This window comes from Mesorhizobium sp. P2_H9, assembly GCF_056403215.1.
In genome coordinates this window covers 1-111865 of sequence record NZ_JBFUFX010000018.1, presented here as the reverse complement: position 1 = coordinate 111865, position 111865 = coordinate 1, and the positions used below count along the sequence as shown (strand labels likewise).

Sequence of the window (111865 nt, the reverse complement as noted above, 5' to 3'; positions counted from 1 at the left end):
CGCCGAACGGCAACGCGAGTGCGGCGGCGATGGCGATGCCGTAGGCCGTGGTCTGGCCGCCGAGTTCGGCGCCTGCCTTTTGCGCGAAGACGATGTAGAGCGCCCAGCTGCCGCCGGCGGCGAGCGCCAGCATGACGCCGGTCGGGTCGAGCGCCTGGCGCGAATGGATGAAGGGCGACAAAAGCACGATGCCGGCGACAGCCAGCGCCACCCAGGCAAAGTCGCTGCCGCGCCGCGACGACAGCGTCGCCACCAGCAGCGGGCCGGTAAATTCGAGCGCCACGGCGATGCCGAGCGGGATGGTGCGCAGCGCGGCATAGAACAGAAGGTTCAGCACCGCGAGGTTCACCCCGTAGGCGATCAGCCAGGGCAGCACGGCGCGAGACGGACTGACACGCCAGGGCCGCAGCACGGCTGCCAGCATCAAGGCGCCGACGACCAGCCTGAGCGCCGTGGTGCCATTGGCGCCGACCTGCGGAAACAGGCCCTTGGCGAAGGTGGCGCCGATCTGGATCGACACCATGGCGCCCAGCAGCGCACCAATGGGCAACGCGCCTGCTTCGGGTCTGGCAATCGGCGTCGACGTCACTTTGGTCTGGTCCTCCCCTGGCGACTGAGCGTGGCAGCTATGGCTCTATCCGGCGCTTCTGTCGTGAGGCACGGCCGGCTGGTTGGGTGGGGCAAGAGGTGTCGTGCAAAGGTCCGCCACGCAACTCATGTCGACCGCCCGGCGTCAGATTCTGCGGAGTGCCTCGGCGGGGAGAAGGCGCGTGGCGCGCCAAGCCGGATAAAGCGCGCCGAGCGGGCCAGCGATGAAGACGAAGATCAGCGCCTGCGCGATCGACCAGCCTGACAGGTAAGGCACGATCAGACCCGCCGCGACCTTTGTCTTCGCCGCCATTTCCATTGTAAGGGCGCCGAGAATGATCCCTATGATCCCGCCGGCTGCGCTCATGATCACGCCTTCGATGAGAATGAGCCGAAGAATCCTCCGCGGTGACCAGCCAAGCGCTGCGAGAACTCCGATCTCGAACGTCCGTTCGTTCACGGCCATCAGAAGTGTATTGGCAACGGCGACAGAGGCCATCGCCATGACAACCAGTGAAATCGTCTGGGCAATCGCCCGAAGCAGATCGAAGATGCGGATGCTGTTGGCAAACTGCTCGGTGTCGCCGACCTCGAACCCCGGTGCGGCTGCGATGAGCCGGGTTCGGGCAACAGCGATGTCGTTCTTGTCGAGCGGGCGCTTCAACCTCACTTCGTACAAGGTAAACACGTCCTCGCGCGACAGGAGTTGCTGCAGCCCTTCGAGCGGAACGATCGCGCTGTTCTGGTTCAGCATGGACGAGAAGGACGCGATGCCGACAACCGTATAGGGCTGGAACTGCAGCTCGACCGTATCACCGACCCGCTTGTCCAAGGCGCTGGCGATCGACTCGCCAAGGATCACCGGCCACTGGTCGCCCGGTGCAGGGATTCGCCCCGCCACGAGGTGCATGTCCTTCCACAGGAAGCTGTCGCTCGGCCAGCCGGCCATGACGATATTTGCGGCGTCGTCAGCGGTGGTGATGTTCAGGAGAACGCCCGATACAGCCTCGACGTTTGGCACCGCGGAAAGCCCGGTGCCCAACGACCTGGGCACGGTGCTGCTCACCAGGTTGAACGCGCTGCGCTGGCTTACCACCAGGTCGGCGCCGTTCTCATCGATTCCCGACGCAAACGAGTGCTGGACGCCAGCGGTCAGGCCGGTAAGTGCCACAAACCCCGCGACCGCCAGAGCAATGCCGAGAACCGTAAGCAGGGTGCGAAGCGGACGTGCAATGAGGCCGCGCAAGGGAAGGGTCAACTCTGTCATGGGTTGGCGGATCGCGGCACCGGCGCCGTTCGGCTGTCCGAACGGATGCGGCCGTCGGAGATCTCGACGCGCCGCCCGCACAGTGCGGCCACGTCCTCGTCATGCGTCACCACGATCACCGCGGTACCGAACTCGCGATGCACGTTGCCAATGATGCTCATCACCGATTGACTCGTCTGCACGTCTAGGCTTCCTGTCGGCTCGTCCGCAACGAGGAGCTTCGGACGGTTGGCGAGCGCGCGGGCAATGGCAAGACGCTGGCGTTCGCCGCCCGAAAGCTCAGCCGGTCGGAGCGTGGCGCGCTCGGCAAGACCGAAATGTGCCAGAAGTTCGAGCGCACGAACGCGACGCTGCCGCGCTCCGCCGAGGTTCCCCAACAAAGCCACCTCGATGTTCTCGCGCGCCGACAAGGACTGGAGCAGGAAGAAGTTCTGGAAAACGATGCCGATCCTGCTGGCCCGGACGGCTGCCCATGCAGCCCTGCCGTTGACGGCCCGTCCTTCGAACCGAACTTCGCCGCGCGTCGGCCGGTCGAGCCCACAGACGAGGTTCAGGATCGTGGACTTGCCGCTCCCGCTGCGGCCGACAATGGCGACGGTCTCGTCACTCCCGATTGTGAGCGACACATCATCGACGGCGACAATGCGGCCGCCGTCAAAGTCGCGGCCGACATTGCTCAATTCGACGAGGGCGGACATGAGCACGAGCGAGAAGTCATACCCGGCCTTTCCTGAGATCGGCGACAAGTGCTGGGATCGAGCCGCCATTGCCGGCGAGCAGCTGGGCAACGCGGTCCCGCTGCTGCACGGTCACCGAGCCGCCGTCGACAAAGACATCGCCGATGCACAGATGTCCGCGGCAGTGGCGCACACGCCAGTCCACGGAGGTTGGGCCGTGGAGCGGCCGGCGGAATTCGCTGCGCACCAGGATGTCGCCGTTGGCCAGAGCCTTTGTGCCGAGCACGGTGAAAGTCTTGTCCTGCGTCCGCTCCAGTTTGTCGGCCAGCCTGTGTGCAATGGCATAAAGAAGCGCATCGACCACCGAGGCGCGGTCGTCCGCACTCGCGCGGCGCCAATACGTTCCCAGCACGGCCTGGGCGATTCCCCTACCGTCGAACGCCGCGGAGATCGAGCGGAGCTGCCCTTCGGTGGATCCACCATGCCCAAGCACAATCGCCGCCTGGCGCACAGTCTCAACCAACCTGACTGCTTCGCTCTGCTCATCGGCGGATGCCGAGAGCGGTGCGGCGCAGGTCGCGATCAACAGGGGGACGAGCAACAGCCGGGCCAAGGCTGCCCAGCTTGCGTGCGACCATCGGGCTGTCGTCATCATCCCATGTCATCCAATGCGCGGTTGGCTGTCAACATTGAGCGTCCCGGGAGCCTGGGCCGGCGCATGCCCAAAAGCGGCTGCCAGCGGTGCGAGGCGAGCTACGCGCGCCTTCTGCCCTTCCGTCAGGTCGGGATGGTGGCTACGCACCTGCTTGCCGAACGTCGCGGCGACCTGCAGCATCCGCTCCTCGCAGCCGCGAGAAAATGGCAGGCCGAGTGCGCCGTAGATACGCTTCATCTCGCCCACAGGGTCGGCAGTGAGATCCTGCAGCCGCACTTCCGCGAGGTCGGCGGCTGGAATCTGGACCCTGTCCGCCAGATAGTGCATCTCCGTCGCGAGATATTCGTGAGCGATGATCTCCTCCTGCTCGTCCTCGGGCAGTGGCGGCTGCAGGGCAAATGCACGCTGCAATTCGCGCGCCAGAAGGAGGTTGGACCGGAACACCACTTCCGGCGAACGGGAGATGTGGACAAACTTGGCGCCCGGGAACAGCTCCTGGAGGTAGCGGACGCGCGCCGTATGGCTCGGCGACTTGAGCAGAAGCCGTCGCCCGCCTGCAACCAGGGTGAGCTTCTGGACGAAGGCCAACTGATGTGAGCGCCAGCGGCTCAACTCGTCCGCCGAGAGCCCGTCGAGATCGTGGAAACGATTGAAGAAGGCTTGCCGGTGGGGAAGCACGGCGCGTCCGGCAAGGATGGACATCCCACCCAGATTGTTCAGCGCGAAGTCGTCCTCGGCCGGCAGCTTGGCGCCCATGGGCACGACTGCGTCGAGGCGCGTCAACGGCAGCAAGGGGACGAAGAGGTAGCGCAGCAGTGCCCAGCCAAGGACGAATGTCTGAGGGGCCAGGACCTGCGGCCAGCTCGGCGATCTCAGGTTCGGATCGGCTGCCAGCAGGTTCTGCAAGAACGTCGTCCCGGATCGAAAGTAGCCGAGGACGAACACAGGGGCTTTGTCCCGCTCCATCCGGGGAGGTCGCAGCCGCAGCCATGCCCAAAGGATCACGCGCTCCGGCAGGGAGGCGGCCGTGTTGATCCCCGAAAGCAGGAGCAGGAGCACCAGGCGCGGCCAGTAAGCGGGAGGGATCTGGCCTTCCGCGCGCCATAGGATGCGCACTACGGCGTCAAGAGGTGCCACGCTCATAAAGTGCGGATACGGCAAGTACGGCACCAACCAGCGGCCTGCGAAAGCTCGGATGCGGTGCCGGATGGTGTTCGATGGCATCAGGCAGTCCGGAACATCATGGTCTCTGTGGTCAAGCCCGGCCCAAACGCCATGCCGCAGCCGAGCAGGCCCGGCGGCTCCTTCAGCATTTCGGCCATCACGAACATCACGGTTGCCGATGACATGTTGCCGTAGCGCCGGAGCACTTCGCGCGATACGTCGAGCTCGGTCGGCTCCAGTTTGAGTGCCCGCTCGACCGCGTCGAGCACGGAACGGCCGCCGGGATGCACCGCCCACAGATCGATCTCCTTGGGGGGTCTGCCACCGAGGATGGCTGGATGGTCGTTGCGCAGTGTCTCACGCACCGCGCCGGGAACCTGGCCGGACAGCACCATGTCAAAGCCGTCGTCGCGGATGTGCCAGCTCATCAGCTCCTTGCGCTCCACTGCCACGATGGCGTGGAAGCTTTCGAGCAGGGCACCGTGCGGCTCGGCCGTGACCAGCGCGGCCGCGCAACCGTCGCCCCACAGGCAGAACGAGATCAGCTTCTCAAGCTCGGTGGCTTCCCTGAAATGCAGCGTGCACAATTCGATGTTGACGATCAGCACGCGGGCTTTCGGGTCGGAGCGCACGATATGGCGTGACAGCTTCAAGGCGTTGATGGCGGCATAGCATCCCATGAAGCCGACGATGGTCCGTTCCACCGACGTTGGCAGGCCGCATCGCTGCACCAGTTCGAGGTCGATGCCAGGCGCCGAAAAGCCGGTGCAGCTCGTCACGATCAAATGCGTGATCAGCGACCGGTCGTCGTCGGCCAGAAGCTTGTCTACGGCCTGTTGCGCGAGCTCCGGGGCGGCGGCTTCGTACATCTTCATACGGATTGCCGTGCTGGCGAACGAGCCCCTGACCGAGGTGCCGTCGCGATCGATTGCACCACCGCGCGGATCGTCGGCAGGCGCAAAGCAGGAATAGCGATGTTCGATCCCGGCGAGAGCGACCATTCGCTCGAAGAGTAGAAGGCGCTGGGCATCGTCTTCAAGCAGCAAAGCTCCATAGCGGAGGTAGAACTGATGCACGTCGTGTTCTGGAACTGACGTGGCAATGCGGTTCAGATACGCTTGAGGTGACAAAATTGCTCCGACAATGAGCCCAATCGGGTCTCACAAGAGGTCTAGGAATCTGGAAGCGTTCCTAAGGCAAACGCCGGCATGAAGTATTTTATTGCGCGGAGCCGATATTTCTCATTAGCAAGCTGTGATACCAGCCTCCGATCCTGTATGAAAGGGACCGACGTTCGGCTTCGCCATCCGGATTAAAGTCACATGCGCGTTCTGCCATGAACAGCGTGCGGCCATGAAGGTACGACCGAATTCTATTTGACGGATTGCCGGCTGAAGCCCTAGATTCCGATCCATCGCATGACCGACATAAATATCCGGCATCTGGAGCCAGAGCTCCTCGACGGCCTTCCGGCCGATGATCCTCGTGCGATCGCATCCCGTCGTGATCTCGTCCGCATCAATGCATTGATGTTCCAGGCCAGGTTCATGGCATCGCTCTTGCGGGCGAACGTGCAAACGCCGCCGCTGCGCATCCTCGAAATCGGTGCCGGGGACGGAAAGTTCATGCTGGCGGTGGCGCGGCTGATGGCGCGGCGGTGGCCAAACGTCGAGCTCGTCATGGTCGACAGGATTGGCCTGATCGACAAGGATATGTGCAACGCTTTCGCCAAATTTGGTTGGCGGGCGCAACCCGTAACCGCCGATATATTCGAGTGGACTGGGGACAGGCCCTTCGATCTTGTCTGCGCCAACCTTATCCTCCACCACTTCGACGACACGCGCCTGCAGGATCTGTTTTCCCGCATCATGGCGCTGGCCCCGATGCTCGTCGCGACGGAGCCGCTGAGGGCCAAGGTGCCGCTTGTCGCAACGCGGTTGCTGCCATTGATCGGCGCCTGCGCAGTGACACTGAACGACGCGGCGCAAAGTGTCCGCGCCGGTTTTCGCGGCACGGAACTTTCCCAATTGTGGCATCAGTCAGGGGGAACGCCGGTGATGGAGGGCCGCAAAGGCCTGTTCACTCAAGCTTTTGTCGGCGCCCGTATGCCCGGCACCAGCTGATGCACGACGCAATTGTCATCGGTGCCGGCCCTGCCGGCAGTTCTACCGCCATTGCGCTGGCCCAACATGGCTGGTCGGTGGCAATGGTGGAGAAAGTGGTGTTCCCGCGCCGAAAGGTCTGCGGCGAATTCATGTCGGGGACCAGCCTGGCCTTGCTCGACCGATTGGGCGTCGGCGACGTCTGGCGCGCGGAAGCCGGCCCCGAAATCCGTCGCGTCGGGTTCTTTTCGGGCGATGTTTCGGCGCAAGCGCCAATGCCGATCGCCAGGACAGGCCTCGGCCGCGCGCTCGGCCGCGATCGTCTGGATTACATCCTGTTGCAGGCCGCCGAACGTGCGGGTGTCGAAATTCTCCAGCCTTGCAAGGCCGTCGCCATTGATCGGCGCGATGATTTGCAATTTGTGACCGTGGAGGCGGGCCAGCACCAAAAGGTGTTGAGCGCACCTGTCATCATTGCCGCGCACGGATCCTGGGAACCCGGGAAACTCCCAAGCCAACTTGAACGAACAAGCCAACCCTCCGACCTTTTCGGGTTCAAGGCACATTTTAGAGGCTCCGCGCTGCCGCCCGACCTGATGCCGCTGCTGGTATTCCCAGGCGGCTATGGCGGGATGGTAACGGCGGACCGTGGCCGGGTTTCGATTTCCTGCTGTATCCGCAGGGATGTTCTATCCGAACTGCGCCAGCGCTTTGGAAACATCGCGGCCGCCGATGCACTATCGCGCCACGTCCAGGCCTCGTGCCGAGGCGTTGCGACTGTGCTGGCCGGTGCCGAACTGGATGGACCATGGCTTGCCGCGGGACCGATTCATCCCGGCATTCGTGCCGGCTATGATCAGGGCATCTTCCGCGTCGGCAACATCGCAGGCGAGTCACATCCTGTCATCGCTGAAGGCATTTCGATGGCGCTGCAATCCGGCTGGCTCCTTGCGAGAGAACTGGTTGCATCGGGGAAAGGTCGCGAGGGCGGCGGCGGCGTCGGACGCCGCTACGAACGCGCATGGCGTCGGCAATTCTCGGCTCGTCTGCGTGCCGCGGCCCTGATTGCCCGGATAGCGATTGGGCCTGGTGGCGCGACGGCCATGCGTGCCGTAATCAAGAATTTTCCGGTGGCTTTGACGCTTGGCGCTCGATTGAGTGGAAAGACCCAGCCTCTTCCGGGCTTTTGACGTTTAGCGGCGCTGCGGCGGTGGCGAGGGCAACTTCCCCTCGCCCCCGCCTCTTCAAGGACCAGTTGTCGCCGGCTCAGCCTGCTTTGCTGAGCTGGAGTTCGTCGGCAATCACCCGTTCGTTGGGATCGATTGGGCCCAGGTTCTTGACGACCCTGAAACGACCGCCCTGCGCCTGCGCGATGTACATGTTCATGCGCACATGGTGCTGGCCGGGGACCATTTCGGCCGGGCCACCCGGCCCCTCGCTGATCCTGGCGTGATCGAGCGCCCGGATGACCGCGCCCTGCTCGAGCGTGCCGGCTTCCTTCACCGCGGCTTCCCACATCTTGATCGCCCGGTAGTGGCCGGTGCAGCCGCTGCCCGCGGTCAGCATGGCGCTGCCGGGGAAGCGGTCCTGGTAGCGACGCAAGAGCGCGCGGCCGAACGGATCCTCGAGTTCCTGATAGTAGTCGAGGCAGCTGTAGAGGCCTTCGATCTGCGCGGACGGCACGAGATTGAAGAAGTTTTCGTCGAAGTAGGTACAGATGATCTTGCCGCCCCGTTTGCTGAAACCCGCCTTGTCCAGCTCATCGAGGAAAGGCATCAAGCCCGGCGGAACCAGCGTGTTGAAAACCACGTCGGCGCCACTCGCCATGATCTGCTGCACCGTGCGCCGGAAATCGACGGTATCGAGCGGGAAATACTCCTCACCGACGATCTCGCCGCCATTGGCGCGCACCACCCGGCCCGCCGCCTTGTTCAGCAGATGAGGCCAGATGTAGTCGGCCGATGGCAGGTAGAATGTCTTCGCCCCGGTGCTCTGCATCAGCCATGGGATCAGCGGTTCGACCTGCTGCGCGGGCACGGGACCGGTGCAGAAGATCAGGGGATCGTTTTCCTGGCCCTCATATTGCTCGGTGTAGATGTAGAGCGTCCTGCCGCGCACGACGGCCTCGCTTTTGATGGCCTGGCGGGTCGAGCTGTAGATGCCGCCAACGACCAGGTCGACCTTGTCGACGTCTATCAGTTTCGCAGTCCTTGCCTTGGCGACGCTGTCGGTGGTCTCGCCGTCCTCGATGACGACCTCCACCGGCCGGCCCAGCAGGCCGCCTTTGGCATTGATGTCGTCGACGAGCATGGTCGTCAGGTTGGCGTTGGCGATGCCCATGAAGGACAACGCACCGGTGAGTTCGGCTACAAGGCCGATCTTGATGGGTTTCGGGTCCATTTCAGTTCTCCGATCTCGGGGTTTTGGTGGGCGCGCCGCTGCCGGTGGCAGGCGGCGCGCGGCGCACATCAGGCCTCGTAGTGGCCGAGCAGCATCGCCGCCTGCGGCTTGCCCATGTGGCCGGCTTCCTGCAGGATCGCCGGCACTTCGGGGTCCGAGACGAAGTTCTTCCAACCCTCGGCATCCCAGTCGAAGATCGCCCAGATGCGGTCGGGCTCGCTGGGGTCGCGGAACACGGTTGCGCCGTTCGAACCGTGCAGCCGGCGCTTGTCGGCGCCCTTGGTCGAAAAGATACGGATGAAGCGGTCGACGTCCGCCACTTTGGTCGTTGCGAGAAGCATCTGATTATCCTCCTGTCGGTCGCGGCCACCATTGGTCCGTCGACAGGATCACGATGCGCGCCCCGAAGCGGGCGCACATGGGGTGGATTCCCTATGCCTGCGTTTCGCCGGGCCGGACAAGGCCGTGTTCGACCGCATAGAGCGCGGCGGCGGCGCGGGTTGTCACGCCGATCTTGGCATAGACGCTCTGGATATGGTGGTCCGCGGTCTTGGGCGAGATATCCAGCTTGCGCGCCGCTTCCTTGACTGTCAGGCCGGCGGCGATCAGGCGCAGCACCTCGATCTCGCGTGGCGTCATTCCGGCCAGTGGCCGGGGCGGCGCCCGGCGCGACGGCTGCCCGGCGAAGGACAGCACGGCCTCCGCCGCGTCGGGGCAGATACAGCCCTCACGAATGGCGGCGCGCAACTGCGTTGCCGCCGCCTCGCTGGACAGCGCCCGGCGATGAGGACGTTCCTCTCGCGACGTCTGGAAGGCTTCGGCAGCGGCAAGGATCCTCGCCGCCGGGGACAGGTCGGAGCCGTGGACCTTGCGATGATAGCCCGAACCGTCCAGGCGTTCGTGATGGCGCAGGACGAGTGCTGCCATCGCCTCACCCTCGCGACCGAACGAGGCCAGCGCCCGCTCGCCGTAATAGGCGTGCAGTTGTGCTGCGTCGCGCTCGCGCACCGACAGCGGACCGTTGCGCATCCAGGTTGCTACCGGCACCACGAGTTCGCCGATGTCATGGATGCAGCCCGACCAGCGCAACGCGCGGACGTCGGCGGCTGGCAACCCCATCTGTCCCCCCGCTCCCTCGGCCAGTTCCGCCACCATCCGAGAATGGCCGTAGGTAAACGGCATGCGCATGTCGATCATGTCGGCAATGGCGAGGAACGCCTCGTCGCAGGCCGCCTCGTCGAGCGTCACCGGCGGGTCGGGCTCGAGCGCCAGGATGGTCTCGCGGTCGACCGTCGCCCCGATGCCTTCCATCAGCGCCGGCGCGTTGGCCGAGACGAGCCGCGCCAGATCCGCTTCGTATGGGCCGTCGGCGCGGCTAGCGACGATTTCGGCCATCCCTTGGATACCGACGGCATCGCTGAGCGCTATGGCGTCCTGCGCCAATGTGATCAGTCGCACAGCCGGCAGGACATCCTCGCCGCTCAGCCCACGCGGCAGACCCTTGCCATCCCAGCGTTCGTAGATTTGTCCAAGGTTGCGCCGGATGTCCTCGGACAGGCCGAGCCGCTCGCCGATCCGCTGCGCGACCTCGCAATGCGCGGTCAGGACCGGGCGGGCCACCGCGATCGCCTGCGACAGCCCGGCCTCGATCGCCTTCGCCTGGGCGTCAGGCTCGAGATCGTAGTAGAACCGCTTGAAGGCCTGGACGAAGACCCTGCCCAGTTCCGCACGGTTGCCCATGTCGAGGCCGACGAGATCCTGACGGAGCGCGATTTCGTCGCCAAAGGTGGCCGACATGAGGTCGGTATCGGCATTGCAACCGGCATAACGGAGCATCGATTGGTGGTAGGCGTTGCGCCGATCCTGCTCGGAAACGCCGGCAAGATCGGCGATCCGCATCGCAAGCACGCAGGATTTCAGCGCGAAGTCGCGAGAATGGCCGGTGGCAAGGTCCGACGCATAGGCGAGGACCATCATGAAGTCCGCCCGGCGGATCGCGACGTTTGTCATCCCCACCTCCCAGTGACCCTATGCTAGCCCCGGGTGCCGCTAATATATAGGGCAAAAAATCGCGGGTCGGCGCAGTGGCCTGCTAGGTGACAGCAAAGCTGCAGCGCGCTGTCAGACCCTCCTCCGGGCCAAGCACTACCAACCCATTCCATGGGTCGATCGAACCGCGGTTATGAGCATCCACGACATGGCTGACCGGCTCGAAGCAGAAGAAATCGCTTGCCCGCGATGGCGAATAGACGAGGTAGAAATTCAACGGCGGGGACGCTTCGACCCTGACACCGCACTTTTGCTCCGGCCAGGATATGGTAGCGACGCGGTCCCAACCTGCAAAGGCGCTGTTGATCCATCCGCCGGGCAAGGCGGTCGGCGTGCTGAAATCCCAATCGGGACGGGTTTTGACGTCGACGAACCTGTCGGGGAGATGATCGGGCCGTTCGAGACAAAACTGCGACGCCGGGGCGTGAAGCGTTGTCCGTGCCGTTCGTGGCAACCAGGGATGGATGCCAAGCCCGAACGGCAGGCTGACCGGCGCGCGGTTGACGATCTGAAGTTTTAGGTCGAGCGCCTGTGCGGTCAGCGTGTAGCTCACCTCGGCGCGATAGCGGTACGGGTCAGGTCCGTCGCTGACGAGCGACAGTTGCGCCCTGTCCTGTGTCACACTGTCGACATCCCATTCGCTCGAAAATCCATTGCCGTGAATGGGATACGGCTCGCCGGCAAGGTTGGGAAGCAGTTGGTGGAATTTGTTCTCGAAGGTGAAGCCGCCGCCCGAGATGCGATTTGACCATGGCAGCAGCAAATTGCAGGCGAGATCGAATGGGTTCGTGCTGCCGCCGTCAGGCCATGGCCTGAACAGCGGCACGCGCCCGCAATCGAACCGCGCCAGACCTGCCCCAAGCGATGGGACGATTTCGGTGGACAGGTCGCCGCTTCGAATTTTGATGGTCTCGATCATCAAACTCAGACGGTATCGGCCCTGGCAGCGGGAGCCGGCTGTTGATGGCGGCCCTTGCGGGCGACCGCGAGCAGGTCGTTCGAGGCGATGCCGATCAGCGCCTTCATCTGGTCGTGGGCCTCGTCGACCCTGCGCATGCGGATGGCCTCAAGCACGTCGCCATGGGCGCTGAGCGTCTGCTGATAGTTGGCGGTGGCCGATGTGGTCAGTCGGAAGGAGAAGCTGAGGGCTGCCGCAAGCATGTTGCCGAGATTGGCGAAAACCGGGTTGCGGCTGGCGCGCAGGATGGCCGTGTGAAACCGCACGTCTGCGTCGAGGCAGGCGGCGAGGTCATCCTCCGGCGCGATGCGCATGGCCTCATAGGCGGCTTCGATGACTGCGAGATCGCCCGAGGTCGCCATCTTCGCCGCAAGCTGGGCGGCAGCCGGCTCGATGACCAAGCGCGCCTCGATCAGGCCGCGGACGAAATCGAGATCGGGCTCGATATCGCGCATCCATTCGAGAACCTGCGCATCCAGCCGGTTCCATTCGCTCGACACGCGCACACGGGTGCCGGCGCGCTTGCGCGCCTCAATCAGCCCCTTGGCCGAAAGGGTCAGCAGCGCATCGCGAAGTGCCGTGCGGCTGGCGCCGTAGATGACGCACAGTTCAGCCTCCGTCGGCAGCACCGCGTGCTGCGCGTAGGTGCCGGCAAGGATGCGCTGTCCGAGATCGCGGGCGATGCGATCCTTGAGCGACGACGTCGCGCCATCCCCGGAAGACGGGTCCGGTTTGCCTTGATCGATTGCAGCGGCGGCCGCTTCCATCGTCATGTCCTGTTCAAGTGATACTCGGCAATTACGACAGCCAGTATCAGCAGCGAGCCTTTTGCAAGCAATTGATAGAAGGTTGGCACCGACGTCAGTATCATTCCGTTGTTGAGCACGCCAATGATGGCGACGCCGAGCAGCGCGCCGACGATCGTTCCCTTGCCGCCCTGTAAGGCACAGCCACCCAGCACTGCGGCTGTGATGGCCTCAAGCTCCAGGCCCTGCGATCCGGATACGGGCTGGCCCGAACCGGTGCGGGCGGCGAGCAGGATCCCGGCCAGCCCGGCGGCAACGCCGCTCATGATGTAGATGCCGACGCGGTAGCGGTTGATGTTGATGCCGGAGAAGCGGGCGACAACCGGATTGCCGCCGAGCGCATAGATGTTGCGGCCGACGATCGAGCGCGCCAGGAAGAGGTGGAACACGATCGCGGTCAGCACAAGAATCCAGATCAGCAGCGGCAGGCCGAGAATCCGTCCGATGCCGATGAAGCGGAACGTGTCGCTGAAGATGGCGATCGACTGGCCGTCGGACATGATGAAGGCGATGCCGCGGAAAATGGCCATGGTGCCGAGCGTGGCGATGACCGCGTTGACCCGGCCGTAGGTGATGATGATGCCGTTGACGAGACCGGCAAGACCGCCAAGCACCAGGCCGGCGATGATGCCGGCCGCCGGCGACCCGGTCGCCTGGATGGCCATTGCCGTCGAGACGGTGGTCAGGCCGACAGTGGCGCCGACAGCGATATCGAGACCGCCGGCGACAATGACCACGGTCTGGCTCATCGCCAGCACGCCGAGGATGGTAATGCCGAGGCCGATGTTGAGCAGGTTTCGGCTGGAGAAGAACACGTCGCCGCGCAGCGAGCCGAAGATGACGACGAGAATGGCGAGCGCGACCAGAAGGCTGATGTTGTGAACGCCAAGGCGCTCCACCAGGCGCGCGGAAGCGCCCCTGGCGTCGGTCTGCGCTTTCGAGGCGCGAAGCTCGAGGCTGTTCATTGGATGTGGTCTCCGGGCGCAGGTGCGGATTGCGGCATGGCGTGTTTGAGGATCGTCGCCTCGTCGATGTCGGGGCGAGACAGTTCGGCCGTGATGCGGCCTCCCGCCATGACCAAAACCCGGTCGGCAAGGCCGATCAGTTCCGGCATTTCCGAGGAGATCAGGATGATACCGATGCCGCTTGCCGCGAGCTCATCGATCAGCCGATAGATTTCCGCCTTGGCGCCGATGTCGATGCCGCGCGTCGGTTCGTCGAGGATGAGCAGCATCGGTTGCCGGGCAAGCCAGCGCGCCAGAACGACTTTTTGCTGGTTGCCGCCCGACAGTTTCGAAACCTGCTCGTCGAGATTGGGCGCCTTGATCGACATTTTCGCTGCCAGCGGCGAGACGATCTCCAAAGCCTTGCGCCGGTTGAAGAAGCCGAAGCTCGATGTCTTGTCGGGCACGCAAAGTGCTGCGTTGTCGAGAATGCTACGAAACAGGAGCAACGCCTCGTGCTTGCGGTCTTCCGGGGCAAAACCGATGCCCGCGACGATCGCCGCATGCGGACTGTTGGGGAGAACGGGCACGCCGTTCATGGCTATGGTGCCGGCGAGGCGCCGGTCATAGCCGACAATCGCCTTTGCCAGTTCGGAACGACCGGCGCCCATGAGGCCGGCGATGCCGAGCACTTCACCGCGGCGAACCCGGAGGCTGACATCGCTGACGCGGTCGGTGGTCAAGCCCGTCACATCCAGCAATTGTTCGCCCGACCGCCAGGTCTCGCGGGTGAACAGATCGGCAATGTCGCGGCCGACCATCAGCTTGGCTATGCCCTGTTCGCTGGCACCCGCCGCCGGGGAATTGTCGACCAGCCTGCCGTCGCGCAAAACGACGATGCGGTCGGCCAGTTCGATGATCTCGTTCAGCCGGTGCGAGATGTAGATGACCGACGTGCCGTCCTCGCGCAGCCGGCGGATGACGGAAAACAGGCGGCGCGCTTCATCATCGGTCAATGACGAGGTCGGCTCGTCGAAGGCGATCAGCCGGCCGCCGGCACGGATGGCGCGCATGATCTCGATCATCTGGCGTTGTGCCGGACCGAGCGTGCTGCACAGTTGCCGCGGCCGCATGTCCTGCTGCATGCCGAAGGTCGCAAGCACGCGGTCGGTCCGCTCCTCGAGCTTGCGCCAGTCGAGCAGCACGCCCGCCAGCCGCGGCAGTTCGCCAACGAAAATATTCTCGGCCACCGTCAGGTTCGGCACGATCTCCGGCTCCTGATGGATGACGCGTATGCCGGCTCTGTGGCTGTCGCGCGGTTCGCCGAAGACGATGGGCGTTAATCCGTGCAGCACGGTGCCGCTGTCGGGAGCGAACACGCCTTCGAGAATGCGCATCATCGTCGATTTGCCGGCGCCGTTCTCGCCGACCAGAGCGAGCACCTCGCCTGGCCGGAAGGCAATCGAGACGTCGTCGAGCGCCTGCACGACGCCGAAGCGTTTTGAGACCCTGTCGAGCGAGAAGAATTCCGGTTGCGTCAAAGCTCACTCCCTGGGGGATAGATCCCTGCGACTGGAAAGCGTCATGCGCCTTTGCGACGCATGACGCATGTCCGGTTCACTTGCAGAGCTTGGCCTTGTAGTCCGAGGCAAAGTTGTCGGCGGTGATGTATTCCGGGTCGGTGAAGGACTGAACCGGCAGCGGCGTTCCATCCTTGATCGACGCCAGCAGGATCTTCACCGCCAGCGCGCCGTGATTTTCCGAATTGAGCCACATCGTACCACGGAATGCCGAAGGTTTGCCGGATCCGAAGGCATCGCAGGCGCGGCTGCCGTCAATGCCGATGCCCATGCCCTGGTCCGGGCTGTAGCCGGCGTTTTCCAGCGCACGCGCTCCACCCAGCACGCCGTCATCATTGCAGGAATAGAAGATCCAGTTGGTGACGCTTGGGTTGGCCGTCAATGTGGTGGTCATGACGTCGATGGAATTGACCATAGTGTTGTCGTAGGGGACGCGAACGATGTTTGCCGGCTTGAAGTCGGGCACCGCCTTCAGGAACGCTTCTTCGGCGCCCTTGTTGCGCTGCATGCAGGTGTCGGCCTTGCGGTCTTCGATCGAGGCGATGCGCACCTCTTTGCCGGCCCAGCCGTCGGCCTTGTAGAGCTTGGCCAGCTCTTCGCCGACCCGCGCACCGATGTTGTAGGCATTCATGCCGACATAGGGGACCTGGGTGCCGTCCTGATAGTAGATGTCGTCGTCGACCGCCACCAGGGGGATTTTCGCCGCCTTTGCCTTCTCGGCGATGACCGGTCCCAGCGCCTTGTCGGGAACGACGATGGCGATGCCCTTGACGCCGTCGCCGACCATCGTGTCGAAGGTGGTGATGGTCAGATTGGCGTCGAACTGGACGTCCTGCGACACGAAGCTGGCGCCGGCCGCCTCGGCCGCTTTCTTGGCGCCGCCGACTTCGGCGACGAACCATGGATGGTCGCCCATCTTGTTGATGTAGCCGATCTTGATGTCGTCGGCGCTTGCCGCGCCGGCCATCAGTCCGGCAGCCAGTATCGCCAATGTTGCCAATGCCTTGGTCGTGGTTTTCATGTGGATCCTCCCTGCTTGGTGGTTATCAGTCGTGGTAGAGAACCGAGCGTCCACCATCGATGGTGATCGTCTCGGCATTGATGAACGGCGCTTCGTCGGAAGCGAGGAAGACCGCCGTCATCGCAACTTCGTCCGGCCGGCCAATGCGCTTGGGCGGATGAAGGTCGTAGGCCCGCCGCTTCTCCTCGGCGGGGTCTGGAAATGTGTTCCAGTAGGCTTCCGCGATCGGCGTCTCGACATAGCCGGGCGCGATCGCGTTGACGCGGATGCCGCGCGCCGCATATTCGATGGCGAGCGAGCGGGTCAGGCCGACAAGCGCATGCTTGGCGACCGGATAGGGGAATGTGTGCGGAATGATCTTGAAAGCGTGGCAGCTCGCTATGTTGACGATCGTCCCCGCGCCTTTGGCCAGCATGGTCGGCAGAACCGCCTTGGCGCAGAACCACGCGGCCTGCAGGTCAAGTCTGAGGCAGCGGTCCCATTCCTCGTCCGGCATCGACAAGGGTTCGTAAAAGACGTTGGCGCCGGCATTGTTGACGAGGACATCGACGCCGCCATAGGCCGCGATCGTCTTGGCCACCATGTCGGCGACCGCCGCTGCGTCGGTGACATCGGTTTCGACAAAAAGCGCGTCGGCGCCCTCTGCCCGCAATGCGTCGGCGATGGCCTTGCCGCTTGCCGCATTCAGTTCGGCGATCACGGTCTTTGTCCCCTGTGCTGCAAAGGCCCGCGCGGTGGCGGCGCCGATGCCCTGCCCGGCGCCGGTGACGATTGCGATCTTTCCCTGAAGTCTGCCTGTCATGGCGCTCACCAATCGACCACAGTGCCGTCGGGCATGACGGCGTTGCGGGCATGCAGCACTTCCTGCTTGAAGGGGTGGCGCGAGATGACATCCTCATTGACGGTGACGCCGAGGCCCGGCAGTTCGGGCACGTCCCAGCGGCCCGGTTTGCGCTGGATCGGCCAGGTGACGACGTCGTCGTACCAGGCGACCGCGCCGGACATTTCCTCCTGGATGATGACGTTCGGCGTCGAGATGCCGAAGTGAAGGGCGGCGACGCCGGCGATCGGGCCGAGCGGATTGTGCGGGGCAAGGCCGATGCCCGCGGTTTCCGCCAGGGCCGCGATCTTCTTGGTCTCGAGCAGGCCGCCGGTATGGCAGATATCGGGCTGGGCGATGTTGAAGGCGCGCGCGGCGATCGAGTGGGTGAATTCGCGACGGCCGATCAGCCGCTCGCCGGAGGCGATCGGCACCGTCGACCGCGCGGTGATGTGCGCCAGGCCGGCGACATCTTCGGGCGGCACCGGCTCTTCGGCGAACATGATGCGGGCCGGTTCGATGGCCCTCAAATAGTCCATCGCCGCGTTGACGGAGGCCGGGCGGCCGTGGAAATCGACCATGATGTCGATATCGGGACCGACGGCCTCGCGCAGCGCGCCAACCATGTTGGCAACGGAGTCCACCGCCTTCGCCGGCGAGACATAGTGGGTGTAGGGAATGCAGACGACCTTGACCGCGTCATAGCCAGCCTGCGTGACGATGCGTCCGCGTTCGACGATGGTGTCCGCCGACCCGCTCTCATAGACCGCCTTCATGTCGCCGAGGCCGAGATGCGTGTAGGTGCGCAGAAAGTCGCGGACCTGGCCGCCGAGAAGCCGCCAGACCGGGACGCCCAGCGACTTGCCCAAGATATCCCAGAGCGCGATCTCGATGCCGCTGACGGCGGACATACCCTCGACGCCGAGACGCCAGAAACCGTGCCGCGTCAGGATCTGGTAGCACTGTTCGACATTGCGCGGATCCTGGCCGATGAGCAGGGCCTCGAGGTCCTGCAGCGCGCCGACGACGGCCCGCGTCTTCCATTCCAGCGTCGCCTCACCCCAGCCAAACAGACCGGGCTCGTCGGTTTCAACCCGAACGAAAACCCAGTTGCGCATTTCCGCATTGCAGACCAGCGCCTTGATGGCCGTAATTTTCATCGGTCCTCCCAGACACGCCGTCTTTTTTCACGGCATTATGTATGATTTATTCCTGTTAATATGAACAAGTCAAGGGGGACGTCACGGTTGCACCCGGCATCGTGTGGGGTCTGCAGCCTGCACATGCGGCGGCGGAGGCTTTCAGGGGATGAATGCAGCGGCGGACGGGACGGGCTCCCCACCTCCCCCTTGTGGGGAGGTCGGACCGCAGGTCCGGGTGGGGTGCTTGGCGCCGCCCGTGCAGGATTTCCTCGCCCCAATAAAATAAGGACGGGCTCGACTTCAAATGAATTCAGAGGAACCGTCGGCRGGACAGCGCCCCCCTCTGTCCTGCCGGACATCTCCCCCACACGGGGGGAGATTGGCTGTCATGGCGGCCTTCGCCAATCGCCAACGTTGCAGAAATGAGCAAGGCGCCGAACCTGCCGATCTCCCCCCAAGTGGGGGAGATGTCCGGCAGGACAGAGGGGGGCGCTTGGCGCCGACCCCACCCCGATCCGCTTTGCGGATCGACCCTCCCCACAAGGGGGAGGGTAAAGCTCACCCCGCCATGGCCAGCGGCACAGCACTTTTGTTGGGGATCTGGATGTCGATTTCCAGCGTCGACATGGTCTCGCCGCGGTCCATCGAGACCTGCAGATAGTCCTGGTCGATCTGCACATGCCGGGCAATGACCGCCATGATCTCCTCGCGCAGGATGGAGACGAGGTCGGGCTGGCTGCGGCTGCGGCGCTCATAGGCAAGCAGCACCTGCAGCCGTTCGCGCGCCACCGGCGCGCTGGAGCGCCGCTTGAAGAGGTCGAGCAGGTTCATGCCGCCCTCCTTCCCAGAAGACGATCGAGAAAACCCTTGCGCTCGAAGGGCACGATGACAGGCAGTTCCTCGCCCTCGAGGCGCCTGGCGGCATCGATATAGGCCTTGGCCGCGGCGTTGAGCGGATCCGAGAGCGTCACCGGCGAACCGAGGTTGGAGGCGCGCAAGACATCCTGGCTCTCGGGAATGATGCCTAGCAGCGGCGTCGACAGGATTTCCAGCACGTCGTCGATCGACAGCATTTCGCCACGAGCCGCGCGGGCGGCATCATAACGTGTCACGAGCACGTGCTTGGCGATCTGCTCGCCCCGCTCGGCCCGCAAGGTGCGGGCATCGAGCAGGCCGATGATGCGATCGGAATCGCGCACCGAGCTCACTTCCGGGTTGGTGACGATGACCGCCTCGTCGGCAAAGCGCATGGCGAGCTGGGCGCCGCGCTCGATGCCGGCCGGGCTGTCGCAGAAGACGTAGTCGAAGACGGAGCGCAGCTTGTCGATGACCTCGCCGACGCCCTCCTCGGTCAGCGCATCCTTGTCGCGCGTCTGCGAGGCCGGCAGCAGGAACAGCGTTTCCACCCGCTTGTCGCGGATCAGCGCCTGCGAGAGTTTGGCCGAGCCCTGGATGACGTTGACCAGGTCGAACACCACGCGACGCTCGGCGCCCATAATCAGGTCGAGGTTGCGCAGGCCGACGTCAAAATCGACCAGGGCCACCTTCTTGCCGGTCTTGGCGACCGCGGCACCGAGGGCCGCCGTCGAGGTCGTCTTGCCGACGCCCCCTTTGCCCGAGGTGACCACCACTACCTTGCCCATCAAACTGCCTCCATTATTGTTCGTTGAATTGCCTGATATTTTTTCGTCGATTTGCCGTCAGCCGAGCATCGTTCAGCCGAGCGGCGCGATGCGCAGCATGCCATTGTCGAGAAAAGCCTGGACCGCCTTGCCGCGCACGGACGGGTCCATCTCTTCGGCCGTGCAATACCAGCCGTCCACCGACAGCAATTCGGCTTCGTTCTTGCGGCAAAAAATGCGCGCAGCCGCATTGCCGAGCCCACCTGCCGAAGCCCTTCCACGAAGCGTGCCATAGACATGAATGGAGCCGGCGGCGACGATCTCCGAACCGGAGGCGACGGAGCCGAGCACGATGACATCGCCATGCGGATGAAAAACCAGCTGTCCCGAGCGGATCGGCGCCTTGATCATCAGCGTGGCCGGAGCCTCCTGTGGCTTGCCCTCCTCCGCCTTGCTCGTCGCTTCCGGGGCCTTGCGGCCGGGCTGCGCCAGCAGGCCATCGGTGGTGGCCTCCTTGGCGCCGATGAGTACCGGCGGCAGATTGGCTTCCAGCGCCGGCTTGCCGTCGAGCTCGATGGCGTAGATGCGGATGCCGCGCTGGCCAAGCACGGCGACCAGCGAACCGATCGCCGCGACATCAGGCTTCAGCGTGTTGAGATCGAGCAGCACCGGCCGGCCCGAGAAATAACCCGGCGAGTTGCCGATCCAGCGATCGAGGCTTTCCAGCCAGGCATCCAGCGGCGCCTCCGGCGTCAGCGTGAAGGCGACGAAGGAGCGGGCACGAAAGCGAATGGATTTGGTCTCGACGGGGGCGGCGAAGGTCACGGACAGCGATTCCTTACTGATCGGTAAACGCTAGCCAGCCATGGTTAATGAAAGGTTAATGGAGGGGGTGGAATGAGGGTCTGGAAAGGGCAGGCAACGCGCGCGAGTCTGCAGCCTTCCGAACTGCGCTGGAGATTCGCTGCCCCTTTCAAACAAGATGCGGCGACATCCGGGAAGGGCGTGGTATGTGCAACAGGAGGCGATCCCGCCAGTGGAGGGGCGGCGTAGGGCGAGAGGCAGGGCGCTGGAGCTGCTCCAGAACTGCAACGCTCAGGCGAGAAGATCATCCGCGTGATCATCATGGGATTGTACATCACGCTGGGGCTGATGGTGGCGGGCGTGGCGGCGGTGTTTGTGGGGCTGTGATAAGCGCCGGAGTAGCGGTACGGTTCCCGCAGTTTTCATTTGCCAAAGCTGTGCAGCTAACTCGCATGGCTGGTCTAGTTATTCTCTGATGGCCTATCGTCGACTGCAAATGCGAAATAGGATTGTACCAAAGATGGCGTTGATATTATCATATTTGTTGCACGGGAAGAAGTTGGGGGCGAATGCTGCTTGAGGTTAGAATTGCGGGAGATCCGCCGACGAGTGCGTTTCCATGGGAGCAAATACTCGCGTGGGCACCCCACCTTTTCTGGGCGGCCGTCGCTCTAACCATATTCTTCATCATCGGCCCATCGCGAATCCGCGAAGCTTTCTCTCGAGCAACGAAGGTTGGCTTCGGGGGGTTAGAGGTGGAATTTAAGTCGGAGATCGAGCAGGCGGCGAAAGCCAAGCAGATCGATCTTCCAACTCAGCTCCGAGATCAGTTGGCAAGGCGGCTCGATCGACTCCAACATCTCATCGCTTCAGCACGCATCTTGTGGATCGACGACCATCCCGGTAGCAACGGGATCGAGATCGGCATGCTTCACAAGCTCGGCGCGACGATCGACCTGGCAAGCTCCGACCGGCATGCCGAGCAGCGCCTAGAGTCGGCAATTTATGATCTGGTGTTGTCTGACATGGCGCGCGGAGATGACCCTCATGCCGGACGAAAATTTCTTTCACAGGTAACGAGCGCTACACTGAGCCCGCCACTCATTTTCTACGTCGGAAAACCGGAGGCCTTGCCAGCAGGTGCATTTGGCCTGACCGCCCGCCCAGACGAGCTTTTCCACCTCATCTTAGATGCCCTGGAACGACGGAAGAGCTAAATGTACATCCAGCGCTGCGTCAAGGGTATTGCGGGCGAACTCCATGGCGGCGACGGCCTCACCGAGGCCGAAGCGCAGGATTTCGTGTTGGGAGCCCATGGTATTGCTTCGAATTGGTGGCGCAAAATGCAGAGCATTACGCCCCCGATGGTTGCTGACGTGTTGACCGATCACAATCTCGACCGACACCTGCACGACTATGATGCCTATCGTGATGACACTCCCTTCATCTCATTAGCCTGTGGCTCGGTTGAGCGTGATACTCTCGTCAGAAACAACTTCATCTATTCCGCGGTCGACACCGCTCTGATGTTCGCGACAGAGGATTGGACAAGGCCGGGCGCCCTCTTCTACTGTTGGGTGCCCACGAGCCACAACAGGGCCGTTGCCCTCTCGGCAGTTGCCGAACCGGTGCGCGACCTCAACATCTATCAACGCTGGTCGCCCTTCCAGCTCGAAGGGGAAATCACGGCCAAGGTCAGCATTCCAGCGAACCAGATCGAAAAGGTTGAGTGGTGGGACGGAGCGTTCAGCACGAAGGATCCAAAGTTCATCTGGGACAACCCTGACCATATAAAACCGACGCCTCTCAGCAATATCCGGGATCTCTTTTGATGGCCGCCCTATTTCCTGGCGTCGAGCCCGAGCGCCTGCATCAGCGCATCAAATTCCTCCAATCGAGGGCCCAGGCACATCTGGACACTCCTTCAGAAGACATACTGCATAGAGCATGCGCCGGTACGCTGCTTCGGGATGCCGCCTGCGTTGCGTTGATGATCGGAGCAACGGAGGAAGCCCGCAACCTCTTGCTTCAGTCCGGCCACCTTTTTCTGCAACTCGGCCTGACCACAGGATCGACATATATCGCGCTCGCGCAAACAAAAACGGCGCGCGAACAGCTCTCGCCATATCAAGACCTGATCGAGGGCGTTAGCCGGCAATGGGATCGGCAGCAGGCGAGGGAACGCGCCACGCCCGGCGGCCCGATGGCTGAGATGTCGCGCAACGCGCCACGCCAGATGTTCTCGCTAGTGCAGGCCGAATGGCTGATCAGCGAGACGCCACAGCCCACTCTGTTCGTCGACGGTTTCGCAATGCGACGCGCCCTAGAACGGAACGGCGGCCATCCGGTAGGCACGACCGGCCTTTCGACGGCGACCTATTCCAACATGGCCGAGTGGATGGCGAGACAGCGTGAGTCCAAGGAGGCGCACACGCCTGAATTCGTTGCGCGCGGCTTTGCCACGATTGCGGCGACTCGGGCCGAAAATATTCGTGCCGCAATGAAGGACAGCTATCACTGGCAATTGCTCGCACGACCGGCCGAACTGCTCGATCTCGATGCGGTTGTCCTGTCTTCGATTGCGCTTGGTAGCGGTATGGACAGGGGGGCTATCGAACAGATCTTTTCCGATGACGTTCCGCTAGAGAGAGCGCCGATCGAGGCAGCCGCCCTCCTTCGGAACGATCATGCGGATGGCGCGGTTCTCGTGTAGCGCCGATCGCGCCTGCTAGAAGGCATTTTGTCACCCTTCACATCGGCGCGTGGTTGCCGGTGCCAGCAGTCGGACTGTTTCAAAATGACGTTGGTGATGCGGCCCCGACATGGCGGCGGCAATTCAATTCGCTGGCTGCCTGTTTGGAATGTGTCCCGCGCTTCGACCAAGTCGAACTCGCCGATCGACCGTTATCGTCGCGTAAGTCTTTCCGGTGACTGCCTAACTTGCTATTTATTTGGCTATGGCGAATCCAGATGAATTGAAACACCTTTTCCAGCTTCAAGAAGAAACCCTTTCTACCGAATTCAAGGCATGGCTGGACCTCTCCACAGCAGAGGGGCGGGCCACCTTGGCAAAAGCGACAATTGCCCTCGCGAACCATGGCGGAGGAACGATCGTCATGGGTATGGCCGGAAACCCCCCTGCATCGACCCTCCGCGCACAGGAAGTTCCTCGGTACACGTCAGACGCGGTGAACGCCGCGGTCAACAAGTACTCGGACCCACAAGTTCATTGCGAGGTCGTACACCTCAACCATCCTCAAACCGGTCACGAGCACGCCTTCATAGTCGTTCCCGGCCCGCATGGCGTACCGATAATGTGCAAGAAGGATCTACAGGGCGTTATCGCCTCTCAGAAAACCTACATCCGTAAACCTGGACCCAAGAGCGAGGAACCTTTCACCGCCGATGAGTGGCGGGGCCTTTTCGCGCAGAATATGCAGGCGAGCAGGGATACGATGCTGGAGAGCATCCGAACGGTGTTCTACGGGCTATCGACTGCCCCCCAGCTTCCAGTCGATCGACTTCAGGAATTCAGTGAAGAGTCGCGAGCAAAGTGGGAGGCGTTGATAAGTCGGCTCCCGTCAGACGACATCGCGCGGATGCCCTACGGCCGCTACGAGTTCACTTTTGAGATCGTAGGTGTCCCCCCGGCCAAAACCTTGGCAGAGCTGAACCAGCGGATGGAAAAAGCCGCGGAAATCAAACACACGGGCTGGAGCCCGTTTATAGTCCTCTCCCGACAGCCCATCGCGCCAGCGGCAGTGGACGGCGTGATTCAGACTTGGATCGGAACTCCAAAGGAAATTGGCCGGAACAGCAAAAACGTCGATTTCTGGCGCGCGCATCCCGATGGTCGGCTGTTCCAGGTCCGAGCCTATGACGAGGATTCCAATGGCCGCTTCGAGCCTGGTACAGTTTTCAGCCTGACGACTCCAATATGGCGACTGGGAGATGCGCTATTGTTCGTGGCGCGCCTCGCCCGCCAATGGAGCGACGACCCGACCATCCTCTTCAAAGCGGAATACCACGGCCTAAATGGGCGCGAATTGCGTGTTCTGGACCGTAACCGGGGACCGCTGAGCTACGCTCGCATCAGCCAGACGGAAACGGTGGTCGTGCGTGGCGAAACCAGCGCAAGCCAGATACTTGACAACACGGAAGAAGTTTTGCGCGAAGCGCTTACTGCGGTCTACGAGGCATTCGATTTCTTCGTTCTGCCTTTCCAAGTCATCGTCCAGGAAGTGGCAGACCTTAAGGGTGGGCGGTTCTAAAGGGCCGTGCCATCGAGCAGCGCCGGGCGGATCGTGGCCGACGCCGCGCGGCGCGCCTGCTCTCACGCCGCCAGTTGCACCTCGCGGCGGCGGCGATCATGACACTTGCGAGCAGGCCGTAGGCTGCCTCCCAGGCCTCGCGCACCGCCGGCGTGAAGGCCGGGCCGAGGCCGGTCGCTAGCGTCTCGATCAGCGCCTGGCTGACGATCGGGTAATGATGCTCCTCGACACCGTAGCCGACGTGGCGTTTGGCGAACTCGAGGATGGACTATCCAGCCCATGCATGACGAAGCCCAGGCTCAGGCCAATTTTTTTGCGTTCTGAGCAGCAACGATTTTGGCAGGGGGCGAAGAACGCTCTGCAACGCCAAAAACTTGTCATGTCCCGCCCAAGTTGTGGACACGTCCTTTTCAAAGGCGCACTCTTAGATTGCGAAACGCAAGCTAGAGTTTCGTCCAACGCTTCACATGCTTGAGGTGCGTCGGTGATCGTTTGACCTGTCCGGATACTTCCGGCTGGGCATAACTTTTATTGTGTCGCCTACCCGTGATCAGGCTTCGGCCTAACGCACGTTGCAGCCTGCTCCGGATCAACTGGGAGGTAAACAACATGCATGGCATTCAACGCAGAGAACTTCTGGTTCAAGGAAGTGCTGCTCTTGTCGCAATCGCTCTCTCGCGTCGCGCCTACGCTTTTCCAACGCAGGCGGGCGAGGAGGTTGTTCCGTGGCTGGATCAGCCGACAGAAAATCCCAATCCGGATGGGATCAAGACGCAGCTCGTCTGGGAGGATCTGGATAGCTGGATAACACCAAACGACAAGTTCTTCAGCATCTCGCATTTCAATCGGCCAACGATCGATGAGAAGAGCTGGTCCATGGAGATCGATGGCCAAGTCAAAAAGCCGTTGAAGCTGACGCTCGCCGACATCAAGGCGCGGCCACGCCAGGAGGTCGTTTTCACGGTGGAATGCTCGGGCAACCACGGTTTTCCGTTTTTCACCGGCGGCATCGGCAATGCAAGCTGGGCGGGGACGCCGCTGGCGCCGATCCTCGAGGAAGCCGGCGTTCTGGAGAAGGGCATCGAGGTGGTCTTTTTCGGTACCGACGAAAGCGAGGTCGCCATACGCGACGTCAAGATGAAGCAGAATTTCGCGCGCAGCATGTCGCTCACTGATGCGATGAACCCCGACAACCTGCTCTGCTATGAAATGAACGGCGCCGCCCTGCCGGCGGCCAATGGTTCGCCGCTGCGGCTCATTGCTCCGGGCTGGTACGGGATCGCCAACGTCAAGTGGCTGAAGCGCATCGAGGTTCGCGACACAAGGTTCATGAGCCTGCTGATGGCGCGTGACTATGTCACCATCCGGGAGGAAGACCACAATGGCGAGACCGTATGGGCCGAGACCTCGGTGGGCCGGGCGCTGCTGAAGTCGGCACCCGCAAAGGTCACCAAGAAAGGCTCGGACTACGCCATCGTCGGGGCAGCCTGGGGAGCGCCGATCGACCGGGTCGAAGTGCAGATCGATCAGGGGCCCTGGGCGCCTGCGACCATCGACCACTCAGAAGAGGCCGAGCACGCCTGGAAGATCTGGTCCCTGGCCTGGCCAAACCCCACGCCGGGAGAACACACGGTGACCTCGCGCGCGGTCAGCACCACGGGACAGGTTCAACCGGCAATGGACGACCCGTTGATCGCCAAAAAGCACACCTACTGGGAGAGCAATGGCCAGGTCACACGGCACGTCAAGATCGCTTGACGCCCGCAAGAGGCCAGTGGCGAACATTGTCATGCCGTGCGGCATGACAATTCGTCAGCGGTGCATCGTGCCTGCCTGCCCTCACGCCGCGAGCTGGACCTCGCGGGCGGCCGCGATCATGACACTGGCGAGCAAGCCGTAGGCTGCCTCCCAGGCTTCACGCACGGGCGGCGTAAAGGCCGCGCCGAGACCGGCGTCCAGCGTCTCGATCAGTGCTTGCCCGACGATCGGGTAATGGTGCTCCTCGACGCCGTAGCCGACGTGCCGTTTGGCGAGCTCGCGCACGGTGGGCAGGATGGTCTCGGCACGATCCAGCCCATGCACGACGAAGCCGAGGCTCGCCATCAGCTTGGCGCCTTGCTTGGTCATGTCCCGCACCGGAAACAGCGCCCGAAGGTTCTCGTCGATGGCAAACAGGCGTTCATAGAAAATGGCGGCGGCAGCCGCGCGGATCGGGACGACCTCGCGAAAGCTGTCCTGGACAAGTTTGATCTGGTCGGGTGTCATCGGTGACGCTCCTCGTGTTTCTGGCCTGAGCTCGACCATCCCCCCGGGGCGTTTCGCAGGCATGTCGCCTGTCGCCACAGATGTTTCAATCTGGTTTCAGGTTGCATTCGGTTGCTTTCACACTCGTCTGCCCTGACGAGCCAAACCGCCCGGCGCACCGTCTGCCTGCTTCCCAACCGCCTCTTGTACCCTCGCCTTCCTGGCCCGCATTCAACCGCCAAACCGCAACTGCAGCAGCGAATCATGCTGCATCGCCCAAAGCCAACGGTTCAAATTCATTCGTCATGAGGCAAGTGTGTAATCGACCCGCCTTAAACATATTTCAGTATAACTTCTCGCGATTTGTCAAATGTTGAATAATTTTCGCCCGCCAATCCTGGGATGTTCTGAGCAACCACTTTCAGGCGAAACCAGTGCGCCTTATGCGACAGGAGGAAGTCCGCAAAAATCGCCATATCGGTGAAAACCGAACTGTTTTCGTTGATTTTTTAGCATCTGCTCACGCAAGTATTTCAGCGGGGTAGATTTTTTGTGTTGCGCTGCACAATGCCGTGGCCGAAGCATTCCCGGGGGACTCGTTTTGCGACTGGAAATATGCCGTGAAGGATCCCGCCAGGTTGACTGCCTGTCCGTTCGTCGATTGCGAGCCCGGCCCGCCTGCAAAGCGCGGGTTTGATGGCACCGGCGTGCTGGCGAGCCACGCCTCCCCTCGCGTGCTGCTCGAAACGACCGGCTGGCGGCTCGGACATGGCGGATGCCGGTGATGGAAAATACCCGCGACACCCAACTGGATGCGCTGAGAGCCGTCGCGGTGACGATGGTGATGTACTCGCATTTCTTCGCGGCTGGCGGATCTTCGTTCTGGGGCCATATCGGCGTGCGGCTGTTCTTCGTGCTGAGCGGCTTCCTGATCACGCGCCTGCTGCTGGAAGCGCGCGCAGCCGCCGCGTTTGAAACCGGCCCGGCGCTGCGGTCCTTCTACATCAGGCGCGGCTTGCGGATATTCCCGCCCTATTTTGCCGTTCTGGCCTTCGTCTGGCTGGTCGACCTGGAGCAGTCCAGGGGATCGCTGGTCTGGCATGCGCTTTACCTCTCGAACTTCTGGTATGCGCTGCACAATGACTGGAACCCCTGGGTGCTGTGCCATTTCTGGAGCCTGAGCATCGAGGAGCAGTTCTATATTGCCTGGCCGCTGGTCGTGCTTCTTGCGCCGCGCCGGCGCTTCGAACAGATCTGCATCGGCGTCATCGCGCTGTCACTGGCCTATCGCTTCTACTGGCCGCTCACCGCCAACACGGCGCTGGCGCGCGACCTGCTGCCGCCGGCATCCATGGATGCGCTGGCGACGGGCGCGCTGCTTGCCTGCTGGCGCTCCAGAGGCGCGGCCGTGCCGCAATGGATGCGGCTGGGCTGGCCGGCCTTCGCGGCCGCATTTCTTGTCATCGAGTGGTTTATCCCGGCGCCTGCCGATCCGATGCTGGAATGGGCCCATTGGCTGGTGCGGCAAATCCTGCCGCTGGTGCCCCTGATGGTCATCGTCGCCGCCTGTTCGAACGGCCTTGGCGGCACAATCGGCAAGCTTCTCGACCTGCCGCCGCTGCTTGGTCTCGGCCGCATCAGCTACGGCGTCTATCTCTATCATCCGATATTACTGTCGCTCGCCGTCAAGTTGCAGCCGTGGATTCCGCTCAACGTCTCGGAGCAAGGACCAGGGCGGTTCCTGGTTGCGGGCGCGGCCACGATTGTCGCGGCCTCGATTTCCTGGGTGGTGTTCGAAAGGCCGCTCAACAGCCTCAAGCGCCACTTCCCCTATGTCGCGCGCGCCCCGAAAGCAGGCGCCGGCCATGCCGGCAGGTTCGCGAGGGCGGCGGATACCAGCGGGTCGCGCGACGGTCGCACGCCAGCGCTGCAGCGAACGGATGCAAGTCGATGACCGCCGCGCCGCTCGTCTCCGTCGTGCTGCCGGTCTACAATGCCGGGCCGTATCTTGCCGCAGCCCTGGGAAGCATCCTGCGGCAGGACTATAGCCGCCTGGAGGTCATCGCCATCGATGACGGCTCGACCGACAATTCGCTCGAGATCCTCGAGCGGTACCAGAGAGACGACAGCCGCATCTCGATCATCTCGCGCGAAAACCGCGGCCTCGTCGCCACGCTCAACGAAGGGCTGGGAAAAGCCCAGGGCGAGCTGGTGGCGCGGATGGACGCCGACGACGTCGCCTATCCGTGGCGCCTGTCGCGCCAAGTGGCGCTGTTTGAGCGCCGGCCCGAGCTCGGCTTTTGCGGCGCCGGCGTCGACATGCTGATCCGCGGCCGCATCGCCAGGGGCAGGCCCGATCCGGTGTTCCAGTTCGGCCAGCTGCCCATATTGGCGAAGTTCTTCACGATCTTCATGCACCCGACGGTCGTCTACAACAGGAAGGTCATCGCAGACGACGATCTCTTCTACGACAAGACCTACAGGCACGCCGAGGATTTCGATCTGTTCAGGCGGCTGGCCGGCCGCTACCCGGCCGCGATGATGCCCGAAAACCTGGTCATCTACCGCACCCATGAGGGGAGCGTGACGCAGCGGCACAGCAAGGAGATGCGCAGGACGCATTTGCGGATCGTGGCCGAGAACCTCGAGCGCGAGGGCCTTGCGGACTCCACGCTGGACCTGCGCGACATCGGCGAGGCGGTCAGCCTCGACACGGTTACCCGTGCGGCCGACTTCATCGTCACGCTGGAGCGGCGGATTTGCTCGCTGCCGGCCGAGACGCAGCCGAGCTTCGCGGCCGGCGCGCTGAACCTGTTCTATTTCCTCTACCAGCTCGTCGCCGACGAAAAGCAGCCGCCGCTGACGCATGAACTGCTGACGCGGACCGGGAAGTGGAACGTCATCCGGCGACGCGAGAAATATGCACTGCGGCCCGGCGCCTGGGCACCCTGGCTCAGCCTCGCCTCGCTGGAGGCCGGCAAGCAGGCGGACGCGGTGGAATATTTCTTCAAATCCGCGCCCGCTGCGGCGGTTCTCGCACCTTATCAGTTGAGCTAGGAGATGACCGTCAAAGCCCACCACCCCCTGCAGCGCGCTCGCTTGACCTCGCTTGAGCCCGTCCCGGCCGATCCGCGGCCGGAGCGCTCGGCGCCGGAAGTCAGCTTCATCATCTGTACGCGCAACCGCGTCGCCGTGCTCGAGGCCTGCATCAAGTCGGTGCAGGCCGCATGCCGCGCCCATGCCGGCTTCGCGGCCGAACTCGTGGTCGTCGACAACGGCTCGAGCGATCCCACGGCGGAACGCCTGGCCAGCATCGCCGAAACGTCGGACATTCCGTTCACGGCCGTCAGCGAGCCGCGCCCCGGATTGGCGGCGGCCCGCAATGCCGGGTTGCGGCGGGCGCGCGGCCGTGTGCTGGTCTTCGTCGATGATGATTGCGCCGTCCATTGCGATTATCTCAGCGATCTGGAGCGACACTATGCATCCGGGGAACAATGGCTGATCCGGGGCGGTCGGGTCGAGCTTGGCGATCCCAGGGATCTGCCGTTCACGATCAAGCGCTCGCGGGTGCGCGAGCGGCTGACGCCGGATGTCCATCCCGGCGGTTTCGTGCTGGGCTGCAACATGACCATGCACCGCGATGTCGCGGCCCGCATCGGCTGGTTCGACGAGCGCTTCGGCGCCGGCGGGCCATTGCGGTCGGCGGAAGATACCGATTACCTCGTGCGAGCGATGCTGCTCGGCATCGCGGTCGAGTATGTGCCTGACATGACGATATTCCATCACCACGGCCGGCGGGATCGCAAATCCATCGAAAAGCTCCACCGCGACTACAGTATGGGCAATGGCGGGCTTTGCCTGAAACATGTTCGCCATGCGCCGTGGCTGCTGCGCCATTTCTACTGGGCCGCGAGAGGCGCTTTGCGGGAACGGGCGGGCGGGCCTGCGTTCGATCGCGAGCTGAAGCTGTCGCACTGGCCGATCGTCACCATGAATTTGCTCGGCGCGGCCAAATTCGCGGTTCTCGTGCTGGCGAGACGGCCGCAGCGGGCGCCGGTGCGGCAAGATCAACACGCAAATGCCCAGGCGAGGTAACCCACCATAATGCCATTGCTACCGCCAAGCCTGCCCATGCTGTTCCGGGCGTTCGGAAAGCGGCAACTGCGCCTGCTTCCGGCGGTGGTGGTTCTCGGCCTGGCCAGCGCTGTCCTCGAAGGGTTCGGCATCGGCCTGATCATCCCGCTGCTGGGCATTATCATGGGACATGGGGATGCGGCCGGAATGGCCGGCTTCTCCGCCGTCCTGCAGCACGTCGGATCGGGCTTGAGCGAGCGCGACCGGCTTATCGCCATTTCGGTCGCCATCCTCGGCTCGATCATCCTGAAGAACGTCTTCGCCTTCGCCAACACGCTGCTGACCACCTTCATCTATGGCAAGGCCAGTCACTCGATCCGCAGTGCGTTGTCGGAGCAGCTGCTGAGAGTGGGCTATCCATTCTTCCTGCGGCAGAGTCCGGGACGGCTGCTCAACATCATCTCCAACGAATCCTGGCGGGCGTCGGATGCGATCCAGATCATGCTGTCGGCCATCGTCAGCGCATCGGCGGCCATCATTCTGCTGGCTTTTCTGCTGCTGCTTTCGTGGCGCATGACGCTGCTGGTCACGCTGGGACTAGCGCTCGTCCAGATCGCGCATGCCATCCTCTCGGCCAATCTGAAAGAGCCCAGCCGCAGCGTCGCCTCGCGCAACAGCCACCTCGCGTCACAGATGCTGCATCTGGTGCATGCCGGGCGCCTGATCCGCATCTTCGGACAGGAGAGCCGGGAGAAGGCGATATTCGATGCGGCATCGGACGGGGTTCGCCGCGCCGCTTTCGTGCTGCTCGTGCGCCAGGGAGCGCTGCCGCCGCTGACGGAGGTTCTCCACGCCATGCTGTTTCTGGCGGTGGTGATCGGCGCCTGGCTCGCGCAAGTGAGTTTCCCGCTGATCATCGCGTTCGTCATACTGCTCTACAGGCTGCAGCCGCATATGCGGGCCCTGCAAGGCTCCTGGAGTCAGCTGCAAGGCCTGAGCGGATCGCTGGAAGAAGTGACATGGATGCTGGATCCCACGGGCAAGCCCAAGCCCCCGCAAGGCGACGGGCCGTTCCACGGTTTGCGCCAGGGCATCAAGTTCGATGACGTGACGTTCACCTATTCCGGCACGGACCAGCGCGAGGTGGTGCTGCATGCGGCGACGTTCGAAATCCGCAGCGGCCGCTCGACGGCACTGATCGGCCGCTCGGGCGCCGGCAAGACGACGATCGTCAATCTTCTGTGCCGCTTCGTGGAGCCGGATACCGGCAGGATTCGCGTCGATGGATCACCGCTCGATCAGATCGACGCCAGCCAGTGGCGACGCCACATCGCCCTGGCCAGCCAGGAGCTCGAACTGGTCGACGGCACCATTTTCGAAAACATAACCTACGGCCAGGACGCGGCGACAGCCGGCGACGCCGAGCGCGCCGCCAGACTGGCCGAAGCGCATGAATTCATCGAACGGCTACCCCTGGGTTACGACACGCTCGTCGGCTACCGGGGTGTCAATCTCTCGGCGGGGCAGAGGCAGCGGATCGCGCTGGCGAGAGCCCTGGTTCGCGATCCCGATCTGCTCATCCTCGACGAAGCCACCAATGCGGTGGACGGACTGTCGGAGGCGGCCATCGTCGAGACCCTGAAGTCGAGAGCCGGCCGCCGCACGACCATCGTCATCAGCCATCATCACAGCACCATCTCGTTCTGCGACGACGTGGTGATCCTCAGTGGCGGCCGGGTGAAAAAGCAGGCACCTTTCGGCGCCCTGGCATCGCTGAGCATGGACGAGCTTTACCAGCACGAGCCGCTCGACTGAGTCGCCATCCTGCAGCGCGGTATTCGAGATCGCTGCTGCCGGCATCTTCCGCGATCGCACCAATGCCATGCTGCTCGGACGCGTTATCTTGCCTGTGCGGCGGACCTGTCGATCCGCCTGGCCGGCGCCCATCAACTTACTCTCCTGGTGTGGCGCCGGCTCTCTTTGCTCTCGTCGCTTGCCCGCCGAGCCGTCCCCCTCAGGACGGACCAAGTGGCATCCGCCTTGCCAGCACCCGACGGGCGCGCGCAAATCCTTGTTCGGCATCGTCCGGGCGTGATAGCGGTGCGCCGGCGCGATGATGGAGGCTGAAAGCGTGAGCGACGAGACACTGATTGCAGAACTGCGCAAGGAGGCCGGCACTGTCTGGGACCAGGCCGAGCTCGCTGGCCGCGATCCCGGCTTTGACCGGCGCAATTTCGGCGCCTCCGCCCTTGTGCGCCCCGCCGATACCGCCGAGGTGGTGGCGCTGGTGAGGTTCTGCGCCGCGCATGGATTGGGCCTCGTCGCCCAGGGCGGGCGCACCGGGCTCACGGGTGCGGCCAGCACCGTGCCCGGCCAGATCATTTGCGACCTTGGCGGCATGGCCAGGGTCGAGGAGATCGATCCGCTCGCACGCGTCGCGATCGTTCAGGCCGGCACGCCGCTCGGCACGCTGCAGGAGGCGGCGCTGGCGCAGGGCCTCGATCCGGGCATTGATCTCGCCGCGCGCGGCAGCTGCACCATTGGCGGCATGGTTTCCACCAATGCCGGCGGCATCATGGCCTTTCGCAACGGCACGATGCGCCATCGCGTGCTCGGGCTCGAAGCGGTGCTGCCCGATGGCAGTGTGTTTTCCGATCTCACCCGCGTGCTCAAAACCAGCGCCGGCTACGATTTGAAACATCTGTTCATCGGCGCCGAGGGCACGCTCGGCATCGTCACCCGTGTCGCCCTCAGGCTCGATCCGGTGGCGGGCGCCAGTGCAACCGCGCTGGTCGGCGTACCGGATGCGGCGAGCGCGCAGCGCATCGTGCGCTTTTTCCTCGGCTCTACCGCCATCAGCCTGCGCGCCGCCGAGATCCTGTGGCACCGCTTTGCCGCGGCCATGAACAGGATGCTCGGCTTCGCGCCCGGCCAGCTGCCGCTCGACGCGCCATGCCTCTTGGTGCTGGAACTTGGCGCCGACAGCATCGAGGGCGCAACAAATGCGCTGGAGGAAGGGCTGGCGGCGATCTGGGAGGAGGCCGGCATCGTCGACGGGCTGGTCGCCAGCTCGGTCGCCCAGACCGAGGCGATCTGGCGGCTGCGCGAGGAGACCGAGATGATCGAGCGCATGCACAATTTGCCGCCCTCCTTCGACGTGTCGGTGCCGGGCGGCGCCATCGATGCCTATGTCGCGCGCATCGAAGCCGGTCTCAAGCAAATCGACGCGTCGTATGCGCCGTATGTGTTCGGCCATCTCGCCGATGGCAATTTGCATATTTCGATCAACACCGACGGGCCGGTTTCGCACACGCTGCATGAGGCGATCGAGGACGTGCTCTATGCGGGTCTGCGCGAAAGCGGCGGCTCGTTCTCAGCCGAGCACGGCGTCGGCATCGAAAAGCTGGGGGCCTGTGGGCGCTACGCCGATCCGGTGAAGCAGGCGCTGGCAAGGGCGATCAAGGGCATGATTGATCCGGGCAATATGATGAATCCGGGCAAGGTTATTTCCGACAAGTGATGTTGCCGGCGGAAGGCAATTCCAGGCGGCGGTCCGCCGCCTGGAAGTCTGATGTCAGCGGCCCCAGATGCCCTGGCCATAGCCCCATACCGGGATATCGTAGGTCGAATTTCCCGCTGCCTTGCTGTCGGTAGCGATGCTCTTCGTGGTCTTCATGTCGACCGCCTTGGCGCCGGACACCATGGAGTGGGTGTTCGGATGGTTGCCAGCGGCAGCGATGGGGTCCGAGCCAAAGTGGTCGCTGCCGGCAAAAGCCATGCTGGAGGCAAACAACAACGAGGCAATGGTAAGTACGATCTTCTTCATTTCAGTTTTCCATCTTTGAAAGTTGACATCTGGCCTCAACGCGCCGCCCACCGCGTTCACGAGGCCGTCTCTTGTTGCTCCTGGGCGAAACCGGCCGGCCACATCCTTCTGGATACGCGGAGGCCGGTTGCTCAGCGCACGGTCGTCTTGGTCCGTCCGTTTGCTGTTGGGCCGCTTCATAGGGCCGTGGTGTTTGGCCGAGCGTGGGAGCCGGCGTGGGAAGAGGTGCGAAAAGTGTGGGATTTTGCATTGAATGCGGCCGGAAGTGCTGCGAAACGCGCCATCGCGGGCCTGTTCGAGCCCAGGAATATGCTCAATTGCGGAAAGGTTGTTCCCGGTCGCTGAAGTCGACAGGCGGCGCCGGAGCCCGCCTCATTGGCACTGCCTGCGCGGGCCGCCGGAATAGGGCTGGTAGGTGTTGTCTTCCGGCCGATAGGAGCGGTAGCGGCTGAAGCAATAGTCTACGTGGTCGGGCGAAAGCTGGGCGCCGCCCTCGTCTATCGCTCTCTCATCCGTCGAGGCGTAGCCATCCATCGAAGCGTCGTCTGCCTCGACGTAGTTGACGGCATCGAGCGGCTGCGAGGCGCGCCCGGCGGCGGCGACGTCGAGATAGGGCGAGATACAAGGGCGCTGCTGCCCGCTGTAGGACATGTAGCTGTTGTCGTCCGGACGGTAGGATCGGTAGCGGCTCGCGCACCAATCGACATGGGCGGCCGGCAGTTCGGCCGAGGCCTGTACTTCGCCTGTCGAAGGCTGGATGGCCGAAGTCGCAATCGCGTCGGTGGCAGCCGGGGTCTCCCGCGGTGCAACGCCCGCCTCCGCTTTGGCCTCCGGCACGTCGGCTTGCTCGACCGGGATGCGCTCCAGGGTCTGCGCCGCCTTGTTCACCGGCTGCGCGTCCCTGGTCCAGAGTTCCGCGACCCCGATGCCGGGTGTCGCCTGGTGCACGGGCTTGGCGACGAGAAGCCAGGTGGCGAAGGCAAGGCCGCTGGCGAAGACCGCAAGCGTCAGTACAAAGCCACCGACTATTCCCAACAAGGCCTTCACGCTGCGCTCCTCCAGCGTTCCATCCAAGAGAGAATGCGGAGCGTTGAATCCGGTTCCAAGAAAGAGTTCTGGGGTGACCATGAACGCCGCTTGGCGCCCTGCCTTATTCGCCAACAACCTCCGTATACGCCCTCACCTCGCCATCGAGCCCGCGCATCCGCCAGCTTTCCCCGTTCTGCGACTCGACATAGCACGGCCCGATCGGCACCTTGCCGCCGCCTTCCGGCAGGTCCAACACATAGACGGGGTTGCAGATGCCCGACAGGCGGGCGCGCAGCGCGGCGGCCAGTGCCTGGCCCTGCGCAATGGTGGTGCGCCTGTGCGCCATGCCGCGCGCGAGGTCGCCGTGGTGCAGGTAGTAGGGTTTTATCCCGAGGCGGTACATCAGCTCACGGCAGAGCTCCTCCAGCACCTCGACCGTGTCGTTGACGCCTTTGAGGAGAACGCTCTGGTTGAGCAGCACGAAGCCGGCTTGCCGCAGCATGCGGCAGGCCGCTTCGGTGGCGTCGGTGATCTCGCGCGCGTGGTTGAAGTGGGTGACCACGGTGACCATCAGCCGGCCCTGCAAGGCGGCGACCAGCCCTGAGGTGATGCGTGATGGCAGCGCCACCGGCACGCGCGTGTGGATGCGTAAGAGCCGCACGTGCGCGATGGCCTCGAAGCGCGTGAAGATTTCGGCCAGCGCCTTGTCGGGCAAGGACAGCGGATCGCCGCCGGTCAGGATCACCTCGCGGATCTCGGGATGCTCAGCGATATAGGCAAAGGCCGGCTCCAGCGCTTCGCGCGTATAGCCGCGGCCAATCGCGGTCAGCGACTCCTTGCGAAAGCAGAACCGGCAATAGACCGCGCATTGATAGGTCGGGAACAAAAGCACCCGGTCGGCATGGCGATGCGTCAGGCGCGGCACCGGGCTGAAGTCATGGTCGGCGATCGGGTCGTCGAGCTCGCCGTCCTGCTCCTGCAGCTCGTCGGGCGACGGGATGACCTGCGCCCGGATGGGGTCGGTGGGGTCGTTCCAGTCGATCAGGTCGAGATAGGTTTTCGGGATGCGCACCTTGTGGTTCGCGGCAGCAGCTTGCGACGCCGCGCGCTCGGATGGCGAGAGTGGCAGAGAGGCGAGATCGCGCACATGGCGCACGCCCGCGCGAACGTCGTCCTGCCAAGCGGCGTCGGGGGACGGGATGCACTCGATTGCGTCGTGAAGGTTGGAGTCTGAAGTCATCGGGGTTCTCGGGGGCAATTTCCGGCGGTGCTATCGGCCGGATGGCCGAGCGGGTCAACCACCGTGGTTGCCGCAGAGCGCACCCGTCGCATTCCGTCGCGCCCCACTCTGTCCTGCCGGACATCTCCACCACGAGAGGGAGATCGGACCTCGCGTCGGCCACCCTACCCTTCTTGGCCCATGCGGGCCAGGCAGCGGGCCTGGTCGCGCGGGCGGCCAAGCTCCTGGTAGCGCGAGGCCGCCTCGTCGAAGGCGGCGAGCGCGCGGATCTCGTGGTTCTGCGCCCGCCGCTGCACGCCGCGCGCTTCCCAAAGGGCCGCCGCCCAGGGACCGCCATGCCACATGCCGGCGATGCGCTCGGCGTCGTTCAGGCGGCGGTCGACCTGGTCCAGCTCGCCCGCCTCGGCGAGTGCGATTGCCGAGGCCGTGCGCAGCGCCATCGAACAGGGCTGGCAGGCGCCTGGGGTGAGCAACCGGTCGCCGGCCAGGATTTCTTCCGCCACCATCTTGGGTGTCGCCGCCGCGCGCACGGCCAGCGCCTGCATGCGCATGATCAGGTGCGGCGACAGCCATGAGCGTTCGGCGTCGGTGAGACCGCGCTGGATGAGCCGGCTGGCGCGCCACTTCTGGCCGCGCTCCAGCGCAATCTCGGCCAGCCGCTCTATGGCCAGCACGCGGCCGGCCACCGCATCCGCCTCCAGCAGCAGCCGCTCGGCCTCGGTCAGGTGGCGCTCGGCCTCGTCGAGGTCGCCTGAAAACAGCGCCGCCTCGCCCAGAAGCAGGCAGGCAAGCCCGCGGCCGGCTTGCGATCCGGCCAGCTCGGCGACGGTAAGCAGCTCGCGGGCGAGGCCTGCCACTTCGGCATGGCCCGAGGCGCTGCACAGGCAGAATTCGGACAGGCACAGGTGACCATCGAAGACGTGCTGCACAAAGGCCGGCTTGGCGCGAACCCATTCGATGAATTCGGAACGGAACAGGTGCGGCCACTGCGCCCGCATCATCGAGGCGAGGCCGAGCAGCGCGCTCGCCTCGCCGACTTCGCGCGGCAGGTCGGCACCGAGCGCCAGGTCGCGCGTGTGCCGGGCGATCTCGCTTGCCTTGTCGAACTCGCCGCTCTGCAGATGCACCAGGCCCCAGGCAAGCGAGGTGCGGATGCGCTCCGACGGGCTGACGGTCTCGGTGCTGGAGAGGGCCAACGCCTTCTCGTAGAGGGCGATGGTCGCCGCACTCGGCCCGACGCCGAGCTCGGCGTGCAGGTTCTCGCGCAGCTGGTTGAACTGGCGAATGGCCTCGACGCGGTTGCCGGCATCGAGTGCCACCTGCATGAGCGCGCACTGGGCCTGCTCGTCGGCGGGGTCGAGCGCGATCAGCCGCTGCCACAGGCCGCCGGCGCGCAAAAGGTCGCTGTAGCGCTGCTGCAGGTGCGCGCGTGGCGTGTCGAGCCACTCGACGAAAAGATCGTCCGGCAACAGCCTGCCGCCATAGAAGTCGGCGGCACGCTCATAGGCGCTCCTGTCACCACCGTGTAGCGCCGCCTTGGCGGCGGCCTCGAAGCTTTCGGCGTCGATCTCGAGCTCGGCATGCGGGGCCAGCGAGACGATGTCGTTGCCCACCTCGATCAGGTCGTGGACGCCGAGCGTGCGGCGCGCGAAATGAATGGCCTTGCGCAGATTGGCGCCGGCCGCCTCAGGATCGGCGTCGGGCCAGAAAATTTCCATGGCCTGCTCGCGGTGGATGCGATGGCCAGGCCTGAGCGCCAGCAGCTTGACCAGGGCCGCGGCGCGATCGCGCCGCCAGTCGGCCGCCGGGATCGGGCGGCCATCGACGCTGACGGCGAAGCGGCCGAGCAGATGGATCGAAACGCGCATGCAGGCACCATCAGGAAAGGTCCGGCCATGGCGGCGCCAGAGCCGTCACCAACGAGGGGGCGTCGGGGAACGCTGGCGGAACATAGATTTCCTAATATGCCCCCGCAATCGAATTCCAACCGGAAAGGAAAGCAACATGTCACTCCGTATCGCAGACATCGCCCCCGACTTCACCGCCGAGACCACTCAGGGCAGCATCAGCTTCCACGAATGGCTGGGCAAGGGCTGGGGCATCCTGTTCTCCCACCCCAAGGACTACACGCCGGTGTGCACGACCGAACTCGGCTACATGGCGCGCCTCAAGCCCGAGTTCGCCAAGCGCGGCGTCAAGGTCATCGGCCTCTCCGTCGACCCGGTCGAGAAGCATGCCGGTTGGGCCAAGGACATCGCCGAGACGCAGGGGATGGCGCCGAACTTCCCGATGATCGGCGACCCGACGCTCGCCATCTCGCAACTCTACGACATGCTGCCGGCGTCGGCCGGCAACAGCGCCGACGGCCGCACCGCCGCCGACAACCAGACGGTGCGCAACGTCTATGTCATCGGTCCCGACAAAAAGATCAAGCTGGTGATATCCTACCCGATGACCACGGGCCGCAACTTCGACGAGGTGCTACGCGTGGTGGACTCCCTGCAACTGACAGCCAAGCACCGCCTGGCGACGCCGGTCAACTGGAAGCCCGGCGACGACGTCATCATCGCCGGGTCGGTGTCGAACGACGAAGCCAGGCAACTCTACCCGCAGGGCTGGAAGGAGCCGAAGCCCTACATCCGCATCGTGCCGCAACCGGTCCTGACCTGAGACATCCAAGGCGGCAAGGCCAGCAATCAAGCGCCTCGCCGCCCGCCTTTTTCCGAGCAACCCGGCGACTTCAGCCTCCGGCAAGGCGCCAAGACAGATCCGAGGGGACTTGAGATGAACACCGCAAGCAAACCGCGTATCGTCGTGCTGGGAGCCGGTTTCGGCGGCCTGGAGCTGACGACGCTGCTTTCCGAGACGATGGGCGACAGCATCGAGGTGACGCTGATCGACCAGAGCGATTCCTTCGTGTTCGGCTTTTCCAAGCTGGACGTGATGTTCGGCCTGAAGACGCCGCAGGCCGTGCGCCTGCCCTACAAAAGCTATGCCAAGCCGGGCGTCAGGATGCTGAAGCGCACGATCACAGGGATCGATCCCGAGAGGCGCCGGGTGACCACCAATGACGGCGTGTTCGAGGCCGACCACCTCGTGGTTGCGCTCGGTGCGGAATATGATTTCGACGCCACGCCAGGGCTTTCGGGAACCAACGAGTTCTACACCGTGGCGGGAGCGGAGCGGCTGCGCGACGTGCTGCCCACTTTCAAAAAAGGCAAGGCGATGGTCGGCGTCTGCGGGGCACCCTACAAGTGCCCGCCGGCGCCCAGCGAATGCGTGCTGATGCTGCACGACTATCTGGTCAGGCAAGGCGTGCGCGCGGACTGCGAGATATCATTGGTGCTGCCGCTGGGCAGCCCGGTGCCGCCCTCGCCCGACACCTCGCGGGCGCTGCTGGCGGCCTTTGCCGAACGCGACATCAAGTTCATCCCGAGCCGCCGCGTCGCCTGCGTCGACAATGCCCGCAATTTGGCGGTGCTCGACGACGGCACGGAAATGCCGTTCGATCTCTTCCTCGGCGTTCCCAAGCATCGCGTGCCGCCGGTGGTGCTGGAAAGCGGCATGGCCGAGAACGGCTGGATCCCGGTCAATCCGCGCACGCTCGAAACAAAATACGAGAACGTCTATGCCGTCGGCGACGGCGCCAACACCGGCACGCCCAAGGCCGGGGTGTTCGCCGAAGGTGCGGCGCGCGCCGTTGCCACCGGGCTCATCGCAAAACTGCGCCAGAGCGGCAGCGGCTCGCTCTATGACGGCTTCGGCACCTGCTATATCGAGTTCGGCGGCGGCCGCATCGGCAAGGTCGAGGTCGATTTCTTTTCAGGCCCCGCGCCGACCGGAAAATACCACGAGCCCTCGGTAGCGCTGCGCGCCGACAAGGAGACTTTTGGATCGAGCCGGCGCTCGCGCTGGTTCGGCCTCTGAGGCCGGAGGATGAAGACCGCTCAGGGGGCTGAGAGCCCCCGGGGCGGTCCTGGCTCCTCATCGACCACGAGCGCGATCTTGGGTATCCTGCCGGCCATGACGATGGTCCACAAGGAGGTGGACGCCGCTACGGGAGGAATGCCGCGATGGTTGGAGCTTCGACCGGCTTGCCGCGCTATGAGGATGCCGTTCAACGCTTTCGCATCGAGGATGAAGTCGCGCGCCTTGATGGCGACCCCGCGACAGGCATCAACGCCTATCTCGAATGCTGCGGCCGCTACACCGGCCAGAATCGTCTGGCGCTGCGCGCCATCTCGGCCGGCGGGAGCCTGAGCGAATTCAGCTTCGACGATCTCGCCGACATGTCGGGACGCGCAGGCACCCTGCTGAAGGATCTGGGCGTCGGCCCCGGCGATGTCGTCGCCGGCATGCTGCCGCGCATTCCCGAACTGGTGGCGCTCATTCTTGGCACCTGGCGCATCGGCGCCGTCTACCAGCCGCTGTTCACCGCCTTCGGCCCAAAAGCCATCGAGCACCGGCTGGGCTACAGCGGCGCGAAGCTGGTGGTGACCAATCCGGCCAATCGCGGCAAGCTCGACGAGGTCGAGAAGCACCCGTGCGTCGCGACCATCCTCGGCGCCGGCGACACCCAGCCCGCAGGCGACATCGATTTCCGCGCCGCCCTTGCCGCCGCCTCGCCCGATTGCCAGCCGGTGCTGCGCAAGGGCGACGACCTGTTCATGATGATGTCGACCTCGGGCACGACCGGCCTGCCCAAGGGCGTGCCGGTGCCGCTTAAGGCGCTGATGTCGTTTGGCGCCTACGTGCGCGAGGCGATCGGGCTGAGGCCCGGCGACGTGTTCTGGAACATTGCCGATCCCGGCTGGGCCTATGGCCTCTATTACGCCATCACCGGGCCGCTGCAGCTCGGCATCGCCACCACCTTCTATGAGGGCGCCTTCAACGCCAAAAGCACCTACGACATTGTCGAGCGGCTGGGCGTCACCAGCCTCGCCGGATCGCCCACCGCCTATCGCCTGCTGATGGCCGAAGGCGCCGAGGCCGCCGCACGCATCAAGGGGAAGCTCAGGGTGGTGAGCAGCGCCGGCGAGCCGCTTAACCCGGAAGTGATCCGCTGGTTCAACGCCCATCTTAACGCCCCCATTCATGACCATTACGGCCAGACCGAGAACGGCATGATGGTCAACAACCATCACGGCCTGTCGCACACGGTGCGGCCGGGCTCGGCAGGTTTCCCGATGCCGGGCTATCGCATGGTGGTGCTGGACGAAGCGGGCAGGGAGCTTGGCCACAACCAGCCCGGCATTCTCGCCGTCGACATCGCCAATTCGCCGCTGCGCTGGTTCGACGGCTATCACCAGGCGGAGACGCCGGCGATAGCAGGCGGCTATTACCGCACCGGCGACACGGTCGAGTACGAGCCGGACGGCTCGGTCTCGTTCATCGGCCGGGCGGATGACGTTATCACCTCGGCCGGCTACCGCATCGGCCCGTTCGACGTCGAAAGCGCGCTGATCGAGCATCCGGCGGTCAATGAGGCAGCGGTGGTCGGCGTCCCCGATCCGCAGCGCACCGAGATCGTCAAGGCCTTCGTGGTGCTGGCGTCGGCCTACCAGGGCAGCGAGGCGCTAGCCGAGGAACTCGCGCAGCATGTCAAGAAGCGGCTCTCGGCACATGCCTATCCGCGCGAGGTCGATTTCGTCACCGAATTGCCGAAGACGCCGAGCGGCAAGATCCAGCGGTTTTTGCTGCGCAAGGCGGAGGTGGAGAAGCGCAAGGGCTGACGCTGCGCCTGAGCGCCAATCTCCCCCCTCGAGGGGGAGATTGGCCGGCAGGCCAGAGCGGGTCGCTGCGCGTGAAGCGCCGGCGTCCTCGGCGGCGATAGACGACGCTGGCGAACTATGTGAGACGCCCCCCTCTGTCGCCTTCGGCGACATCTCCCCCTCGAGGGGGGAGATCAGCGGCTCCAACGTCGGCGTTTCCAGCCTTGTTTTAGCCTGATCTTGTCTTCAAACGTTCGTATTGTCCTTGGATACAACGTAGAGCGGAGAGCTACATCATGCGGCTGGTCTGGACATTTCTGTTCGCGCTCGCGAGCAGTGCTGCTTTCGCGGCTTCGCCGGAGGACGACTATATCGCGGCGCGCGACAAGGCGATTTCCGCAATCGCGGCGCTGGCAAGCTCGAACGCACCCGTGGAAACGCTCGATGCCGCCGGCGCAAAAGCGCTGGCCGATCTCGAAAAGCGTCTTTCCGCCCTTGTCGGCCCCGTGACGGTCAAGGATTTTCCGGCAACCGGCACGATCAATCTCGAAAGCCTCAGCGATGCCGATATCGGTTTCGGCATGCTCGACGGGTTGAGATACGCCAAAGGCGACAACGGCCCGAGCCTGGTGGCAACGACCCGGGGCCTGCTCGAGCGCTGGCTGCAGTCCAGAGCCGCCGAGACCGACGAGAGCTTCAAACTGCCCGCCGGCATCGATGCGGCGCTGAAACTCGACGCCTTCTACACGCAGGCCATCAACAGCGACGCCGCATTCGAGGGGACGCTCGACTTTCCGCTGAAGAAGCCTGAAGGCGCCGACCTGGCTTTTGCGCGGCTCGGCGGCTGGACGCAGGATTTGGGGCCGATTGACGACCAGCAGGTCATCGTCACCCTCGTCAAGGGCAACAGCGTGATGATCGCCTCGGCGTCTGCGGCACGCCCTGTTCCGAAGATCGCGGCCTGCGACGCCGTGTGGACTGCTGCGAACGCTGCCGCCCAGAAATTCCAGGAGGCCTACCAGGCTTCGGACCTCAAGGACGAAACGGCGTTCGATGCCGCCAACGCCGCCCTGGAAAAAGGCGACGCCGACTATCGCACCTGCATGGGCGAGCACCTGCCTGATGACCCGGCCTTCCCGGCGCTGCTCAAGCAGGTTCAGGAGCTTGCCGATCACATGGCCGGCAAGTAGGCTCTCGCTGATCCTGGTCGGATCATCGCCACGGCACCAAACAGCTTCGCATCTATTCGGAAGAATTCGGAACTATTGATGCCGCCTTTGAGACGCTGTCTCGAGGCTTCTCCAATCTGGAGCCTGCCGTCATGCAGACGGTGCAGGACTTCAAGGAGGACGCCATGAACATCGTCACGTCAATTCCCGAAAGCGATTTGGCCGTCAGCAAGCAGGCGGCGTATGAGCCTCTTTTCAAACGGCCACCCAGCTTCGAAAACCTGGAACAGGAGCGGCAACACCGGAAGGAAAGACTTGCCGCAGGCTTCCGCATCTTCGGAGCGCTGGGCTTCAGCGAAGGCGTCGCCGGACATATCACGGCGCGTGATCCGGAATTCACCGACACGTTCTGGGTCAATCCGTTCGGCATGCATTTCGCGCATGTCACGGTCTCCGACCTCATCCGTGTCGACGCCACGGGCGCGGTGGTCGAGGGCACGATGCCGGTCAACGTCGCCGCCTTCGCCATTCATCATCAGATCCACGCGGCACGGCCGGATGTGGTGGCGGCCGCGCACACGCATTCCATCTATGGCAAGGCGTGGTCGGCGGTCGGCCGGCTGCTCGACCCGATCACGCAGGACGCCTGCGCCTTCTACGAGGATCACGTCTTCTTCGATGACACACGGGTGATGGTCACGGAGGCGAGCGAGGCGGCGCGGATCGCCGAAAGCCTCGGCGGCCACAAGGCGGCGATCCTGCGCAACCACGGCCTGCTCACGGTTGGCCAGACCGTCGACGAAGCCGTCTGGTGGTTCATTTCGATGGAGCGCTGCTGCCAGGCGCAGTTCCTCGCCGAGAGCGTGGGCACGCCGCTGCAGGTCGACCCGGAAAACGCGCGCGCCACCCGCGCGGTGAATGGAACGGCGCAAGCCGGCTGGTTTCAGTGCCAACCGCTGCACGACCGCATCCTCAGGCAGCAGCCCGATCTGCTTGGATAGGCTCTCGCGGTCAGCACCTGGCCGACGAAAGCTGGCCATCGGCGTCAAGAGGCTGATCCATTCACGATCAGCCTTTTGGCTGCGGCGGCCGCGGCAGTGCAATAGTTTCGGTCGCCATGGACCAGCATCATTACCATTGCACCCTCGACCAGCAGGAACAACTCGCGCGCCCGCTCGCGCGGCGACGCCACCTTCGCTTCGGCGAGAAGGGTTGCCAGATGCTGTTCCATCAAGGCTTTGTGCTGGCGCGCCATCGAACGCGCGGGATGCCCGGAGAGATCGGCAAGCTCGATTGCCAGCCGGGTAAATCCCGATCCCGCCCAGCGCGGTTTGGCCGACCACGCGGCCAGTCCTCCGAACAGCTTGTCGACCAGTTTCTCCGGACCGCCAGACAGGTCGATGCCATAGGTCTGGAACTCGGCGAACGCCCGTTCGTGCTGTGATGCAAGCACCGCGGTCAGCAACGCGTCCTTGCTGTCGAAGTGATAGTAGAGTGTCTTCTTGGTGACGCCGGCGGCACTTGCGATCTCATCCATACCGACGCGAAAGAATCCTCGCTGGCGAAAGAGCTTGTACGCCGCCTGCAATATCACTGGCCTGGTCTGGTCGGACGATCTGGGCACGGGACTGACGCCGATGAAAGTATACTCGCTAGTGAGTTTACATCCGCGCGATCGCGACATTCAATGGACCAGAATTGGCTAATATTCGTTGGGAGCCGACGATGGACAGGCTGATCACCGCAGTGCCCGATCTCCAACAATTCAGGGAAGCCACAACCTTGGGCGACCGGGCCAAGGCGCCACCGGCGCCTTCGCTCCTGAAGACCAGGACCTGCATCGAGGATCTGCGGCAGGCCGCCCGCCGCCGCGTTCCCCGGGCCTTTTTCGACTATGTCGAGGCAGGCTCCTACTCGCAACAAACCTTGCGCGCCAACAGCGCCGATCTGGCGCGGCTCACTTTCCGCCAGCGCGTGCTGGTCGACGTTTCGCAACGGGATACGGGGACGATGATCCTCGGCGAGAAGGCTTCGCTGCCGATCGCGTTGGCACCAATCGGCATTGGCGGGATGCAGTGGGCCAATGGGGAAATCCTCGCCTGCCGCGCCGCACAGGCGGCCGGTGTTCCCTACACACTCGGGACAATGGCGATCTGCTCGATCGAGGACGTTGCCGCGGCGGTCGAGAAGCCGTTCTGGTTCCAGCTCTATGTGATGAAAGACCGCGGCTTCGCGCGTTCGCTTGTCGAGCGGGCGCTCGCTGCCCGCTGCAGCGCGCTGGTGCTAACCGTCGACCTGCAGGTGCTGGGACAGCGCCACGCCGACGTCAGGAATGGGCTGTCGGTTCCGCCGGCGCTGAAAGTACGAAATCTTCTCGACATGGCGACCAAGCCCGCCTGGGCCTGGAGGATGCTCACTGCCAAGCGCTGGACGTTCGGAAATCTCGCCGGCCATGTGAAAGGCGAGCAAGGCGTCAAGGAGCTCGCGGACTGGGTGTCGCATCAGTTCGATCCCACACTCAACTGGAATGACGTCGAGTGGATCAGGAGCATCTGGCCAGGCAAGCTGATCATCAAGGGTATTCTCGACGTCGACGATGCGCGCGCCGCCAGCAAGGCTGGCGCAACCGCGATCGTGGTGTCCAACCATGGTGGCCGGCAGCTGGACGGTGCGCCATCGACGATCTCCAAGCTGCCGAAGATCGTTGAAGCGGTGGGCTCCGAAATCGAGGTGCTGTTCGACGGCGGCGTTCGGTCAGGCCAGGATGTGATGCGCGCGCTCGCCCTTGGCGCCAGAGGCTGCCTGGTCGGGCGAGCCTATATTTACGGCCTCGGTGCCGGCGGAGAGGCTGGTGTGGCGACCGCCATTGAGATCCTTCGCAAGGAACTGTCCGTCACCATGGCGCTGACCGGCACGAGAAGCATCGACGAAGTCGATGAGCGGGTGCTGAACTAGCCGAGTCGTCCTGGATGGGGCTGTCGTTGTGGCATTGGGCGCCGCTGTGGTTTCCGTTGCCGCGGCGTTTCTGGCAGGCGATGTAGTCCGCCACATAGCGCTCGAGGGCGGCGCGGAATTCTTCGTCACGTGGGCACGTCCTGCTCGCTGGAACGGCTTGCTCGGTCTCCGTCTCTAACTCTACACGGTCAAAAACAACAGCAGACATTTCCGGCTCTCCTGTCTCAAAACGTGGTGACAGGGTGAGCCCAGCGGGCGGTGGCGTCGCGGGCGCCTGCCCGAATACTTCCGAAAAGCTCCGAAAAGATGTTAGTTTGCGCCATGGTGGGGAAGCGTTTTGCCTTCGGTCCGTTCGAGCTCAACCCGGAAGCGGGAACGCTGCTCCGGCAGGGCCTGCCCGTTCCGGTCGGCTATCGCGGCGTGCTGCTCCTGGCGGCGCTGGTGGAACGACCCGGCGAAGTCCTGTCCAAGGCGGCGCTGATGGACGCGGCATGGTCGCAAGCGGCGGTCGAGGAAAGCAATCTCTCGGTCCAGATCGCATTGCTGCGCAAACTGCTTGGGCCAGGACCCGACGACGCCGAGTGGATCGCGACAATCCCCCGGGTCGGCTACCGCTTCGGTGGCGCCGTGGAGTGCCTCGACACCGCTGCTGCCCCATCCGACAGTGCCGAGGCCGGGCCGTCCATCGCCGTGCTGCCCTTTGCCAATCTCAGCGACGACGCCGAGCAGCAATATTTCGGCGACGGCCTCGCGGAAGACATCATCACCCGACTGGCGCGGCTGCGCTGGCTGTTCGTGTCCGCCCGCAACTCATCATTCACCTATGGCGGCAAGGCGGTCGACGTGAAGCAGATCGGGCGCGAGCTCGGCGTGCGCTATGTGCTCGACGGAAGCGTGCGCCGTTCCGGGCAGCGGCTGCGCATCAACGCCAGGCTGAGCGACGCAGACCACGGGCGCCAGATCTGGGCTGAGCGCTACGATGCGGAAATCGCCGATTTCTTCGCGCTGCAGGACGAGATCGCCCAAAGCGTCATCGGCGCCATCGAGCCCAGGCTCTACATTGCGGAGCAGGAGCGTTTCCAGAGCCGGTCGCCCGGCAACCTCGATGCCTGGGGCTTCGTGATGAAGGCGATGCCCTATGTCTGGACCTGGGCTTCGCTGCAGGATTTCGAGATCGCCGAGCGGCTGCTGAAAAAGGCTGTCGACATCGACCCCGACTATCCGCGCGCCAACTGCCTGATTGCCTGGGGCCTCGCCGCAAAGTCGATGCTTGGACTGGCTGATTCGGAAGCCGCCCTGCCTGCTGCCCACGACATGGCGCAACGGGCGATTCGCAGCGACCCGGAGGACCCGTGGACGCACTTCGCCACGGGCTTCGTGCATATGGCCTCGCGCCGCTTCGACCCGGCCGTGAAGGCCCTGTCCGAGGCGATCACTCTCAATCCGAGCCTCGCCTACGCGCATATGATCCTCGGATCGACCTATGCCTATGCGGGCATGCCCGACGACGGCCTGCACCATGTCGCGCTGGCCGACCGGCTCAGCCCGCGCGATTTCACGCAAGCAGGCAGCCTTTCCGTCGCTGGGCTCTGTCATTTCATGGCCGGGCGTTACGCCGAGGCGGCCGAATTCGAGCGGCGGGCGGTGGATCTCAGGCAGAATTTCGGGACGGCGTGGCGCACATACGCCGCCTCGGCCGGCATGGCTGGCGACCGCCCCACCGCCGCCCACGCGTTGTCGCAGACACGGCGCCTGCATCCATCCGTGTCCGTGGACTGGGTCGAGAAATACCACCCCATCGTGCACGAAAGGGATCGGGCACGCTACATCGAGGGGCTGCGCGTCGCCGGGCTCGACTGATCGAGGAGGCCGGGTCAATACCGGTCATGGCGAAGCAACCTTGGTAGACCGAGCTCCCATCCGCTTCCCAATCCGTCAGCTCCGCAACCACGGCGCTTCCAGCGGTTTTTGCTGCGCGAGACGCAGGTGAGACGCGCAAGCAAGGCTGACGTTTGAGCGCGCGGGTTGCGATCTCGCGCCCGACTTGGCATAATTGTCCGACCATTCGCAGCAGGAGAGTGAGATGAGAACCTTCATGTCCAACCGGAAAGGAGAGATCGATCAACAGGACATGAAGCTTTATGCAACGCCACTTTTCCCGGGCCAGGACGCATGCCGACGCGCGCCATAGCCAATCCCTAGGTAAACCTTCACCGCCTTCGGCCGGATTTTCCGCGCGGGCTGAGCGCAGCCGGCGGTTCGCACACGCGCGCAAATTCCTGTCGTACTACAAGCCGCATCTGGCTCTGCTGGCGGCGGACTTGGCGTGCGCCGTGCTCATTGCCGCGACGGCGCTTGCACTGCCGGTCTTCGCCAACCATGTCACCAGGGGTCTGCTGGCTTTGCCGCAGGCAGCCGAGACGCTCAGCCATATCTACGTCTCGGGCGGACTCATGCTCGCCATGGTGGCCATCCAGGCACTCGTCGTGTTCTTCGTCGACTATCAGGGCCACGTCATGGGCGCCAGGATCGAGAGCGCGATCCGCCAGGAGCTGTTCGAGCATTGCCAGAAACTGTCCTTCAGCTTCCATGACGGGCAGCGTGTCGGACAACTGATGAGCCGCATCACCAACGACTCGCTATCGCTGGGCGAACTCTACCATCACGGCCCCGAGGACCTGTTCATCGCAGCGCTCAAGTTCCTCGGCGCCTTCGTCATCCTCACCATCATCGACCCGGTGCTGACCGCGCTGATTGCCATCATGACGCCGTTCGCGGTGATCTATGCCCTGCACTTCAACCGCCGCATGAACGGGGCCGTGCGACGCAGCAAGGAGCGAATCGCCGCCATTAACGAGCGGCTGGAAGATTCTCTGACCGGCATCAGGGTCGTCCAGTCCTTTGCCAATGAAGATCTGGAAATACAGCGTTTCGCGCAGGCAAACGCGATGTTCCTGGAAAGCCGCCGGGACGGCTATCTGAGCGAGGCCTATTTTTCGCTGGGAACGGCGACCTTTGCCCAGATGATCACCGTGCTGGTCATCGTCGCCGGCGCCGTTCGCGTGCTGAGCGCTGAGCTCAGCGTCGCCGACATGCTGACCTTTCTGCTGTGCGTAGCGGTGCTGGTCGACCCGGTGTCGCGCCTGGCCAATCTGGCGCGGCTCTGGCAGGAGGGTCACACCGGCTTTGTCAGGGCGATGGAACTTCTGGATACCGCTCCCCACATCGAGGACCGGGACGGCACGGTCGAACTCGGCCGCCCGATCGGGGCGGTCAGCTTTCGCGATGTCGGCTTCCGCTACGAGGCCGAGGGCGCTCATGTACTGAAACGCCTGACCTTCGACATCGCGCCGGGCGAATTCGTCGCGCTGGTTGGCTCGTCAGGCGTCGGCAAGAGTACGTTGTGCGCGTTGATCCCCCGCTTCTACGAGGTCAGTGCCGGACAGATACTGATCGACGGCATCGACGTGCGCGACATCAGCCTCGCATCGTTGCGGCGCAGTATCGGGGTGGTACAGCAAGACGTCTATCTGTTCAGCGGCACGGTGGCGGAGAACCTGCGCTATGGCCGCTTCGACGCGACGGACGCCGAGATTGCCGCTGCCGCCGAGGCGGCCAACGCGCATGATTTCATCACCGCCCTGCCCGACGGCTACGACACCGACATCGGGCAGCGCGGCGTGAAACTGTCCGGCGGCCAGAAGCAGCGGTTGACCATTGCGCGCGCCTTCCTCAAGAACCCGGCCATCCTCATCTTCGACGAGGCGACAAGCGCGCTGGACAATGAGAGCGAGCGGGCCGTCCAGCAGGCGCTGCTGGAACTGACTAGGGGACGCACGACCATTGTCATCGCGCATCGCCTGTCAACGGTGCGCCATGCGGACCGCATCCTGGTGCTGACCGAGGACGGGATCGGCGAAGAAGGAAGCCACGACGCGCTGATGGCGGCCGGCGGACTCTATGCCGCGCTCCACAGAGTGCAAGCCAGCATCTAGCACACCAGCGGCCCGCTTCCCTCTTGCGGAAACGGGCCGAGTGTTGCGGAAGTCGAAAAGCGAAAGAGAGGATGAAATCGGAGCTGAATGCTGGGACGCGATGCCGAGGCCCTTCCCCTACCCCCTGAGCCCCGGCGCTTCCTGCCCTGTGCGCTCGACATATTCGGTATAGCCGCCGCCATAGGTGTGGATGCCCTCCGGCGTCAGTTCCAGCACGCGGTTGGAGAGTGCGGCCAGGAAATGGCGGTCGTGCGAGACGAACAGCATGGTGCCTTCATACTGCGAGAGTGCGGTGATCAGCATCTCTTTGGTGGCGATGTCGAGATGGTTGGTCGGCTCGTCCAGCACCAGAAGATTGGGCGGGTCGAACAGCATCAGCGCCATCACCAGCCGCGCCTTCTCGCCGCCTGAAAGCACGCGGCATTTCTTGTCGATCTCGTCGCCGGAAAAGCCGAAGCAGCCGGCGAGTGCCCGGAGCGGCGCCTGGCCGGCCTGCGGAAACGCGTCCTCCAACGTCTGGAACACGCTGCGCTCGCCTTCCAGCAGCTCCATGGCGTGCTGGGCGAAATAGCCCATTTTCACACTAGGTCCGCGCGCGACCGTGCCATTGTCGGGCTCGGACGCACCGGCGACCAGTTTCAGCAGCGTCGACTTGCCGGCGCCGTTGACGCCCATGATGCACCAGCGCTCGCGGCGGCGGACCTGAAAATCCAGCCCCTCATAGATTGTGCGGCTGCCATAGCCCTTGTGGACGTTCTTCAGCGTCACGACATCCTCGCCGCAGCGCGGCGCCGGCTGGAAATCGAACGACACCGTCTGGCGGCGCTTGGGCGGTTCGACGCGATCGATCTTGTCGAGCTTCTTCACCCGGCTCTGCACCTGCGCGGCATGCGAGGCGCGCGCCTTGAAGCGCTCGATGAAGGCGATCTCCTTGGCCAGCATCGCCTGCTGGCGCTCGAACTGCGCCTGCTGCTGCTTGTCGGCGATGGCCCGCTGCTGCTGGTAGAATTCGTAATTGCCGGAATAGGCGGTCAGCGAACCGGCGTCGATCTCGACCACCTTGTTGACGATGCGGTTCATGAACTCGCGGTCGTGCGAGGTCATCAAGAGCGCGCCGTCATAGCCCTTGAGGAAGGATTCCAGCCAGATCAGGCTTTCGAGATCGAGATGGTTGCTCGGCTCGTCGAGCAGCATGACGTCGGGTCGCATCAAAAGGATGCGGGCCAGCGCCACGCGCATCTTCCAGCCGCCGGACAGTTTGCCGACGTCGCCGTCCATCATCTCCTGGGTAAAGCCGAGGCCGTCGAGCACCTCGCGGGCGCGGCCGTCCAGCGCGTAGCCGTCGAGCTCCTCGAAGCGGTGCTGCGCTTCGCCATATTTTTCGATGATCTCGTCCATCCGGTCGGCCTGGTCGGGATCGCCCATGGCGTGTTCGAGCTCACGCATTTCGGCGGCGACGTCACTCACCGGCCCGGCGCCGTTCATCACCTCGGCCACCGCGCTGTGGCCGGCCATGTCGCCGACATCCTGGCTGAAGTAGCCGATGGTGACGCCACGATCGACCTGCACTTGCCCCTCGTCGGGCTGCTCCTCGCCATTGATCATACGAAACAGCGTCGTCTTGCCGGCGCCGTTGGGGCCGACGAGACCGACCTTCTCGCCCTTCTGCAAGGCGGTCGAGGCCTCGATGAAGACGATCTGGCGACCGTTCTGTTTACTGATGCTTTCGAGACGTATCATGCCTGTTCACGAGCCCTGGAGGATTTTCCCCGGCCTTACGCGATAGGCGGCGTCAGAGGAAGCGCACAAGCGCTACCCGCGCGAAAAAGCCGCTGCGGAACCCTGCCTCCTGAAGGCAGAAGCCCACGGCGGAGGCGCGGAAGCGCCAGTCACAAAAACAGGGCAACCAACCGGTTTTGACGGGTAACCGGCCGTCAGCCCTCGTCCTTGGTCTTGCGGGCTTCCTGCTCGCCCTTGGTCTTACCATGCTCTTTGGCGAGATCCTTGGCCTGCTGCGGTGAAACGTCGGTCTGCTCGGCGATACGCAAAGCTTCCTTGTCGGAAATGCGGTGGTTCTTGGACGGTGTGTCGGTCATGGCGAGCTCCAAAAAGGCGGCCCGCCGGAGACCGGCGGGCCGCGGTGTCCGTCAGGCTGCTTCGGCCTGCTGGTTGACGACACTCGTCGCGATACCTGTCAGGGCCTCGTCGGTCGCCTTTTCTTCCTTCAGCGTCGCTTCAAGCAGCGCAACCGCGTCGTTGAGGCCAAGCTCCTCGGCCCAGGTCCGCATCGTGCCGTAACGGGAAATCTCGTAGTGCTCAACCGCTTGCGCGGCTGCCAGCAGGCCCGCGTCGAGCGCCGGCGAGCCCTTGTATTCTTCCATGATTTCCGCGCCCTCGTCAGTGATGCCGACGATGGCCGCGCAGGTCTTGCCCTGCGGCTTCTTGCCGATAACGGCGAACACTTTTTCGAGGCGGGCGACATGGCCTTCGGTCTCGCTGCGATGCTTGGTAAAGGCCGCCTGCAACTCGGCGCTCTGGGCTGCCTTGGCCATCTTGGGCAAGGTTGCGAGAATTTTCTTCTCGGCAAAATAGATGTCTTTCAGCGTGTCGTGAAAAAGGTCTTCGAGAATTTTCTGTTTGGCCATTGTCTACTCCTGTGGGTTTCTTTTCCCTCGAGTGGACAATGAGCGGCTAGGCGAATTGTTCCGCGCTTGGCTAGCGCATCAACCCGGCTGCGCGTAGCGCGTCCTCGATGACCTTGGAGATGCCGGCAGCCGAGTCGCGCGCGTCAGGTCGCGGTTCTCCGGTGTGGTCGATGCGTCCCGCGCGCGGCTTTTCAGGCACGCTGTAAATCTTCAAGGCGGCGCCGGAGACAGGCGCCGCTGACGTGGCGTCTTTTTTCGCGTCGCCCCGCGCAGCTGGCTTCGCGAGATCCCAGAAGCGAGCTATGTGGCGTGTCGAGGAAATCCCGACATCCAGCATGAACGGCCCTGCCCTGCCCAGGCCATCATCGCCGATCGTCTGCAGTGGCGTGCCATGGCCCATGCCGGCCACGCTGTACTTTTCGATCAGCTCCCGGCCAGTGCCGTCGCACCAGACCTGTCGTGTCTGGCCATCGACCGTCTCGACGCGCGTCGGGCTGGTGCCAACGCCATGCACTCCTTGCCATTGCGCGACGAGGGCATCCGCGTTGGATGGCACGACGGTGTTGTCGGCCGAGCCCTGCCAGACCGAAATCGTCGGCCAGGGACCCCTATGAGACGAGGCCCCGCTCAAGAGCCGTTGCAGGTCGGCCTTGGACGGGCCGCCATGGCCACGCATCCGGTCGAAGGCTTCGGGGATCGTCACCGCACTGCCGTAGGCCAGTCCGGCAACGATTGCGCCGCCGGAGAACATTTCCGGATAGGCCGCTAGCATCGCCGTCGCCATGGCGCCGCCGGCGGAAAGGCCGGTGATGAAAATACGCTTGCGGTCCATACCATGGGTGGCAACCACCGCCTCGATCATCTGGCGGATGGAGAGCGCTTCGCCGCCGTCGCGGCTGATGTCTCCCGGGACGAACCAGTTGAAGCAGAGATTGGCATTGTTGGCGCGCTGCTGCTCCGGGAAGAGGACTGCAAACCCCTGCTCCGCCGCGAGTTCCGACCAGCCGGAACCGTGATCATAAGCGGCCGCGCTCTGGGTACAGCCATGCAGGACCACGACCAGTGCTGCATCTTCCTGCAGGTTTGCGGGCACGTAGAGGCGTGCACGCAAGGCGCCAGGATTGGAACCGAACCCGGTCACATCGGACAGCCGATTGTCATGATGCTGCCCCGAAGCGACTGGTCGGCCGCGCATCGCGCTCAGCCGCGCGATCGTATCTGACATGTTTCGCAAAATCGGTATCCTTGCTAGCCGGGATGGCGTCGCACACAACGCGCTGGCAGCAATATCGTTGCTGCACTGCACAATAACAAGCTGAGACGCGACGGCAGCGTTGGACGCCTTGCCGCCTCGCTACTTGGCGTCATGAAAAATGATGCCGACGGTATGCCGTATCCCCGAGCGCAGGCGGCTGACGCCGTGGCGAAGATTGACCCGGTAATTGCCCTTCGTCCCCTTCACCGGACGGTTGTGGACGGCGAAGACGACCGCGTCGCCCTGGCTGAGCGGCACCACTTCTGCGCGGCTTTGCATGCGCGGGCGCTGCTCGGTCAGCACGAACTCGCCGCCGGTGAAATCCTCGCCGGGTTGGGAGAGCAGGATCGCCACCTGCAGCGGGAAGGCGAGATCGCCGTAGAGGTCCTGATGCAGGCAGTTGAAGTCGCCGGGCACATATTGCAGCAAAAGCGGCGTCGGCCGGGTCTGGCCCTGCTCGTGGCATTGCCTGAGGAACGCGGCGTGCTCGCCGGGATAGCGCTGGGCGATGTCCATACGCTCGTTCCAGTCATTGGCGACAGCGGCCAGCCGCGGGTAGAGCGCGGTGCGCAAGGCGCCGATCAGGTCGGGCAAGGGATAGCGGAAGTAGCGATACTCGCCCTTGCCGAAACCATGCCGCGCCATGTGGACATGGCTGCGGAAATGGCTTTCGTCGGGATAGAGGGCGGCAGTCTGCCGGCACTCCTCGGGCGTCAGCAACTTTTCGATGACGGCGCATCCATGGCCGCTGAGCTCAGTGGTGAGCGCCGGCCAGTCACGGGCGGCGACGCGCGTCTCGGCCGCGCGGGCCGCCTTTGCCGTATCGAGGGAATGGGTGGTCATGGGTCTTGCCTCCGATCTCGCCATCAGGGTCGGCGAAAGACGGCGCGTCAGCCACCCGTTTCCTGCCAGGACGGCTGCGGAGCGCCAGCGCCGGCCAATCATGCACGCCGCCGTTGGCAATTCCCGCTTCTCGTGCACAATGGCGCCATGCGTGAGGCTCTTGTCGGAGTGACGATCTTTGTCTGTCTGGCCGGGGCGGCACTTGGCAGCCTGGCGATCTACCATCGCTTCCCCGACAGGCACCGCCAGGACGACACCAACGCCATCGTGCGCCTGATCGCCAATCTGTTCGTGGTGATGACCTCGCTGGTCATCGGCCTGATGATCAACTCAGCCAAGAACACCTTCGAATCCATCGATCTCAATGTGCACGCCTATGCGACGCAACTGATCCTGCTGGACAGGACGCTCCGGCAATACGGCGCCGAAACCAGCGCAGTCCGCGAGCCGCTTGTCGCCTATGTGCAGCGGGTGGTGAGCGACGTCATGCCTCAAGGTGAAACGCCGGTTATCGCCAACAGGCTGTCGGAGCACCTGCTCACCGAGATCGGCGGCCGGCTGGGCACGATGACGCCGCCGGATGCCGCCCATGGCGCTCTGCTGCAGGATGCCCGCCAGCACCTGCAGAAGGTTCTGGAGCAGCGCTGGGTGCTGGTCGAACAGTCTGAGGGCGCCATTCCGCTGCCGCTGATCGTCATGCTGGTGCTTTGGCTGATGCTGATCTTCGGCAGCTTCGGCTTCCGCGCACCGCGCAACGCTGTCGTCGTCGGCTCGTTCGTGCTGGCTGCAGCGCTGATCGCGAGTTCGCTCTATCTGATCCTCGACATGGAATTCCGTTTTCCGGACCGATCCAGATATCGCCGGCGCCGCTCGAGCGCGCGCTGACCGAGATCAGCCGGTAGGCTGGATCGCCGCGACACCGTCAAGCGCCTCGGCCGCAGGCGGCAAACCAAGGCCCTCGCGGCACCGATTTGTCGCTTTACCGAATTTTCAGCAAGGTCTCGGATGCTCGCGGCGGCGTTGACGCGCCGCGAAGCTGGCATAGAGGCAGGACGCCGATGGACCGGAACCTTATCGACGCACCGCCATTGGCGATGGACGCAGACAGCATCGAGGCGGGACGCCTTGACGCGCTCGACCGTTTTGACGTGATGGATACGCCGCGCGAGGAAGCGTTCGACCGCATCACGCGCCTGATCAGGAATATCTTCGACCTGCCGATCGCCATCGTTTCGATGATCGATGGCCACAGGCAGTGGTACAAAGCCTATGACGGGCTGGGCAACCGCGAAGTCGATCGCAACGAGACCTTTTGCAAATACACCGTGCAGGAACTGCTGCCGGTCATTGTTCCCGATGCGCGCGACGATATGCGTTTTGCACACAATCCGAGCGTCACCGGCGATCCACATATCCGCTTCTATGCCGGCGTGCCCTTGCGCACAGGCGATGGCCACAACATCGGCACGGTGTGCGCCATTGGTTACGAACCGCGTCAGTTCAGTGCGCGGGAAACCGCGATCCTTTCTGATCTCGCACAGCTGGCGATGGATGCGCTCGAACTGCGCCAGCTTGCCGCCGTCGACGGCCTGACCGGCGTCCTGTCGCGTCGCGCCTTCAAGGAACAGGGCGCCCATGCCCTGGCGCTGGCGCAACGCCACAAGCACAATCTGGCGTGCATCGCCTTCGACCTCGATCATTTCAAATCGATCAATGACCAATATGGCCATGCCACCGGCGACAAGGTTCTCACGGCCGTTGCCAAGGCATGCCGGGAACACCTTCGCGGCAGCGACCTGTTCGGACGCCTGGGCGGCGAGGAATTCGCGCTGTTGCTGCCGCATACCGATCGCCACAGCATGATCGGCGTCGCCGAAAAGCTGCGCACCGCCATTGGCGAGATCGTGGTCACCCAGGGGCTGTCGAAGATAGCCGTCACCGCCAGCTTCGGCATGGCAGGGCTCGATCCACTGACGCCGGAAATCGACACGCTGCTCGCCAATGCCGATGCAGCGCTCTACGAGGCCAAGGCCGCCGGCCGCAACCGATGCATTGCCTGGCGCCCGGCAACCGACGCCCCCAAAAGCCCGCGCCGTCGCGTGCTTAAGGCTGGACGCATCGTATTCAACAATCGCATGTCGTCGATCGACTGCACGGTGAGGACGCTGGCCGAAGATGCCGCCGGCCTCGACGTGACCAGCGCCGTCGGCGTGCCCGAGGTCTTCAACCTGGCGATCAGGTCGGACGGGTTCGAGACGCGCTGTCGCGTCGTCTCGCAGACCGAGCGGCACATCGAGGTGGAATTCTGCTGAGACGGGCGTGATCGCCGCAAGCCCCTTTTTGCCCTGCCATCACGGCGCGTCAGACTCTAGTCTCCTCCCGCCCGCCTGATCGTTTCCCGGTTTGCCCGGAGAACGTCGAGATATATTTGCTTTGCCTTCGCATCTGCAAAACAGAAGAACCTGAGCAACTCGTTGGCACGATCTTCCAAAGCACGGAACGCGGGAGCCTCCTTGGTTCCCTCACTTGGCGCGATCGAGCGCAAAAACATCGTGAAACGGCCCTCCATCCTTTGACGACGAAACAACTACTCTTTGCATTTTTCCGGCGACATAGAAGGTCGATACCCTCGACCGCCCGCCCCTGGTATTTGCGTCGCTCGTTTCCAGAAGCCCGTCTCCTGCCTGAGCAGGGCATTCGACAGAGACCCTTAGGAAGTCGCTGTCTGCAAAAGACGACCCCCCTCCCGTCGCTGAGAAAACTAGCAGGAATGCCAGCTTTTTCAAATTCAGTTCCGAACGGTTGGACATCTTCAACATGCCTTCGGTTGCCGCCTCGCCTCATGCCTTCTTCCGATAAGGCTCCAACTCCGGGTCGAGGTCGACCCGCATCGCATTGGTGCACACCATGGTCGCCACCATGATGTCGTCCATTTGATGAAGATGCCGGAGCGGCGACTTTGCGCCCGGCCAACGCCTGCTGCGGTGTGCTGGTCGGCGGCGCCGCGTTTCGTAAGAACCTTCTAAATAATAAATAGCTTATTAACCAAGATCGAACATATTTCGGTTCGGCCCATATCTACGGCCTCGTTGCCTCCAACCCCGCCTCACCTCTCCCTGAACCTATCGAAAAGGACCTCGTCGAATGTGGCGGAAAACAGCAGCATGCCTCGCGATCATGGCACTTTTCGGCGGCGAGGCGCGCGCCACGACAACAACCGCTTCCATGGCCGTGCAGATGACCATCACCGCATCCTGCACCATCGCCGGCGCTTCAACGATGAACTTCGGTTCGTCCGGGGTCATTGCGGCCAACGTCGACCAGACATCCACGGTCCAGGTTCAATGCACGAACACGACACCCTACAACATTGGTCTGGACGCGGGCATCGGGTCGGGCGCGACTGTCGCCGCACGCAAGATGACCAACGGCGCCGCCACGATCACTTATTCTCTTTTCAGCGACAGCGGCAGAACGACTGTCTGGGGCAACACTATCGGGACGAACACCGTGTCGGCGACCGGTTCCGGCGCTTCCCAGAGCTATACCGTGTATGGACGCGTGCCGGCGCAATCAACGCCTGCGCCAGCCGTCTATACGGACACCGTGACGGTCACCGTAACGTACTAGGACGTTCTACATTTGGGGGGCTACAGATGAAATGGGCAAGGCTGGCTTCGGCTTTGGCGGGAGTACTGCTGTTCGGCGGCACGCAGGTCCGCGCGGATTCCCTCCAGGTGCAACCTGCTCTCGTTGATGTCGTCGCTCCCGGCGCGGCGTCGACGATCACGTTGCGCAATGGGGGAGCGACGCCGAGCAACGTGCAGATCCGGGTCTTCCGCTGGTCGCAAGTCAATGGCCAGGAAACCCTGCAGCCGACCGAGGATGTGGTTGCCTCTCCTCCCGCCGTCACGCTCCTGCCTGGCGCCGACTACGTCGCACGCATCGTGCGCGTGGCGAAACGCCCGGTGTCGGGCGAGGAAACCTATCGCCTGTTCGTCGATGAGCTCCCGGACGCCCGCGGCGCCAAGACCGGCACCGTGAGATTGCTGGTTCGCCAATCGATCCCTGTCTTCTTCGGTTCGCCGCAGAGAACGCCACCGGCCGTCGACTGGACGGTGTCGAAGCAAGACGGCCGGCTGATCGTTTTGGCCAACAACAGGGGCGGCACGCATCTGCGCATCTCGGCACTCTCGCTGCGCGACGCAAGCGGACACAAAATTTCACTTGGAGCTGGGCTGATCGGCTATGCGCTCGGCCAATCGACCATGCGGTGGGTGGCACCAATTGGCGGACGCAAGTTTGCCGCCAAGGGATCGGTCTCCATCTCCGGTCAAGGCAATGAAGGCCCTTTCAACGCTGTTGCGCCGGTTGTCGCCGCTCCGTGAACGCGGCGCCGTTTCTGGCACTATCAATACTCGCCGCCACACTGACGCTAGCCAATAGGGCCGACGGGGCGGTCCAGCAGCTTCAGCTGGAAGTCTTCATCAACGGCGCTCCAACCAATCAGATCGCGGCATTCGTATCCCCCGACGGGCAGCATGTCGGCGCCAGGCCGGATGAGTTGCAAGCCCTCGGATTGGACCTCGGCAAGGGCCGATCCGCTGCCGCCACCATCATGCTCGACACGATACGGGGTTTGACCTACCGCTACGAGGTGCGGGAGCAGCGTATCTTCCTGACCATCAACGACGGCCTGCGCGGGACGATGTCCTACGACGCGGCGCCTAGCCATGAGACGCCGCCTGCCGTTCAGGCGGGGTTAGGCGGCGTTCTCAACTACAATCTGTTTGCCGCATCGCGGCAGGAGCCCGACGCCGGCGGCTTCGCCTTCAGCGGCTTTTCCACCACGCTGGACGCGCGGGCCTTTTCGCCGGCCGGCACCTTCGGCCAGTCGGCGATCCTGCGGCTGGAGGATAACGGACGCGCCGATGCATTGAGGCTCGACACCTCCTACACCTATTCCGACCCGGCGACGCTAATGACATACCAGGCTGGCGATGCGATTTCCGGCGGGTTCGCCTGGACCAGGCCGATCCGCATCGGTGGACTTCAGGCGCGCCGCAATTTCGGGCTTCGCACCGACCTGATCACCCAGCCGCTGGCATCGATCAGCGGCAGCGCGGCGGTACCGTCGACGGTCGACGTCTATGTCAACGACCTGAAGACCTATTCCCACGCCGTCGACACCGGCCCGTTCCAGATCACCGACATTCCTGTCACCACCGGCGGCGGACAGGCTGTTGTCGTACTGCGCGATGCGGCCGGCCGTGAAACGCGCACAAGCGTACCGTTCTACGCCTCGCCCAGCCTGCTGAGACCAGGGCTTTTCGACTTCTCGCTGGAGGCAGGCCTGCCCAGGCTCGGATACGCGACAACGTCCGATGCCTATGCCGTCAACCAGCCCGTCGTGTCGGCAAGCCTGAGAAAAGGCATCTTCGACTGGCTGACGCTGGAAAGCCACGCGGAGGCCAGCAGTGATCTGGTCAATGGCGGTCTCGGCATGGTGATGCGCACTGGTTCGCTCGGCGTCGCCTCGTTCGCGGTGGCCGGTAGCCATAGCGGTCCCGGCAGCGGACTGCAGTCCTATGCCTCCTACGAGATCAGGATCGGGACCTTGAGCATAAATGCCAGCTTGCAAATGACCTTCGGGGCCTACGACGATCTCGCCTCGGTCACCGATCGGCTTGAGAACAGCGGAACGCCCGGCCACGCCTTCTTCAATCTGCTGTCACTCGGGCCAGGCGCCACGGATGCATCGACCCAATCCAGGCCGCCGAAGATGGTCAACAGCATTTCCGTCGGAACCCCGCTGTCTTTCGGCGGCGGCAGCATCAGTGCAAGCTACATCGATCTGACACCGGCCAGCGGCGAAAGCTCCAGGATCGTCACCGCTTCCTATTCGCGAACGCTGCCATTCGGCTATCTCAACGCCACCGCCTTCGCAGAACTTGGCGGACACAGGAACGCCGGCCTCTTCGCCGGGCTATCGGTCCCGATCGGCGGCAATGCGATGGCATCGACGGCTGTTTCCGCCGACAAGCATGGTGTCGACCTGATCGCCGATGTGAGCAAGCCACTCGGCGAGGAACCGGGAAGCCTTGGCTGGCGGACGAGCTTCAGCCAGGACAGATCTACCGAGGGTTCCGCGGCGGTCTCCTATCGCTCTTCCCATGGACGTGCCGAGGCCGCCGTCAGCCATTCAATCTCAGGCACCACAGCGACAGCCCAGTTCGACGGGGCAATCGCAACGATGGGATCGGGCATCTTCCTGACGGACCGGATCGACGACAGTTTCGCCGTCGTCGAAACCGGCTTGCCTGGTGTCGGCGTGGTCTATGAAAACCGCCCCGTAGGTGTCACCGATGCAAGGGGCCGACTGCTGGTGCCGGGGTTACACGCCTATCAGAGGAACCAGATTGCCATCGACACGACACACCTGCCCGTCGACGCCGATGTCGCGACAACGCAGGACGTCGTCGCGCCGGCCGACCGGGCCGGTGTACGAGTGGATTTCCGGGTTCGCACCAACATCGACGCCGCGGTCCTCGTGCTGTCAGGACCGGACGGACAACCGCTCGAAGCCGGGTCACAAGGCACGATCAACGGCAACCAGGAGTTCGTCATCGGCTATGACGGGCGCGCCTATGTAAAGGGACTGACGCGTAAGAACACTGTCGTCGTCGAAACCGCCAAGGGCTCGTGCCAGGCATCGTTCGGCTACACGCCAAAAGCAAACCAGCAGGTGGTCGTCGCGGTCGCCTGCCGCTGACGCCGCAGGGGTCGCCTGCGACCCGTCAGTAGGTGACGGTCACGACGATCGTATCGCTGAACGCTCCGGGCGCAGGCGTGGTCTGCGCGGGGGCGCGGGCGTATACGGTATATGCCTGGTCCAGTCCGGTGCCGGTGCCGGCATTGGTGTCTGTGCCGATCGTGTTTCCCCAGACGCTGGTCCTGCCGCTGTCGCTGTAGAGCGAATAGGTCACGGTCTTGATGCCGCTCGTCATCTTCCTGCTGGCGACCGTGGCACCTGATCCGGTACCCGCGCTCAGCCCGATGTTGTAGGGCGTCGTGTCGGTGCAGCGAACCGTGACCGACCCCGTCGAATCTACATTGGCCGCCAGCACTCCGACGGAACCAAAATTCACATTGCTAGCGGAGACGTTGCAGTTCGCATTGATTGTCGCGGTCCAGGTGGAGCCGCTGGACGTGGCTTGCCGGGCGCCTGTCGGGCACGCCGCCGCGGTCTTGTAGTCATAGCCAGCGGCCGGAGCCGTGGTCATGGTCCAGGTATACGATCCGGGTCCCGAGGTGGTTTGGTTGGCGAACACCCGACCGTAGACCGTCAGCGTGGTCCCGGCGCTGCCGGAGGAACCCAGGCCGAGATCGTAGGTCGTCCCAGTGGGATAAAGGCCGTAAGCGGTCGTCGCCAGGCCCCAGGATCCCCAGATTGTCGTTCGCGACGGGTCGCTGTAAAGTTCATGCACCAGTCGTTCGGAACCGGAAGCCAGCCGCCGATTGCCGGCAGCGTTGGTCTGGCCGGGAGACAGTTCGACGCACAGGCGCACGGTCTGGTTGGCTGTGCCCGTGCAATTGATCGAGAAGGTCGCCGTCGTATCGTCGACGGCACCACTCAGGATGTCCACCGCTCCGTACGATCCGTTGGCGGCCGTGATGGAGCAGCTCTGGGACCAGGCCGCCTGCAGACCGAAGGCGAGAACGAGCACGACCAGCGTTGCCTGCAGGGTGCCTTTGGCAAGTCGGGTTGCCCATTGCGGCGGCCCGAATGGCTGTCGACGGTCTTCGCGAGCTGCGGCGTTGGCTTCCATTCTGTCTGCCTATCACAGCCTGTTGACGGGCAGAACGCGAAACAGCGTCGATTCACGGAAGAACAACCGGCCGCCGCTCAAGCCTTCTTCCGATAAGGCTCCAGCTCCGGATCGAGGTCGACCCGCACCGCATTGGAGAACACTGTCGTCGCCACCATGATGCCGGCGAAGGCGACGAGGTTGACCAGCACCGTCTCGTCGTAGCGGTCTTTCAACGCGTCCCAGAGCGCGTCGGGAACGGCGTTGGAATCGGTGGCGATGGCCTTGCCGAAGGCGATCAGCAGCGCCTCGTCTTTCGTCGGCGCGACGGCTTCGGGCTCGAGCCCGGCGCCGATCAGTGCACGGCGAAAGAAGGTAACCGGTATCTCGGCATGGGCGCTTTCTGAGATCGCCAGTGACAACAGCCACACCGCGCGATCGTCGAGCGCAGGCCGCAGCAAGTCGCGCAAGGTGAACCATTCGGCATAGATGCGATGCGCCACCGGCGAATGCAGCAGGATGCGCTTCATGTTGGTCATCCGGCCGCGCAGGCCGATCTCCCGGTCATGCTCGGCGCGGATTTCGGGCGAAGCGGTGGCGTAGTCGATCGGGGAGATGCGTGCCATGGGGTGGTCCTGGGTTGTCGGGCCTCAGCCACCGAGCGTGGTGTGAAGCTCCGGCGGCGTGCGCAGCGTATTGCTGACCGTGCAGATCGTTTCGGCGCCTTCCACAATCTGCCTCTTCGTCGCTTCGTCGAGATCGCCCTGGACGTCGAGCACGATCGTGAAGCGGCCGACCCGCGAGATCTCACCTTCCGCCTTTTCGCCTGAGACCTCGGCGCGAACTTCGCCGAGATTGGCGGCGACGCCCAGGCGGCTGGCGGCGACGCGGGCGCTCAGCACCATGCAGGCGGCGACCGAGGCATAAAGCAGGTCAAGCGGATTGAAGCCAGGCGCGCTGACCGCGGTGACGACATCGACACTGCCGCCGGTCGGCGTGGTGACCACAGGCAGACCGCCCGGTTGCAAGACGGCCAGCGCGCCGGTAGCCCGGGTCCTGATCTTGAGTTCACTCATCTCATATCCTTTTGGCAGCCGGGCAAACTCTCCGGCGCACACCGCGTTGCGCTTATATGGTATCGCGCTCTTTGGACATCATCGATCTCTTTCCTGCTTGCTGTGGAAGATGGCCAAGCTGTTGCGCGGCTGATCGATCGCGAGCTCGCGCCCGAGGCGGCCGAACTCCCGTTCTTGCTTCGGTATCGCAAGCGACCATCGGCTGATCCGGCAAATAAAGGCGCTCTCATTAGCGCTTCCTAAACCGTACCGCGGTATTGCTTGCCGATTGACGGTGGGAACCGCGGATGAACGCCTTCAGGCGAATGGTCGGATCTGCTCTGATCCTGCTTACCGGCACGGTGATGCTGGGGGCGCTGCACATCGACGCTCAGCGGGACTTCGCGCTGGCCAAGGAGCGCTATCTCGAAAATTCCCAGGCGACATCCAAGGCGACCGCCAAGACCGTCGAAGACGCCTTGCGGGCCATCTACGAAAACGTCCGGACCCTGGCCTATCTGCCAAGCGTGCGAAACCTCGACCGGCATGGCACGAACCTTGGCGACGAAGGCCGCGCCACGATCCAGCAGATCTACAACAACCTCGCCAGCAATGTTTCCATTTCCGAGGTCTATTTCCTGCCACTGGATTTCGACCCCGATCGCTTCGATCCGGCGACGGGCAAGCTCGAGGAGCCGATCCTCCAGTTTGACCAACTGATCGTGAATGCCAGGGCGAGGTCCGACGCCGCTGGCGACGCAAAACCTCGAAAGCTGGATGAGAATACGCTGGTCCGTCCAGCCGAAGAGGTTGAAACCTATGAATATCATGAGCTGGCCAAACAGCTTGCCTGGCTGAAGGCGAACTATCCGAATTCGAGCAACATCGACGGGCTCAACGTGCCGATCATCGGCACGAAGGAGTTGATCACCTGCGACAACACCGATTTCATCCACAGCGGCAATGACGCCGACCGATCCGGCTTTATCCTCTCGGTTCCGGTGTTCGGGCAAGATGGCAGCCTGCGTGGGTCCGTTTCGGCGATCATGCTCACCTCGGCACTCAGGAAACTGCTGCCTGGCAATGACTATGTCATCGTCAATTCGGGCTACGGCTTCGAATCCGACCAGCACCGGCTGTCCACGTCGCTGGCCGCGGATTCCAGCTCGTTCACGGCGCCCGACCAGAAGCTGATCTATTCCGAAGTCATCCCGCTTTCCCTCAATGATCCAAGAAGCGCATGGCGGCTCTGGGTCGGTTTTCCCAACAGCAGATTCGAAAGCAACATCGACGCCCAATCAGTGCGGGAGTTCGAGCTGGCAGGCTATGCCGCGGTCGCGATCGTCACCCTGCTGGCGCTGGCCTGCTGGTATGCGATCGGGCGGACGATGACGATGCAGGTCGATGCCGCCGAGACCCTGGAGCGGCGGGTGGAGGAACGCACCGCCGAGATCCAGCACCTCGCCACGCATGACATTCTCACCGGCCTGCCCAATCGCGGCCTGCTGGCCGACACGATGGACGAGGCGCTGACGAGCCTTAGGGACGGCGAGAAGCTGGCGGTCCATTGCGTCGACCTCGACCGTTTCAAGCCGGTCAACGACACGTTGGGACATCCGGTCGGCGACGAGCTTCTCGGCGCCGTGGCCAAGCGCCTGAAGCAGCAGGCCGGCGAAACCGCCATGGTGGCGAGAGTGGGCGGAGACGAGTTCGTCATCCTCCAGCTGCTGCTCGATGGCGACGAACAGGCCGGCGTGCTGGCAAGCCGGGTCATTCACGCCCTGGCAGCCGAATATTTTATCCAGGGCCACAAGGTCAACATCGGCAGCAGCATCGGCATCGCCGTTTTCCCCGACGACGGACAAAGTTCGGAAATCCTCATCCGCAATGCCGACCTCGCACTGTACAAGGCCAAGATGGAGGGACGCGGCACCTGCAGGTCGTTCGAGCCGGGAATGGACGCGCGATTGCAGGAACGTCGCCAGCTCGAAGCCGAACTGGCGCTCGGCGTGCCGAACGAAGAATTTGTTCTGCACTATCAACCGCTGCACGACGCAAAAACCTCGAAACTCACCGGCTTCGAGGCGCTGGTGCGATGGAACCATCCGCGCCTCGGCCTGCTGCCACCGTCGGAGTTCATCCATCTCGCCGAGGAGACGGGCGTCATCGGCGCGCTGGGCGAGTGGATCATGCGGCAGGCCTGCAGCGATGCGGCGAAATGGCCCCTGCCCGTCAAGGTCGCGGTCAATCTCTCGCCGGCCCAGTTCAAGCAGCAGGCGCTGCCGCTTCAGGTTGCGTCGGCACTCGCCGCTTCAAATCTACTGCCGTCGCGGCTCGAGCTGGAGATCACCGAGTCGGTGCTGCTGGCGCACAATGAGAACACCATTCAGACGCTCTACAGCCTGCGCGACCTCGGCATCAGCATCGCCATGGATGATTTCGGCACCGGCTATTCTTCGCTCAGCTATCTCAGGTCGTTCCCGTTCAACCGCATCAAGATCGATCGCAGTTTCGTCAGCCTGATGTGCGAGAGCAGCGAAAGCCGGGCTATCGTCAAGGCGGTTGCCGAACTCGGCACCACGCTGGGCATGACGACAACGGCGGAAGGTGTGGAGACCGAGGACCAGTACAGGCTGGTCAAGGAGAACGGCTGCACTGATGTCCAGGGATGGCTGTTTGGACGTCCAATGCCAGTATCCGAGGTCTACGCACTTTTCGAACAGCCGAAAGCCTTGTTGGCGTAGAGCCCGCCCCGAGGACGCTCTGCCAAGCAACGCCAACATATGGTAGTCTTGGGGCCAACACCGCAACATCGACCGACGGACAAACCGTCTGCTTCGAGGTGCAGCAATGAAGCGCCGTTTCGCTTTGGCTGTGATTGCCGGCGCTGGCCTGCTCTGTGGCGCAGCGTTTTTGATTGTCGGTCAGTCCGCAGTCTCGCCAGACGCAATCCAGTCCTCAGTCATCCGCACCCCTGAATTGATCGGCAGCGCCTGGAAGCTGCCCGTGGCCGCCACTTTCGGTGCCGACGTCACATGGCAATCGAACGGCTCACGCTGCGGTCCGGCAAGTGTTGCAAACACGTTCCGCTCGATCGGCGAAGAGGAGACGACTGAAGCCGAAGTGCTCAAGGGAACGGGAAAGTGCTGGACCGGCTTTTGCATCATCGGACTGACGCTGGATGAGCTTGCCGACGTCGCTCGGACGAACACCAAACGGAAAATCTCCGTGCTGCGGAATCTGACCGCCGACGAGTTTCGCGAGCACATGAAGCATGCCAACGACCCCGGCCGCCGCTACATCATCAACTTTACCCGAGAGATGATATTCGGCGCCGGCGGTGGTCATTTTTCACCGATCGGCGGCTATCTGGAGGCCGAGGACCTGGTTTTCGTTCTCGACGTGAATGAGCGCTACAAGCCTTGGCTGATCGAGCGTGAACGGCTGTTCTCGGCCATGGACACCATCGACAGCGATGGCGACAAGAAGCGGGGGTTGCTGCTGATCGAGTAACACGGTCGGTTTCGTAGCAAACGCGGTCCCGGCGCTACCACCCGCGCAAAATATGTTTCTGGATCTTGCCCGACGACGTGCGCGGCAGCGCTTCGGTGAGCAAAAACTCCTTAGGCACCTTGTAGCGGGCGATACGCGCCGCGCAGTGACCGGCCAGCGCCGCCGGGTCGAGGATACGGCCGGGTTTTGCCACGACGAAGGCACGGCCGACCTCGCCCCAACGCTCGTCGGCCATGCCGATGACGGCTGCTTCGGCGATGTCGGGGTGGTCGAGCAGCACCATCTCGATCTCGACCGGATAGACGTTCTCGCCGCCGGAAATGAACATGTCCTTGCGGCGGTCGACCAGGGTGACGAAGCCGTCCGCGTCCCGGCGGGCGATATCGCCGCTGCGCAACCAGCCATCGGCGGTGAAGGCGCGCGCCGTCTCTTCCGGCCGGTTCCAGTAGCCGGGCGTGACATTGGGGCCGGACAGCCATAGCTCGCCCGCCTCCCCCGGCGCGACGTCGCGGCCTTCGTCATCGACGATGCGCAGCAAGACCGATGGTCCCGGCAGGCCGGACGAACCGGCCTTGCGGGCGATCTGGCCGGCGTCGACCGGCATGCAGAGAACGGTGCCGGCCTCGGTCATGCCAAAACCGTCGGCCATGCGGATGCCTTGCTCCAGCCACCAGAGGATGTCGGCAGCCGGATTGGGTGCGCCGCCGGTGAAGATAGCGGTGAGCGAGGTCCAGTTCGCGGGCGCGAAATCCTGATGATCGCGCAGCATCCTGGCCATCTGCGGGACGCCGAAATAATGGGTAATGCCGAGTGAGGGATCGGCCAACCGGCGGTTGGTAAGGCCGGCGTGGAAGCCGGGCGAGATCAGCACCGTGCCACCCTGCAGCAGCGGCGGCCGCAGGCAGGTGATGAGACCGATGACATGGAACATGGGCGCATCGCAAAGGAAGATGCTGGCATTGCCGACCTGCCCCAAAACGCTGAAATTGACCGCGGTGGCCAACGCGTTGCGCTCGGTCAGGATGACGCCCTTGGGCCGGCCCGACGTGCCTGAGGTGTAGAGGATGATCGACGGCGCATCGTCCGCCGGCAAAGCGCGTCGTGGTGCCGGCGTTTGCGCCTCGACCGCCGCCGCGAAGGCCGCGACCTCAACCGGCGCGCAGCCTTTCGGCAGCGCAACGTCAAGAGCCGCATCGTGCAACAGCAGCACCGGATCGCAATCGGCAAGGATCGCCTGCTGCTCGGGCCCGGCCAGGCGCCAGTTGAGCGGCACGAAGATGGCGCCAAGGCGCATCGCCGCCTGCTGCAGGATCAGCAGATCGGCGCTGTTGCGGGCAAGCGTCGCGATACGCTGTCCCGGCTCGATACCATAGCCTTCTAGAACGGCCATGGCGCGCTGGATAGCCTCGTCGAGCCCGGCATAGGTCCAGCGCCGTCCGGATGCGAGATCGACGCAAGCGATACGCTCCGGCTGCGCGCTGGCGTGCAGCGCCACGGGGTCTGAAGTCCAGGCCGGCATTCGCATCTCCTCCCCGGATTGCGTCTTCACTCTCGGCTCAGTCGGTCCGGCTCATCGGGCCTTGTCGTAGGCAGCCAAGCCTGGCTTGTAGCTCTTCTCATCGATGAACTGGCGGATGCCTTCCTTGCGGCCGTCATTGTCGTAGGAGTTGGCCGCTTCCTGCGCCCGCACCAGATAGTCCTCGGCATTGTCGTAGGTCATCTCGGCGACGCGGCGGATAGCGTCCTTGGTCGCCTTCAGCGCAACCGGGTTCTTCTTCAGCAAAATGCTGGCGACCTCGGTGACGCGCGCCTTCAGGTCCACCAGCGGCAGGCTTTCATTGACCAGCTTCCAGGCGGCGGCCTGCTTGCCGTCGATGAGTTCGCCGGTCAGGGCGTGATACATGGCGTCGCGCATCGACAGGAGGTCGACCACCACCTTGGTGGCGCCGCCGCCGGGCAGGATGCCCCAGTTGATCTCGGACAGAGCGAACTGCGCCTCGTCGGCGGCGAAAGCGAGATCGCAGGCGAACAGCGGTCCATAGCCGCCACCAAAGCACCAGCCATTGACCATGGCGATGGTCGGCTTGCGGTACCAGCGCAGGCGCCGCCACCAGCCATAGGCTTCCGTTTGCGCCTTGCGCACGGCGCCCAGCCCCTTGGCCTCGGTCTCGCGAAAATATTCCTTGAGGTCCATGCCCGCCGACCAGGCGCTGCCCTCGCCCGACAGCACCAGCACGCCGACATCGTCGCGATACTCGAGCTCGTCGAGCACCTCCATCATGCGCCGGTTGAGCGGCGGATTCATGCAATTGCGCTTGTCCGGCCGGTTGAAGCGCACCCAGGCGATGCCGTTCTCGACGTCGAAGGCAACGGTCTCTTCGGTCATGGTCGTGTCCTCCCGTTCAGTCACTTGCATGGCTAATTGCTATGCAGCATAGCGATCATATCCGCTATGTCGCATAGTATTTTTTTCTTGACAAGAGCCTTGATCAAGGGGATCGGTTTCAGCATGGACGAGACAGACCTTCGCACCGATCCCGACGAGGCACTCGACGCGCAGATCGGCTACAATCTGAGGCGCGCCTCGGCCTTCGCGCTCAATGATTTCGCCGTCGAGATGGCGGAAGCGTCGCTGCGCCCGGTCACCTACGGCATGCTGGCGCTGATCGACGAAAAGCCCGGCATCCGCGCCGCCGAACTCTGCCGCCTGCTCGGCATGAAAAGCGCCAACATGGCGCCGCTGCTCGCCGAACTCGAAGAACGCGGCCTGGTCGAACGCGACGACCATGCGCAGGACAAGCGCGTGCAGGTGCTGACCCTGACCAGGGCCGCAACAGAAGCCATGCCGGCTTGGCGCCGGCAGGTGCGCCGGCACGAGGACCGCTTCCTCCACCGGCTGACGAAAAAGGAACGGGCGACATTGCTTCGGTTGCTGCGCTTGATCTGGACAGATGAGGACTGAGTTTTCCGACAAGCGGCGTCACTGGCCATTGTCGTGCCGCCACCGATCTCACAGAAGATTCTTTTCGAAGAAGACGATAGGGACGCATCCTGCCAGACTGATTCAGGTTGTTTCACCTCCATCTGTCAGGAGCCTTCGCCGGGACCGATTCCGGTTTTCATCGGCCCGCGCTAGACTGGCGGCAACCGCAACCGGACTGCCCCTCGCATGATTGTCCAGACCTGCATCAATGGCGCGCGCAGCGCCGACTTCCACCCTCGCCTGCCGCTAGACGCCGACGCCATGGCGCGCGATGGCGCAGCTTGCGTTGCCGCAGGTGCAGCCGAGCTGCATGTCCATGCGCGCGGGCTCGATGGGCGGGAAAGCCTGGCGCCGGCAGCGATGGACAGGACGGTGCTGGCGCTGCGCCGCGCCTGCCCGGGAACACTGATCGGCGTCTCCACCGGCGCTTGGATCGAGAGCGACGAGTTGCGCACGCTTGTGGCCATCGCCGGCTGGCGCGAATTGCCGGACTACGCCTCGGTCAATCTCAGCGAGCAGGCGGCGCCGCTGGTGATGGAGAGCCTGCGCCAGCGTGGCATCGGGGTTGAAGCCGGGCTTGCCTCGGTCGCCGACGCCGAGCGTCTGGCCAGCCTAGACCATGGCGGGCGTGTGCTGCGCATCCTGATCGAGATCTCCGAGCAGACACTGAACGAGGCATTCGCAGTGTCGGACGGCATCGAAAAGGTGCTGGAGCGCGCCGGCATCCGCCGCGTCATCCTGCTGCATGGCGAGAACGCCACAGTCTGGCCGTTCGTCGAGCGAGCGGCGGAGCGCAACTGGTCGACGCGTGTCGGGCTGGAAGACGGCAAGGAATTGCCGGACGGAACGATGGCCTCCGGCAATGCCGCGCTGACGGCGGCCGCGGTGGCGATTTTTCGGGCTGGGCGGTAGCGGCGGCGCACGCCAAGGTCAGCCATGCCAAGGCTATCCCACTGCCCAGACACTCGCTTGGGCGACGATCCCTGAACACGGGCGCGAAAAGAGTCCGATCAACAAGATAGCCGCCTCTGCTGCCACAATGATTCAAGTGCCGGCGCCCATTCGAGGCGACCGCATCCGCGGCCCGACCGATCCGCAACGAGGCACTAATCTCGTGCCGTCAGGGGCCTGTACCGTCAGCAATATGCGGCGACGCTCTTGCTGTTCATAAAAATTCCCAATAAGGTATTTTCATATCAGAAAGAAATTCCCATCAATTTTTCTCTTTTATGAAAGTGTTCGCCTTTGCGGGAACATCTCGATCAGACCGACCGGCGACTGGTCAAACTGCTGTCGCAGGACGCGCAGCTTGGCGTTAATCGCATCGCCGAGACGATGGCGATCTCGGTGCCGACGGTGCGCACGAGGCTGCGCAATCTGCTCGACCGCAACCTGCTGAAGATCGTCGGGTTGTTGAACCTGACCGAGCGCCCGGAGCTGATCTCAGCCATTGTCGGCATCAACGCGCAAGGGCGCGGCCGTGCTCGCGAGCTGGCGCAGCGCATCTCGGAACTGCCGTTCGTCAACTCGGCTTCCGTGGTCACCGGGCGCTTCGACATCATCGTCGACGTCACGGTGGCCGGCGATGTCGCCGACCTCTACCGCGTCACCAGCGAGCTGATCCCGGGTGCCGGCGAGCCCGGCGAAGTCATGCGCAGCGAGACCTTCGTCGTCATGGCGTCGTGCAACAAATGGGTCAGTCTGCCGGAAGGCTGCTGGTCCGAAGACGCCCCGGCGCGCAAGGAGCCGGCATGAAGATCGCGGTTGTCGGCGGCCTCGGCCTGCAAGGCCGGGCCGCCATCGCCGATCTCGTTGGCAGCGCCGGTGTCGAAGAAATCGTCTGCGTCGACACCGCCCCCGACGGCCCTGCGCGGCTCGGCGGCCTGACCGATCTCACCCGCGTGCGTTTCATCGTGCCCGAGGGCGCCATCGGCCCGGCGCTCGCCGCGGTGCTCGCGGATGTCGACGCGGTCATCGACCTGCTGCCGCAGCCGCTGATGCGCGAGGCGGTGCAGGCGGCGATCGCAACGCGCACGCCGCTGGTCACCACCAATTACGGCAAGGCCATCGCCGACCTGGCGCCTGCGGCGGAACAAGCCGGCGTCTCGATCATGACCGAATGCGGGCTCGATCCCGGCATCGACCTTGTGCTCTACGCGCGCGCTGCAAGGCAGTTCGACACCATCACCTCGATCGATTCCTATTGCGGCGGCATCCCCGAGCCGAAGGCGATGGCCAAGCCCCTTTGCTACAAGGTGAGCTGGAATTTCGACATGGTTCTGGTCAGCCAGAACCGGGACAGCGTGATGATCGAGGACGGCAAACACGTAGCGGTGCCGGCCGGCCGACAGCACGACAATCATTTCATCCACGAGATCGAAGTCGCTGGCCTCGGCCGGCTGGAAGCCTTCCCCAATGGCGATGCGCCGCACTATGTCGAGATGCTCGCCGCCGCCAAGGGGCTGCAGCGCTCCGGCCGCTACACGCTGCGCTGGCCGGGCTGGTCGGCGTTCTGGGCGCCGCTGAAGGAACTCGGTTTTCTCTCCGAAGACAAGGTTTCCGGCACTACCGTGAGCCCGCGCGAATTCCTCGGCCGGCTGCTCGGCCCGCAACTGCAATACGGCGCCGATGAAAAGGACCTGTGCGTGATGCGCAACGTCTTTTCCGGCCTCGAAGGCGGTCGCCGCAAGACGGTAACGTCGGAGCTGATCATCGAGCGCGACCTCGCGTCGGGCCTGTTCGGCATGAGCCTCGGCGTCGGCTATCCCGCCAGCATCGTGGCGCAGATGCTGGCGCGACGCGAGATCACCACACCCGGCCTGCTCAACCCGCTGCTGCATGTGCCCGATATCAGCTTCTTCGACGAACTGGCGAGGCGCGGCATCAAGGTTGCCGAGACGGTCGACTGGGACTGAGAATTTTCGAACGGTGGTCGCCGCCGGCAACGGCGCTGCCGCTCAAAAAGAGCCCAAGGATATCCGCGGGCAAAATAACAACGACAACAGGGAGGAATGCCCAATGAAGATTGCCAAGCTTTTCATCGCCGGACTTGCACTTGCCGGCCTCACCGCTGCTGCCAGTGCCGGAACACTCGACGAGATCACCAAGCGCGGCGAATTGCGCGTCGCGGTGCAGACGCAGGGACCACCCTTCTCGCTGGTTGGAGCCGCCGGCGAACGCACCGGCAGTTCGGTTGAACTTGCCGAGCTGATGGCCAAGGAAATGGGCGTCAAGATCACCTTCCTCGATTTCGACTGGGACGGGCTGATCCCGGCACTGCTTTCGGGCAAGGCCGATCTGCTGGTCGCCGACATGACACCGACGCTGGCGCGCGGCATGAAGGTCGCCTTCACCACGCCTTACATGTACACGGGCAGCACCGTCTTCACCAAGGCCGACAGCAAGTTCAAGACCACCGAGGACTGCAAGGCCAAGGGCACCAAGATCGCCGTGCTGCTCGGCGCCACCGGCGAGAAGGAGGCCAAGACCGCCTTCCCCGACGCCGACATCAAGAGCTACAAGGGCGGCGGTCCGCTGCTGCTCGACGCCGTCAACAACGGCCAGGCCGATTGCGGCGTCAATGACGTCTCGGCCGTGAAAGGCCAGTCGACCGCCTACCCGGCCGGCAGCTTCACCATCATGCCGGACCTGTTGTCGAAGGAGCCGCTGGCCTTCGCCACTCGGTATGACGAGCCGGACCTGCTGGTCTGGATGAACCTGTTCCTCAACCAGGTCAGCATTGACGGCCGCCTGCAGAAGAACCTCGACTACTGGGTCAATTCCGACGCCTGGAAGAAGGACCACTGAGGAATTAGTGAGTAGCGAATAGGGAGTAGCGAATAGGGAATGGCCGTTCCGGCCATGCTTCGCTGCTCCCTACTTCCCTACTCGCTACTCACTATTCGCTATTCGCCCTTCCCTCTCACTGCCGCGCTGCCATGCTCGAAAATTTCAGCTTCCGCACCATCGTCGAATATCTACCTTTGTTCGGGCAGGGCCTCGTCACGACCGTTTGGCTGTCGGCGCTGTCCTTTGCCGGTGCGCTTGCTGTCGGCATCGTGCTCGCCGCCATGAATTTGCAGCGCAGCCAGCTGTTTCGCGTGCCGGCCAAGGTCTATATCGACGCGGTGCGCGCCACGCCGTTGCTGGCACAGCTCTATTTCCTCTATTTCGGCTTGCCCCGGCTCGGCTTCGTGCTGCCCGAGCTCGTCGTCGGCATCCTGGCTTTGTCGCTGAACAGCGGCGCCTATGTCGCCGAGATCATCCGCGCCGGCATCCTGTCGATCCCGCGCGGCCAGGTGGAGGCCGGCGTCGCCTCGGGGATGACCTATGTCCAGCGCATGCGCTTCGTCATCCTGCCGCAGGCGTTCAAGGTGACGATCCCGCCGCTGCTCGGCCAGGCGATCGTTCTGGTCAAGGATTCCGCACTTCTGTCGCTGATCTCGGTTTCCGAACTGACCCGCGCCGGCCAGCTGCTCGCTTCCGACCGCTTCATGCCGGCGGAAGGTTTCATCACCATCGCCGCCTTTTATCTCGTGCTCTACTACTGCCTGAAAGGATTGGCGGCGCTGTCCAGCCGCTGGCTCGGCTTGCAGCCGGCAAGGAGCAGCACATGATCTGGCAGCAACTGCAAAGCCTCGCCGGCAGCTACCCCCTCGCCTTGCGTGGCCTCGGCATGACCGTGATGCTGTCGGCGATCAGCCTGGTGCTGGGCACGCTGCTCGGCTTTGGCCTCGGCATCTTGCGCACCGGCGGCAACCGGATCATCAGCAGCGCGATCGGCGCTTGGGTCGACCTGATCCGCGGCACGCCGTTCCTGGTGCAGATTTTTCTGATCTTCTTCATCCTGCCGGAATTCGGCATCGAGCTCGACGCCTTCACCGCCGGCATCATTGCGCTGACCAATCTGGCCGCCTGCTTCATCTGCGAGATAGTCGCCGCCGGCATTCGTTCCGTTCCGACCGGCCAGGTCGAGGCGGCACTTGCGTCTGGCCTGTCGCGCTGGCAGCGCATGCGCCAGGTGGTGCTGCCGCAAGCGATGCGCATCGTGCTGCCGCCGCTGGTCGGGCAATATGTGCTGCTGATCAAGGATTCCTCGGTCGTCTCGGCCATCGGACTGACCGACCTCACCCGGGTCGGCTGGCTGGTGGTGCAGCGTGTGCCGAACGGCCTGCTGGTCTTCTTCCTGGTCGGCGTCGGCTATTTCATCGTCTGCTACCCGCTGATCATGCTGGCCCGCCGGTTGGAGCGCCGCATGGGTGCGGCTCATGGCGAGGTGCAATTGTGACAGCGAACCCCAAAGGCTCAGAAAACATGACCAAAGCGGGCATGATCGACTTTCGCGGCGTCAACAAATGGTTCGGCGCGCTCAACGTGCTGAAGGACATCACGTTAAGCGTCGAGCCGCGCGAAGTGGTTGTCGTCTGCGGCCCGAGCGGTTCGGGCAAGAGCACCCTGATCCGCTGCATCAACGGGCTGGAGACGATCCGCGACGGCGACCTGGTGGTCGACGGCCAGCGCCTCGGCGATCCCGCCACCAACATGACGCGGCTGCGCACCGAGATCGGCTTCGTCTTCCAGTCGTTCAACCTCTATCCGCACAAGACCGCACTGGAGAACGTGACGCTGGCGCCGATCCATGTGCGCAAGATTCCTCGTGCCGAGGCCGAGCAGGCGGGGCGCGAATTGCTGGCCAAGGTCGGCCTTGCCGACAAGGTCGATGCCTATCCGGCGCAACTCTCCGGCGGCCAGCAGCAGCGTGTGGCGATCGCGCGCTGCCTCGGCATGCGGCCCAAGATCATGCTGTTCGACGAGCCAACCTCGGCGCTCGATCCCGAGATGATTTCGGAGGTGCTCGACGTCATGGTCGCGGTGGCCGAGGAAGGCATGACCATGATGGTGGTGACGCATGAGATGGGCTTTGCCCGCAAGGTGGCGCAGCGCGTGGTGTTCATGGATGCCGGCGCCATCGTCGAAAGCGGCACGCCGGAGGAATTCTTCTCCGACCCCAAGACCGACCGCAGCCGGGCTTTCCTGAGCAAGATTCTGAGGCATTAGAGTAGAGTAAAACTCAATATGTTGGCTGCTGCCGATGGCTGAGTTGGGTGAAGACGGCCTAGCGAAGCGACTAGTCTACCATCGCGTGACGGGCTGGCGTCACCGCGTCGACTGAATCTGTTTGCGCCCTGACGACTCCGGCTTGTGGAGCAGCACTCGGTTGCGGCCGGTTTGCTTGGCGAGATAAAGCGCCGCATCCGCCTGACGCTGTAACTGCTCCGGTGAGATGGCCTCGTCAGCCCTCTGAACGGCGACCCCGATGCTTAGGGTGACGCGGCGCGACACGCGGGATGCTGGATTGGGAAAAGCGGCGGCCTCAACGCTCTGGCGAATTCTCTCGGCCACAGAGATGGCCTCTTCATCGTCTACGCCAGGCAGGAGCACCAGGAATTCCTCGCCGCCGTATCGGGCCACAAGATCGTTATCGCGCCTGACATTTTCCTTGATAATGCGAGCGACCTCGACCAGACAGCGATCGCCCTCGGCATGGCCGAGGTGATCGTTCAAATTCTTGAAATCATCAATATCGCACATCAACATGGCGGCACCGCCGGGGCATGCTCCGCCATCGGCCCAAAGGAGGTCGAGCAGCTCTGTCATCCAGCGCCGGTTGGCAATGCCGGTGAGCGGATCGGTACTCGCCAGTTGCTGAAGCCGATCGTTCGCTTCCGCCAGTTCGGTGACTCTGCGTCGGTCACGAAGCTCAAACAGGAAGGTCTTCTGAGCGAGAATTGTCATGATGCGCCGCGCGGCGATCGTTGCGATGATCCCGCTGGTGAAAAACAGCGTCGCAGCCGCGGCGCTTCCAAATTCGATGCCCGGGTTCTGCAGCTGAAAAACGAGATAGAGACCGAGCGCCGAGGCGGCAATGGTCGTCGTCCAGGCCAGCGGGATGCCGAAGATGATGATGGCTGTAATGGCCACGAACAGCATGATGTTCAGGTGCCGTTCGTAGAACTCGCCACCAGCGCTTACGCCGACCAGTGCGATTGACAACAAGATGAGGAACATGCCTGCAATCAGCGAAGCCCCCTGTAGCCAGTTCGCCTGCGGTTTTCGCCAGAGAAGGACGACAATTATGACGACAGGTGGAATGATGGCGCCAGGCAGGAGCATGGAGAGCGCGATCGCCTTCGGAAGCATCACCATGTTGAGCGCCAGGGTCAGCACATCCAGAAATGCCACCCAGATCATCCAGGCCCGGATGATCTTCGCCGTTTGCGACCAGACACGGGCTCGAAATAGACGTTTGATCTCGCCCTTGAGGCGGATATCGCGCGTGCGGCGCGCCAGTTGCCGCTCGACTTCCGCAATTATGGCAGGATCATCCTGCACGTCGAGATGAATCCTATCCGACACAGTCGGCGGACCCATAAGCTGGTTTCACCTGGACATTCATCCGAGCCATCCGGTCGTCGGCCATGGGCAAGCATGTCAGGTGATCCTGAAGATTTGATTTATCAGGCCATTACAAAGCCGCTCAGGCTTCCAACCGAGGAAATATCTCCTGCCTGCTGTCAGAACCGGCGAGGCAGCAGAGCAGGATTCTGAGGCACTAGAGCAGCGACAGAAACTCTTCCATGCGCGCGCATACCGGGTCGACCGCCAAAAACGCCTGGAAATGATTGCATCCGGCGAGTTCGAAATAGTCGGCGCCGGCAAAGGCTGCAAAATCACGAACCTTCCGACACATCGGATCGGCCTCTCCGCTGATGGCAAGTATCGGTCGATCAAAGCTGACGAGCGGTGCCGACCGATCGGCCCGATCAAGCGCTACGCATGCCCGCAAGGCCTCAAGATCATTGCATCTGAGCTGCCTGACGTTCCCGTCTGTCAACGGCCAGTTCTCGGTGCGCAGATACGAGATCCAGGGTTCCATGCCAACGTTCACGGCTGCCCGCAGCAGACGCAAATCCTGCCCGAAGGGATGCGCGCCGTTGACAACAAGCGAGCGCACCCGGTTCCGGTAGTGGGCGGCAAACGCCAGGGCAATCGTACCACCCAGAGAATGCCCGCAGATGTCTGCATCTACTGCCCCGATGTCATCCAGAACGGCCGCGACGTCTGTTGCGCATCGCCCGAGATCATACCAGTCGGGCACGTGCGGCTTGTCACTTCTGCCGTGACCGCGCCCGTCGATCAGTATCAGTTGCCGCCCAAATGCCACCAACCGCTCGACGTAGCCCACTTCACGCCAAATCGTGTGATCCGCTGTAAAGCCGTGCAGCAGCACCAGCGGTCTTCCAGTCCCGACCACCTCATAGGCAATGCGGGTTCCGTCTTCAGAGACAGCAAACATGATCGCTCCTTTTGCCGGGCGCGCAATAACCTCTGCTTCACAACTGACATCAAGAGTTGTGAGCGCTACCCTGCACAGGGGGTGTCCCCTGATCGTCCCCGGCTGAGCGATCAGCTGCGTCGTGCAATCGCGCCAATGCTATCGAGCAGCGGCTGCTGGTCGCCGACCCAGAACCAGTGATCGTTGCCGGCGACCTCGATGAACTTCGCGCCTGGGATGTTGGCGGCGAGGAAGCGCCCGGCTTCGATGCGCACGGCGCGGTCGCCGGAGCGGTGCAGAACAATCGTCCTTGCCGAAACTTTTGCAAGGAGATGACGGACATCGGTATCGCGTAGCGCTTCCAGCAGGCCCGCGACCGCGCCGGGACTGGAGGCTGCCCTGAGCAACCCAGCCCACCAGCTCTGCGCCTGGCGGTCTGCGGTCAGGCTTGGGGCGAAAGTTTCGATTTCCGCCGGGCCACCCCAACCGGCGAGCAGCCGTTGCTTCCACAGATCGTATTGCGCGACGGTCAGGGCAAAGGGATAGTCGGGTGCGCGACTGCCTTTCGCCAGGGAGCCCCACAGAACCAGACCGATCAGGCGATCAGAGTGGTTTACGGCAAAACGGACACAACCCGGGCCACCTTCTGACGCGCCGATGAGCAAGGCCCTTCGGCTGCCGGCCGCGTTCATGACCGCCAGAATATCCTGCGCTGTCGCTTCGACGGTCGGGCGGGCACCGACACGGTCGGAAAGTCCCATGCCTCGCCGGTCGAAAAGGATCAGGCGGCCAAGACGCGAAACCGCGGTGATCCAGGCACGGCAGCTCCTGTCTTCCCAGACCCTTTCGACATGCGAAATGAACCCCGGAACAAGCACGATGTCCATCGAGCCCTTGCCGACGATTTGGTAGGCGATATGGATGCCACCCACTTCGACATAGCGCGTTCTGGGCATGTCCAAGGTGGCATCGTGAGTTGGCCCATGCAGCATGGCAAGCGTTGTGGGGTCCGGCGCGATGCCGAGTTCGTCCCGCAGCAGCCTGACACAGGTTTCGGCCTGGCGCTCGGCTGCCGCCCTGTCCCCGGCCGTCAGGTGCGCACGGATCAGGTGACGGTGCGCGCTTTCGCTCAAAGGGTCCAACCTCGTCAGGCGCGTCGCATGCACTACCGCGGCGCGAGGCTCACCGCCGGCAATCTTCGCTTCGACGAGCCGCTCCAGCGCCTGTACCAGCCGGCTGCGCAGGGCCTCGCGCCTGAAGAATACCCACTCCTCGAATTCCATGCAGTCCGGCAGAGAGAAGCCGGCGAGATAGTCGCCCTTATAGAGGTCAGCTGCCTGGTCGAGGGGACCGAGATCACAGGCATGCTCGAAAACCCTTGAGTCGACCTCAACGGACAGCGACGGATGCAGGCTTAGCGATGTTCCGCTGGCAGCGATAACCTCGCTGCCGAACGCGATGCGAATCTTATACAGCGTGCGCCGAAGTCGTGCGCGTGCGGCTTCCTCGTCGGTTTCGGGCCACAGGAGCGTGGCTGCGACCTCACGCGCCACAGGCCCAGCGGCCTCGGCGAGGTAGATTAGGAGCGCTGCCGCCTTGCGCAAGGCAAGTTCCACCCGCCGCCCGTTCAGACGGAACTCCGGAAAACCCAGAAGTCGGAACTGCAATCGCTCCATGGATCCGTATGTGCCGGGCGGGGACGTTGAGGGGACGCAGACCTTCTACCTATCCCCACGACGTTGGGCCGATGTGGCCCGTCTGAAGACAGACTTGGAGCGATAAATGTCACTGGTCAATACTCTCACCCATCATTGCACGTCCGCGGCTGTTGCCGAAGATGGCGGCCTTATCGACGCTCGACAGGGAGGCTGAGATATGTGCCAATCCTGTCTCTCCTGGTACGCACGCTGCGTTGCTCCCTACTTCGTCCACGCCGGCTGTTCGGCCAACGCATTCGCGCACATGCGAAGGCACATGATCCCACAGGCAGAGGGCATTGTTGTGGAAGTCGGCTTCGGGTCCGGCCTGAACCTTCCCTACTACGATTCCGCCAAAGTGGAGCGGCTGGTGGGCGTCGATCCCGACGGCACGATGCTCGGCTTGGCCGAACCGAAGAGCCGTTCCATGCCGTTCGATGTCGAATGCCTCCGGGCCCGCGGCGAGACCCTGCCATTGGCCGATGATTTTGCCGACACGGTCGTCGTCACCTACGCTTTCTGTACCATTCCGGACCCTGAGGCGGCGCTGAGCGAAATCCGGCGCATCTTGAAGTCCACGGGCCGGCTGATCTTCATCGAGCACGGCCAGGCCGATGGGCCGCGTTGCCGCAGGTGGCAGGAGCGCCTGAACCGGATGTGGGGAGCGCTTGCCGGCGGCTGCCACCTCAATCGCGACCCATTAGGTCTGATTGACGGGGCCGGCTTCAGGCTCGTTCATGAGGAGCGAACGCGATTTCCGCTGCTCTTCTGGCAGCTCGGAAGTCACTACGCCGGGGTCGCAGTCCCACCGGCAGGTTGACTGCGTCTTCAGCCGAGCCTTGCCAAAGGCTCGGCTTTGATCTCGACCCACTCGCAGCGCCTGGTGTCGTGGTAGAAGGATTGGAAGGGCGGCGGGAAGGACGGATCGGCAAAGGCGCCTACCGGAATGGCGATCACGCCGGGCTGGGTGTCGATCCGGTAGTGAACATTGGTGCCGCAATCCGGGCAGAAGCTGTAGATGATGCGACCGCCCTGGTCGCCAGTGCGCATGAATTCCGCAGCTCGCCCCTGGACTGATACGTCACCCTCCACGAAGCGGACATTGTAGCTGAAGGCGCTGCCCGTGCGGCGTTTGCAGTCCAGGCAGTGACACACCGAGATACGGACCGGCTCGCCCGAACAGGTGGCTGAAAGCTGGCCGCAGGAACATTCGGCGCGGCGCGTTGTCATGGCTGGCTCCTTTCAGCTCCGCCCGTTTCTCATGGGAGACCAACGAGAGATCGAGCAACCTTATGCAGTTCGGCGGTGTGGCGGAAGGACGCTTTGGGGCCGCTGAGCTTCGCCTCGTCAGGCGCGTCGGCGCCCTCCCGCACACGAGTCGACAGCGGCCTTGTCAAGCCTGCCAGGCCGCCAGATCCGCCAGACTTTGCGCCTTCACCGCGGGATCGGCATAGCTTGCGCGCAGCGATGTCGCAGCGAGCTGGCGGATGGTTTCAGCGTCCCACGCGAAGGCCTCGGCGCAGGCGGCATAAGATGCTTCGAGGGTCGTGTCGAGCAGCGCCGGATCATCGGTGTTGATCGAGACGGGGACGCCGGCCTTGCGCAGGGCATCGATCGGATGTTCGGCAAGCGACGGATAGACGCCGAGCGCCACGTTGGAGATCGGGCAGATGCCCAGGGGAATCTGCCTCTGCGCCAGCAAGTCGACAAGCTCCGGGTCCTCGATCGCCCGGACACCGTGGTCGATGCGGTCGGCGCCAAGCAGTTCGATTGCGTCGCGAACGCCCTCCGGGCCGCTCGACTCGCCCGCATGGACGGTGCGCCGCAGACCCGCCGCCGCAGCACGGCGAAACGCCTCGGCGAAGCGTGGGCCGGTGCGGCCGGCAGCCGCCTCATTCCCGTCGACCGAAAGCGCAACGACCCGCTTGTGTCTGATCTCGCTCAGCAACTCCACCAGTCCGATGGCCTCCGCCGCCGACTGGGTGCGAAGCAGGCTGACGCAAAGCCCGACCGGCGGGTCCCCGTCCTGCTCGGCGGCCGCAAAACCGGCATCGAACGCGTCGATCATCCCGGGGATGTTGCCTTGCCAATGCGGCCAGTGTGTCGGGTTGACGATGACGTCGGCGTAACGCACACCGCTCTTGCCCATGCGCTGCGCAAACTTGTAGGCCGTGGTGGCCAGTTGCTCGCGCGTCCGAAATGTCCCGCACAGCCAGTCGAGCATCTCGAGGAAGCTCTTCAAATCGTGTGCCTCGAAGAGCCTGTCACGCGGTGCACGCAGCGGAATGCCCGCTTGTTCGCAATTCCTGATCACATCGTCGGCCTCGAAGCAGCCCTCGACGTGGATGTGCACTTCGGCTTTCGGTAACCCGATGTAGTCGGTCAATGACGCCTCCCGTGTTCGCAGGCGCCATCAGATCATGAAACGGCTGGTTCCCATTTCAAGAAATGATTGAAAGAATTGCGCGTGGTCCGTGAGATCGGCGCCGCCTCGCCGAATCCAAGCCTACTGCGTGTCGGCGTTTGCCCTCAGTTCAGTCCGCTTCGCGTCGGAGACGACGGCAAGGTCGAGCACCTTCTGCAATTCGGCCGCATGGTGGAATGATGGTTCGGCCTGGACACCGCTGTTCACCGCATCGACAAAGCGCTGGTAGTTGGTCGGCACCGTGCCGGCATCAAGCACCTGCCATTTGGCCGTCTCGATGTTCTCGCCCAGGCACGCTTTCAACTCAGAACCCTCCAGATTGTGCACGACTTCGATGCCACCCTTGTCGCCATAGATGCGCAGGCGCAGTTCGTTCATATGGCCCGTCGCCCAGCGGCTGGCATGGACGACGCCGAAGGCGCCATTCGAAAAATCCAGCGCCATGGTGAAACTGTCATTGGCGTCGAGGTCGTATTCGCCGATGCGGTTACCGGGCGCCTTGTCAAAGGCTTTCAGCCGGCAGAAGACGTGGTCGATGTCGAGCGCGGCGCCATAGCTGGCGAAATCGAGGATGTGGATACCGACATCGCCGAGAACGCCATTGGAGCCGTGGCTGCGCGACAGGCGCCAGAGCCATTTCGGATCGGTGCGCCAGTCGCCCCAGAATTTGGACACCAGCCAGCTCTGCAGATAGGACGCCTCGACATGCCTGATCTCGCCAATGTCGCCGGCAAGCACCATGGCGCGCGCCTTCTGCAGCGCCGCGACATTGCGATAGGTCAGGTTGACCATGTTGATGATGCCGGCCCGTTTGGCGGCGTCGGCCATCTCACTGGCCTTCTCGAAGTTTTCGGCCAGCGGCTTCTCGCACATGACGGGCTTGCCCGCCGCGATCAGCGCCATGGTGGTCGGATGGTGGATGCGATCGGGCGTCACATTCGTCACCGCGTCGAACTTGCCCCATGCCAGCGCGTCCTCCAGCGCGGTGAAGCGGTTGGGGATGCCGAAGCCGTCGGAAAATTCATCGACGCGTTTGGCGTCGACATCGACGGCGCCGACCAGTTCAACGCCCTTGATCTTGCCGAATTGCCTGGCGTGTTCCTGAGCCATCCAGCCGGTGCCGAGTATCAAAAGTCGCATTTTGTTGCACTCCGAGCGAATTGGTTCGATTCAATGAGATGGGACGGATGTGGTCTAGGTGTTATTTTGACGCAAATCCAGACGGAAAGCCGCTGTTCCCTCTTACCGGGTTTAGCGGAAGCCGGCCTCACCCGAGGCGTGCAGCTTGCCGCCGCGCTCGACGATTGGTTCCAGCGCCTTGTCGACCGGCACGTTCGGCGCGTCCAGGATCGCGGGCTTGGTGCCCTGCGGGTTGTGCGCCCAGTTCACGGCGTTGCGCAGCACCTTCTGGACATTGGCGTCGTGATAGGTCGGATAGGTCTCGTGGCCGGGCCTGAAATAGAAGATGTTGCCCGCGCCCCTTCTGTAGGTCAGCCCCGAGCGGAAGACTTCACCGCCTTGGAACCACGAGATGAAGACCGTTTCCAGCGGCTCCGGCACAGCGAATTGCTCGCCATACATTTCCTCGTTTTCGAGTTCGAAATACTCACCCACCCCGGCAGCGATTGGGTGGCTCGGGCTTGTCACCCACAGCCGCTCGCGCTCGCCGGCCTCACGCCATTTCAGCGTGCAGGGCGTGCCCATCAGCCGCTTGAAGATTTTTGAGAAATGGCCGGAATGCAGGACGATCAGCCCCATGCCTTCCCAGACCCGGCGCGCCACACGCTCGACCACTTCGTCGGCGACGGCGCCATGGTCCTTGTGGCCCCACCACACCAGCACATCGGTTTGTGCAAGACGGTCGGCCGGCAGACCATGTTCGGGCTGCTCGAGGGTTGCCCAGGACGCGGAAATGTTGGGGTCGACCTTCAGCGCATTGGCGATGGTCGCGTGCATTCCCTCGGGATAGATGCCGGCGACCACCTCATTGGTCCGCTCATGGATATTCTCGCCCCAAACGACAGCGCGTATTGTCATGACATCCTCTTGATTGTTTGAAGCCGGGAGCCGCCCTGATCACTCATAGTATCCCCAGCCGGAATTGAAAACGCTTTCAATGCCGGCTGCTGACAATCGGGTGGAAAGGCGTTGGATGGAGACCATGAAATATCATGGTCAAACAGGATGATAGCGGATCACCCTGCCAAAATGATTCAGGCGCCGCGCCCGTCCTGGGCGACCTGCGTCAAGGGCTTGGACATGCGCGGCACCACGACGAGGCGCTTGATCTTGCCCTTCTTGTAGGCGGCGAGGAAGCGGGCATAGTCCTTGAAGACGACGCAGCCATTGGATTCGGCACGACCGCCGCGCAGCATGTAGGTGTGGGCAAGCAGGCCGTTGCGGCCATATTTGTTGTTGCCGCCCACCGGTGTGAGGCGGATCGCCTCGACGCCGTGGAAGCGCGATTCACGCAGCTTCAGGTCATATGTATCGGGCGGCGTCGGACCAGTGTTCTTGCGGTCGACATAGCGCGGCTGGTCGACCATCGCACCCAGCCCGGAATGCGCCTCGAGCCGCGAACCATCGGGCATGTAGACGGTCTTGGCCGAGATGTCATAGATGGCGACGCCATTGCCCATGCTGGGCTTGGTGAACAGGTTGCGGAAGACTCCACCCGAGCCGCGCTCGGGCATGTCGGGCTTGGCATAGGCCAGCATCTCGGCGGCCTGGGCCTTCGACCGCTTGGTGGGCTTGCCCTGGCTGCTCTGCTTGCCCTGGCTGCCTATGGTTGGCACGATCGGCTGCGACGAACTGCGCATCGACTGCACGCCGGGCAGCGCGTCGACCGTCGGCGCGTCGGCGGTCTGGACCTTGGTTGTCTGGGCCTTTGCCGCCTTGGGCGATTGGGGCTTGGCCGGAGCTTCGGCCTTGGGGGCCTTGGCCGGCTGATCGATTTCCGCCTGCGGACGCCGGCCCGGCAACGTGATGCTGTCAGGCAGGTCATCCTGTGGCGGCAGCGAGGCCAGCTGAACTTCACCCGGCTGCGGCTCCTGCACAGCGACGGGTTCGACTGCCGCCAGCGCAACCGATGGCGTCACATCGACCGTCACTTCCGGCAAGGCTTTGGCGAGCGCCAGCGCCAGGCGCGACGAGCGTTCGATTTCCGCGACCTCCGGCCCGAAGCGCGCCGGTGCCGGCCCGTGCTTGTCCGGCATACGCACCGGCTCGGCAAATCGAGCGTCCGTCGGCAGGCTGGCAAGCATGAAGGGGGCGCCAGAGGGGTGGGAAGCGGCGCGGGCGAAGGCGTCAGCCAGCTTTTGCGGCGACAGTTTCGCTTTTGCCACCACGCCGTCGAAGCGCGCGTCACGCGGCGTGACAAGTGCAATCGCATTTGGGGCCGCAATGGCATTTGGGGCACCAGCGTCAGGGCCGGTTGAAGCCGCCCGCCTCAGCCGCGCCATCTTGCCGTCATGCGCGAAGCTGGACGCCAGGCGCAGGCAAGCGGCGTCACATTGATTGAGCAGGGCCACCTGACGCTGCCGGCTTGCGGCCAGCGCCGGTGCCCATGAATTGGCAAGGGCGCGCCGGGAATCGGCGAGCGCGACGGTGCGCGGCAGAGCCAGGCTTTGCGGAAGACTGTCTGAAGCAGCGGTGAGCGAGGTCCCCACCGAATAGAGGCCGGCCATGGTCGCCACCGACCATAGAGCGACTGCGGCGCCAACGGCCGGAATCGCGACCCAGCTCAGGCGGGGCCTCATCGAAGTCAATCCGGATACTGGATTGTCACCCCGGTCTTTCAAACGCACAAACGCCATACAACCACTCTCAATCGGCTGCCGGCTGCGGTCTTGCAGCCGTGACGATCACAGTTCGCCTTGGTGCCCCCTGCACCCTTCGCGTCTGTTGCCGATTGATTCAAAAGATGGACAAGTTTGGTTAACCAATCACTCTATCGGTCGCCGATTGCACTGCGATCGATGGCAAAAAGCGTCCTCCCCGGCCGTCAAAATGGCCTAAATCCTCTCCGTAGCCGACTTTGCTGCCCGTTTTTGCGTCCCGAGTCAAGGAACCGCAGCTGTAGGATTTTTGCCGGAGCCATTGCAGACGGACAGCATCGAGGCTCGTGAGGAGGCCGCTGCCACGGCGGATGGGGCGAAAAATGGCGGCTTGATGACGCTGAAGAAGACCGCGACGGCGCGTTGACCTTCCAGTGGCTGGAAGGTCTATTCTCCTCGGCAAAAGGAGATTTCCAGCCATGAACATAGGCCTCGCGTCCGAAAAATCCGGCCTGCCTTCGAAGACGATACGCTACTATGAGGACATCGGCTTGCTGCGCCCGGCCCGGACAGACAACGGCTATCGTGACTACTCGGCGGCAGATATCCACCGCTTGCGCTTCCTGCAGCGCTCGCGCAGCCTGGGGTTTTCGGTCGATGAGTGCCGCCAACTGCTGTCGCTCTATCAAGACAAGGACCGCGAGAGCGCCGATGTAAAGGCCGTCGCACAAGCCAAACTGGTGGAGATCGACAGGAAGATCGCCGAACTGACCGGACTGCGGCATCTGCTGCATCATCTGGTCGACCACTGCCACGGCGACGAGCGGCCGGACTGCCCGATCATCGACGAGCTGGCCGGCCTGGTTCAGTGAGACCTGCCGCCATCGCCGCGATGTTGGCGTTTGCCTGCGCTTCGGTGGCTGGCGCCGCTGCTGGCAGCGAGGCAATCGTCATGGCGCGCCAAGCCTCAATGAAGGAGATGGCAGCAGCAGCCAAGACGATCGCCGGGATGTTCGATGGCAGACAAGCCTATGACGCTGCGGCCTTCAAGGCGGCGGCGGAAACCATCCGCGCCCGCACCGGCCCTGCCCTCATTGCCGAATTTCCCGGCGCCTCATTGGGCGCGCCTTCGGGCGCCAGGCTGGAGATTGATCAGGCACGACCGGAGTTCGAGGCGCTGGCCCGTCACATCGGGACGCTGGCAAGCGCCCTGGCCATCAAGGCCGGGCGAGCTCCAACCGGCATCACCGAAGACATGAGGATGGGTTCCGGTCTGGTAATGGGCGGCGGCAGCTTGCTCGGCAAGCGGCCGGGCGCCGTGGAAGCCGATCCCGCCAAACTGCCGGCGGAGCATCTCCTGCACCTCATCCTGCAGGATTGCTCGAGCTGTCACTCAAAGTTCCGGCAGAAAATTGAATGATGGTCGATCTTGCGAGACCCAGCGAGCTGACCGTCGCAACAAAAAAAGCCCCGCCGTTCAGACCCGGCGAGGTCAATGCGAATACAGCACCCTTGCCCTCAAGCTACGCTCAAGGCACCTTCGATGCGCCGCCGGCAGCAAGCGATCCGAGCTTTCCCGCCTTGCGCAGCTCAGGCTTTTCGTAGGTTCTTTTCACAGATTCTCTCCTCGAATATGCAGAGAGTCTCCACTTCTGAGGCCCTTGTGTCAATGTAGCGGAGTTCGGAAGCCCCCTCAGGCCGGTTCGCGCTTCAGCGCCTGCGCCATGCAGTGGATGCCGCCGCCGGTCTTCGAGATCTCGCTCATGTCGATCGCCGCCACCTCGAAGCCGCGCGCCTTGAGCTGGCCGATCAGCGCCTGGCTCGAGGTCGGCGCGATTACCCTGTCCTTGCCCAGCGACATGAAGTTGCAGCCGAGCGCCATCGTGTCCTGGAACGGCACGTCGATGATCTCGTGGCCCTTGCCCTTCAGCCAGTCGACGATGCCGGGCTCGGTGCAGGCGAGACAGACTGCGGTCAGTTTTTCCGCGATCGGCACCACCATCAGGTCGATATGGACATAATATTCGTCGATGAAGGCGATGCGGGTTTCCCAGCCTTCCTTGTCGAACCAGGCCTGGACCTGGCGGGCGCCCTCTTCCTGCGTACGGGCGCCGCCGCAGCCGATCAGCACCACGCCCTCCTCGATGACGTTGAAGTCGCCGCCCTCGAAGGTGCCAGCGGTCACCATGTCGTAGATCGGGATGCCGAGTTTTTCATAGGTGCGGATGGCGGCATAATTCTCGCCGCGCCGCCACCAATTGGCCATGGCGGTGATGAAGGCGCCGTAGGGCGTCATGACGCTGGAATCTCTGGAATAGACCTGCATCGGCAGTTCCGGCGTCGGCTCGTGCCAGTGGATGTTGACGCCGAAATGCTCGTAGGCGGCGACTAGATCCTTGTGCTGCGCCTGCGCGATCTGGACGTTGCAGGGAGCTTCGCGCAGATGCTTGCGCGACAGTGAGCTGGTCGAGAGATGGCGCAGGAAATTCGGCGAGCCGAGCAACACGTCGGTCAGCACATCGGTCTCGTTGGCAAAGCCCCATGATGTCAGCGGCTTGGTGCCGCCGGCCGGGTTGCGGCGCTGCAATGAAAACGGCTCAGTGACGATGCGGTCATGAACGGTCATGGGGTTCTCCTCGTGTTTTGATCAGGTGGCTTGGTCGGGTTGGCTGCTCGGTATCCACCAGTCGCGTCCACGCGCGGTGGTGACATATTCCGGCCAGCGAAAATGGATCGGCGGGTCGTAGTCGCAAAGCGGCGCGATCCAGTTGGCGCCGCCAATGCCGCCGCCGGTGCGGGCCACGAATTCATCCATCGCCGCATCGCGGGCGGCCTTGTCTTCCAGAAGGCGAAGGGCTGAAAGCGCGACCGTTTTGGCAGCGCAACTGACCATTGGATCGATCGTCGCCGAAATGCCGCCCAGCGCATTCATTGCCCAGGCCGGACAGGCGTGGCCATTTGTCGAGCGCAGCGCCGGCCGGGCGACGTAGAAGCGGGCCGTCGGCGCGTGCCAGCTCATGTCGGTGTAGTCGTCCGAGGTCGAGTTTGTCTGCGACGGCGGCAGGTCGCGGCGCAGGATCGCTTCCGCCGCCTGCGGTTCGATCAGCCGCTCCAGCTCTTCGATGAAAGGGTTCTCCGTCGCGGTGCCACCGGCACTGACCTGGATTTCACGCGCGAGCGCCTTGGCCGCCTCGTCCCAGCGCGGCGGGCCGACGCTCGACAGCGCCTCATAGGCAATCGTTGCCATGGCGTGGTTGGCCAGCCCCGGTCGCGACTTCGACACCCAGTGCCGCTCGTGCCGGCAGCCGCTCATTGCGGCAGCAGCTTCGCCATTGCGGTCGAGCACGGCGGTGACCTGCTCGGCCATTGCAAGCGTCGGCACGCGGATCATGTACTGGATTTCCGCCAGCCCAGCCGGCAGATTGTCGGCGGTGGCTTGCCCCGCGGTCAGGATCGCCTCGCTAATCGACCAGCCACCCTGATGCGGCAGCATGGAATCGCGCAGCGCTTTGGAGGCCATGTACATCATCATCAGCGCGTCGTTGGCGCCCGGCGCCCTCACCGCCGAATGCGCCTGCGGGATCGGTGCGCCGTCGCCCGCCGCGCGCGCCCAGTTTTCGGGTTTGTCGCAGACAAAGCGGTAGATCATCGCGTAGGCGGCGCCACAATGCGTGTCCCAGCGCGCCGTGTTGCAGAGCGGCAGCATGTAGAAGGGATGGAAGGAGATCATGCCGGCGAGGTCGTTATAGTAGCCTTTTGCCGCATGGATCGGCTTCGATCCCCTCACCTTTTCCGCCGGCTCGCCGGTGAAGCGCAAGGTGCCGGCAATGCCCTGGCGCTGCATCGCCGCCTTGGTGGCCAAAAGTCCGCCGAGGCTGGCGATGCCGAGGCCCGAATGCGGGTCGGTATGGCCGCCGGCCTCGCTACCGAGGCCCGGTCGCGGTCGCTTCACGGTGGCGGCATCCTGGCAATTGCCGGGCACAGCATCATATTCGGCATACATGCCGACGGTCGGACCTGGGCCATTGGTCCAGTGGGCGCAGAACGCGGTCGGCATGCCGCCCGAGCCTTCCTCGACGGAAAAGCCCTCGTGCTTCAGCCGCGCCACATACCAGGCGGCGGACTGGTATTCGCGCCAGGCGGTCTCGCCGAAGTCGAAGATGGTGCGCGTCCATTGCGACAGCGACGGCTGGATGCCGTCGAGGCAGGCAAGCGCGGTGGCTTGCGCCGAAGTGGTCACCGCTTTCTCCATGGCCAAAAGAAAGCAGTGAAGCGGCCTGTCAAAAAGTGATATGTTTTCCCGGCTCGTGCAAATTCGGTTCACCTGAGGCCTCTTGCGAATACCGTCCACTCAAGCGCTGCGCGCTCTCGACAGYTTYGCCCGYCACGGCAGYGTCTGGCGCGCCGCCGASGARCTKYACCTGACCCGCAGCGCCGTCAGCCACCAGCTTCGCCTGCTGGAGCGCGACCTCGGCTTCGACCTCCTGGAGCGCATCGGCAAGGGCGTGGCGCTGACGCCGCGCGGCCAGCGCTATGCGAGCGACGTGCGCAAGGCGCTGACCGTGCTGGGCGACGCAGTGACGCGCCATGCCGGCACTGGCGTCGGCGGCTCGTTCAGCGTCTCCTGCACCCCGGGCTTCGCTTCGCTGTTCTTATGCACCCACATCGGCGAGTTCCGGCAGATGTACCCTGACGTCGCGCTGCGCATCCTGACGCCGCGGCGGCTTGACGACGTCAGCAATCCGGACGCCGACGCCTTCATCGCCTTCGGCGTCGGCAACTGGCCGAACCGTGCGGTCGAGCTTCTGTGCGAGATTTCCTTCACGCCGCTTTGCAGCCCGACTTTGCTCAACAAGGTCGGCGGCTTTGCCAAGCCGGCCGACGTGCTGCGCGCCAATCTCTTGCATCTCGGCGATACCGAGGACTGGGCCCGCTGGCTGGCGCTGTCCAGGGTCGAGAACCCCGATACCGAGGGCGGCATCTTCTTCTCGGACATGAACCTGGTGTTTTCGGCGGCGATCGCCGGCCAGGGCATCGCCATGGGTGACGAGTTGACCAGCCGCCGGGCACTGAGCGAGGGCCGTCTGGTGCGCCCCTTCGACATCGCGATCAAATCGCCGCGGTCGTATTTCCTGGTTTCGGAGCACGCCAAGGCGAGCCATCCCGTGCTGGTGGCGTTCGGGGGGTGGCTGAGGTCGAAACTGTCGGAGAACAGGGTCGAGCCGTATTGAGGCGGGCCGGCGCTATTGCGACGGATGCGGATTGGCAGGGTAATCTCGAACGTACTTTAACACGCTGACAGGCATGACACAGAAACATACGCATCGCTTCTCGCCCCATCCCTGGATCGACAGGGTTTGGCAGACGGTCTGCCTGACGGACGGGATCTACAGAGCGACTCCCGATGGCTCCTGGGACCTGATCCTGAGTGTCTCGCCCGATGGGCGACCGACGATCTTCCTGAGCGGGCAGGCCACCGAGCCGGTCGATGTTCCCTACCTGGCCGGCGAACATTCAGTGGTCATATCCTTTGCAGCCCATGTCTACCTTGCGACGGACAAGGAGGTCAGAACCGGCGCAGCGATACGCTTGCTGCCGGTCGAGGGCGAGGTCTTTCGGCTTGACGGTGTTGAACTTCCGTTGCCGACCTTCGGTAATGCCGAACAGCTTACCGAGATGATGGTTGCGGCAAATCTGTTGCAATCCAATGACCTGGTCGCCAAGGCATTCACCGAGAGGCCCAAGGCTGCCTCGACCCGGTCGGTTCAGCAACATTTCAAGAAGACGACCGGCATCACCCAGAAGGATTTTCAACTGATCAGGCGAGCGCAGGAGGCTGTAAGGCGGCTGAAACTGGGCGACGCCTCAGCTTCCGTTGCAGCTGATCTCGGCTACACCGACCAACCGCACATGATCAAGTCCATCAAGAAAATCATGGGTCACCTGCCCTCTAATCTCGACCCGGTCCATAAAATCTGAACACCGGAACAAGACAGACTTGCCCCGGTGTCCACAAGCACGAAACCGCGCGTCATTTGTTGAGAAGCGCCGCGAACCGCCTGATGTCGCCGGCATAAAACGCCGGGTCCTCCCAGGCTGCGAAATGGCCGGCAGTCTCCATGTCGTGGAACTGAACCACATTGCCGGAGGTCTGACGGTCCGCCCATTCGCGCGGCAGCCGCACACCGCCCGGGATTGGCGCCTCGGTCGCCACGGCGACCGGAACCTTGGTGTCCAGCCCCTTGATGGTTGGCGGCTGCATGGCGTTCTGACTGTAGATGCGAAACGATGAGGCCGCTGTTTCGGTCAACCAGGTGATCATGATGTTGGTGAGCAATTCGTCACGTCCGAACCGCGCATCCGCATCGTCTCCCAGTCCCATGCCGGCCATGAAGCTCATGATCCATGCGGCGAGGCCAACAGGTGAATCATTCATGGCGAAGGCCAGACTTTGCGGTTTGGTGGCCTGCACGAGATTGAACGCGCCATGGGCGAAGAACCATCGCTGAATTGCGCCCGCATAGGCTTGCTCCGGCTGGCTCAGCGAGGCGAAATCGGTCGTGTGGTCGGGATAGCCGATATCCGTGACGTGATAACCCAAAAGCTTTTCCGGATGCCGCTGGGCCAGCGACATGGCAATCACGGAGCCTCCATCGCCGCCGGCGGCGATGAATTTGCCATAGCCAAGCACTTCCGTCATGAGCTTTGCGAAGATGTCCGTGACCTTGTCCATCGGCAGTGCGGTCTTGCCGGAGAAACCGGTTCCCGGGATTGACGGCACGACGACGTGAAAATCCTCCGACAGCGGCTCGATCACCTTATGGTAGCGGTAGAAGGTATCAGGCCAGCCGTGCAGCAGAAGCAGCGGTGTTGCATCCTTCTTCTTCGAAGGGTGATGCACGAAGTGGAGTTCGACTCCATCGACGTCGACCTTGAAATTGTTGAGCGCGTTTATGGCTGCCTCGGCCTTGCGCCAGTCATAGCCATTGATCCAATGGTCGGTCAGCCGCTTCATGTAGGCCAGGTTTGGACCGAGCATCCAGCCGGCATCCGCAGGCTCATCCGGCCAACGCGTATGCTCAAGGCGAAACTTGAGGTCGGCAAGCTGCGATTCAGGGATGGCGACGGTGAAGGGGGTCGGGGTGGCCATGGACGTTTTCTCCTCTTGAAAATTCTCGCCGTTTCCGCAGTCGTTTCTCGGCTGCGTTGATGTGACCAACCTATGGGCAATGGCGGAAAACCGATTGTAGAAATACGCAAACTTTCAGTGCGCCCTCGAGGCAAGGGACATTCGACCCAAAACCCGCCACCCGTGAATCAAATTTGCCGATGAGGCGAAAACTATTCGGTTGCGGTGAGGCCGCGCCCTGCCCTACGATTTCGTTCAACGCTAGGGAAAGGGCAGGATGCAGCAACCCGGCCGGGCCGCAGAGATCAAGGCAATCGGGATCGGCAAGAGCTTCGGCTCGTTCCGTGCGCTGGACAATCTGTCGCTCAATATCGGCCGCGGCGAGTTCCTGACCCTGCTCGGCCCCTCCGGTTCGGGCAAGACCACCTTCCTGATGATCCTTGCCGGCTTCGTCCAGCCGAGCGATGGCCGCCTCTATAGCGACGGCGTCGACATCACCGACCGACCGGCCGAGCAGCGCGCCGCCGGCATGGTGTTCCAGGGCTATGCGCTGTTCCCGCACATGAGCGTCGAACAGAACATCGCCTTCCCGCTCAAGGTGCGCAAGAAATCGGCGGGCGAGATCAAGCGGCGCGTCGGTGAGATGATCGATCGCGTCGGGCTGGTCGGCCATGGTAAGAAACTGCCGGCGCAATTGTCGGGCGGCCAGCAGCAGCGCGTGGCGCTGGCGCGCGCGCTGGTGTTCGAGCCCGGCGTGCTGTTGCTCGACGAGCCGTTCTCGGCGCTCGACAAGGGGCTGCGCGGCCAGATGCAGGCCGAGATGAAACGGCTGCACCAGGAGACCGGCACCACCTTCGTCTTCGTCACCCACGATCAGAGCGAGGCGCTGGCGCTGTCGTCGCGCGTCGCCATCTTCAACCACGGCAAATTGCTGCAGGTCGGCGCGCCCGACGAGGTCTACGACCGGCCGGACAACCGCTTCGTCGCCGAGTTCCTCGGCGAGATCAACATGCTGCCGCTGAAGGGCGTCAGGCCCGCCGACAATGGCTCGACGGGCCTGTGCGAAGACCGCGCGGTCTCCATGCACTGCAAGGCCGAAAAAGTTCGTGGCGACGCCATCCTGGCGATCCGGCCCGAATACATGTCGATCGCGCGTGAAGCGACCTTGGGCGAGAACGGCATTGCCGCGACTGCGATCGCCTCGACCTATCTCGGCGCCGCGACGCGGCTCGACCTGACCACGAAGCAAGGCGCCAAGGTGACGGTCTCGGTGCCGAACGAGGTTGCCGCCGCCGCGCTCAGCAAAGGCAACTCCGTCTGGCTCACCTGGCCGGCAGAAAAGGGTTTCCTGCTTCCGGACGGAGGACAATGACGATTTGAGTGGCAAGCCTTCGAGCGATGATTCCAAGGTTGACACTAACCAACTGAACGACCAACGAAAAAAGGGGAACTGACATGACAAATGAAACCAAGAAACACTCCATCGAAGCGCTGTCGGCCAGGACCGTGCGCGGCGAGATCTCGCGCCGGCAATTCACCCAGCTCGCCGCACTTGTGCTGGCCGGCACTCCGATGCTGCTTCGCTCCTCCGGTGCCTTTGCCGCGGCGAAGGAATTGGTGCTGGTGAACTGGGGCGGCGACGCTATCACCGCTTATGACGCGGCCTACGGCCAGGCCTTCACCAAGGACACCGGCATCACCGTCAAGATGGACGGCTCGGGCCCGACCGAAGGCGCCATCGCCGCACAGTTCAAGAGCGGCGCCCCGACCTGGGACCTGGTCGACGTCGATCCGTTCTCGGCGATCACGCTCGGCGCCCAAGGCATGCTGGAGCCGATCGACTACGCCGTCGTCGACAAGAAGAAGATGCGCGAGGGTTTTGGCTGGGAATACGCCGCTTCGACCTATTTCTTCTCCTATGTCATCGCCTACGATTCCGAGAAGTACGGCAAGGACGCCCCGACCGGCATGGCAGATTTCTTCGACGTGAAGAAGTTCCCGGGAAAACGCTCGCTCTACAAATGGGGCGTGTCAAGCTGGGAAGCGGCGCTGCTCGCTGACGGCATCGCGCCAGCTTCGCTCTATCCGCTCGACCTCAAGCGCGCGCATGACAAGATCGCCGCCTTCAAGGAAAATGTCGTGGCCTATTGGGGCGGCGGCGCAGAGAGCCAGAGCGTGCTGCTCAACGGCGAGGCCTCGATGGCCATCGTCTGGTCGACCCGCGCCTCGCTGATCGAGCAGGACTCCGGCGGCAAGATCAAGTTCATCTGGGACCAAGGCCTGATCTCGCCCGGTGCGCTCGCCGTGCTCAAGGGCAATCCCGGCGGCAAGGACGCGGCGATGAAGTTCATCGCCAGCGCCCAGGATCCGCAAAAGCAGTTGGTGATGTTCGACAAGCTGGGACAGGGTCCGGCCAATCCGGCCACCGACGCGCTGATCCCCGCCGACAAGAAGCGCATCAACCCGGTCGACCCCGAAAACATGAAGAAGCAGATCGCGCTCGACATGGATTGGTACGCCAAGAATTACGGACCGGCGCTCGACGAATACACCAAGATCATCTCCGCCTGATAAGGGCGAAGATGAGAGGTTATCTCTCCGACAGGATGGGCGCGGCGCTGTTGATGGCGCCGCTGCTCCTGTTTCTGGTTTTGGCCTATGCCTGGCCATTCCTCGGCGTCGTCAAATGGAGCTTTACCCTGCCGACGCCAGGGCTTGGCCAGTATGGCGCGCTTGCCACTGACGAGCTGGTGCAGTCGGTGTTCATTCGCACGTTGCGCATCGCCGCCATCGTCACGATCGTCTCGGTCACCGCTGCCTACGCCATCACCGTGGTTTGGGTGCGCGGCACGCCGGTGCAGCGCGTGGTGGCCGAATTCTGCATCCTCGTCCCCTTCTGGATCTCGGTGCTGACGCGCGCCTTCGGCTGGGTGGCGCTGCTGTCCAATCGCGGACTGATCAACACCTGGCTGCAGGCGATCGGCTTCATCTCCGAGCCGCTGGCGCTGGTGCGCAACGAATTCGGCGTCATCGTCGGCATGACGCATTTCCTCATCCCTTTTGCCGTGTTCCCGCTGGCTTCGGCCATGCGCAGCCTGGACGACCGCGTGCTTTTGGCGGCACGCGGGCTAGGTTCCAGCCGCATGCGTACCTTCTGGTCGGTCTTCGTGCCAATGACGCGTTCCGGCATCATCGGCTCGGCGATGATCGTCTTCGTCTTTTCGCTTGGCTTCTTCGTCACGCCGGCGATTCTCGGCGGTGGCCGCAGCGTCATGATCGCCGAACTGATCTATCTCAGGATTTTCCAGAGCCCGGATTGGGGCCTGGGTGCAGCGATCAGCGTGGTGCTGGTGCTGTTCGTCGGCGCGCTGATGGCGATCTTGTTCCGCTATGTCAGACCGAAGCAGCTGATCTGATGCCGACCTATCGCCCCGGCCCCGCCTCGCTGATCATCGCCGCCTTCGTCGCGCTGTTCCTGCTGATGCCGCTGCTCGCCGTCATCCCGGTTTCGCTGACACCGAGCCGCATGCTGGCAATGCCGTCAGGCGAACTCTCGTTGCGCCACTACCGGGCGCTGATCGAGGACCCGCGCTGGATCGACGCCATCCTGCTCTCGATCCGGATCGGCATCGTCAGCAGCGCCTTCTCCACCGTGCTGGCGCTATGCTTCAGCCTCGGCGTGTGGATGTTCCAGCCGCGCTTCACCGCGGTGCTGGTCGGCTTCGCGCTGCTGCCGATGGTGGTGCCGCCGGTGGTTTCGGCGATCACGCTCTACTTCCTGTTGACCTCGATCTCGGGCTTCAGCTCGTTCTTCGGCTACGACACCTGGCTGGGTGTCGCCATGGCGCATGCGGTGATGACGGTGCCCTTCGCCACGGTGCTGATCCTGGTGTCACTCAGCCAGCTCGACCGCCGCATCGACCTCGCCGCGCGCGGCCTGGGGGCCACGGTGTGGGAGCGCGCCACCCGCATCATCATGCCCAACATCAAGTTCGGCATCATCACCGCTGCCCTGCTCTCCTTCGTGCTGTCCTGGGAAGAAATCGGCGTCACTTTGTTCATCACCTCGGTCAACGCCATCACCTTGCCCCGGCTGATGTGGATGGGCCTGCGCGATAACATCGACCCGGCGATCGCCGCCCTATCGGTGATCCTGATCATCATTACGGTGCTGGTACTGGCGGTGCGCAGCGTAGCGGTCAGGCAGCGGCCGCACTAGACAAACCTGACCGAGACCCTGCCAAACCTGCCCAGATCGCCGGTGACTTCGTCACCGGCCTCGACGCTTATCGGCGTCACGCAGGTGCCGGTAATAACCACCTGTCCCGGCTGCAGGGCTATGCCCAGGCCCGACAGTTCATTGACGATCCAGGTGAGCGCGATACGCGGGTCGCCCAACACAGCTGCCCCTGTCCCGTTGTACCGCGACTTTCCGGAAACGAAAGCGACCACCGGGTGCTTGGCGAGGTCCACGTCGCGCCAATCGTCGTCTACCGCCTCGCCGATGACAAACAGATTGGCGCAGGCGTTGTCGGCGATGAGTTGTGCCGCCCCGACGGCGCAGAAATCATCATATCGCGAGTCCGGTATTTCGATCGCCGGGTGCAGGCTCGCCACCGCATCCATCACCTCGGCGATTTCATAGGGTACCGCACGTGGGGGCAGCTGGCGGCCGAAACGGAACGCAAATTCGATCTCGGCCACGCGCATCTTGCTCGTCGCCAGGGAAACGGCCCCGCCAACCTCAACCGCTTTTTCGGCCAGCAGACGCCCGGCCATCGGGCCGTCGACGTTGATGTGCCTTTGTCCAGCCAGGCTGGTTGCGGCAATCTTCCAGCCGAAAAGCGGCGCCACCGAGCGATCCATCACATGCGCCTGGATGGCGTAGCCTTCGATCCGCGTTTGCGGCCGCAACGCCTGGGGTATGGCGTCGAGGCGGGTGCCGTTGTCCCAATGGTCTACCAGCAAACGCGACGCGGCCCTGGCCTTTTCTGGGTCGAACATCGTCAGCTCCGGAAATCCGTGGGGTGAATGATTTCGTCGAGATGCGGCACGCTAAGCGAAGAACGGATGCGGCGCGCCGCGCGTCCCTCGTTGTTCCATATGAGCGACGGCCGTTTGCAATTTGGTCTCGGAAAGATGGAGGCCAAACTCGTTCGCAAGCACATCGCGAAACCCCTCGATGCCGTTTATGGTACGCCGTTCTACCTCACCTGATGGGTATCGCCTATTGAAGCGCGAATTAAACAGGGTCAGTCGCGTTCTGTTTGGTCCAGGACGCGCCGCGATCAGGTTGTTGAGGTATGGGCTCTGCGGATGACTGGCGGTAAACCAGTTGCAAATCTCGTACTCGGCATCGACACGAGGAAGAAAGACAACCCTGTAGATATGCTCCCATCCGGTTCCCAGCCTGGACTGCAGCACCAACTCATCCCCCATCTCCAAAAACCGCATGATCTCGTGGGGAGTCTCTTGCTCCTCCTGCGTAAAGAGCTTCAGCGCGGTCGTCGGCGCAAGATTTCCAAATCCCACATCTGCAAGGAACGAGCCCTCCGGTAGTTCCACCCGCAAAACCATATGCAGCATGGGTCGAGGCGCATCGATCTCCAATCCGCGCACCACGCGAGCCTGAAGGCTTGTCACCTTGTATCCGAGCGCCAGCAAGCCGGCGCGAAACAGCATGTTCTGTTCAAAACAGTAACCGCCTCGTCCGCCAAAAATTATCTTGGCCTGCAGCGACAGGGGATCGAGCGCGGGGGGGATATCCAGAAGAACGTCGATGCTCTCGTAAGCAATGGCCGTCGCGTGCGCAGTCACCACCGCTTTGAGCGTTTTCAACGTCGGATCACGCGACCCATCGTATCCGATACGGGAAAGCCAAGCGTCGACGTTGAACTGGCTATCTGGCATTGGACCCCGCCCCTCGCTCGCATCGGCCAAGGGTGCCAATGAAACACGCCTCGTTCAAGGCAAATCTGTCCCGGATCCAGACAGGATCGAAGCTGCGGCCATCGGCTCGGAACGCTCCTCCAGCCGTGCCGATGACGCAAGGATCAAGCTTGGGCGGCGATCATCCGATTGCCGGCCCGGGCCGTTCCAAACCGAAGCTCATTGCGGCAAAATCGATTGCGATATTCGCTCGCGCAAATCTCCGGTCCGGGGCATGCTTGCAGCTTCAAGCGGCGCGCTGGCTTTCTTTCGGCCGCAGATTCTGGTTCATGCGGAACAGGTTCAGCGGGTCGTAGCGCTGCTTGATTTCCAGAAGCCGGCGATAGTTGCCGCCATAGGCCGCTTCGACCCGGTCGACCTCATCCTCCGGCATGAAGTTCACGTAAGCCGTGCCGGCGGCATAGGGCTTGACCGCCTCGTAGATACCACGAGCCCAATCGATGCAGGCCTTGTCCATTGCCGGTTCGCGCCAGCGGGCGTGAACGTTCATGACGAAATGCGAGCTGCGCTGCGGAAACGCCGTCGCATCTGCTTTGACGCGGCCTGCCGCACCACCGACATGGCCGAAGAAGATTTCGCATTCGGGGCCGGGAAGCCTGGTAATCGCCGCGGTGGTGACGCCAATCGCGCCGTCGGCAAGCTCGGTCAGGTCATGGCTCTTCCAATAGTTGCGGGCGCCGGGCGCCAGCAGCGGGTCAAACGCCTGCTGCCAGCCGGTGAACGGGTTGGGGCCGACGACGTCGGCAATCGGCTTGCCGATGGCGCGAAGCTTCTGCGTCGCCTTTTCGCCCGCCTGGATGTCGCCGCAATAGCACATGGCCAGAACCAGCACCTCTTTGCCATGCCACTCGGCCGGCAGGAAGGGCAGCGGCGGCGCCTGCCGCATGACTATCCAGCAGGTCAGTTCGTCGGGTGCGGTTTCAAGCGCCTTGCGATACTCCGGCAGCACCTTTTCGGCATCCGCGAAGGGATGGACGACGAGCCCCGACAGAACCTCCGGACCCATCTGGTGAAGCTGGAACTCGAACGCGGTGACGATGCCGAAATTGCCGCCGCCGCCACGCAGCGCCCAGAACAGGTCCGGATTGTCCTTCTGGCTGGCGCGCAGCAACTTGCCATCGGCGGTGACCACATCGGCTGAAACAAGATTGTCGATGGTCAGGCCGAATTTGCGGGTGATCCAGCCGAAGCCGCCACCCAGCGTCAAGCCTGCTATGCCGGTGGTCGAGTTGATACCCGTCGGCACCACCAGGCCAAAGGCCTGCGTTTCCCGGTCGACATCGACGAGCGTGGCGCCGGGTCCGACCCATGCCCGCCGCGCCGCGACATCGACCCGCACCGACTTCATCGCCGACAGATCGATCATCAGGCCGCCATCGCAAACGGCACTGCCGGCAATGTTGTGGCCGCCGCCGCGCACGGAGACGAGAAGCCTGTTTTCCCTGGCGAAATTCACGGCGCTGATGACGTCGGAGGCGCCGACGCAACACGCGATCAGCCCAGGCCGCCGGTCGACCGTGGCATTCCAGACGGTGCGGGCGACATCGTAGGCGGCATCGCCTTCTCTCAGTAACGTGCCACGCAATTGCGCCGAAAGCGCTTCAAGGGCTGCGGCGTCGACGGTCGTCTTGCCGCGGTCAAGCGTGGTGAGGCTCATGCTGTTCATGGTTTCCTCCCGATTTGCTTTGTGAGCCGTTCTCCCCCCAACGCTTCGAACTTTGCTCTTATATTAGAAATCGCGCAAGTTCGACGCTGGCCGGCGTAGCGGCCATGTCGACGCCCAACGATGTGCGGTTTGGCCGGCCTGGACGACCGAGCGCTGGGGAGGCGCAAAGTCCATGAAAATACGATCGGCGCCGGCATGGCGCCGACGTCAATGTCGCACTTAAGGGTAACGAAGCCCGGCCGTGAGGCCGGTCAGCCAATTCAGGCTTGTGGCTGCCCTCAGGCTGCCTGCACCCGGCGCAGCCTCTCGGCGACGTAGCGCGGGGCCTGCCCCGACAGCGGTTTTTCCGTCGCCAGGAAGCCATCCAGCATCGCAAGCAGTTCGCGCGCCGCTCCGGACGACGAGGAGTAATAGACCATCTGGCCATCGCGACGGGCATCGACAAGCCCGAAGGCCCGGAGCTTGGCAAGATGCTGCGACAAGGCCGATTGGCTGAGTTGGACTTGCTCTGCAAGAACGCCGACCGAGCGTTCGCCGGCGGCCAGATGGTTCATGATCAAGAGCCGCTTCTCGTTTCCCATCAAGTTGAGAAAGGTTGCGGCAGTATCGGCATTGGCGACAAGTTCTTTCGAGATCATCGATTTCCTATGCTTTCGCGCTCGTGTGACGCCATTGACGCGATGGCGCCTGCAGACCTGTGGATGCGCCGTTGCGATGGTTTCGTCGTATCTCGCCCGCCGGCACCAATCAGACTAAAGTCTTAGAAAGTGTCAGACCAAAGTCTATCAGCGCTGCGTTCTTTCTACAAGACCGTAACGATTTCCGCTGGCGACCTGCCTTGCAAAGTAGCAGGCAGGAATGGCGCAGACGTCCACTTCGCACTCCGTGGAAAAGCGGAAGACGTTGGAACTTTTGAACGACGCCTGAGCCAAACCATTGAAATATATGGCGATCCCGACAGGATTCGAACCTGTGACCATCGGCTTAGAAGGCCGATTTTAAACCGCTTCCCCTTGCTGACACACACTTACTTTCCCACACCAAACCCTTGCAAACAAAGGCTTTGACGCTTACCCTTGCGCCGATTGTCACGTCTAACGCTTACCCTGACTTACCGCGTTGTACTGACATGGCGCTGACACAGACCGTTCATGTCAGCAAATCGGAGGCGGGAAAATGCCCAAGATCACCAAGCGCATTGTCGATGCCACAGACCACGACAAGGACCGGAGATTCTATGTCTGGGATGACCAGATCAAAGGGTTCGGCCTGCTCGTCCTGCCAAGCGGCGTCAAGTCCTACATCTACCAATATCGCACGCCGGAGGGCAAGGAACGCCGGGCAACGCTCGGCAAGCACGGATCGATAACGCCCGACGAGGCGCGCGACGCGGCCGACGAGATGCGACGCTTGGTCAAGGCCGGACGTGATCCCCTGGACGAAAAACGAGACCGCCGGTTGGCGACTACGGTCAAGGAGGTGCTGGAGGCGTATCTCGAATCCGACGCGTTCAAAAGCAAAGCAGTCGGAACCCGCGCCACCGACAAAGGCAGGATCAATCGCCACCTTATCCCCCTGCTCGGCAAGCAACACGTCGACAAGCTTCGACCGGGCGATATGGACAAGGCCTTCGCGTCGATCCGCGATGGCAAGACGGCGGTGCGAGAGAAAGTCGGTCCGCGTGCTCTGGCGCGGGTGCGTGGTGGCGAAGGCGCGGCCAGGAAATCCCTTCGTTTGCTGCGCAGCACATTGGCATGGGCGGTGCGCGAACGGCTCATCACCAGCAACCCCGCATCGACTTATCAAACCGGCGCCGATGGGACGCGCGACGTAATTCTTGATGATGCCGCAGCCTATGGCCGTCTGTTCAAGACCCTCGACCTCATGGAGGCGGAGAAACGCATCAGGCAGCCAGTGGCCGACGCCATACGCGTCATTGCTCTCACAGGCGCTCGGCGGGGCGAGATTGCCGGTCTGTGCTGGTGGCATGTGGATCTGAAATCGGGGCTCGCCACCCTTCCCCCATCTGCGCACAAGACTGGCCGCAAGACGGGCAAGCCGCGCATCATTGGCCTGCCTGCCGCAGCACAAGCCTTGATCGCGCGCCAGCCTGCCGGAGAGCTCGATGACTTCGTATTCTCCCCAGCCAAAGGTGACGGGCCGGTGGTCTTGTCGAAGGTTTGGAACAAGGTGCGCGTCGAGGCAAAGTTACCGGAGGGTATAGGCCTGCACGGACTGCGACACTCCCTCGCCTCTCACATGGCAATGGCTGGCGCACAGGCCAGCGAGATCATGACCGCACTCGGCCATCGAGACATGGCGACCTCCGCAAAATACGTTCATTGGGCACAGGAAGCCCGGCAGGCAATCGCAGAAAAAGGGGCGGCGGTGGCCCTGGCCGGCATGGCCGTTTCCACCGATAAACAGACTGCGGAAGTGGTGCCGTTGAAAGGCGGTGCAGCATGAGCGAGGCCAAGCCGTCATGGCAGGAATTGGGAAAAAACCTGCAACAGTATTGGATAGACGTTTTCCAGAAATTTCGCAAAAATGGTCCCGCCGACTTCCGGCGGCACGAAGCGGAGTTGGCCGATCAGCACCCGTTCCTAAATGCGGTTGTGCAGTTGAATCGTGGCAATCGCCAACCGATCATTGATTATCTTCGTTCGGACAACCCGATTTCATCAGACGATCGAGCCGACCTAGCCTTTTACTTCGAGGGCGGTCTGTCCCACAAACCGCGCAAGGGCCGCAAAAATGGAGCAGAACATGAGGCAGGCTTGATTGCGGTGAAGTTCTACAAGGAATGGAAGGATATGAATCGCCGGCATAGAGTCACTGATCATGGTAACTCTGACCACATGAAGGATGAAGCCGCCCGGTTCGTCGTTGAAGATTATCTGCCGCACTGGCAAGCGGATTACGAAACCACGCGCGAGAATATGGAGCGTGGGAAAAACCGCCAGAAATAGCCTTGAATTCTGGCCGTAAATTCGCGGCTCAAAATACGCAATTCCTTTCCCTCGCAAACTTCAACAACCCTAGCGAGGGAAATGGAATGAACTCCCCAACCTATCGCGACCGTCGCGAGGCCGCACGCCTCCTGACGGATCGTGGCTTGAAGACAAGCTGGAAGACGCTTCAGAAGCTGGCGACTGTCGGCGGCGGCCCTGAGTACCGTATCTTCGGAAACCGCGCCGTCTACACCGACGAGGCCCTTGACGCCTATGTCGAAGGCAAGCTGTCCGCGCCTCGCCGCTCGACATCGGAGGCCGCATAATGGCCGCCGCCCTTCCCTACGCCATCAGCGCCGCCGCGCTACTCCTCCTGCTCGCCATAGTCTTGGGATGGCTGCCATGAGCGTCGACCTCCAACCCGATGAAGCTGTCGCCGCTGCCGCACGGTGGCTCGCAACTGATCCCGACCATGTTGGCAAGGCAATCGTCCCGACGATCAAGACCAGATTCGGCCTAGACACGCCGTCTGCAATCGAAGCCATCCGGCAAGCCAACATCCTCCGCCGACAGGGAGGCGCCGATGGCTGCGGCTCGTGAACGTCGAAAGCCGGCCGCGCTGGACACGCGAACCGGCTCCAAAGTCTCAAGCACCGTGGCAGGATCTGAGGTTTTCGAGAATAGCCCAGCCCGTTCCACGCCGCAAGCACGGTGGCGGCAGCGCAACCCCCTCGCTCACTGGTGCCACTCGGCCACCCGTTCTGCGATCAAGCGGGGAATCATCGAACGCCAGCCATGCGAAGTCTGCGGCGATCCCAAGACCGACGCCCATCACCCGGAATGGAAAACCCCACTTTTTTGTCAGTGGCTTTGCAGGAAGCATCATAAGGCGGCCGAGCGCGAACTGAAGCTCTCGATGAAATGCGAGGCCACGGCATGAGCGCCCGCAGCTTCACCAAGGTATCGCCGGCAGTATGGCGGTCTCGCCGGTTCATCGGACTGGCCGAGGAAGCGAAGGTCGGTTTTCTCTACCTCCTGACCAACGCGCATGTCACCAGCGCCGGTGTGTATGAACTTCCACCAGGCTATGCCTGCGCTGATCTCGGCTGGCCGGCGGCAGCCTATGAGTGCGTGCTGGTGGAATTGGTCAATGCTGAACTCATCGACCGCGACGGCGACGTGATCCTTATTGAACGATGGTTCCGACACAATCCACCGGCCAACGATGATCACGCCATAGGCACCCGCCGCCGGCTCCAGGCAATCGAGAGCGACAGGCTACGCGAGAAGGCCGTTGCCTCATTCGATGAGGTCAACGCGGCTCGCATAGAACGAGAGGCACAGAAGGCAGCCGAGCGTGTAGAGAAGGCCCGAGGGACCGTCAAATCGATCGCGGAAACCATCGGCAGCACGTCGAGGCTGATGGACACCCGATTGATGCGAGGTGGCCGCTCATGAGGCAGCGACACCGTGTCGAGACCGTGTTCACACCGTCTGTAGGGGTAGTTTTACACCGTGTGACACCGTGTGCACATACCAAGACCAAGACCTTAGACCAAGACCAAGACCGAGACCTTAGACCGGAGGAAATCGCGAAGTTCGAGAACGTCACCAACGCCGCAGGGCTTTGGAGGGAAGAGGCGCCAAGATCGAACGTCAGCGCTCTACATGCCGATCATCTGCACAGACGGCCGAATAGCTTCAGCAAACAGCTCTGCCTCGGCTTCAACCTTGTCGGCCGCTTCATCGACCCTGTCGAACCGCTTCAGCATTCGATCGTGAAGCATCTGCAGTCGAGCGGCATGGTAAAGCACGCTTCGCTTATGGCCGTCCCCGTTGAGTGGTTCGAACAAATTGGGCATCGTGAGAGTGCCTCAGTGCGCTGTCCGGGTAGAACTTATCTTCCCCAAGCACGCTTATGCGCCGTATACTTTCGGTTTGCGGCCCATTCAAAGGTGGAAAGGTCGCTCACCACTTTTGTTCCAAGGCGCAATGTCGTGCTTCGACGCTGCCGCCTCCGAAACGGTGGCAACCAGAAAACCTCAGGGAAGCGACGGATTCAGAGTGGCCAAGCGCTGCTTGGCTTCGGCGACCCGCCGCTGCTCGGATCTGATCCGACCGCAAAGGGCCAGATTGAGACACACGCCGGGGTTTTCGTCGTTCAACAATTCGTTGGCGCGATCGAGAGAACGTTCGGCACGTTTCAAGCGCAGGCGAGCCTTTGCCAATTCAAAATCAAGAATTTCGACCATCGTTCCGAATCCTTTCGGTGCGAGGTCCCTTCGATAAACCAACCCCGGTCGACCGCTTTGGTTCCTGCGACCGTTTCGCAATCTCGGAAGGCGAGCGGAATGAGAGCGCTAAAACTGCGACTCGGGGAGCCTGTAATCGGGAGGTTCGGACCGCACCGGGCCACGATATCGCACGAGAGGGGCGGGACCGATAAGGTCGCGCATTGGCGGCTGCTGCTCCGCTGGGCGCACGTCCACGTCGACCGCCTTTCGGCTGAGCCAGGCCGGCAAGAGTTCTTGGAGAACCGATTTGAGAAAATCGACCATGCAAGGGCAACGCATGTGGCCTTCTGCGGGTTCCGTCGCCTGGCAACACCTAAGGCCGGCATCTAGGGCGGCTGAACATGAATTCGCCCCCCGATGAGATTGCCCCCGATCGACGTCGTGGCCGCCGACCCATTGGCACGCCTGAGGAGCGCACAGCGCGAAAGCGTCGGCATAATCGTGAGCGTCAAGCACGGCTCAAGGAGCGTCGCCCGTATGGCGGGATCTATCTTCCGCTGCCAATCGATCATGTGCTTGCCGGCTTGATGCTGGAGGCCGGCGCCGTCGACGAGGCTGGGAGCCGGAACCGCAAGCGGCTCGTCAACGCGATCCTCCGCATTCTGAATAACGCGTTATCCGAAGCCGTCGCCGCGGGGCGTAAATTCCAACCTGAGAAAGAGGAACCGACAAATGCTCGCACGCACTCCGAGGACCGAAATGGACTTCGCCAGCATCCTGAAAATCCCGCCAAAGCCAGCGTCGATCGCCGAGGCCGAACGGAAGTGGCGGGAGGCCGTCGCTGAACGCGAGGCCGCTCAGTCCAAGCACGCCGAGCTTCACCGCCTCTACTTCGGCCAGGTGCCGGGTCAGCCGCCTAAGGCTACCGCCGCAGAGGTCGACAAGGCCGGTCAGGAAATCATTCCCCACCAGGTTAAAGAACGGGAAGCGATGGTGGCCTTGGAAGCCGAGCGAGCCGCCTTCGATGCGGAATTGGCGTCCCTGACACCGAAGATCGCTGAATACCGCGCTGCCATTGGAAGGAAGCTCGACGAACTTGAGGATCTGCTCGGCGTAGGCGTCTTGTTCTACGGGGCCGCAGTTCAGGCGAACGTCAAGCTTCAGAGCAAGTTGCCCGGGCGATGCCAGGGCATGTTGGAGCACGGCATCGCAATGACTCGGAAAATCCTCAATGGCGCTGAGTGAGCAAAGGAGAAGGCGGAGATGCAATACTTGACGAGAGATATGTCCAGCCAAGGGAAGATGCAGCGACCCGACGCAGCCACGAAGACCGCTGCGCCGTTGCGCCCGGTGAAACTCACCGCACCGCTGAAGCCGGTGTATCTCACAAGCGTCCGGCCTCAGCAGAAACCGGTTCGCGTCGTAAAGCTCTACGATCCGAAGAAGAAGGCGGATGATCTCTACTGGATTCGCCGGCTGGAGCGCGCGGGCTTGACCGAACACAACTCCAAGGCCGTTTCGCTCATGAAGTCGAACTATCAGCGCCGCTACGGCGAGCGGGTCTAAAACGGCTCGATGGATGTGGTGACTTTCATGGCGGACCTAGACAGCCATATTGCCGGTGAGCTTTCAGTGCTCCAGGCACGAGGCGCCGATCGTCTCGCCATTGAGGTGCGGCATAAGGAACTGTGCGACTGGGCGATCGACCAATGCGTCAAGGCAGAGATCACAAAGCCCCCTGCCGTCATTGACCTTCAGCGGGTCGCGCCGTCGGACGAACTAGAAACGCTGCGCTACATGTGGGCGCGCATCTTGCCGGGCGTTAATAGCGCGCTGCGCGAGGGCATGTCTGTCGACTGGGTCTCGGTGGTGCGATGCGAGGACGGGGTTGCAATCCACATGAACGTGGAGATCGCCGAAGACCCAGATATCTGCATCTACATCGGCTGCGATTACTACGCACACTTTGAGCCGTCTAGGTGGGAAGATGCTCTTGCCAGCATCGCCATCGACTACGATGCCCCTTTGTACGTCGAGGACCTATACCCGCAAGCGCTGATGGATGGCGCAGAACCTCCAGGGCCGTGGAGGCGAATGTTTTGAAGCACTGCGAAGACACTCATCGGGGGGGAGATCTCGACCCAGGCCGACCACTTCCTAGACCGCCTGCGATACCATCACACGCAATAACGCTCCCCCGGTTCATCCCGTGCGCGCGAGGCTTGCACGATGGGCGCTAGAGGACCGGCTTCGGCTGCATCGTTGAATGTCGTCCCGATCGGCAACCAGTCGAGTGGCAAGGTTGTCCGTATCCCAAAGGTGCCGGCACCGGCCCATCTCTCGGCCGCGTCAAAGAAATGGTGGGACGAGGTGAACGCCGAATTCAGTTTGGAGCCTCATCACCTTCGCCTGCTCCAGGCCGCGTGCGAGTCGTGGGAACGCATGCAGGAGGCTCGCAAGGCGATAGCCAAATTCGGACTCACCTTCACTGACTCCCAGGGCAATCCCAAGGTCCGGCCTGAGGTGCCAATCGAGCGAGACGCCAAAGTCGGTTTCGCCCGCTTGCTTCGCGAACTGGACCTTGACGGGGAACCGGCACCTGATGCCCGGCGCCCTCCCGCAATTCGAAGCAACAGGGATTGAACAAATGCCGGTAAAGCGACGTGCAGGAAAGAAGCGCATAGCGGCTGAAGTCCAGGCCTGGGCCGAGTTATTCCAGACCGGGTATGACGGCTTCGGCGATCTCACTGAATTCGGCTACTCCATCGAACACAACGACCCGCAGAAACTGAGAGACGCGCCTCAAGCCTGGGCCCGTCTTGGCACCGCTTTCCTCAACAGCCGCCCGGAGTGGTGGCCATCGAAGCCGGCATGGGCGTTGGAACAGTTCGGAGATCCGCGATGAAGCGCCGCGTCCCGAAGTCGAAACGCCGGCATCCGATCACGGCGGAAGCGATCGAGGCCTACCAAGCGCATGACTACCTCGCCCTTCATCGCGCCTTGGGTCTGTACCCTTGGGAAATGTCACCGCTACCGAATGACCCGCTGGGCTGCAACCCGGACTGGGAGATGCCGGAGCACACCACCAACCTGTTCGAACTTTCTTTCCCCCAGGCAGTCGATTTGCAGCGCGAGCTGGAGGCCGCTTGCAAATGATCAAAGGACGAGGATGAACCATGTCAACAATGTTGCGCCTTACGCTTCAGATGGCGGGTTCACGGCACCAACAGCGGCCTTCCCGCGAAGCTAGCCGGCTACTGTCAAACCATCGCTTCAGTTGAACTTGCCTTCGTAGCCGTATTTGATCTCGCTCGGCAGACTGATCGCCACCTGATGGGGAAATTGGAAGTTCCATATCTGATCCGCGTACCGGCCATTGTTCAACAGCCCGTCCCATGTGAAGAACGCGGCAACCACGACGAGGATCAATATTGCTGTTCGCATAGGAAATCCTCCCTTCGGAGAGGAATTAGGCCGGCTGAAGGTTCCCGACCGAGTGCACGCGCATCCTCAGCACAAGCAGCCGCGTCGCGGCGAACGGCACCAAAACAAGAAGCGCCAACGTGGTGTTGGCCAAGAGCGACAATAGACAGATCTCATTTTGGACGTAGCAAACGGATTCCATGACGTTCCCCTTTTCCACCGTTACCCTGGTGGCCTCCTCACGCCGTGCTCCAAGCATGATCCTGCTCTTTTCTAAATGCAAGGCATTGCTAATATACCTTTGAGGGAGATGGGCGTGGTGATGCAGAAGCCGAAGAAGTCCCAGAAGGCCTATCCGAACAGCGATCGGTTCGGAGACGACGGCCGGCGCCTCTATAGCGCCTATGACGCAGCCAAGACCGCGAAGGCCACCAAGGCCGGGAAGTTTGCTAGGGCTATCGAGGCTGCCCATGCTGAGGCTACGAAAGGGAAGAAACCGATCAATCGCGTTAAACGGCGGCGCCGGTCATTGCTCATAGGCGGCGCGTCACTCGCTGCCGTTTTGGGCCTTTTGATGTACTTGATAAGCGCGGGCTGAACCGGGGCGCAGCCAAGCCACAGGCGGACACCAGGACGCGCGAGGCGCTTCGTCGGTGTAGGTAGGAGGCCAGCGCCAAGCGAGCCAAATAAGCATTCACCTGGTCGATGTCCCGCAACGGATCATTTGCGGTTGGCATCGAAATTGCTCGGTTCGTCAAAATGGCGGGATACCCATCGAGATGATCGAAAGCGCTCCTCGGATTGCCTGCAAAAGATGCAAAGTGCCTCTAGGCGTCGGTGAGCCGCACGGGTCGGACCTCTTGTGTTGCCCCAATTGCGGCATTTCCGACACATACGAGAACGTCATGCTTGAACTCGACCGGCGCACTGCCGAAGCACTTTCCCGCGCGCTCTGCCGACCTGTCAGACAAGAGGCCAAGCAACCTGCTTTGAAGGTCTATCGTTTCGCCCTTCTCTCTCCGACAGCAGGATCCGAGTCGACAAGGAGCGCAACTATTGACGAGG

At 63.1% G+C, this 111865-nt stretch carries 111 protein-coding genes and 1 tRNA gene (1 of these 112 cut by a window edge); 57 read left to right on the top strand and 55 right to left on the bottom strand.

The window, feature by feature from the left end:
* The 6 genes from AC1DXN_RS27945 to AC1DXN_RS27920 form a co-directional block, all read right to left on the bottom strand.
* Positions 1-589, bottom strand: partial view of an EamA family transporter gene (locus AC1DXN_RS27945; RefSeq protein WP_477277654.1) — the 5' portion only. It extends 293 nt beyond the left edge of the window; the window shows 589 of its 882 coding nt (coding positions 1-589); it begins with the start codon at positions 587-589; its stop codon lies beyond the left edge, outside the window.
* Positions 590-733: 144 nt separating this feature from the next.
* Positions 734-1855 (bottom strand): ABC transporter permease, encoded by a 1122-nt coding sequence (locus AC1DXN_RS27940; RefSeq protein ID WP_477277652.1) that lies wholly within the window; start codon positions 1853-1855, stop codon positions 734-736.
* The gene (locus AC1DXN_RS27935; protein ID WP_477242029.1) at positions 1852-2601 is read right to left on the bottom strand and encodes an ABC transporter ATP-binding protein; all 750 of its coding nucleotides are present in this window, start codon (positions 2599-2601) and stop codon (positions 1852-1854) included. Before AC1DXN_RS27935 ends, AC1DXN_RS27940 begins: the two co-directional genes overlap by 4 nt.
* A complete protein-coding gene (locus AC1DXN_RS27930; RefSeq protein ID WP_477277650.1) occupies positions 2570-3187 on the bottom strand; it encodes a Tgt2/MlaC family protein in 618 nt (205 codons plus the stop codon). The genes AC1DXN_RS27935 and AC1DXN_RS27930 overlap by 32 nt, the downstream gene beginning before the upstream one ends.
* Before the next feature lie 6 nt (positions 3188-3193).
* Positions 3194-4411 carry a sulfotransferase family protein gene (locus tag AC1DXN_RS27925; protein WP_477277648.1) on the bottom strand — a complete coding sequence of 406 codons (1218 nt, stop codon included), beginning with the start codon at positions 4409-4411 and terminating at the stop codon, positions 3194-3196.
* Positions 4411-5352 (bottom strand): type III polyketide synthase, encoded by a 942-nt coding sequence (locus AC1DXN_RS27920; RefSeq protein WP_477421746.1) that lies wholly within the window; start codon positions 5350-5352, stop codon positions 4411-4413. The genes AC1DXN_RS27925 and AC1DXN_RS27920 overlap by 1 nt, the downstream gene beginning before the upstream one ends.
* Positions 5353-5769: 417 nt before the next feature.
* Between AC1DXN_RS27920 and AC1DXN_RS27915 the strand changes: the two genes are divergently transcribed.
* Together AC1DXN_RS27915 and AC1DXN_RS27910 are read left to right on the top strand one after the other, a co-directional pair.
* A complete protein-coding gene (locus tag AC1DXN_RS27915) occupies positions 5770-6474 on the top strand; it encodes a class I SAM-dependent methyltransferase (protein ID WP_477277644.1) in 705 nt (234 codons plus the stop codon).
* Positions 6474-7643: an NAD(P)/FAD-dependent oxidoreductase gene (locus AC1DXN_RS27910; protein ID WP_477277642.1), complete on the top strand. Its 1170-nt coding sequence runs from the start codon at positions 6474-6476 to the stop codon at positions 7641-7643. Before AC1DXN_RS27915 ends, AC1DXN_RS27910 begins: the two co-directional genes overlap by 1 nt.
* A 76-nt stretch (positions 7644-7719) precedes the next feature.
* Here the strand turns inward: AC1DXN_RS27910 and AC1DXN_RS27905 are convergent, their stop codons facing one another.
* From AC1DXN_RS27905 to minC, 13 genes are all read right to left on the bottom strand, one after another.
* Entirely contained in the window at positions 7720-8853 is a 1134-nt protein-coding gene (locus tag AC1DXN_RS27905; RefSeq protein WP_477277640.1) for a substrate-binding protein, read from the bottom strand.
* A 68-nt stretch (positions 8854-8921) separates the two neighbouring features.
* The gene (locus tag AC1DXN_RS27900; RefSeq protein ID WP_477242017.1) at positions 8922-9194 is read right to left on the bottom strand and encodes a hypothetical protein; all 273 of its coding nucleotides are present in this window, start codon (positions 9192-9194) and stop codon (positions 8922-8924) included.
* 91 nt (positions 9195-9285) lie between these two features.
* On the bottom strand, positions 9286-10863 hold the full coding sequence (locus tag AC1DXN_RS27895; protein ID WP_477242015.1) for an HD domain-containing phosphohydrolase: 1578 nt from the start codon (positions 10861-10863) through the stop codon (positions 9286-9288).
* Between the two features lie 82 nt (positions 10864-10945).
* Positions 10946-11821: an aldose 1-epimerase gene (locus AC1DXN_RS27890; RefSeq protein WP_477277638.1), complete on the bottom strand. Its 876-nt coding sequence runs from the start codon at positions 11819-11821 to the stop codon at positions 10946-10948.
* Positions 11822-11826: 5 nt separating this feature from the next.
* Positions 11827-12627, bottom strand: a complete 801-nt coding sequence (locus AC1DXN_RS27885; protein ID WP_477277636.1) for a FadR/GntR family transcriptional regulator — start codon at positions 12625-12627, stop codon at positions 11827-11829.
* Positions 12628-12629: 2 nt separating this feature from the next.
* Positions 12630-13631: an ABC transporter permease gene (locus AC1DXN_RS27880; RefSeq protein ID WP_477277634.1), complete on the bottom strand. Its 1002-nt coding sequence runs from the start codon at positions 13629-13631 to the stop codon at positions 12630-12632.
* Complete coding sequence (locus tag AC1DXN_RS27875) at positions 13628-15151, bottom strand: sugar ABC transporter ATP-binding protein (RefSeq protein WP_477277632.1); 1524 nt, start codon at positions 15149-15151, stop codon at positions 13628-13630. The genes AC1DXN_RS27880 and AC1DXN_RS27875 overlap by 4 nt, the downstream gene beginning before the upstream one ends.
* Before the next feature lie 76 nt (positions 15152-15227).
* The gene (locus tag AC1DXN_RS27870) at positions 15228-16211 is read right to left on the bottom strand and encodes a substrate-binding domain-containing protein (protein WP_477242005.1); all 984 of its coding nucleotides are present in this window, start codon (positions 16209-16211) and stop codon (positions 15228-15230) included.
* Positions 16212-16236: 25 nt separating this feature from the next.
* Positions 16237-17013: an SDR family oxidoreductase gene (locus AC1DXN_RS27865; RefSeq protein WP_477277630.1), complete on the bottom strand. Its 777-nt coding sequence runs from the start codon at positions 17011-17013 to the stop codon at positions 16237-16239.
* Positions 17014-17018: 5 nt separating this feature from the next.
* Positions 17019-18191, bottom strand: coding sequence for a galactonate dehydratase (dgoD, locus tag AC1DXN_RS27860; RefSeq protein WP_477277628.1), 1173 nt, complete (start codon positions 18189-18191; stop codon positions 17019-17021).
* Positions 18192-18731: 540 nt separating this feature from the next.
* On the bottom strand, positions 18732-19004 hold the full coding sequence (gene minE / locus AC1DXN_RS27855) for a cell division topological specificity factor MinE (protein ID WP_477277626.1): 273 nt from the start codon (positions 19002-19004) through the stop codon (positions 18732-18734).
* Positions 19001-19816, bottom strand: coding sequence for a septum site-determining protein MinD (minD, locus tag AC1DXN_RS27850; RefSeq protein ID WP_477241997.1), 816 nt, complete (start codon positions 19814-19816; stop codon positions 19001-19003). Before minD ends, minE begins: the two co-directional genes overlap by 4 nt.
* A 72-nt stretch (positions 19817-19888) precedes the next feature.
* Entirely contained in the window at positions 19889-20620 is a 732-nt protein-coding gene (gene minC / locus AC1DXN_RS27845; protein WP_477277624.1) for a septum site-determining protein MinC, read from the bottom strand.
* 548 nt (positions 20621-21168) lie between these two features.
* Here minC and AC1DXN_RS27840 point away from each other — a divergent pair.
* The 4 genes from AC1DXN_RS27840 to AC1DXN_RS27825 all read left to right on the top strand — a co-directional run bounded on the left by AC1DXN_RS27840 (position 21169) and on the right by AC1DXN_RS27825 (position 24870).
* Positions 21169-21816, top strand: coding sequence for a hypothetical protein (locus AC1DXN_RS27840; RefSeq protein WP_477277622.1), 648 nt, complete (start codon positions 21169-21171; stop codon positions 21814-21816).
* Positions 21817-22431, top strand: a complete 615-nt coding sequence (locus tag AC1DXN_RS27835; protein WP_477277620.1) for a hypothetical protein — start codon at positions 21817-21819, stop codon at positions 22429-22431. It begins immediately after the preceding gene.
* Entirely contained in the window at positions 22431-23312 is an 882-nt protein-coding gene (locus AC1DXN_RS27830; RefSeq protein WP_477277618.1) for a hypothetical protein, read from the top strand. The genes AC1DXN_RS27835 and AC1DXN_RS27830 overlap by 1 nt, the downstream gene beginning before the upstream one ends.
* 262 nt (positions 23313-23574) lie before the next feature.
* Positions 23575-24870: an AlbA family DNA-binding domain-containing protein gene (locus tag AC1DXN_RS27825; RefSeq protein ID WP_477277616.1), complete on the top strand. Its 1296-nt coding sequence runs from the start codon at positions 23575-23577 to the stop codon at positions 24868-24870.
* On the opposite strand, the gene AC1DXN_RS27820 is transcribed toward AC1DXN_RS27825, so the two are convergent.
* A complete protein-coding gene (locus AC1DXN_RS27820; RefSeq protein ID WP_477277673.1) occupies positions 24851-25078 on the bottom strand; it encodes a hypothetical protein in 228 nt (75 codons plus the stop codon). The genes AC1DXN_RS27825 and AC1DXN_RS27820 overlap by 20 nt on opposite strands.
* Positions 25079-25479: 401 nt before the next feature.
* Between AC1DXN_RS27820 and AC1DXN_RS27815 the strand changes: the two genes are divergently transcribed.
* Positions 25480-26628 carry a sulfite oxidase gene (locus AC1DXN_RS27815; RefSeq protein WP_477277614.1) on the top strand — a complete coding sequence of 383 codons (1149 nt, stop codon included), beginning with the start codon at positions 25480-25482 and terminating at the stop codon, positions 26626-26628.
* An 81-nt stretch (positions 26629-26709) separates the two neighbouring features.
* Here the strand turns inward: AC1DXN_RS27815 and AC1DXN_RS27810 are convergent, their stop codons facing one another.
* Complete coding sequence (locus tag AC1DXN_RS27810; RefSeq protein WP_477277612.1) at positions 26710-27135, bottom strand: globin family protein; 426 nt, start codon at positions 27133-27135, stop codon at positions 26710-26712.
* Between the two features lie 763 nt (positions 27136-27898).
* Between AC1DXN_RS27810 and AC1DXN_RS27805 the strand changes: the two genes are divergently transcribed.
* From AC1DXN_RS27805 to AC1DXN_RS27785, 5 genes are all read left to right on the top strand, one after another.
* On the top strand, positions 27899-29068 hold the full coding sequence (locus AC1DXN_RS27805; RefSeq protein ID WP_477277610.1) for an acyltransferase family protein: 1170 nt from the start codon (positions 27899-27901) through the stop codon (positions 29066-29068).
* Positions 29065-30171: a glycosyltransferase family 2 protein gene (locus AC1DXN_RS27800; protein ID WP_477277608.1), complete on the top strand. Its 1107-nt coding sequence runs from the start codon at positions 29065-29067 to the stop codon at positions 30169-30171. The genes AC1DXN_RS27805 and AC1DXN_RS27800 overlap by 4 nt, the downstream gene beginning before the upstream one ends.
* Before the next feature lie 3 nt (positions 30172-30174).
* Entirely contained in the window at positions 30175-31209 is a 1035-nt protein-coding gene (locus AC1DXN_RS27795) for a glycosyltransferase family 2 protein (RefSeq protein ID WP_477277606.1), read from the top strand.
* A gap of 9 nt (positions 31210-31218) precedes the next feature.
* Positions 31219-33003 carry an ABC transporter ATP-binding protein gene (locus AC1DXN_RS27790; protein WP_477277604.1) on the top strand — a complete coding sequence of 595 codons (1785 nt, stop codon included), beginning with the start codon at positions 31219-31221 and terminating at the stop codon, positions 33001-33003.
* A 316-nt stretch (positions 33004-33319) separates the two neighbouring features.
* Positions 33320-34708 (top strand): FAD-binding oxidoreductase, encoded by a 1389-nt coding sequence (locus AC1DXN_RS27785; RefSeq protein WP_477277602.1) that lies wholly within the window; start codon positions 33320-33322, stop codon positions 34706-34708.
* Between the two features lie 54 nt (positions 34709-34762).
* Here AC1DXN_RS27785 and AC1DXN_RS27780 read toward each other — a convergent pair whose 3' ends face one another.
* The 4 genes from AC1DXN_RS27780 to AC1DXN_RS27765 all read right to left on the bottom strand — a co-directional run bounded on the left by AC1DXN_RS27780 (position 34763) and on the right by AC1DXN_RS27765 (position 39151).
* The gene (locus AC1DXN_RS27780) at positions 34763-35014 is read right to left on the bottom strand and encodes a hypothetical protein (protein WP_477277600.1); all 252 of its coding nucleotides are present in this window, start codon (positions 35012-35014) and stop codon (positions 34763-34765) included.
* A gap of 372 nt (positions 35015-35386) precedes the next feature.
* Positions 35387-36061 carry a BA14K family protein gene (locus AC1DXN_RS27775; RefSeq protein WP_477277598.1) on the bottom strand — a complete coding sequence of 225 codons (675 nt, stop codon included), beginning with the start codon at positions 36059-36061 and terminating at the stop codon, positions 35387-35389.
* A gap of 103 nt (positions 36062-36164) precedes the next feature.
* The gene (locus AC1DXN_RS27770) at positions 36165-37283 is read right to left on the bottom strand and encodes a KamA family radical SAM protein (RefSeq protein ID WP_477277596.1); all 1119 of its coding nucleotides are present in this window, start codon (positions 37281-37283) and stop codon (positions 36165-36167) included.
* Positions 37284-37447: 164 nt separating this feature from the next.
* Positions 37448-39151: a BTAD domain-containing putative transcriptional regulator gene (locus AC1DXN_RS27765; protein ID WP_477277594.1), complete on the bottom strand. Its 1704-nt coding sequence runs from the start codon at positions 39149-39151 to the stop codon at positions 37448-37450.
* A 136-nt stretch (positions 39152-39287) separates the two neighbouring features.
* Between AC1DXN_RS27765 and AC1DXN_RS27760 the strand changes: the two genes are divergently transcribed.
* The 5 genes from AC1DXN_RS27760 (at position 39288) to AC1DXN_RS27740 (ending at position 45164) form a co-directional block, all read left to right on the top strand.
* Positions 39288-39953, top strand: a complete 666-nt coding sequence (locus AC1DXN_RS27760) for a peroxiredoxin (protein WP_477277592.1) — start codon at positions 39288-39290, stop codon at positions 39951-39953.
* 114 nt (positions 39954-40067) lie between these two features.
* Positions 40068-41210: an NAD(P)/FAD-dependent oxidoreductase gene (locus AC1DXN_RS27755; RefSeq protein WP_477277590.1), complete on the top strand. Its 1143-nt coding sequence runs from the start codon at positions 40068-40070 to the stop codon at positions 41208-41210.
* Positions 41211-41356: 146 nt separating this feature from the next.
* Positions 41357-43015, top strand: coding sequence for an acyl-CoA synthetase (locus AC1DXN_RS27750; protein WP_477277589.1), 1659 nt, complete (start codon positions 41357-41359; stop codon positions 43013-43015).
* 275 nt (positions 43016-43290) lie between these two features.
* Positions 43291-44184, top strand: a complete 894-nt coding sequence (locus tag AC1DXN_RS27745) for a hypothetical protein (RefSeq protein ID WP_477277587.1) — start codon at positions 43291-43293, stop codon at positions 44182-44184.
* A 131-nt stretch (positions 44185-44315) separates the two neighbouring features.
* On the top strand, positions 44316-45164 hold the full coding sequence (locus AC1DXN_RS27740; protein ID WP_477241951.1) for a class II aldolase/adducin family protein: 849 nt from the start codon (positions 44316-44318) through the stop codon (positions 45162-45164).
* 44 nt (positions 45165-45208) lie between these two features.
* Here the strand turns inward: AC1DXN_RS27740 and AC1DXN_RS27735 are convergent, their stop codons facing one another.
* Positions 45209-45847 (bottom strand): TetR/AcrR family transcriptional regulator, encoded by a 639-nt coding sequence (locus AC1DXN_RS27735; RefSeq protein WP_477277585.1) that lies wholly within the window; start codon positions 45845-45847, stop codon positions 45209-45211.
* A gap of 137 nt (positions 45848-45984) precedes the next feature.
* Here AC1DXN_RS27735 and AC1DXN_RS27730 point away from each other — a divergent pair, with 137 nt between their 5' ends.
* The 3 genes from AC1DXN_RS27730 (at position 45985) to AC1DXN_RS27720 (ending at position 51113) form a co-directional block, all read left to right on the top strand.
* A complete protein-coding gene (locus AC1DXN_RS27730; protein WP_477277671.1) occupies positions 45985-47118 on the top strand; it encodes an alpha-hydroxy acid oxidase in 1134 nt (377 codons plus the stop codon).
* A 321-nt stretch (positions 47119-47439) separates the two neighbouring features.
* Positions 47440-48978: a winged helix-turn-helix domain-containing tetratricopeptide repeat protein gene (locus AC1DXN_RS27725; protein WP_477277583.1), complete on the top strand. Its 1539-nt coding sequence runs from the start codon at positions 47440-47442 to the stop codon at positions 48976-48978.
* 281 nt (positions 48979-49259) lie between these two features.
* Positions 49260-51113 carry an ABC transporter ATP-binding protein gene (locus tag AC1DXN_RS27720; protein ID WP_477277581.1) on the top strand — a complete coding sequence of 618 codons (1854 nt, stop codon included), beginning with the start codon at positions 49260-49262 and terminating at the stop codon, positions 51111-51113.
* A gap of 117 nt (positions 51114-51230) precedes the next feature.
* Here the strand turns inward: AC1DXN_RS27720 and AC1DXN_RS27715 are convergent, their stop codons facing one another.
* The 5 genes from AC1DXN_RS27715 to AC1DXN_RS27695 all read right to left on the bottom strand — a co-directional run bounded on the left by AC1DXN_RS27715 (position 51231) and on the right by AC1DXN_RS27695 (position 55856).
* Positions 51231-52853, bottom strand: a complete 1623-nt coding sequence (locus AC1DXN_RS27715; protein ID WP_477277579.1) for an ABC-F family ATP-binding cassette domain-containing protein — start codon at positions 52851-52853, stop codon at positions 51231-51233.
* A gap of 194 nt (positions 52854-53047) precedes the next feature.
* Positions 53048-53209, bottom strand: a complete 162-nt coding sequence (locus AC1DXN_RS27710) for a hypothetical protein (protein WP_477241941.1) — start codon at positions 53207-53209, stop codon at positions 53048-53050.
* Positions 53210-53260: 51 nt separating this feature from the next.
* A complete protein-coding gene (locus AC1DXN_RS27705; protein ID WP_477277578.1) occupies positions 53261-53758 on the bottom strand; it encodes a YciE/YciF ferroxidase family protein in 498 nt (165 codons plus the stop codon).
* A gap of 70 nt (positions 53759-53828) precedes the next feature.
* A complete protein-coding gene (locus AC1DXN_RS27700; protein ID WP_477277576.1) occupies positions 53829-54992 on the bottom strand; it encodes an extracellular catalytic domain type 1 short-chain-length polyhydroxyalkanoate depolymerase in 1164 nt (387 codons plus the stop codon).
* Between the two features lie 120 nt (positions 54993-55112).
* Complete coding sequence (locus AC1DXN_RS27695) at positions 55113-55856, bottom strand: 2OG-Fe(II) oxygenase (protein ID WP_477277574.1); 744 nt, start codon at positions 55854-55856, stop codon at positions 55113-55115.
* A 147-nt stretch (positions 55857-56003) separates the two neighbouring features.
* Here AC1DXN_RS27695 and AC1DXN_RS27690 point away from each other — a divergent pair, with 147 nt between their 5' ends.
* The 5 genes from AC1DXN_RS27690 (at position 56004) to AC1DXN_RS27670 (ending at position 62628) form a co-directional block, all read left to right on the top strand.
* A complete protein-coding gene (locus tag AC1DXN_RS27690) occupies positions 56004-56741 on the top strand; it encodes a bestrophin-like domain (protein WP_477277572.1) in 738 nt (245 codons plus the stop codon).
* A 173-nt stretch (positions 56742-56914) separates the two neighbouring features.
* Positions 56915-58168 (top strand): GGDEF domain-containing protein, encoded by a 1254-nt coding sequence (locus AC1DXN_RS27685; RefSeq protein WP_477277571.1) that lies wholly within the window; start codon positions 56915-56917, stop codon positions 58166-58168.
* An 832-nt stretch (positions 58169-59000) separates the two neighbouring features.
* Positions 59001-59486 carry a Csu type fimbrial protein gene (locus tag AC1DXN_RS27680; RefSeq protein WP_477277569.1) on the top strand — a complete coding sequence of 162 codons (486 nt, stop codon included), beginning with the start codon at positions 59001-59003 and terminating at the stop codon, positions 59484-59486.
* 26 nt (positions 59487-59512) lie between these two features.
* The gene (locus AC1DXN_RS27675) at positions 59513-60244 is read left to right on the top strand and encodes a fimbrial biogenesis chaperone (RefSeq protein WP_477277567.1); all 732 of its coding nucleotides are present in this window, start codon (positions 59513-59515) and stop codon (positions 60242-60244) included.
* The gene (locus AC1DXN_RS27670; protein ID WP_477277565.1) at positions 60241-62628 is read left to right on the top strand and encodes a fimbria/pilus outer membrane usher protein; all 2388 of its coding nucleotides are present in this window, start codon (positions 60241-60243) and stop codon (positions 62626-62628) included. Before AC1DXN_RS27675 ends, AC1DXN_RS27670 begins: the two co-directional genes overlap by 4 nt.
* 25 nt (positions 62629-62653) lie before the next feature.
* On the opposite strand, the gene AC1DXN_RS27665 is transcribed toward AC1DXN_RS27670, so the two are convergent.
* The 3 genes from AC1DXN_RS27665 to AC1DXN_RS27655 all read right to left on the bottom strand — a co-directional run bounded on the left by AC1DXN_RS27665 (position 62654) and on the right by AC1DXN_RS27655 (position 64740).
* Entirely contained in the window at positions 62654-63685 is a 1032-nt protein-coding gene (locus AC1DXN_RS27665; RefSeq protein WP_477277563.1) for a Csu type fimbrial protein, read from the bottom strand.
* A gap of 77 nt (positions 63686-63762) precedes the next feature.
* Entirely contained in the window at positions 63763-64290 is a 528-nt protein-coding gene (locus tag AC1DXN_RS27660; RefSeq protein WP_477277561.1) for a carboxymuconolactone decarboxylase family protein, read from the bottom strand.
* A gap of 24 nt (positions 64291-64314) precedes the next feature.
* Positions 64315-64740, bottom strand: a complete 426-nt coding sequence (locus AC1DXN_RS27655) for an OsmC family protein (protein WP_477277559.1) — start codon at positions 64738-64740, stop codon at positions 64315-64317.
* 287 nt (positions 64741-65027) lie between these two features.
* Between AC1DXN_RS27655 and AC1DXN_RS27650 the strand changes: the two genes are divergently transcribed.
* Together AC1DXN_RS27650 and AC1DXN_RS27645 are read left to right on the top strand one after the other, a co-directional pair.
* Entirely contained in the window at positions 65028-67463 is a 2436-nt protein-coding gene (locus AC1DXN_RS27650) for a putative bifunctional diguanylate cyclase/phosphodiesterase (RefSeq protein WP_477277557.1), read from the top strand.
* A 106-nt stretch (positions 67464-67569) separates the two neighbouring features.
* Positions 67570-68232, top strand: coding sequence for a phytochelatin synthase family protein (locus AC1DXN_RS27645; RefSeq protein WP_477277555.1), 663 nt, complete (start codon positions 67570-67572; stop codon positions 68230-68232).
* A gap of 34 nt (positions 68233-68266) precedes the next feature.
* Here the strand turns inward: AC1DXN_RS27645 and AC1DXN_RS27640 are convergent, their stop codons facing one another.
* Positions 68267-69757: an AMP-binding protein gene (locus AC1DXN_RS27640; RefSeq protein WP_477277669.1), complete on the bottom strand. Its 1491-nt coding sequence runs from the start codon at positions 69755-69757 to the stop codon at positions 68267-68269.
* A gap of 45 nt (positions 69758-69802) precedes the next feature.
* Positions 69803-70618, bottom strand: a complete 816-nt coding sequence (locus AC1DXN_RS27635) for a p-hydroxycinnamoyl CoA hydratase/lyase (RefSeq protein WP_477277553.1) — start codon at positions 70616-70618, stop codon at positions 69803-69805.
* 123 nt (positions 70619-70741) lie between these two features.
* Between AC1DXN_RS27635 and AC1DXN_RS27630 the strand changes: the two genes are divergently transcribed.
* The 8 genes from AC1DXN_RS27630 (at position 70742) to AC1DXN_RS27595 (ending at position 77272) form a co-directional block, all read left to right on the top strand.
* Entirely contained in the window at positions 70742-71194 is a 453-nt protein-coding gene (locus AC1DXN_RS27630; RefSeq protein WP_477277551.1) for a MarR family winged helix-turn-helix transcriptional regulator, read from the top strand.
* Between the two features lie 207 nt (positions 71195-71401).
* A complete protein-coding gene (locus AC1DXN_RS27625) occupies positions 71402-72127 on the top strand; it encodes a 3-keto-5-aminohexanoate cleavage protein (protein WP_477277549.1) in 726 nt (241 codons plus the stop codon).
* 333 nt (positions 72128-72460) lie between these two features.
* The gene (locus tag AC1DXN_RS27620; protein ID WP_477277547.1) at positions 72461-72970 is read left to right on the top strand and encodes an Lrp/AsnC family transcriptional regulator; all 510 of its coding nucleotides are present in this window, start codon (positions 72461-72463) and stop codon (positions 72968-72970) included.
* Positions 72967-74130 carry a saccharopine dehydrogenase C-terminal domain-containing protein gene (locus AC1DXN_RS27615; protein WP_477277545.1) on the top strand — a complete coding sequence of 388 codons (1164 nt, stop codon included), beginning with the start codon at positions 72967-72969 and terminating at the stop codon, positions 74128-74130. The genes AC1DXN_RS27620 and AC1DXN_RS27615 overlap by 4 nt, the downstream gene beginning before the upstream one ends.
* A gap of 103 nt (positions 74131-74233) precedes the next feature.
* Positions 74234-75022: an ABC transporter substrate-binding protein gene (locus AC1DXN_RS27610; RefSeq protein ID WP_477277543.1), complete on the top strand. Its 789-nt coding sequence runs from the start codon at positions 74234-74236 to the stop codon at positions 75020-75022.
* Positions 75023-75153: 131 nt separating this feature from the next.
* Positions 75154-75831: an amino acid ABC transporter permease gene (locus tag AC1DXN_RS27605; protein WP_477277541.1), complete on the top strand. Its 678-nt coding sequence runs from the start codon at positions 75154-75156 to the stop codon at positions 75829-75831.
* Positions 75828-76502: an amino acid ABC transporter permease gene (locus AC1DXN_RS27600; protein WP_477277539.1), complete on the top strand. Its 675-nt coding sequence runs from the start codon at positions 75828-75830 to the stop codon at positions 76500-76502. The genes AC1DXN_RS27605 and AC1DXN_RS27600 overlap by 4 nt, the downstream gene beginning before the upstream one ends.
* A 26-nt stretch (positions 76503-76528) precedes the next feature.
* Positions 76529-77272: an amino acid ABC transporter ATP-binding protein gene (locus AC1DXN_RS27595; protein ID WP_477277537.1), complete on the top strand. Its 744-nt coding sequence runs from the start codon at positions 76529-76531 to the stop codon at positions 77270-77272.
* Positions 77273-77371: 99 nt separating this feature from the next.
* Here the strand turns inward: AC1DXN_RS27595 and AC1DXN_RS27590 are convergent, their stop codons facing one another.
* The 3 genes from AC1DXN_RS27590 to AC1DXN_RS27580 form a co-directional block, all read right to left on the bottom strand.
* Positions 77372-78646, bottom strand: a complete 1275-nt coding sequence (locus tag AC1DXN_RS27590; RefSeq protein WP_477277535.1) for a GGDEF domain-containing protein — start codon at positions 78644-78646, stop codon at positions 77372-77374.
* Positions 78647-78827: 181 nt separating this feature from the next.
* Entirely contained in the window at positions 78828-79571 is a 744-nt protein-coding gene (locus AC1DXN_RS27585; protein WP_477277533.1) for an alpha/beta fold hydrolase, read from the bottom strand.
* 110 nt (positions 79572-79681) lie between these two features.
* Complete coding sequence (locus AC1DXN_RS27580) at positions 79682-81226, bottom strand: bifunctional AfsR/SARP family transcriptional regulator/alpha/beta hydrolase (RefSeq protein ID WP_477248082.1); 1545 nt, start codon at positions 81224-81226, stop codon at positions 79682-79684.
* A 298-nt stretch (positions 81227-81524) separates the two neighbouring features.
* Between AC1DXN_RS27580 and AC1DXN_RS27575 the strand changes: the two genes are divergently transcribed.
* Positions 81525-82067 carry a class I SAM-dependent methyltransferase gene (locus AC1DXN_RS27575; RefSeq protein ID WP_477248084.1) on the top strand — a complete coding sequence of 181 codons (543 nt, stop codon included), beginning with the start codon at positions 81525-81527 and terminating at the stop codon, positions 82065-82067.
* Between the two features lie 8 nt (positions 82068-82075).
* On the opposite strand, the gene AC1DXN_RS27570 is transcribed toward AC1DXN_RS27575, so the two are convergent.
* The 5 genes from AC1DXN_RS27570 to AC1DXN_RS27550 form a co-directional block, all read right to left on the bottom strand.
* On the bottom strand, positions 82076-82477 hold the full coding sequence (locus AC1DXN_RS27570; RefSeq protein WP_477277531.1) for a GFA family protein: 402 nt from the start codon (positions 82475-82477) through the stop codon (positions 82076-82078).
* Between the two features lie 163 nt (positions 82478-82640).
* Complete coding sequence (gene add, locus AC1DXN_RS27565) at positions 82641-83633, bottom strand: adenosine deaminase (protein ID WP_477277529.1); 993 nt, start codon at positions 83631-83633, stop codon at positions 82641-82643.
* 120 nt (positions 83634-83753) lie between these two features.
* A complete protein-coding gene (locus AC1DXN_RS27560) occupies positions 83754-84812 on the bottom strand; it encodes a Gfo/Idh/MocA family protein (protein ID WP_477277527.1) in 1059 nt (352 codons plus the stop codon).
* A 111-nt stretch (positions 84813-84923) separates the two neighbouring features.
* Positions 84924-85709 carry a ThuA domain-containing protein gene (locus AC1DXN_RS27555; protein ID WP_477277526.1) on the bottom strand — a complete coding sequence of 262 codons (786 nt, stop codon included), beginning with the start codon at positions 85707-85709 and terminating at the stop codon, positions 84924-84926.
* Between the two features lie 176 nt (positions 85710-85885).
* Positions 85886-87430, bottom strand: a complete 1545-nt coding sequence (locus tag AC1DXN_RS27550; protein ID WP_477277524.1) for a DUF2778 domain-containing protein — start codon at positions 87428-87430, stop codon at positions 85886-85888.
* Positions 87431-87927: 497 nt separating this feature from the next.
* Here AC1DXN_RS27550 and cueR point away from each other — a divergent pair, with 497 nt between their 5' ends.
* Together cueR and AC1DXN_RS27540 are read left to right on the top strand one after the other, a co-directional pair.
* The gene (cueR, locus tag AC1DXN_RS27545; RefSeq protein ID WP_477248096.1) at positions 87928-88320 is read left to right on the top strand and encodes a Cu(I)-responsive transcriptional regulator; all 393 of its coding nucleotides are present in this window, start codon (positions 87928-87930) and stop codon (positions 88318-88320) included.
* 80 nt (positions 88321-88400) lie between these two features.
* On the top strand, positions 88401-88868 hold the full coding sequence (locus AC1DXN_RS27540) for a cytochrome c (protein ID WP_477277521.1): 468 nt from the start codon (positions 88401-88403) through the stop codon (positions 88866-88868).
* A 273-nt stretch (positions 88869-89141) separates the two neighbouring features.
* On the opposite strand, the gene AC1DXN_RS27535 is transcribed toward AC1DXN_RS27540, so the two are convergent.
* Together AC1DXN_RS27535 and AC1DXN_RS27530 are read right to left on the bottom strand one after the other, a co-directional pair.
* Complete coding sequence (locus AC1DXN_RS27535; protein WP_477277519.1) at positions 89142-90074, bottom strand: dimethylarginine dimethylaminohydrolase family protein; 933 nt, start codon at positions 90072-90074, stop codon at positions 89142-89144.
* A gap of 21 nt (positions 90075-90095) precedes the next feature.
* Positions 90096-91700, bottom strand: coding sequence for a zinc-binding metallopeptidase family protein (locus tag AC1DXN_RS27530; protein ID WP_477277517.1), 1605 nt, complete (start codon positions 91698-91700; stop codon positions 90096-90098).
* An 82-nt stretch (positions 91701-91782) separates the two neighbouring features.
* On the opposite strand from AC1DXN_RS27530, the gene AC1DXN_RS27525 reads away from it, so the two are divergent.
* Positions 91783-92679 (top strand): LysR substrate-binding domain-containing protein, encoded by an 897-nt coding sequence (locus tag AC1DXN_RS27525; protein WP_477421743.1) that lies wholly within the window; start codon positions 91783-91785, stop codon positions 92677-92679.
* 73 nt (positions 92680-92752) lie between these two features.
* Positions 92753-93427 (top strand): helix-turn-helix domain-containing protein, encoded by a 675-nt coding sequence (locus AC1DXN_RS27520; protein WP_477277514.1) that lies wholly within the window; start codon positions 92753-92755, stop codon positions 93425-93427.
* Positions 93428-93479: 52 nt separating this feature from the next.
* Here AC1DXN_RS27520 and AC1DXN_RS27515 read toward each other — a convergent pair whose 3' ends face one another.
* Positions 93480-94598: an epoxide hydrolase family protein gene (locus AC1DXN_RS27515; RefSeq protein WP_477277512.1), complete on the bottom strand. Its 1119-nt coding sequence runs from the start codon at positions 94596-94598 to the stop codon at positions 93480-93482.
* A gap of 256 nt (positions 94599-94854) precedes the next feature.
* Here AC1DXN_RS27515 and AC1DXN_RS27510 point away from each other — a divergent pair, with 256 nt between their 5' ends.
* The 4 genes from AC1DXN_RS27510 (at position 94855) to AC1DXN_RS27495 (ending at position 98796) form a co-directional block, all read left to right on the top strand.
* Positions 94855-95949, top strand: a complete 1095-nt coding sequence (locus AC1DXN_RS27510) for an ABC transporter ATP-binding protein (RefSeq protein WP_477248112.1) — start codon at positions 94855-94857, stop codon at positions 95947-95949.
* An 83-nt stretch (positions 95950-96032) separates the two neighbouring features.
* Complete coding sequence (locus AC1DXN_RS27505) at positions 96033-97148, top strand: ABC transporter substrate-binding protein (protein ID WP_477277510.1); 1116 nt, start codon at positions 96033-96035, stop codon at positions 97146-97148.
* Between the two features lie 11 nt (positions 97149-97159).
* Positions 97160-97993: an ABC transporter permease gene (locus tag AC1DXN_RS27500; RefSeq protein WP_477277508.1), complete on the top strand. Its 834-nt coding sequence runs from the start codon at positions 97160-97162 to the stop codon at positions 97991-97993.
* Positions 97993-98796 (top strand): ABC transporter permease, encoded by an 804-nt coding sequence (locus tag AC1DXN_RS27495; RefSeq protein ID WP_477277506.1) that lies wholly within the window; start codon positions 97993-97995, stop codon positions 98794-98796. The genes AC1DXN_RS27500 and AC1DXN_RS27495 overlap by 1 nt, the downstream gene beginning before the upstream one ends.
* Here the strand turns inward: AC1DXN_RS27495 and AC1DXN_RS27490 are convergent.
* The 5 genes from AC1DXN_RS27490 to AC1DXN_RS27470 form a co-directional block, all read right to left on the bottom strand.
* Positions 98793-99581: a 2-keto-4-pentenoate hydratase gene (locus tag AC1DXN_RS27490; RefSeq protein ID WP_477277504.1), complete on the bottom strand. Its 789-nt coding sequence runs from the start codon at positions 99579-99581 to the stop codon at positions 98793-98795. The genes AC1DXN_RS27495 and AC1DXN_RS27490 overlap by 4 nt on opposite strands.
* A 51-nt stretch (positions 99582-99632) precedes the next feature.
* Positions 99633-100487 carry an arylamine N-acetyltransferase family protein gene (locus AC1DXN_RS27485; RefSeq protein WP_477277503.1) on the bottom strand — a complete coding sequence of 285 codons (855 nt, stop codon included), beginning with the start codon at positions 100485-100487 and terminating at the stop codon, positions 99633-99635.
* Between the two features lie 265 nt (positions 100488-100752).
* Complete coding sequence (locus tag AC1DXN_RS27480) at positions 100753-102192, bottom strand: FAD-binding oxidoreductase (RefSeq protein ID WP_477277501.1); 1440 nt, start codon at positions 102190-102192, stop codon at positions 100753-100755.
* 278 nt (positions 102193-102470) lie between these two features.
* Positions 102471-102830, bottom strand: a complete 360-nt coding sequence (locus tag AC1DXN_RS27475) for an ArsR/SmtB family transcription factor (RefSeq protein ID WP_477248125.1) — start codon at positions 102828-102830, stop codon at positions 102471-102473.
* A gap of 308 nt (positions 102831-103138) precedes the next feature.
* Positions 103139-103205 (bottom strand) — tRNA-OTHER (locus AC1DXN_RS27470).
* Between the two features lie 163 nt (positions 103206-103368).
* Between AC1DXN_RS27470 and AC1DXN_RS27465 the strand changes: the two genes are divergently transcribed.
* From AC1DXN_RS27465 to AC1DXN_RS27440, 6 genes are all read left to right on the top strand, one after another.
* A complete protein-coding gene (locus AC1DXN_RS27465; protein WP_477277499.1) occupies positions 103369-104658 on the top strand; it encodes a tyrosine-type recombinase/integrase in 1290 nt (429 codons plus the stop codon).
* Positions 104655-105161, top strand: coding sequence for a hypothetical protein (locus AC1DXN_RS27460; protein WP_477277497.1), 507 nt, complete (start codon positions 104655-104657; stop codon positions 105159-105161). Before AC1DXN_RS27465 ends, AC1DXN_RS27460 begins: the two co-directional genes overlap by 4 nt.
* Before the next feature lie 86 nt (positions 105162-105247).
* Positions 105248-105469, top strand: coding sequence for a helix-turn-helix transcriptional regulator (locus AC1DXN_RS27455; protein ID WP_477277495.1), 222 nt, complete (start codon positions 105248-105250; stop codon positions 105467-105469).
* Positions 105470-105545: 76 nt separating this feature from the next.
* Complete coding sequence (locus AC1DXN_RS27450; RefSeq protein ID WP_477421741.1) at positions 105546-105743, top strand: hypothetical protein; 198 nt, start codon at positions 105546-105548, stop codon at positions 105741-105743.
* Positions 105727-106083: a hypothetical protein gene (locus AC1DXN_RS27445; protein WP_477277493.1), complete on the top strand. Its 357-nt coding sequence runs from the start codon at positions 105727-105729 to the stop codon at positions 106081-106083. The genes AC1DXN_RS27450 and AC1DXN_RS27445 overlap by 17 nt, the downstream gene beginning before the upstream one ends.
* Complete coding sequence (locus AC1DXN_RS27440) at positions 106080-106601, top strand: hypothetical protein (protein WP_477277491.1); 522 nt, start codon at positions 106080-106082, stop codon at positions 106599-106601. Before AC1DXN_RS27445 ends, AC1DXN_RS27440 begins: the two co-directional genes overlap by 4 nt.
* Positions 106602-106807: 206 nt before the next feature.
* Here AC1DXN_RS27440 and AC1DXN_RS27435 read toward each other — a convergent pair whose 3' ends face one another.
* Both AC1DXN_RS27435 and AC1DXN_RS27430 read right to left on the bottom strand, forming a co-directional pair.
* The gene (locus AC1DXN_RS27435) at positions 106808-107005 is read right to left on the bottom strand and encodes a hypothetical protein (RefSeq protein ID WP_477277489.1); all 198 of its coding nucleotides are present in this window, start codon (positions 107003-107005) and stop codon (positions 106808-106810) included.
* 180 nt (positions 107006-107185) lie between these two features.
* Complete coding sequence (locus AC1DXN_RS27430) at positions 107186-107395, bottom strand: hypothetical protein (RefSeq protein WP_477277487.1); 210 nt, start codon at positions 107393-107395, stop codon at positions 107186-107188.
* Between the two features lie 741 nt (positions 107396-108136).
* Here AC1DXN_RS27430 and AC1DXN_RS27425 point away from each other — a divergent pair.
* The 6 genes from AC1DXN_RS27425 (at position 108137) to AC1DXN_RS27400 (ending at position 110533) form a co-directional block, all read left to right on the top strand.
* On the top strand, positions 108137-108622 hold the full coding sequence (locus AC1DXN_RS27425) for a hypothetical protein (protein ID WP_477277485.1): 486 nt from the start codon (positions 108137-108139) through the stop codon (positions 108620-108622).
* Positions 108623-108679: 57 nt separating this feature from the next.
* Positions 108680-108943, top strand: coding sequence for a hypothetical protein (locus AC1DXN_RS27420; protein WP_477277483.1), 264 nt, complete (start codon positions 108680-108682; stop codon positions 108941-108943).
* A 27-nt stretch (positions 108944-108970) separates the two neighbouring features.
* Positions 108971-109480 (top strand): hypothetical protein, encoded by a 510-nt coding sequence (locus AC1DXN_RS27415; RefSeq protein ID WP_477277481.1) that lies wholly within the window; start codon positions 108971-108973, stop codon positions 109478-109480.
* 126 nt (positions 109481-109606) lie between these two features.
* Positions 109607-110020 (top strand): P27 family phage terminase small subunit, encoded by a 414-nt coding sequence (locus AC1DXN_RS27410; protein ID WP_477277479.1) that lies wholly within the window; start codon positions 109607-109609, stop codon positions 110018-110020.
* A complete protein-coding gene (locus AC1DXN_RS27405; protein WP_477277676.1) occupies positions 109980-110282 on the top strand; it encodes a hypothetical protein in 303 nt (100 codons plus the stop codon). Before AC1DXN_RS27410 ends, AC1DXN_RS27405 begins: the two co-directional genes overlap by 41 nt.
* The gene (locus AC1DXN_RS27400; RefSeq protein WP_477277477.1) at positions 110279-110533 is read left to right on the top strand and encodes a hypothetical protein; all 255 of its coding nucleotides are present in this window, start codon (positions 110279-110281) and stop codon (positions 110531-110533) included. The genes AC1DXN_RS27405 and AC1DXN_RS27400 overlap by 4 nt, the downstream gene beginning before the upstream one ends.
* Before the next feature lie 117 nt (positions 110534-110650).
* Here the strand turns inward: AC1DXN_RS27400 and AC1DXN_RS27395 are convergent, their stop codons facing one another.
* Positions 110651-110821, bottom strand: a complete 171-nt coding sequence (locus AC1DXN_RS27395; protein WP_477277475.1) for a hypothetical protein — start codon at positions 110819-110821, stop codon at positions 110651-110653.
* Positions 110822-111116: 295 nt separating this feature from the next.
* On the opposite strand from AC1DXN_RS27395, the gene AC1DXN_RS27390 reads away from it, so the two are divergent.
* Positions 111117-111398: a hypothetical protein gene (locus AC1DXN_RS27390; RefSeq protein ID WP_477277473.1), complete on the top strand. Its 282-nt coding sequence runs from the start codon at positions 111117-111119 to the stop codon at positions 111396-111398.
* Positions 111399-111865: the final 467 nt, after the last annotated feature.

Coding starts and splice junctions, on each gene's coding strand:
- AC1DXN_RS27940 (WP_477277652.1), bottom strand. CDS start 1,855: ATGACAGAGTTGACCCTTCCCTTGCGCGGCCTCATTGCACGTCCGCTT.
- AC1DXN_RS27930 (WP_477277650.1), bottom strand. CDS start 3,187: ATGATGACGACAGCCCGATGGTCGCACGCAAGCTGGGCAGCCTTGGCC.
- AC1DXN_RS27925 (WP_477277648.1), bottom strand. CDS start 4,411: ATGCCATCGAACACCATCCGGCACCGCATCCGAGCTTTCGCAGGCCGC.
- AC1DXN_RS27920 (WP_477421746.1), bottom strand. CDS start 5,352: ATGGTCGCTCTCGCCGGGATCGAACATCGCTATTCCTGCTTTGCGCCT.
- AC1DXN_RS27915 (WP_477277644.1), top strand. CDS start 5,770: ATGACCGACATAAATATCCGGCATCTGGAGCCAGAGCTCCTCGACGGC.
- AC1DXN_RS27910 (WP_477277642.1), top strand. CDS start 6,474: ATGCACGACGCAATTGTCATCGGTGCCGGCCCTGCCGGCAGTTCTACC.
- AC1DXN_RS27905 (WP_477277640.1), bottom strand. CDS start 8,853: ATGGACCCGAAACCCATCAAGATCGGCCTTGTAGCCGAACTCACCGGT.
- AC1DXN_RS27900 (WP_477242017.1), bottom strand. CDS start 9,194: ATGCTTCTCGCAACGACCAAAGTGGCGGACGTCGACCGCTTCATCCGT.
- AC1DXN_RS27895 (WP_477242015.1), bottom strand. CDS start 10,863: ATGACAAACGTCGCGATCCGCCGGGCGGACTTCATGATGGTCCTCGCC.
- AC1DXN_RS27890 (WP_477277638.1), bottom strand. CDS start 11,821: ATGATCGAGACCATCAAAATTCGAAGCGGCGACCTGTCCACCGAAATC.
- AC1DXN_RS27885 (WP_477277636.1), bottom strand. CDS start 12,627: ATGGAAGCGGCCGCCGCTGCAATCGATCAAGGCAAACCGGACCCGTCT.
- AC1DXN_RS27880 (WP_477277634.1), bottom strand. CDS start 13,631: ATGAACAGCCTCGAGCTTCGCGCCTCGAAAGCGCAGACCGACGCCAGG.
- AC1DXN_RS27870 (WP_477242005.1), bottom strand. CDS start 16,211: ATGAAAACCACGACCAAGGCATTGGCAACATTGGCGATACTGGCTGCC.
- AC1DXN_RS27865 (WP_477277630.1), bottom strand. CDS start 17,013: ATGACAGGCAGACTTCAGGGAAAGATCGCAATCGTCACCGGCGCCGGG.
- dgoD (WP_477277628.1), bottom strand. CDS start 18,191: ATGAAAATTACGGCCATCAAGGCGCTGGTCTGCAATGCGGAAATGCGC.
- minE (WP_477277626.1), bottom strand. CDS start 19,004: ATGAACCTGCTCGACCTCTTCAAGCGGCGCTCCAGCGCGCCGGTGGCG.
- minD (WP_477241997.1), bottom strand. CDS start 19,816: ATGGGCAAGGTAGTGGTGGTCACCTCGGGCAAAGGGGGCGTCGGCAAG.
- AC1DXN_RS27840 (WP_477277622.1), top strand. CDS start 21,169: ATGCTGCTTGAGGTTAGAATTGCGGGAGATCCGCCGACGAGTGCGTTT.
- AC1DXN_RS27835 (WP_477277620.1), top strand. CDS start 21,817: ATGTACATCCAGCGCTGCGTCAAGGGTATTGCGGGCGAACTCCATGGC.
- AC1DXN_RS27830 (WP_477277618.1), top strand. CDS start 22,431: ATGGCCGCCCTATTTCCTGGCGTCGAGCCCGAGCGCCTGCATCAGCGC.
- AC1DXN_RS27815 (WP_477277614.1), top strand. CDS start 25,480: ATGCATGGCATTCAACGCAGAGAACTTCTGGTTCAAGGAAGTGCTGCT.
- AC1DXN_RS27810 (WP_477277612.1), bottom strand. CDS start 27,135: ATGACACCCGACCAGATCAAACTTGTCCAGGACAGCTTTCGCGAGGTC.
- AC1DXN_RS27805 (WP_477277610.1), top strand. CDS start 27,899: ATGGAAAATACCCGCGACACCCAACTGGATGCGCTGAGAGCCGTCGCG.
- AC1DXN_RS27800 (WP_477277608.1), top strand. CDS start 29,065: ATGACCGCCGCGCCGCTCGTCTCCGTCGTGCTGCCGGTCTACAATGCC.
- AC1DXN_RS27795 (WP_477277606.1), top strand. CDS start 30,175: ATGACCGTCAAAGCCCACCACCCCCTGCAGCGCGCTCGCTTGACCTCG.
- AC1DXN_RS27790 (WP_477277604.1), top strand. CDS start 31,219: ATGCCATTGCTACCGCCAAGCCTGCCCATGCTGTTCCGGGCGTTCGGA.
- AC1DXN_RS27780 (WP_477277600.1), bottom strand. CDS start 35,014: ATGAAGAAGATCGTACTTACCATTGCCTCGTTGTTGTTTGCCTCCAGC.
- AC1DXN_RS27770 (WP_477277596.1), bottom strand. CDS start 37,283: ATGACTTCAGACTCCAACCTTCACGACGCAATCGAGTGCATCCCGTCC.
- AC1DXN_RS27765 (WP_477277594.1), bottom strand. CDS start 39,151: ATGCGCGTTTCGATCCATCTGCTCGGCCGCTTCGCCGTCAGCGTCGAT.
- AC1DXN_RS27760 (WP_477277592.1), top strand. CDS start 39,288: ATGTCACTCCGTATCGCAGACATCGCCCCCGACTTCACCGCCGAGACC.
- AC1DXN_RS27755 (WP_477277590.1), top strand. CDS start 40,068: ATGAACACCGCAAGCAAACCGCGTATCGTCGTGCTGGGAGCCGGTTTC.
- AC1DXN_RS27750 (WP_477277589.1), top strand. CDS start 41,357: ATGGTTGGAGCTTCGACCGGCTTGCCGCGCTATGAGGATGCCGTTCAA.
- AC1DXN_RS27745 (WP_477277587.1), top strand. CDS start 43,291: ATGCGGCTGGTCTGGACATTTCTGTTCGCGCTCGCGAGCAGTGCTGCT.
- AC1DXN_RS27740 (WP_477241951.1), top strand. CDS start 44,316: ATGCAGACGGTGCAGGACTTCAAGGAGGACGCCATGAACATCGTCACG.
- AC1DXN_RS27735 (WP_477277585.1), bottom strand. CDS start 45,847: ATGTCGCGATCGCGCGGATGTAAACTCACTAGCGAGTATACTTTCATC.
- AC1DXN_RS27725 (WP_477277583.1), top strand. CDS start 47,440: ATGGTGGGGAAGCGTTTTGCCTTCGGTCCGTTCGAGCTCAACCCGGAA.
- AC1DXN_RS27720 (WP_477277581.1), top strand. CDS start 49,260: ATGCAACGCCACTTTTCCCGGGCCAGGACGCATGCCGACGCGCGCCAT.
- AC1DXN_RS27715 (WP_477277579.1), bottom strand. CDS start 52,853: ATGATACGTCTCGAAAGCATCAGTAAACAGAACGGTCGCCAGATCGTC.
- AC1DXN_RS27710 (WP_477241941.1), bottom strand. CDS start 53,209: ATGACCGACACACCGTCCAAGAACCACCGCATTTCCGACAAGGAAGCT.
- AC1DXN_RS27705 (WP_477277578.1), bottom strand. CDS start 53,758: ATGGCCAAACAGAAAATTCTCGAAGACCTTTTTCACGACACGCTGAAA.
- AC1DXN_RS27695 (WP_477277574.1), bottom strand. CDS start 55,856: ATGACCACCCATTCCCTCGATACGGCAAAGGCGGCCCGCGCGGCCGAG.
- AC1DXN_RS27690 (WP_477277572.1), top strand. CDS start 56,004: ATGCGTGAGGCTCTTGTCGGAGTGACGATCTTTGTCTGTCTGGCCGGG.
- AC1DXN_RS27685 (WP_477277571.1), top strand. CDS start 56,915: ATGGACCGGAACCTTATCGACGCACCGCCATTGGCGATGGACGCAGAC.
- AC1DXN_RS27680 (WP_477277569.1), top strand. CDS start 59,001: ATGTGGCGGAAAACAGCAGCATGCCTCGCGATCATGGCACTTTTCGGC.
- AC1DXN_RS27675 (WP_477277567.1), top strand. CDS start 59,513: ATGAAATGGGCAAGGCTGGCTTCGGCTTTGGCGGGAGTACTGCTGTTC.
- AC1DXN_RS27665 (WP_477277563.1), bottom strand. CDS start 63,685: ATGGAAGCCAACGCCGCAGCTCGCGAAGACCGTCGACAGCCATTCGGG.
- AC1DXN_RS27660 (WP_477277561.1), bottom strand. CDS start 64,290: ATGGCACGCATCTCCCCGATCGACTACGCCACCGCTTCGCCCGAAATC.
- AC1DXN_RS27655 (WP_477277559.1), bottom strand. CDS start 64,740: ATGAGTGAACTCAAGATCAGGACCCGGGCTACCGGCGCGCTGGCCGTC.
- AC1DXN_RS27650 (WP_477277557.1), top strand. CDS start 65,028: ATGAACGCCTTCAGGCGAATGGTCGGATCTGCTCTGATCCTGCTTACC.
- AC1DXN_RS27645 (WP_477277555.1), top strand. CDS start 67,570: ATGAAGCGCCGTTTCGCTTTGGCTGTGATTGCCGGCGCTGGCCTGCTC.
- AC1DXN_RS27640 (WP_477277669.1), bottom strand. CDS start 69,757: ATGCGAATGCCGGCCTGGACTTCAGACCCCGTGGCGCTGCACGCCAGC.
- AC1DXN_RS27635 (WP_477277553.1), bottom strand. CDS start 70,618: ATGACCGAAGAGACCGTTGCCTTCGACGTCGAGAACGGCATCGCCTGG.
- AC1DXN_RS27630 (WP_477277551.1), top strand. CDS start 70,742: ATGGACGAGACAGACCTTCGCACCGATCCCGACGAGGCACTCGACGCG.
- AC1DXN_RS27625 (WP_477277549.1), top strand. CDS start 71,402: ATGATTGTCCAGACCTGCATCAATGGCGCGCGCAGCGCCGACTTCCAC.
- AC1DXN_RS27615 (WP_477277545.1), top strand. CDS start 72,967: ATGAAGATCGCGGTTGTCGGCGGCCTCGGCCTGCAAGGCCGGGCCGCC.
- AC1DXN_RS27610 (WP_477277543.1), top strand. CDS start 74,234: ATGAAGATTGCCAAGCTTTTCATCGCCGGACTTGCACTTGCCGGCCTC.
- AC1DXN_RS27605 (WP_477277541.1), top strand. CDS start 75,154: ATGCTCGAAAATTTCAGCTTCCGCACCATCGTCGAATATCTACCTTTG.
- AC1DXN_RS27600 (WP_477277539.1), top strand. CDS start 75,828: ATGATCTGGCAGCAACTGCAAAGCCTCGCCGGCAGCTACCCCCTCGCC.
- AC1DXN_RS27595 (WP_477277537.1), top strand. CDS start 76,529: ATGACCAAAGCGGGCATGATCGACTTTCGCGGCGTCAACAAATGGTTC.
- AC1DXN_RS27590 (WP_477277535.1), bottom strand. CDS start 78,646: ATGGGTCCGCCGACTGTGTCGGATAGGATTCATCTCGACGTGCAGGAT.
- AC1DXN_RS27585 (WP_477277533.1), bottom strand. CDS start 79,571: ATGTTTGCTGTCTCTGAAGACGGAACCCGCATTGCCTATGAGGTGGTC.
- AC1DXN_RS27580 (WP_477248082.1), bottom strand. CDS start 81,226: ATGGAGCGATTGCAGTTCCGACTTCTGGGTTTTCCGGAGTTCCGTCTG.
- AC1DXN_RS27575 (WP_477248084.1), top strand. CDS start 81,525: ATGATCCCACAGGCAGAGGGCATTGTTGTGGAAGTCGGCTTCGGGTCC.
- AC1DXN_RS27570 (WP_477277531.1), bottom strand. CDS start 82,477: ATGACAACGCGCCGCGCCGAATGTTCCTGCGGCCAGCTTTCAGCCACC.
- AC1DXN_RS27560 (WP_477277527.1), bottom strand. CDS start 84,812: ATGCGACTTTTGATACTCGGCACCGGCTGGATGGCTCAGGAACACGCC.
- AC1DXN_RS27555 (WP_477277526.1), bottom strand. CDS start 85,709: ATGACAATACGCGCTGTCGTTTGGGGCGAGAATATCCATGAGCGGACC.
- AC1DXN_RS27550 (WP_477277524.1), bottom strand. CDS start 87,430: ATGAGGCCCCGCCTGAGCTGGGTCGCGATTCCGGCCGTTGGCGCCGCA.
- cueR (WP_477248096.1), top strand. CDS start 87,928: ATGAACATAGGCCTCGCGTCCGAAAAATCCGGCCTGCCTTCGAAGACG.
- AC1DXN_RS27540 (WP_477277521.1), top strand. CDS start 88,401: ATGGCGCGCCAAGCCTCAATGAAGGAGATGGCAGCAGCAGCCAAGACG.
- AC1DXN_RS27535 (WP_477277519.1), bottom strand. CDS start 90,074: ATGACCGTTCATGACCGCATCGTCACTGAGCCGTTTTCATTGCAGCGC.
- AC1DXN_RS27530 (WP_477277517.1), bottom strand. CDS start 91,700: ATGGAGAAAGCGGTGACCACTTCGGCGCAAGCCACCGCGCTTGCCTGC.
- AC1DXN_RS27520 (WP_477277514.1), top strand. CDS start 92,753: ATGACACAGAAACATACGCATCGCTTCTCGCCCCATCCCTGGATCGAC.
- AC1DXN_RS27515 (WP_477277512.1), bottom strand. CDS start 94,598: ATGGCCACCCCGACCCCCTTCACCGTCGCCATCCCTGAATCGCAGCTT.
- AC1DXN_RS27510 (WP_477248112.1), top strand. CDS start 94,855: ATGCAGCAACCCGGCCGGGCCGCAGAGATCAAGGCAATCGGGATCGGC.
- AC1DXN_RS27505 (WP_477277510.1), top strand. CDS start 96,033: ATGACAAATGAAACCAAGAAACACTCCATCGAAGCGCTGTCGGCCAGG.
- AC1DXN_RS27500 (WP_477277508.1), top strand. CDS start 97,160: ATGAGAGGTTATCTCTCCGACAGGATGGGCGCGGCGCTGTTGATGGCG.
- AC1DXN_RS27495 (WP_477277506.1), top strand. CDS start 97,993: ATGCCGACCTATCGCCCCGGCCCCGCCTCGCTGATCATCGCCGCCTTC.
- AC1DXN_RS27490 (WP_477277504.1), bottom strand. CDS start 99,581: ATGTTCGACCCAGAAAAGGCCAGGGCCGCGTCGCGTTTGCTGGTAGAC.
- AC1DXN_RS27485 (WP_477277503.1), bottom strand. CDS start 100,487: ATGCCAGATAGCCAGTTCAACGTCGACGCTTGGCTTTCCCGTATCGGA.
- AC1DXN_RS27480 (WP_477277501.1), bottom strand. CDS start 102,192: ATGAACAGCATGAGCCTCACCACGCTTGACCGCGGCAAGACGACCGTC.
- AC1DXN_RS27475 (WP_477248125.1), bottom strand. CDS start 102,830: ATGATCTCGAAAGAACTTGTCGCCAATGCCGATACTGCCGCAACCTTT.
- AC1DXN_RS27465 (WP_477277499.1), top strand. CDS start 103,369: ATGCCCAAGATCACCAAGCGCATTGTCGATGCCACAGACCACGACAAG.
- AC1DXN_RS27460 (WP_477277497.1), top strand. CDS start 104,655: ATGAGCGAGGCCAAGCCGTCATGGCAGGAATTGGGAAAAAACCTGCAA.
- AC1DXN_RS27455 (WP_477277495.1), top strand. CDS start 105,248: ATGAACTCCCCAACCTATCGCGACCGTCGCGAGGCCGCACGCCTCCTG.
- AC1DXN_RS27450 (WP_477421741.1), top strand. CDS start 105,546: ATGAGCGTCGACCTCCAACCCGATGAAGCTGTCGCCGCTGCCGCACGG.
- AC1DXN_RS27445 (WP_477277493.1), top strand. CDS start 105,727: ATGGCTGCGGCTCGTGAACGTCGAAAGCCGGCCGCGCTGGACACGCGA.
- AC1DXN_RS27440 (WP_477277491.1), top strand. CDS start 106,080: ATGAGCGCCCGCAGCTTCACCAAGGTATCGCCGGCAGTATGGCGGTCT.
- AC1DXN_RS27435 (WP_477277489.1), bottom strand. CDS start 107,005: ATGCCCAATTTGTTCGAACCACTCAACGGGGACGGCCATAAGCGAAGC.
- AC1DXN_RS27430 (WP_477277487.1), bottom strand. CDS start 107,395: ATGGTCGAAATTCTTGATTTTGAATTGGCAAAGGCTCGCCTGCGCTTG.
- AC1DXN_RS27425 (WP_477277485.1), top strand. CDS start 108,137: ATGGACTTCGCCAGCATCCTGAAAATCCCGCCAAAGCCAGCGTCGATC.
- AC1DXN_RS27420 (WP_477277483.1), top strand. CDS start 108,680: ATGCAGCGACCCGACGCAGCCACGAAGACCGCTGCGCCGTTGCGCCCG.
- AC1DXN_RS27415 (WP_477277481.1), top strand. CDS start 108,971: ATGGCGGACCTAGACAGCCATATTGCCGGTGAGCTTTCAGTGCTCCAG.
- AC1DXN_RS27410 (WP_477277479.1), top strand. CDS start 109,607: ATGGGCGCTAGAGGACCGGCTTCGGCTGCATCGTTGAATGTCGTCCCG.
- AC1DXN_RS27405 (WP_477277676.1), top strand. CDS start 109,980: ATGCCCGGCGCCCTCCCGCAATTCGAAGCAACAGGGATTGAACAAATG.
- AC1DXN_RS27400 (WP_477277477.1), top strand. CDS start 110,279: ATGAAGCGCCGCGTCCCGAAGTCGAAACGCCGGCATCCGATCACGGCG.
- AC1DXN_RS27395 (WP_477277475.1), bottom strand. CDS start 110,821: ATGCGAACAGCAATATTGATCCTCGTCGTGGTTGCCGCGTTCTTCACA.